Annotated in this window: 99 protein-coding genes and 1 tRNA gene (2 of these 100 running past the window's edge); 56 read left to right on the top strand and 44 right to left on the bottom strand. The window is 61.0% G+C overall.

All coding sequences use genetic code 11. The features are described 5' to 3' along the window. The 13 genes from dnaG to pqqE all read left to right on the top strand — a co-directional run. On the top strand, window positions 1-289 hold the 3' portion of the coding sequence (gene dnaG, locus DK870_RS12070) for a DNA primase (protein ID WP_104994848.1). Its footprint begins 1,685 nt before the window's first position; 289 of the gene's 1,974 nt are visible here — the last part of the coding sequence; its start codon lies off the left edge, out of view; it ends in the stop codon at window positions 287-289. Between the two features lie 67 nt (window positions 290-356). Then, on the top strand, window positions 357-2,204 hold the full coding sequence (gene rpoD / locus DK870_RS12065) for an RNA polymerase sigma factor RpoD (RefSeq protein ID WP_161548721.1): 1,848 nt from the start codon (window positions 357-359) through the stop codon (window positions 2,202-2,204). 121 nt (window positions 2,205-2,325) lie between these two features. Continuing rightward, the gene (locus DK870_RS12060; RefSeq protein WP_161548720.1) at window positions 2,326-6,066 is read left to right on the top strand and encodes a bifunctional diguanylate cyclase/phosphodiesterase; all 3,741 of its coding nucleotides are present in this window, start codon (window positions 2,326-2,328) and stop codon (window positions 6,064-6,066) included. A gap of 15 nt (window positions 6,067-6,081) precedes the next feature. Then, window positions 6,082-6,158 (top strand) — tRNA-Ile (locus tag DK870_RS12055). Between the two features lie 86 nt (window positions 6,159-6,244). Then, the gene (locus DK870_RS12050; protein ID WP_161548719.1) at window positions 6,245-6,691 is read left to right on the top strand and encodes an Lrp/AsnC family transcriptional regulator; all 447 of its coding nucleotides are present in this window, start codon (window positions 6,245-6,247) and stop codon (window positions 6,689-6,691) included. A gap of 146 nt (window positions 6,692-6,837) precedes the next feature. Continuing rightward, window positions 6,838-8,544: an NAD(P)/FAD-dependent oxidoreductase gene (locus DK870_RS12045; RefSeq protein WP_161548718.1), complete on the top strand. Its 1,707-nt coding sequence runs from the start codon at window positions 6,838-6,840 to the stop codon at window positions 8,542-8,544. Between the two features lie 10 nt (window positions 8,545-8,554). After that, entirely contained in the window at window positions 8,555-9,349 is a 795-nt protein-coding gene (locus DK870_RS12040) for a carbon-nitrogen hydrolase family protein (protein ID WP_060757263.1), read from the top strand. A 59-nt stretch (window positions 9,350-9,408) separates the two neighbouring features. Then, a complete protein-coding gene (gene pqqF, locus DK870_RS12035; RefSeq protein ID WP_161548735.1) occupies window positions 9,409-11,778 on the top strand; it encodes a pyrroloquinoline quinone biosynthesis protein PqqF in 2,370 nt (789 codons plus the stop codon). Window positions 11,779-11,936: 158 nt separating this feature from the next. After that, on the top strand, window positions 11,937-12,011 hold the full coding sequence (gene pqqA, locus DK870_RS12030) for a pyrroloquinoline quinone precursor peptide PqqA (protein WP_003194766.1): 75 nt from the start codon (window positions 11,937-11,939) through the stop codon (window positions 12,009-12,011). Window positions 12,012-12,082: 71 nt separating this feature from the next. After that, window positions 12,083-12,994 (top strand): pyrroloquinoline quinone biosynthesis protein PqqB, encoded by a 912-nt coding sequence (gene pqqB / locus DK870_RS12025; RefSeq protein WP_060757261.1) that lies wholly within the window; start codon window positions 12,083-12,085, stop codon window positions 12,992-12,994. Window positions 12,995-13,098: 104 nt separating this feature from the next. Continuing rightward, window positions 13,099-13,851: a pyrroloquinoline-quinone synthase PqqC gene (pqqC, locus tag DK870_RS12020; protein ID WP_060757260.1), complete on the top strand. Its 753-nt coding sequence runs from the start codon at window positions 13,099-13,101 to the stop codon at window positions 13,849-13,851. Further along, window positions 13,848-14,123 carry a pyrroloquinoline quinone biosynthesis peptide chaperone PqqD gene (pqqD, locus tag DK870_RS12015; RefSeq protein ID WP_161548717.1) on the top strand — a complete coding sequence of 92 codons (276 nt, stop codon included), beginning with the start codon at window positions 13,848-13,850 and terminating at the stop codon, window positions 14,121-14,123. The genes pqqC and pqqD overlap by 4 nt, the downstream gene beginning before the upstream one ends. Beyond that, entirely contained in the window at window positions 14,116-15,246 is a 1,131-nt protein-coding gene (gene pqqE, locus DK870_RS12010; protein WP_060757258.1) for a pyrroloquinoline quinone biosynthesis protein PqqE, read from the top strand. The genes pqqD and pqqE overlap by 8 nt, the downstream gene beginning before the upstream one ends. A gap of 5 nt (window positions 15,247-15,251) precedes the next feature. On the opposite strand, the gene DK870_RS12005 is transcribed toward pqqE, so the two are convergent. The 3 genes from DK870_RS12005 to DK870_RS11995 all read right to left on the bottom strand — a co-directional run bounded on the left by DK870_RS12005 (window position 15,252) and on the right by DK870_RS11995 (window position 17,378). Continuing rightward, a complete protein-coding gene (locus DK870_RS12005; RefSeq protein WP_003228885.1) occupies window positions 15,252-15,410 on the bottom strand; it encodes a YqaE/Pmp3 family membrane protein in 159 nt (52 codons plus the stop codon). A 95-nt stretch (window positions 15,411-15,505) separates the two neighbouring features. After that, entirely contained in the window at window positions 15,506-15,826 is a 321-nt protein-coding gene (locus DK870_RS12000) for a DNA-binding transcriptional regulator (protein ID WP_060757257.1), read from the bottom strand. A 289-nt stretch (window positions 15,827-16,115) separates the two neighbouring features. Further along, the gene (locus tag DK870_RS11995) at window positions 16,116-17,378 is read right to left on the bottom strand and encodes an aminotransferase class III-fold pyridoxal phosphate-dependent enzyme (RefSeq protein WP_161548715.1); all 1,263 of its coding nucleotides are present in this window, start codon (window positions 17,376-17,378) and stop codon (window positions 16,116-16,118) included. 209 nt (window positions 17,379-17,587) lie between these two features. Between DK870_RS11995 and DK870_RS11990 the strand changes: the two genes are divergently transcribed. After that, entirely contained in the window at window positions 17,588-18,487 is a 900-nt protein-coding gene (locus DK870_RS11990) for a LysR family transcriptional regulator (RefSeq protein WP_090368407.1), read from the top strand. Window positions 18,488-18,713: 226 nt separating this feature from the next. On the opposite strand, the gene DK870_RS11985 is transcribed toward DK870_RS11990, so the two are convergent. The 10 genes from DK870_RS11985 to bioB form a co-directional block, all read right to left on the bottom strand. Continuing rightward, a complete protein-coding gene (locus DK870_RS11985; protein ID WP_161548714.1) occupies window positions 18,714-20,492 on the bottom strand; it encodes an acyl-CoA dehydrogenase C-terminal domain-containing protein in 1,779 nt (592 codons plus the stop codon). A 120-nt stretch (window positions 20,493-20,612) separates the two neighbouring features. After that, window positions 20,613-22,385, bottom strand: coding sequence for an acyl-CoA dehydrogenase C-terminal domain-containing protein (locus DK870_RS11980; protein ID WP_161548713.1), 1,773 nt, complete (start codon window positions 22,383-22,385; stop codon window positions 20,613-20,615). 90 nt (window positions 22,386-22,475) lie between these two features. Next, entirely contained in the window at window positions 22,476-23,765 is a 1,290-nt protein-coding gene (locus DK870_RS11975; RefSeq protein WP_090368401.1) for a diguanylate cyclase, read from the bottom strand. 206 nt (window positions 23,766-23,971) lie between these two features. Beyond that, complete coding sequence (locus DK870_RS11970) at window positions 23,972-25,777, bottom strand: phenylacyl-CoA dehydrogenase (RefSeq protein WP_104994856.1); 1,806 nt, start codon at window positions 25,775-25,777, stop codon at window positions 23,972-23,974. Between the two features lie 330 nt (window positions 25,778-26,107). Continuing rightward, window positions 26,108-26,389 (bottom strand): pyrroloquinoline quinone biosynthesis protein PqqE, encoded by a 282-nt coding sequence (locus tag DK870_RS11965; RefSeq protein WP_161548712.1) that lies wholly within the window; start codon window positions 26,387-26,389, stop codon window positions 26,108-26,110. A 105-nt stretch (window positions 26,390-26,494) separates the two neighbouring features. Further along, on the bottom strand, window positions 26,495-27,175 hold the full coding sequence (gene bioD / locus DK870_RS11960; RefSeq protein WP_161548711.1) for a dethiobiotin synthase: 681 nt from the start codon (window positions 27,173-27,175) through the stop codon (window positions 26,495-26,497). Next, window positions 27,172-27,984 carry a malonyl-ACP O-methyltransferase BioC gene (gene bioC, locus DK870_RS11955; RefSeq protein WP_090368398.1) on the bottom strand — a complete coding sequence of 271 codons (813 nt, stop codon included), beginning with the start codon at window positions 27,982-27,984 and terminating at the stop codon, window positions 27,172-27,174. Before bioC ends, bioD begins: the two co-directional genes overlap by 4 nt. Beyond that, the gene (locus tag DK870_RS11950) at window positions 27,977-28,708 is read right to left on the bottom strand and encodes an alpha/beta fold hydrolase (RefSeq protein ID WP_090368396.1); all 732 of its coding nucleotides are present in this window, start codon (window positions 28,706-28,708) and stop codon (window positions 27,977-27,979) included. Before DK870_RS11950 ends, bioC begins: the two co-directional genes overlap by 8 nt. Continuing rightward, on the bottom strand, window positions 28,701-29,882 hold the full coding sequence (bioF, locus tag DK870_RS11945) for an 8-amino-7-oxononanoate synthase (protein WP_161548710.1): 1,182 nt from the start codon (window positions 29,880-29,882) through the stop codon (window positions 28,701-28,703). The genes DK870_RS11950 and bioF overlap by 8 nt, the downstream gene beginning before the upstream one ends. Before the next feature lie 90 nt (window positions 29,883-29,972). Further along, entirely contained in the window at window positions 29,973-31,028 is a 1,056-nt protein-coding gene (gene bioB / locus DK870_RS11940) for a biotin synthase BioB (RefSeq protein WP_060753333.1), read from the bottom strand. Window positions 31,029-31,120: 92 nt separating this feature from the next. Here bioB and DK870_RS11935 point away from each other — a divergent pair, with 92 nt between their 5' ends. The 5 genes from DK870_RS11935 to rarD all read left to right on the top strand — a co-directional run bounded on the left by DK870_RS11935 (window position 31,121) and on the right by rarD (window position 36,798). Then, complete coding sequence (locus DK870_RS11935) at window positions 31,121-31,858, top strand: ComF family protein (protein WP_161548709.1); 738 nt, start codon at window positions 31,121-31,123, stop codon at window positions 31,856-31,858. A 57-nt stretch (window positions 31,859-31,915) separates the two neighbouring features. Continuing rightward, complete coding sequence (locus DK870_RS11930; protein WP_161548708.1) at window positions 31,916-32,680, top strand: TOBE domain-containing protein; 765 nt, start codon at window positions 31,916-31,918, stop codon at window positions 32,678-32,680. 81 nt (window positions 32,681-32,761) lie between these two features. Then, entirely contained in the window at window positions 32,762-34,660 is a 1,899-nt protein-coding gene (locus tag DK870_RS11925) for a PhoX family phosphatase (protein ID WP_161548707.1), read from the top strand. Between the two features lie 165 nt (window positions 34,661-34,825). Continuing rightward, window positions 34,826-35,800, top strand: a complete 975-nt coding sequence (locus DK870_RS11920; RefSeq protein WP_161548706.1) for a serine/threonine protein kinase — start codon at window positions 34,826-34,828, stop codon at window positions 35,798-35,800. A 113-nt stretch (window positions 35,801-35,913) separates the two neighbouring features. Continuing rightward, window positions 35,914-36,798, top strand: a complete 885-nt coding sequence (gene rarD / locus DK870_RS11915; RefSeq protein ID WP_060753338.1) for an EamA family transporter RarD — start codon at window positions 35,914-35,916, stop codon at window positions 36,796-36,798. Between the two features lie 223 nt (window positions 36,799-37,021). On the opposite strand, the gene DK870_RS11910 is transcribed toward rarD, so the two are convergent. After that, complete coding sequence (locus tag DK870_RS11910; protein WP_060753339.1) at window positions 37,022-37,534, bottom strand: glycine cleavage system protein R; 513 nt, start codon at window positions 37,532-37,534, stop codon at window positions 37,022-37,024. Between the two features lie 267 nt (window positions 37,535-37,801). Between DK870_RS11910 and DK870_RS11905 the strand changes: the two genes are divergently transcribed. Continuing rightward, window positions 37,802-39,979, top strand: a complete 2,178-nt coding sequence (locus DK870_RS11905; protein ID WP_161548705.1) for a malate synthase G — start codon at window positions 37,802-37,804, stop codon at window positions 39,977-39,979. A 55-nt stretch (window positions 39,980-40,034) separates the two neighbouring features. On the opposite strand, the gene DK870_RS11900 is transcribed toward DK870_RS11905, so the two are convergent. Beyond that, window positions 40,035-40,472 (bottom strand): hypothetical protein, encoded by a 438-nt coding sequence (locus DK870_RS11900; protein WP_060753341.1) that lies wholly within the window; start codon window positions 40,470-40,472, stop codon window positions 40,035-40,037. Between the two features lie 126 nt (window positions 40,473-40,598). Next, entirely contained in the window at window positions 40,599-41,045 is a 447-nt protein-coding gene (locus DK870_RS11895) for a response regulator (RefSeq protein WP_060753342.1), read from the bottom strand. 246 nt (window positions 41,046-41,291) lie between these two features. Between DK870_RS11895 and DK870_RS11890 the strand changes: the two genes are divergently transcribed. From DK870_RS11890 to DK870_RS11855, 8 genes are all read left to right on the top strand, one after another. Then, window positions 41,292-43,214, top strand: a complete 1,923-nt coding sequence (locus DK870_RS11890) for a putative nucleotidyltransferase substrate binding domain-containing protein (RefSeq protein ID WP_161548704.1) — start codon at window positions 41,292-41,294, stop codon at window positions 43,212-43,214. Next, complete coding sequence (locus DK870_RS11885; RefSeq protein WP_161548703.1) at window positions 43,211-43,918, top strand: 3'-5' exonuclease; 708 nt, start codon at window positions 43,211-43,213, stop codon at window positions 43,916-43,918. Before DK870_RS11890 ends, DK870_RS11885 begins: the two co-directional genes overlap by 4 nt. A 268-nt stretch (window positions 43,919-44,186) precedes the next feature. Next, window positions 44,187-44,705, top strand: coding sequence for an RNA polymerase sigma factor (locus DK870_RS11880; protein ID WP_060753345.1), 519 nt, complete (start codon window positions 44,187-44,189; stop codon window positions 44,703-44,705). After that, window positions 44,672-45,664, top strand: a complete 993-nt coding sequence (locus DK870_RS11875) for a FecR domain-containing protein (protein WP_161548702.1) — start codon at window positions 44,672-44,674, stop codon at window positions 45,662-45,664. The genes DK870_RS11880 and DK870_RS11875 overlap by 34 nt, the downstream gene beginning before the upstream one ends. Before the next feature lie 233 nt (window positions 45,665-45,897). Next, window positions 45,898-48,327 carry a TonB-dependent siderophore receptor gene (locus DK870_RS11870; protein WP_161548701.1) on the top strand — a complete coding sequence of 810 codons (2,430 nt, stop codon included), beginning with the start codon at window positions 45,898-45,900 and terminating at the stop codon, window positions 48,325-48,327. Between the two features lie 62 nt (window positions 48,328-48,389). After that, window positions 48,390-49,493 carry a PepSY domain-containing protein gene (locus DK870_RS11865; protein ID WP_161548700.1) on the top strand — a complete coding sequence of 368 codons (1,104 nt, stop codon included), beginning with the start codon at window positions 48,390-48,392 and terminating at the stop codon, window positions 49,491-49,493. Further along, entirely contained in the window at window positions 49,490-49,666 is a 177-nt protein-coding gene (locus DK870_RS11860) for a hypothetical protein (RefSeq protein ID WP_090368369.1), read from the top strand. Before DK870_RS11865 ends, DK870_RS11860 begins: the two co-directional genes overlap by 4 nt. 36 nt (window positions 49,667-49,702) lie before the next feature. Next, complete coding sequence (locus DK870_RS11855; RefSeq protein ID WP_161548699.1) at window positions 49,703-50,335, top strand: glutathione S-transferase family protein; 633 nt, start codon at window positions 49,703-49,705, stop codon at window positions 50,333-50,335. A 206-nt stretch (window positions 50,336-50,541) separates the two neighbouring features. On the opposite strand, the gene creD is transcribed toward DK870_RS11855, so the two are convergent. From creD to DK870_RS11835, 4 genes are read right to left on the bottom strand one after another with little or no spacing between them, the layout of a single operon-like run. Then, complete coding sequence (gene creD, locus DK870_RS11850) at window positions 50,542-51,903, bottom strand: cell envelope integrity protein CreD (RefSeq protein ID WP_161548698.1); 1,362 nt, start codon at window positions 51,901-51,903, stop codon at window positions 50,542-50,544. Window positions 51,904-51,955: 52 nt separating this feature from the next. Beyond that, the gene (gene creC / locus DK870_RS11845) at window positions 51,956-53,395 is read right to left on the bottom strand and encodes a two-component system sensor histidine kinase CreC (RefSeq protein WP_161548697.1); all 1,440 of its coding nucleotides are present in this window, start codon (window positions 53,393-53,395) and stop codon (window positions 51,956-51,958) included. After that, window positions 53,395-54,063: a two-component system response regulator CreB gene (gene creB, locus DK870_RS11840; RefSeq protein ID WP_161548696.1), complete on the bottom strand. Its 669-nt coding sequence runs from the start codon at window positions 54,061-54,063 to the stop codon at window positions 53,395-53,397. Before creB ends, creC begins: the two co-directional genes overlap by 1 nt. 8 nt (window positions 54,064-54,071) lie before the next feature. Then, window positions 54,072-54,572 carry an ATP-dependent zinc protease gene (locus DK870_RS11835; protein ID WP_104994872.1) on the bottom strand — a complete coding sequence of 167 codons (501 nt, stop codon included), beginning with the start codon at window positions 54,570-54,572 and terminating at the stop codon, window positions 54,072-54,074. A 171-nt stretch (window positions 54,573-54,743) separates the two neighbouring features. On the opposite strand from DK870_RS11835, the gene DK870_RS11830 reads away from it, so the two are divergent. Next, window positions 54,744-55,637 (top strand): acyltransferase, encoded by an 894-nt coding sequence (locus DK870_RS11830; protein WP_161548695.1) that lies wholly within the window; start codon window positions 54,744-54,746, stop codon window positions 55,635-55,637. Here the strand turns inward: DK870_RS11830 and DK870_RS11825 are convergent. Together DK870_RS11825 and DK870_RS11820 are read right to left on the bottom strand one after the other, a co-directional pair. Next, window positions 55,634-55,993 carry a hypothetical protein gene (locus tag DK870_RS11825; RefSeq protein WP_161548694.1) on the bottom strand — a complete coding sequence of 120 codons (360 nt, stop codon included), beginning with the start codon at window positions 55,991-55,993 and terminating at the stop codon, window positions 55,634-55,636. The two genes, DK870_RS11830 and DK870_RS11825, sit on opposite strands and share 4 nt — an antisense overlap. A 145-nt stretch (window positions 55,994-56,138) precedes the next feature. After that, window positions 56,139-56,702, bottom strand: a complete 564-nt coding sequence (locus tag DK870_RS11820) for a DUF2780 domain-containing protein (RefSeq protein ID WP_060753356.1) — start codon at window positions 56,700-56,702, stop codon at window positions 56,139-56,141. Between the two features lie 211 nt (window positions 56,703-56,913). On the opposite strand from DK870_RS11820, the gene DK870_RS11815 reads away from it, so the two are divergent. Beyond that, a complete protein-coding gene (locus tag DK870_RS11815; protein ID WP_104994875.1) occupies window positions 56,914-57,372 on the top strand; it encodes an anti-sigma factor domain-containing protein in 459 nt (152 codons plus the stop codon). Window positions 57,373-57,543: 171 nt separating this feature from the next. After that, on the top strand, window positions 57,544-57,894 hold the full coding sequence (locus tag DK870_RS11810) for a hypothetical protein (protein WP_256679844.1): 351 nt from the start codon (window positions 57,544-57,546) through the stop codon (window positions 57,892-57,894). A gap of 47 nt (window positions 57,895-57,941) precedes the next feature. Here DK870_RS11810 and fdhA read toward each other — a convergent pair whose 3' ends face one another. From fdhA to DK870_RS11770, 8 genes are all read right to left on the bottom strand, one after another. Then, complete coding sequence (gene fdhA, locus DK870_RS11805; RefSeq protein ID WP_060753358.1) at window positions 57,942-59,141, bottom strand: formaldehyde dehydrogenase, glutathione-independent; 1,200 nt, start codon at window positions 59,139-59,141, stop codon at window positions 57,942-57,944. 182 nt (window positions 59,142-59,323) lie between these two features. Continuing rightward, window positions 59,324-60,181 (bottom strand): formyltetrahydrofolate deformylase, encoded by an 858-nt coding sequence (gene purU, locus DK870_RS11800; RefSeq protein WP_005792124.1) that lies wholly within the window; start codon window positions 60,179-60,181, stop codon window positions 59,324-59,326. 123 nt (window positions 60,182-60,304) lie between these two features. Further along, window positions 60,305-60,937 (bottom strand): sarcosine oxidase subunit gamma, encoded by a 633-nt coding sequence (locus tag DK870_RS11795; protein ID WP_090368355.1) that lies wholly within the window; start codon window positions 60,935-60,937, stop codon window positions 60,305-60,307. 131 nt (window positions 60,938-61,068) lie between these two features. Continuing rightward, window positions 61,069-64,086 (bottom strand): sarcosine oxidase subunit alpha, encoded by a 3,018-nt coding sequence (locus tag DK870_RS11790; RefSeq protein WP_161548693.1) that lies wholly within the window; start codon window positions 64,084-64,086, stop codon window positions 61,069-61,071. Further along, complete coding sequence (locus tag DK870_RS11785) at window positions 64,083-64,385, bottom strand: sarcosine oxidase subunit delta (RefSeq protein WP_027605979.1); 303 nt, start codon at window positions 64,383-64,385, stop codon at window positions 64,083-64,085. Before DK870_RS11785 ends, DK870_RS11790 begins: the two co-directional genes overlap by 4 nt. Window positions 64,386-64,400: 15 nt before the next feature. After that, on the bottom strand, window positions 64,401-65,651 hold the full coding sequence (locus DK870_RS11780; RefSeq protein WP_010207084.1) for a sarcosine oxidase subunit beta: 1,251 nt from the start codon (window positions 65,649-65,651) through the stop codon (window positions 64,401-64,403). A gap of 22 nt (window positions 65,652-65,673) precedes the next feature. Further along, a complete protein-coding gene (gene glyA / locus DK870_RS11775; protein ID WP_060753361.1) occupies window positions 65,674-66,927 on the bottom strand; it encodes a serine hydroxymethyltransferase in 1,254 nt (417 codons plus the stop codon). A gap of 236 nt (window positions 66,928-67,163) precedes the next feature. Continuing rightward, window positions 67,164-67,892 (bottom strand): TraX family protein, encoded by a 729-nt coding sequence (locus tag DK870_RS11770; RefSeq protein WP_161548692.1) that lies wholly within the window; start codon window positions 67,890-67,892, stop codon window positions 67,164-67,166. A 90-nt stretch (window positions 67,893-67,982) separates the two neighbouring features. Between DK870_RS11770 and DK870_RS11765 the strand changes: the two genes are divergently transcribed. From DK870_RS11765 to DK870_RS11755, 3 genes are all read left to right on the top strand, one after another. Next, window positions 67,983-69,023: a low specificity L-threonine aldolase gene (locus DK870_RS11765; RefSeq protein WP_060753363.1), complete on the top strand. Its 1,041-nt coding sequence runs from the start codon at window positions 67,983-67,985 to the stop codon at window positions 69,021-69,023. A gap of 172 nt (window positions 69,024-69,195) precedes the next feature. Then, complete coding sequence (locus DK870_RS11760; protein WP_161548691.1) at window positions 69,196-69,396, top strand: hypothetical protein; 201 nt, start codon at window positions 69,196-69,198, stop codon at window positions 69,394-69,396. Window positions 69,397-69,487: 91 nt separating this feature from the next. Then, window positions 69,488-70,021, top strand: a complete 534-nt coding sequence (locus DK870_RS11755; protein WP_161548690.1) for a transposase — start codon at window positions 69,488-69,490, stop codon at window positions 70,019-70,021. A 172-nt stretch (window positions 70,022-70,193) separates the two neighbouring features. On the opposite strand, the gene gbcB is transcribed toward DK870_RS11755, so the two are convergent. Next, window positions 70,194-71,294, bottom strand: coding sequence for a glycine-betaine demethylase subunit GbcB (gene gbcB / locus DK870_RS11750; RefSeq protein WP_060753366.1), 1,101 nt, complete (start codon window positions 71,292-71,294; stop codon window positions 70,194-70,196). A 282-nt stretch (window positions 71,295-71,576) separates the two neighbouring features. On the opposite strand from gbcB, the gene gbcA reads away from it, so the two are divergent. After that, window positions 71,577-72,872 (top strand): glycine-betaine demethylase subunit GbcA, encoded by a 1,296-nt coding sequence (gene gbcA / locus DK870_RS11745; RefSeq protein WP_060753367.1) that lies wholly within the window; start codon window positions 71,577-71,579, stop codon window positions 72,870-72,872. A 745-nt stretch (window positions 72,873-73,617) separates the two neighbouring features. Here gbcA and DK870_RS11740 read toward each other — a convergent pair. From DK870_RS11740 to DK870_RS11715, 6 genes are all read right to left on the bottom strand, one after another. After that, window positions 73,618-74,388, bottom strand: coding sequence for an electron transfer flavoprotein subunit beta (locus tag DK870_RS11740; protein WP_090368341.1), 771 nt, complete (start codon window positions 74,386-74,388; stop codon window positions 73,618-73,620). 10 nt (window positions 74,389-74,398) lie between these two features. Further along, a complete protein-coding gene (locus DK870_RS11735; RefSeq protein ID WP_161548689.1) occupies window positions 74,399-75,619 on the bottom strand; it encodes an electron transfer flavoprotein subunit alpha/FixB family protein in 1,221 nt (406 codons plus the stop codon). Beyond that, the gene (gene dgcB / locus DK870_RS11730) at window positions 75,619-77,562 is read right to left on the bottom strand and encodes a dimethylglycine demethylation protein DgcB (protein ID WP_161548688.1); all 1,944 of its coding nucleotides are present in this window, start codon (window positions 77,560-77,562) and stop codon (window positions 75,619-75,621) included. Before dgcB ends, DK870_RS11735 begins: the two co-directional genes overlap by 1 nt. A gap of 153 nt (window positions 77,563-77,715) precedes the next feature. After that, complete coding sequence (dgcA, locus tag DK870_RS11725; RefSeq protein ID WP_060753371.1) at window positions 77,716-79,776, bottom strand: dimethylglycine demethylation protein DgcA; 2,061 nt, start codon at window positions 79,774-79,776, stop codon at window positions 77,716-77,718. A gap of 15 nt (window positions 79,777-79,791) precedes the next feature. Continuing rightward, complete coding sequence (locus tag DK870_RS11720) at window positions 79,792-80,322, bottom strand: DUF5943 domain-containing protein (protein WP_027606002.1); 531 nt, start codon at window positions 80,320-80,322, stop codon at window positions 79,792-79,794. Window positions 80,323-80,399: 77 nt separating this feature from the next. Next, window positions 80,400-81,377 (bottom strand): dipeptidase, encoded by a 978-nt coding sequence (locus DK870_RS11715; protein WP_060753372.1) that lies wholly within the window; start codon window positions 81,375-81,377, stop codon window positions 80,400-80,402. 218 nt (window positions 81,378-81,595) lie between these two features. On the opposite strand from DK870_RS11715, the gene DK870_RS11710 reads away from it, so the two are divergent. Beyond that, a complete protein-coding gene (locus tag DK870_RS11710; protein WP_060753373.1) occupies window positions 81,596-81,997 on the top strand; it encodes a lysozyme inhibitor LprI family protein in 402 nt (133 codons plus the stop codon). Window positions 81,998-82,037: 40 nt separating this feature from the next. On the opposite strand, the gene DK870_RS11705 is transcribed toward DK870_RS11710, so the two are convergent. Then, window positions 82,038-83,000 carry a tyrosinase family protein gene (locus DK870_RS11705; protein WP_161548687.1) on the bottom strand — a complete coding sequence of 321 codons (963 nt, stop codon included), beginning with the start codon at window positions 82,998-83,000 and terminating at the stop codon, window positions 82,038-82,040. Window positions 83,001-83,187: 187 nt separating this feature from the next. On the opposite strand from DK870_RS11705, the gene DK870_RS11700 reads away from it, so the two are divergent. Further along, window positions 83,188-83,604, top strand: a complete 417-nt coding sequence (locus DK870_RS11700; protein ID WP_161548686.1) for a DUF3010 family protein — start codon at window positions 83,188-83,190, stop codon at window positions 83,602-83,604. 112 nt (window positions 83,605-83,716) lie between these two features. Here the strand turns inward: DK870_RS11700 and DK870_RS11695 are convergent, their stop codons facing one another. Further along, entirely contained in the window at window positions 83,717-84,895 is a 1,179-nt protein-coding gene (locus DK870_RS11695; protein ID WP_060753375.1) for a hypothetical protein, read from the bottom strand. A 68-nt stretch (window positions 84,896-84,963) separates the two neighbouring features. Then, window positions 84,964-85,908, bottom strand: a complete 945-nt coding sequence (locus DK870_RS11690; RefSeq protein WP_060753676.1) for a GlxA family transcriptional regulator — start codon at window positions 85,906-85,908, stop codon at window positions 84,964-84,966. A gap of 194 nt (window positions 85,909-86,102) precedes the next feature. Here DK870_RS11690 and DK870_RS11685 point away from each other — a divergent pair, with 194 nt between their 5' ends. From DK870_RS11685 to DK870_RS11660, 6 genes are all read left to right on the top strand, one after another. Then, complete coding sequence (locus DK870_RS11685; protein ID WP_161548685.1) at window positions 86,103-87,047, top strand: choline ABC transporter substrate-binding protein; 945 nt, start codon at window positions 86,103-86,105, stop codon at window positions 87,045-87,047. Between the two features lie 87 nt (window positions 87,048-87,134). After that, window positions 87,135-88,022 (top strand): 3-keto-5-aminohexanoate cleavage protein, encoded by an 888-nt coding sequence (locus DK870_RS11680; RefSeq protein ID WP_060753377.1) that lies wholly within the window; start codon window positions 87,135-87,137, stop codon window positions 88,020-88,022. Between the two features lie 125 nt (window positions 88,023-88,147). After that, window positions 88,148-89,113: an L-carnitine dehydrogenase gene (locus tag DK870_RS11675; protein ID WP_161548684.1), complete on the top strand. Its 966-nt coding sequence runs from the start codon at window positions 88,148-88,150 to the stop codon at window positions 89,111-89,113. Window positions 89,114-89,127: 14 nt separating this feature from the next. Continuing rightward, complete coding sequence (locus tag DK870_RS11670) at window positions 89,128-89,607, top strand: thioesterase family protein (protein ID WP_104994884.1); 480 nt, start codon at window positions 89,128-89,130, stop codon at window positions 89,605-89,607. A 9-nt stretch (window positions 89,608-89,616) separates the two neighbouring features. Then, window positions 89,617-90,777, top strand: coding sequence for a gamma-butyrobetaine dioxygenase (locus DK870_RS11665; protein WP_161548683.1), 1,161 nt, complete (start codon window positions 89,617-89,619; stop codon window positions 90,775-90,777). A gap of 377 nt (window positions 90,778-91,154) precedes the next feature. Beyond that, complete coding sequence (locus DK870_RS11660; RefSeq protein WP_060753381.1) at window positions 91,155-91,418, top strand: hypothetical protein; 264 nt, start codon at window positions 91,155-91,157, stop codon at window positions 91,416-91,418. Between the two features lie 128 nt (window positions 91,419-91,546). Here DK870_RS11660 and DK870_RS11655 read toward each other — a convergent pair whose 3' ends face one another. Next, complete coding sequence (locus DK870_RS11655; protein WP_060753382.1) at window positions 91,547-92,650, bottom strand: GlxA family transcriptional regulator; 1,104 nt, start codon at window positions 92,648-92,650, stop codon at window positions 91,547-91,549. 457 nt (window positions 92,651-93,107) lie between these two features. Continuing rightward, entirely contained in the window at window positions 93,108-94,484 is a 1,377-nt protein-coding gene (locus tag DK870_RS11650; RefSeq protein WP_060753383.1) for an L-serine ammonia-lyase, read from the bottom strand. Window positions 94,485-94,899: 415 nt separating this feature from the next. On the opposite strand from DK870_RS11650, the gene DK870_RS11645 reads away from it, so the two are divergent. The 3 genes from DK870_RS11645 to choV all read left to right on the top strand — a co-directional run bounded on the left by DK870_RS11645 (window position 94,900) and on the right by choV (window position 97,937). Continuing rightward, window positions 94,900-95,847: a choline ABC transporter substrate-binding protein gene (locus DK870_RS11645; protein ID WP_060753384.1), complete on the top strand. Its 948-nt coding sequence runs from the start codon at window positions 94,900-94,902 to the stop codon at window positions 95,845-95,847. Between the two features lie 69 nt (window positions 95,848-95,916). Continuing rightward, window positions 95,917-96,762, top strand: a complete 846-nt coding sequence (gene choW / locus DK870_RS11640; protein WP_017139374.1) for a choline ABC transporter permease subunit — start codon at window positions 95,917-95,919, stop codon at window positions 96,760-96,762. Next, window positions 96,759-97,937 carry a choline ABC transporter ATP-binding protein gene (choV, locus tag DK870_RS11635; protein ID WP_104994887.1) on the top strand — a complete coding sequence of 393 codons (1,179 nt, stop codon included), beginning with the start codon at window positions 96,759-96,761 and terminating at the stop codon, window positions 97,935-97,937. Before choW ends, choV begins: the two co-directional genes overlap by 4 nt. Window positions 97,938-98,065: 128 nt before the next feature. On the opposite strand, the gene DK870_RS29335 is transcribed toward choV, so the two are convergent. Beyond that, window positions 98,066-98,266: a hypothetical protein gene (locus DK870_RS29335; protein ID WP_104994889.1), complete on the bottom strand. Its 201-nt coding sequence runs from the start codon at window positions 98,264-98,266 to the stop codon at window positions 98,066-98,068. A 111-nt stretch (window positions 98,267-98,377) separates the two neighbouring features. Continuing rightward, window positions 98,378-100,312 carry a BCCT family transporter gene (locus DK870_RS11630; RefSeq protein WP_235594017.1) on the bottom strand — a complete coding sequence of 645 codons (1,935 nt, stop codon included), beginning with the start codon at window positions 100,310-100,312 and terminating at the stop codon, window positions 98,378-98,380. 390 nt (window positions 100,313-100,702) lie between these two features. Between DK870_RS11630 and betI the strand changes: the two genes are divergently transcribed. From betI to yccS, 10 genes are all read left to right on the top strand, one after another. After that, window positions 100,703-101,296, top strand: coding sequence for a transcriptional regulator BetI (gene betI / locus DK870_RS11625; protein ID WP_060753387.1), 594 nt, complete (start codon window positions 100,703-100,705; stop codon window positions 101,294-101,296). A 110-nt stretch (window positions 101,297-101,406) separates the two neighbouring features. Continuing rightward, window positions 101,407-102,879, top strand: a complete 1,473-nt coding sequence (gene betB, locus DK870_RS11620; RefSeq protein ID WP_090368320.1) for a betaine-aldehyde dehydrogenase — start codon at window positions 101,407-101,409, stop codon at window positions 102,877-102,879. A gap of 143 nt (window positions 102,880-103,022) precedes the next feature. Further along, the gene (gene betA / locus DK870_RS11615) at window positions 103,023-104,726 is read left to right on the top strand and encodes a choline dehydrogenase (RefSeq protein ID WP_161548682.1); all 1,704 of its coding nucleotides are present in this window, start codon (window positions 103,023-103,025) and stop codon (window positions 104,724-104,726) included. 217 nt (window positions 104,727-104,943) lie between these two features. Beyond that, window positions 104,944-106,386: a TldD/PmbA family protein gene (locus tag DK870_RS11610; protein WP_161548681.1), complete on the top strand. Its 1,443-nt coding sequence runs from the start codon at window positions 104,944-104,946 to the stop codon at window positions 106,384-106,386. After that, window positions 106,386-107,702: a TldD/PmbA family protein gene (locus tag DK870_RS11605; protein WP_161548680.1), complete on the top strand. Its 1,317-nt coding sequence runs from the start codon at window positions 106,386-106,388 to the stop codon at window positions 107,700-107,702. Before DK870_RS11610 ends, DK870_RS11605 begins: the two co-directional genes overlap by 1 nt. A 221-nt stretch (window positions 107,703-107,923) precedes the next feature. Next, the gene (locus tag DK870_RS11600) at window positions 107,924-108,772 is read left to right on the top strand and encodes an alpha/beta fold hydrolase (protein ID WP_104994893.1); all 849 of its coding nucleotides are present in this window, start codon (window positions 107,924-107,926) and stop codon (window positions 108,770-108,772) included. Between the two features lie 35 nt (window positions 108,773-108,807). Beyond that, window positions 108,808-110,235, top strand: a complete 1,428-nt coding sequence (mdtD, locus tag DK870_RS11595; RefSeq protein WP_090368309.1) for a multidrug transporter subunit MdtD — start codon at window positions 108,808-108,810, stop codon at window positions 110,233-110,235. 130 nt (window positions 110,236-110,365) lie between these two features. Beyond that, entirely contained in the window at window positions 110,366-111,703 is a 1,338-nt protein-coding gene (gene dbpA, locus DK870_RS11590; protein WP_234016680.1) for an ATP-dependent RNA helicase DbpA, read from the top strand. A gap of 131 nt (window positions 111,704-111,834) precedes the next feature. Continuing rightward, entirely contained in the window at window positions 111,835-113,013 is a 1,179-nt protein-coding gene (locus tag DK870_RS11585; RefSeq protein ID WP_161548679.1) for an NAD(P)/FAD-dependent oxidoreductase, read from the top strand. A 233-nt stretch (window positions 113,014-113,246) separates the two neighbouring features. After that, window positions 113,247-115,343: the 5' portion of a YccS family putative transporter gene (gene yccS / locus DK870_RS11580; protein ID WP_104994896.1), read on the top strand. The gene runs 87 nt beyond the window's last position; the window shows 2,097 of its 2,184 coding nt (coding positions 1-2,097); its start codon is at window positions 113,247-113,249; its stop codon lies off the right edge, out of view.

Raw genomic sequence — 115,343 nt, 5'->3', positions numbered from 1 at the left:
AAACTCAATTCAATTGATGGCTCGTTGGCATGGCACCGAACAGGGGCGCCTCTTGAGAGCACTCGCGGAAAAGGAGTGGCTAATTGACGGCGATAACCTTGAACAACAATTTTTAGACACCATTACTAGGTTATCTGCGGGTCAGCACACGCAGACCCTCGATGACCTCATCAAAAGAGCAAGGCAGCCGGGATTGTCGGCTGAAGAGCAAATTCAGATAGCAAAACAGATGCGCGACCTCTTAAAACAGAACGTTTGCGCATCAAACCCGACCTCAGCTGGCGTGTGAGGTCATAGCTCGGGTATAATCCTCGGCTTGTTTTTTGCCCGCCAAGACCTTCAGTGGATAGGGTGTTATGTCCGGAAAAGCGCAACAGCAGTCTCGTATTATTGAGTTGATCAAACTGGGTCGTGAGCAGAAGTATCTGACTTACGCCGAGGTCAACGACCACCTGCCCGAGGATATTTCAGATCCTGAGCAGGTGGAAGACATCATCCGCATGATTAACGACATGGGGATCCCCGTACACGAGAGTGCTCCGGATGCGGACGCCCTTATGTTGGCCGACGCCGATACCGACGAGGCTGCCGCTGAAGAAGCGGCTGCCGCGCTGGCTGCTGTGGAGACCGATATCGGTCGTACCACCGACCCTGTGCGCATGTATATGCGTGAAATGGGTACCGTCGAGCTGCTGACACGCGAAGGCGAAATCGAAATCGCCAAGCGTATCGAAGAGGGTATCCGTGAAGTGATGGGCGCAATCGCGCACTTCCCTGGCACGGTTGACCACATTCTCTCCGAGTACAACCGCGTTACCAGCGAAGGTGGCCGCCTGTCGGACGTCCTGAGCGGTTATATCGACCCGGACGACGGCATTGCGCCGCCGGCTGCCGAAGTACCGCCGCCTGTCGATGCCAAGGTTGCAAAAGCGGACGACGACTCCGACGACGACGAAGCTGAATCCAGCGACGACGAAGAAGAAGCCGAAAGCGGTCCAGACCCGATCATCGCTGCCCAGCGTTTCGGTGCGGTTTCCGATCAAATGGAAATCACCCGCAAGGCCCTGAAGAAGCACGGTCGCACCAACAAGCAGGCAATTGCCGAGCTGCTGGCGTTGGCTGAGCTGTTCATGCCGATCAAGCTGGTACCGAAGCAATTCGAAGGCCTGGTTGAACGTGTTCGCAGTGCACTTGAGCGTCTGCGTGCTCAAGAACGCGCAATCATGCAACTGTGTGTACGTGATGCACGCATGCCGCGCGCCGACTTCCTGCGCCAGTTCCCAGGCAACGAAGTTGACGAAAGCTGGTCCGACTCGCTGGCCAAGGGCAAGGCGAAATACGCTGAAGCCATTGGTCGCGTGCAACCGGACATCATTCGCTGCCAGCAGAAGCTGACCGCGCTTGAGACCGAAACCGGCCTGACCATTGCTGAAATCAAGGACATCAACCGTCGCATGTCGATCGGTGAGGCCAAGGCCCGCCGCGCGAAGAAAGAGATGGTTGAAGCGAACTTGCGTCTGGTGATCTCGATCGCCAAGAAGTACACCAACCGCGGCCTGCAATTCCTCGACCTGATCCAGGAAGGCAACATCGGCCTGATGAAGGCTGTGGACAAGTTCGAATACCGTCGCGGCTACAAGTTCTCGACTTATGCCACCTGGTGGATCCGTCAGGCGATCACTCGCTCGATCGCCGACCAGGCCCGCACCATCCGTATTCCGGTGCACATGATCGAGACCATCAACAAGCTCAACCGCATTTCCCGGCAGATGTTGCAGGAAATGGGTCGCGAACCGACCCCGGAAGAGCTGGGCGAACGCATGGAAATGCCTGAGGATAAAATCCGCAAGGTATTGAAGATCGCTAAAGAGCCGATCTCCATGGAAACGCCAATTGGTGATGACGAAGACTCCCATCTGGGTGACTTCATCGAAGACTCGACCATGCAGTCGCCAATCGATGTCGCCACCGTTGAGAGCCTCAAAGAAGCGACTCGCGACGTACTGTCCGGCCTTACTGCCCGTGAAGCCAAGGTACTGCGCATGCGTTTCGGCATCGACATGAATACCGACCACACCCTTGAGGAAGTCGGTAAGCAATTTGACGTGACCCGTGAGCGGATTCGTCAGATCGAAGCCAAGGCGCTGCGCAAGCTGCGCCACCCGACGCGAAGCGAGCATCTGCGCTCCTTCCTCGACGAGTGATACCAGAACCCCCGGCCCAGGCCGGGGGTTTTGCTTTCTACAGATAAAACGCTCTGTCTCCTCCCTCCCCCGCAATGCCCGTCTACACTCGAAACATTCCCCGTGCCATAACGAGACCGTTATGCCCAGACTGCCGACTGTGTTACTGCTGTCGCTGCTGACCTGGACCGCAACGGCTGGCGCGTTGACTCTTTCTGATGATGAGCGTAGCTGGCTGGCGGACCATCAGGAGCTGCGCCTTGGGGTGGATGCCTCTTGGCCCCCCTTCGAATATCGCGACGAAAACGGTCGCTACCAGGGACTGGCTGCCGACTATGTGCGCCTGATCCAGGACCGCCTGGGCGTGCGGATCAATCTGATTGAGCCGGCGAACTGGACCGCCGTGCTTGAACAGGCCAAACACAACCAGCTCGACCTGCTGCCCGGCATCATGTCCACCCCGGAGCGGCAAAGCTACATGGCCTTTACGCGCCCCTATCTGGATTTCCCCATCGTCATCCTCGCCCATGTAGGGGGTGCCAAACCACGCGACCTCAAGGGTCTGTACGGGCTGAAGATTGCCGTGGTGGAAAACTATGCGCCCCACGAACTGCTGCGTACCCACCACCCCGACCTCAACCTGGTGGCGATGCCCAACGTCAGCTCGACACTGCAGGCCCTGGCCACCGACGAAGTGGATGCCGTGGTCGGCGATCTGGCTTCCAGCGTCTGGAGCCTGCGCCAGCTCAAGCTTGATGGCTTGTACGTCAGCGGCGAAACGCCCTACCGCTATCAACTGGCGATGGGCGTACCACGGGATGAAAAAATACTGGTGGGCATACTCGACAAGGTGCTCGCCGACTTGAGCCCCGATGAAACCGACGCGATCCAGCAACATTGGGTAGGCAGCGTCGCCGATCACCGGACTTTCTGGGTCGACTTGCTGACGTACGGCCTACCCGCCGTGCTGCTGCTGAGCACAGTCCTGGCCATCGTGATTCGGATCAATCGTCGGCTCAGTTCGGAAATTTCCCGGCGAGTCGCCCTTGAACAGGAACTACGCAGCAGCGAATACCACTATCGTGGCCTGGTGGAGAGCCTGTCCGCCATTGCCTGGGAAGCCAGCATCACCGACTTCACCTACAGCTACGTATCGCCCCATGCCGAAGACCTGCTGGGTTACCCCCGCGCCCACTGGCTGATCCCCGGCTTCTGGCGCAACATCATCCACCCCGCCGACCTGACACGCGCCGAAGCCTATTGCTACCGCGAAACCCGTGCCAACCGCGACCATAGCGTGGATTATCGCGTGATCACCGCCGACGGCCGCTGCCTGTGGGTGCGTGACATTGTCAGCCTGATCGAACACGGCCATGAGCCGGTACTGCGCGGCCTGATGATCGACATCAGCGAAGCCAAGCGCACCGAAGAAGCGCTGCAGCTGTCTGAGCAGAAGTTTGCCTCTGTGTTCCAGCAATGCCCGGACATCCTGGTGATCGCACGGATGTCCGATGGCTGCCTGCTGGAGGTCAACAAGGCGTTCGAGGACCAAATTGGCCTGACGGCCGAAGAGGTCGTGGGCAAAACCGCCACCGAACTGAATATCTGGGGCGTCCAAGGCGTCGGTCCCGACCTGTTGCAAAGGGCGCAGAACACCAGCATCCGCAACTTGGAGATGACCTTCCTGCGCAGCAATGGCCAGGCGTTTACCGGGCTGATCTCGGCTGAACCCTTCCAACTCGACACCACCGCAGCCCTGGTGGTGGTGGTGCGTGACATCAGCCAACTCAAAGAAACTCAACAACAGCTGCAAACCTCTGAAGAGAAATTCGCCAAGGCATTCCATGCCTCTCCAGATGGCTTGCTGTTGAGCCGCCAGCGCGATGGTGTGTTGATTGAAGTGAACGAGGGCTTCAGCCGGTTGACCGGCTTCACCAGCGCGACGCTTGACCAGTCCTCCCTGGACCTGGGCATCTGGGTCGACCTCAACGAACGCAAGCACATGCTGGAGCTCATGCAGCGTGACGGGTTTGTGCGCGACTTTATCTGCCACATCCGCCGCGCCGACGGTTTGATTCGCCTATGTGAATTATCCAGCCGGCCCCTGCCCATCGGCGGTGAAGACTGCATGCTGACTATCGCCCGCGACATCACTGAGCGCCAGTTGATGCAGGAAAAACTGCAACAGGCTGCCACCGTGTTCGAAAGCACCGCCGAAGGGGTATTGATCACCGACACCCGACAGAACATCAGCGCCGTGAACCGTGCTTTCAGCGAAATTACCGGCTACAGCGAAGCCGAAGCCCTGGGCCAGACTCCGCGCCTGCTCGCCTCCGGCCTGCACGACAGCGCGTTCTACGCGGCGATGTGGCATCAGTTGACCGCGTATGGGCATTGGCAGGGCGAGATTTCCAACCGCCGTAAGAATGGCGAGCTGTACCCCAGTTGGCTGACCATCAGTGCCGTGCGCAACCGCGAGCAACTGATCACGCATTTCGTCGCGGTGTTTGCTGACATTTCCAGCCTCAAGCACGCCCAGGCCCGCCTCGACTACCAGGCGCACCACGACCCGCTGACCGGCCTGCCCAACCGCACATTGTTTGAAAACCGCCTGCAGGCGGCGCTCAATACCCAACAGGAAATCGGCAACCAGGGCGCGGTACTTTTCCTCGACCTGGACCGTTTCAAGCACATCAATGACAGCCTCGGTCACCCCATCGGCGACCTGCTGCTCAAGGACATCGCCGTACGCCTCAAGGAACAACTGCGCGATATCGACACCGTCGCCCGACTAGGCGGTGACGAATTCATCATCCTGCTGCCCGGCCTGCAACAAGCCAGCGATGCCGAGCATCTGGCCAATAAGCTGCTGGCCTGCTTTACCCCACCGTTCCAGGCCGGTGAGCACGAGTTCTTTATTACCGCCAGTATCGGCACCAGCCTGTACCCCCAGGACGGCACCGATGTCGCCACCTTGGTCAAGAACGCCGACGCTGCGATGTACCGCTCCAAAGCCAAGGGGCGCAACCGGGTCGAAAGCTATACCCGCGACCTGACTGCCCAAGCCAACGAGCGTGTGGCGCTGGAACACGAATTGCGCCGCGCCATGGAGCGCGACGAACTGAGCCTGTACTACCAACCAAAACTCAGCCTTTCGACACAAGAAGTGATCGGCGCCGAAGCCCTGATTCGCTGGCACCACCCGATCTTTGGCGATGTCCCGCCTGAACACTTCATCGCCCTGGCCGAAGAGAACGGCATGATCCTGCAGATCGGCGATTGGGTCCTGGAACAAGCCTGCCGCCAGATGCATCTGTGGAAAGAAGCCTTCGAAGACTTCGGCCCACTCTCGGTCAACCTTGCCGGCGCACAGTTGCGCCATCCCAACCTGCTGGGGCGCATTGAACAGCTGCTACGCGACTACCGCCTGGAGCCGGGGCGCCTGCAATTGGAGATCACCGAGAACTTCATCATGAGCCAGGCCGAAGAAGCGCTGGAGGTGCTGCATCAACTCAAGCGCCTGGGCGTACAGTTGGCCATTGATGACTTCGGCACCGGCTACTCGTCCCTCAGCTACCTCAAGCGCCTGCCGCTGGACTTCCTGAAGATCGACCAGTCCTTCGTGCGCGGCCTGCCCGATGACCCTCACGATGCCGCCATCGTGCGCGCGATCATTGCCCTGGGCCACAGCATGCAATTCACCATCATCGCCGAAGGCGTGGAGAACCCCGCGCAGCAAGCCTTCCTGGCCGCCGAGGGCTGTGAGCAAATGCAAGGCTACATCGTCAGCCTGCCCCTGCCGCCCGAGCTTTTTGCCGCAAGCCACCTTCACCTGCGTGTTTCAGAGTTTTCGGATGGCACAGCGGAGAATCCGTCGTTATAATCCGCGACCTGTTAAGGGCCTATAGCTCAGTTGGTCAGAGCAGAGGACTCATAATCCTTTGGTCCACGGTTCAAGTCCGTGTGGGCCCACCAACTCCAAAGCCGCGCATTGCGCGGCTTTTGTGTGTCTGGAAGTCTGTAACATGTAGCCCACTGCCCTCAGCACTGGAGTGCCCACTTTGCCCGTCCTCGATGAAATCGACCGTCAACTGATCGCCGCCCTGCAGATCAACGCTCGTGAAAGCGTGGCGATGCTTGCGCGGCAGCTGGGTATCGCGCGCACCACTGTGACGTCGCGCCTGGCACGCCTGGAGAAGACCCAAGTGATTACCGGTTATGGCGTGCGCCTGGGCCAGCGGGTAGTGGACGGCGGTTTGCAGGCTTATGTGGGGATTACCGTGCAAGCGCGCTCGGGCAAGGATGTGTTACGCAAGCTAAGTGCCATGGCGCAGGTCCAGCAGTTGTGTGCAGTCAGCGGTGAGTTCGATTACGTGGCGTGGCTGCGCACCGATTCGCCGGAACAACTGGATCAATTGCTGGACCAGATCGGCAGCGTCGACGGTGTCGAGAAAACCACCACCTCCATCATCCTCAGCAGTAAATTGGACCGCGGCCAGCCAATCTGACCACTTGCTTCGTCACTTTGACTAAAAACAATTCAATCCGACGACACTTTGCGTCTTATTAACGAACACTGCGCTCCCTAAACTGGCTGCCATCTTTTCCTATACTCCACGGGACGTGCCCCGCCGAGTCGCCAGCCAGGTGTGCCATGAACGAAGCCAACCAAAAGACTTTCCAAAAGCCCAATCGCCACCCTGCAGACGGCAAAAAGCCCATCACCATCTTCGGCCCGGACTTCCCGTTTGCCTTTGACGACTGGATCGAACACCCCGCCGGGCTGGGCAGTATTCCCGCCGCCCAGCATGGGGCTGAAGTCGCCATTGTCGGCGCCGGGATCGCCGGGCTGGTGGCCGCTTACGAGCTGATGAAGCTGGGCCTGAAACCCGTGGTATACGAAGCCTCGAAGATGGGCGGCCGCCTGCGCTCGCAAGCATTTGAAGGCGCCGAGGGCATCATCGCCGAACTGGGCGGCATGCGTTTCCCGGTGTCCTCCACCGCGTTCTACCACTATGTGGACAAACTGGGCCTGGAAACCAAACCCTTCCCCAACCCGCTGACTCCGGCCTCCGGCAGCACCGTGATCGACCTCGAAGGCCAGACCCACTACGCGCAAAAACTCTCCGACCTGCCGGTGCTGTTCCAGGAAGTTGCCGACGCCTGGGCCGATGCCCTGGAAGCCGGCTCGCAGTTCGGTGATATCCAACAAGCTATCCGTGATCGCGACGTACCGCGTCTCAAGGAGCTGTGGAATAAGCTGGTGCCGCTGTGGGACGACCGCACTTTCTACGACTTCGTCGCCACCTCCAAGGCCTTCGCCAAGCTGTCGTTCCTGCATCGCGAAGTCTTCGGCCAGGTGGGCTTCGGCACCGGCGGCTGGGACTCGGACTTTCCCAACTCCATGCTGGAAATCTTCCGTGTGGTCATGACCAACTGCGACGATCACCAACACTTGGTGGTCGGGGGTGTGGCGCAGGTGCCCATGGGCATCTGGCGTCATGTACCGGAGCGCTGCGCCCACTGGCCGGCGGGTACCAGCCTCAGCTCGCTGCATCGGGGCGCGCCACGGGCCGGGGTGAAGCGTATTGCCCACGCCGCCGATGGCCGTTTCGCCGTCACGGATAACTACGGCGACACCCGCGAATACGCGGCGGTGCTGACCACCTGCCAGAGCTGGCTGTTGACCACCCAGATCGAGTGTGATGAAAGCCTGTTCTCGCAAAAAATGTGGATGGCCCTGGACCGCACCCGCTACATGCAATCGTCGAAAACCTTTGTCATGGTCGACCGCCCGTTCTGGAAAGACAAAGACCCGGAAACCGGCCGCGACCTGATGAGCATGACCCTGACCGACCGCCTGACCCGCGGCACTTACCTGTTCGATAATGGCGACGATAAACCGGGGGTCATCTGCCTGTCGTACTCCTGGATGAGCGACGCGCTGAAAATGCTCCCGCAGCCCATCGATAAGCGCGTAAAACTGGCCCTCGACGCCCTGAAGAAGATTTACCCGAAAGTCGACATCAAGGCGCGCATCATCGGCGACCCGATTACCGTGTCCTGGGAAGCCGACCCGCATTTCCTCGGGGCCTTCAAAGGCGCGTTGCCCGGCCACTATCGCTACAACCAGCGGATGTATGCGCACTTCATGCAGAAGGACATGCCCGCCGAACAACGTGGGATTTTTATCGCCGGCGACGATGTATCCTGGACCCCGGCCTGGGTGGAAGGCGCGGTTCAGACCTCACTGAACGCGGTGTGGGGCATCATGACTCACTTCGGCGGCCGCACTCATCCGGAAAACCCAGGCCCGGGCGATGTGTTCGATGAAATCGGGCCGATTGCTTTAGCTGATTAAGGAGTCAAGCATGCGTGTCGCCCTGTACCAATGCCCACCACGACCGCTGGATGTGGCCGCCAATCTCAAGCGGCTGCATCAAGTGGCGCACGAGGCCTCGGGCGCCGATGTGCTGGTGTTGCCGGAGATGTTTCTCAGCGGCTACAACATCGGCGCCGAAGCCGTTGGCGCACTGGCTGAAGCCCAGGACGGCGCGTCGGCACAGGCAATCGCCGCACTGGCCAAAAGCGCCGGGCTGGCGATTCTGTATGGCTACCCGGAACGGGCCGATGACGGGCAGATCTACAATGCCGTGCAGTTGATCGACGCCCACGGCCAGCGCCTGTGCAACTACCGCAAGACTCACCTGTTCGGTGATCTGGACCACTCGATGTTCAGTGCCGGGGAGGATGATTTCCCGGTAGTTGAGTTGAATGGCTGGAAGCTGGGGTTCCTGATCTGCTACGACCTGGAGTTTCCGGAAAACACTCGGCGCCTGGCCCTCGCCGGCGCCGAGCTGATCCTGGTGCCCACCGCCAATATGGTGCCATTCGACTTTGTCGCCGACGTCACCGTGCGGGCGCGGGCCTTCGAAAATCAATGCTATGTGGCTTACGCCAACTATTGCGGGCATGAAGACGAGATTCAATATTGCGGGCAAAGCAGCATTGCGGCGCCGAACGGTCAGCGAATCGCCCAGGCCGGGCTGGATGAAGCCTTGATTGTGGGCGAGCTGGATCGCCGCTCAATCCTGGAGGCCCGCGCCGCCAATCACTACTTGCAAGACCGTCGCCCGGAGCTCTACGGCGTGCTGAACAAACCCTGAGCCAGCCGGTTTGCCGGCGGTTTGTTAACATGGCCACACCCTACGTTTCGGAAGTGTCCATGCCTGCCCCGGCCCACCCTCATCATCGTCATCTGACCCTGGCCAATGGCCTGCAGGTTTCTCTACGCCATGCACCGCGCTTGAAGCGTTGCGCCGCAGCCTTGCGGGTGGCCGTCGGCAGCCATGATGTGCCTTTGGCGTGGCCGGGATTGGCGCATTTTCTGGAGCATTTGTTGTTTCTGGGCACCGAGCGTTTCCCCGCGAACGACGCCTTGATGGCGTACGTGCAGCGTCACGGCGGCCAGGTCAACGCCAGTACCCGGGAGCGCACCACCGACTTCTTTTTCGAGTTGCCGGTGTCGACCTTCGCCGAGGGGCTTGAGCGACTGGCCGAGATGCTCGCTCATCCACGCCTGGCAATTGAAGATCAACTGCGTGAACGCGAAGTGCTGCACGCGGAGTTCGTCGCCTGGTCGCAGGATGCCCAAGCGCAACGGCAGGTCGCACTACTCGAAGGTCTGGCCGATGATCATCCGCTGCGGGGTTTTCATGCCGGTAATCGCGACAGCCTGCCCGTGGAAAGTGAGCTGTTTCAGCAAGCGCTGAGGGCATTCCACACCGACTTCTATCAGAGTGGGCAGATGACCCTGAGCCTTGCCGGCCCCCAGCCGTGGGACGAACTCGAAGCGCTGGCGCGGCGGTTCAGCGAACAGCTGGCCGCCGGGGCTGGCCACCCACAGGCCGCTCCGCCGGCGCTGATGCGCGACCAGGCCACGAGTTATCAGCACACTGCCAATGGTCACCTGCACCACGTCATTGCCTGCGATGTACCACGCGAAGCCCTGGAGTTTCTCTGTACCTGGCTCAACAGCGCAGCGCCCGGCGGGTTGCTGGCTGAACTGAAAAATCGAAAGCTGGCCAGCACATTGCAGGCCTCGGTGCTTTATCAGTTCGCTGGGCAAGCACTGCTGGATATCAACTTTGCTCTCGACACCCACGCTGATTCGGCGGCGCTGATCGAGATGTTGTTGCACGACTGGCTGAGCTTTTTCGCCCACAGTGACTGGACGTCACTGCGCGAAGAATTCGCCCTGCTGGCGGCGCGTCAACTTCAGGTCCAAGGCGCCCTGGCGTTGGCGCGGCACGAAAGCCAAGCGCTGTCGGAGCACAGCGTCAGTGCCTTGAAGGCCCTGCTTGATTCACTTCAGCTGAAGCCCGCCCAGCACACTTGGCAGTTGCCACCCGGCAACCCCTTCCTGCGCCCGCCCGTCAAAGAAGAACGCGCCGGCCTGATTCGCGGCCAAACCAGCGCCCATCGCGGCCTGCGCACCTTTGCCCAGGATCGTTCCCGAGGCCGACGCGAAGCCTCCGCGCTGACGTTCAGCAAAGCCTTGGCTGATGACACCGAGGAAGGTGCGCTCTATCTGCATTGGCAGTTTGATTCAAGCGTACCTGCCGGGCTGGAAAGCGCATTGCAGCCGTTGCGGGACAACGCCCATCAGGCGGGCGTCGAGTTATCGTTCGAAACCCTCGCCAATGACTGGTGGGTGAAAATGACCGGCCTCCACGAGCCGATGCCGGCCGTGCTCGAAGCCTTGGCGCATAACCTTAACCTGCCCGTGGCCCATGAGACGCCCTCCAACGCAGCGCCGCTGATTGCTATCCGAGCACTGCTCAAGGCGCTCCCGGCTTGCTGTGCCGGTGCTCGCAGCGAACCTCGCGTGACGCCGGCAGCGTGGAACACCGCCCGCTGGCAAGGGTTGGGCCTGGGGTTGCCTGCCGCATGCGAAGCCGCGATCAAAACCGCTGCCGCTCGTTTGCCTGGGCAGCCCGCGAGCATCGAGTACCAACACCCGCCCATCGGTGGTCAACGTCTCTGGCACGCGATGGCAACGGCGTCCGACGAAGCGGCATTACTGCTGTTTTGCCCGGCACCCACACAATCCCTGGAGGACGAGGCCGCGTGGCGCCTGCTCGGGCATCTGTTGCAGGGGCCCTTCTACCAACGCTTGCGCGTCGAGCTGCAAGTCGGTTACGCCGTATTCAGCGGCGTGCGACAGATCAACGGGCAAACCGGGCTGCTGTTTGGCGTGCAGTCCCCAAGCATTTCCCTCGCCGGCATCGTCGAACACCTGCAAACCTTTCTGACACAACTGCCGTCGTTGATCGAGGGCAGCGCCGACCTGGGGGGCCAGAACCTGGCCCGGCAGCTCACGGCACTTTCTGTCGCCCAAGCCGCCGAGCAGCTTTGGCACGCGCAGTTGGCCGGCCATTCGTCGGGATATCTGGAGCAGCTTGAACAACTCATCCGAACTCGCACGCGTGAAGATTTACTGCAGGCCGCCCGGCAACTCAACAATGCCTCGGGCGGCTGGCGCTGTGTCGCCAACGGCCCACGTATCAGCGATCACTGGCAAGCCGCAGGCTGATCATTGCCAGGCCTGCAAAAGGCTTTTTCTTTCGAGACAGCGCTAACTTGAGAAGAATTGCGTAATATTCATACGCAGTATCTGAACATCTCCGACAGGAGGTGGACTATATGTAGTAGTTGGTAGTGAACGTCCCATCCTTTGGTAGGAGTATGAATATGACCTGGTCCAAACCTGCTTACACTGATCTGCGCATCGGTTTCGAAGTCACCATGTACTTCGCCAGCCGTTAATCCGCTGGGTAATACAACGCCTCGGTTCGCCCGGGGCGTTTTTGTTTTGAGCTTTGCTTGATGGAGCGACCATGTTTGTCCAGATTCTAGGTTCCGCCGCCGGCGGTGGTTTCCCACAGTGGAACTGCAACTGCGTGAACTGCGCAGGTTTTCGTGATGGCAGTCTAAAGGCCCAGGCCCGCACCCAGTCGTCCATCGCGATCTCCGACGATGGCGTGAACTGGGTACTGTGCAATGCCTCGCCGGACATCCGGGCGCAACTGCAAGGCTTTGCCCCGATGCAACCCGGCCGTGCCCTGCGCGACACCGGCATCAGCGCGATCATCCTGATGGACAGCCAGATCGACCACACCACCGGCCTGCTGAGCCTGCGTGAAGGGTGCCCGCACCAGGTGTGGTGCACCGACATGGTCTTTGAGGACCTGAGCACCGGTTTCCCGTTGTTCACCATGCTCACCCATTGGAACGGCGGCCTGGTCAGGAACCGCATCGAGCTGGACACCGGCTTCACCATCCCGGCCTGCCCAAACCTGCGTTTTACCCCGTTGCCACTGCGCAGCGCTGCGCCGCCCTACTCGCCACACCGCTTCGATCCGCACCCAGGCGACAACATCGGCCTGATCGTCGAAGACCTGCGCACCGGCGGCAAACTGTTCTACGCCCCGGGGCTGGGCAAGGTCGACGCGCCGTTGCTGGAGATCATGGCCGGTAGCGATTGCCTGTTGGTGGATGGCACGATGTGGGATGACGATGAAATGCAACGCCGTGGCGTCGGCACTCGCACCGGCCGCGAGATGGGCCACCTGGCGCAGAACGGCCCCGGCGGCATGCTCGAAGTGCTTGCGCAGTTGCCTGAACAGCGCAAGGTACTTATCCACATCAACAACACCAACCCGATTCTCGATGAAGACTCCCCCGAGCGGGCCGAGTTGGTGCGGCGCAATGTCGAAGTGGCTTACGACGGCATGAGCATCGAACTGTAGGAGCTGGCTGCCCGCGAAAAATCCAAGGGCACCGCGCTCATTCAGAATGCCCCGTCATCGTTAACCACCTTCGCGAGCAAGCTCGCTCCTGCAGGAGACTTCTTATGACTGAAAGACCGATGAACACCGCAGAATTTGAAAAGGCCCTGCGGGCCAAGGGCGCCTTCTACCATATCCATCACCCGTACCATGTGGCGATGTATGAAGGCCGCGCCACCCGCGAGCAGATCCAGGGTTGGGTCGCCAACCGCTTTTACTATCAGGTAAATATCCCGCTGAAAGACGCGGCGATCCTGGCCAACTGCCCGGACCGTGAAATCCGCCGCGAGTGGATTCAACGCCTGCTTGACCACGACGGCGCACCCGGCGAAGACGGTGGGATCGAAGCCTGGTTGCGCCTGGGCCAGGCGGTCGGTCTCGACCCCGATCAACTACGCTCCCAGGAATTGGTGCTGCCCGGTGTGCGTTTTGCGGTGGATGCCTACGTCAACTTCGCCCGTCGCGCCAGCTGGCAAGAAGCCGCCAGCAGTTCGCTGACCGAGCTGTTCGCCCCGCAGATCCACCAGTCGCGCCTCGACAGTTGGCCGCAGCATTACCCGTGGATTGATCCAGCCGGCTACGAATATTTTCGCACGCGCCTGGGCCAGGCCCGTCGCGACGTGGAGCACGGGCTGGCGATCACCCTGCAGCACTACACGACTCGCGAAGGCCAGGAGCGCATGCTGGAAATACTCCAGTTCAAACTGGATATTTTGTGGAGCATGCTGGACGCCATGAGCATGGCCTATGAACTCAACCGCCCGCCCTATCACAGCGTGACCGAGCAACGGGTGTGGCATAAAGGGATCACCCTATGAGCTTTGATCGCAGCAAAAAACCGACCTGGCGCCAAGGCTATCGCTACCAGTACGAGCCTGCGCAAAAAGGCCATGTGTTGCTCTATCCTGAAGGCATGATCAAGCTCAACGACAGCGCCGCCTTGATCGGGGGGTTGATCGACGGTGAGCGCGACGTCGCGGCCATCATCGCCGAGCTGGAAAAACAATTTCCCTGTGTGCCTGAACTCGGTGAAGACATCGAGCAATTCATGGAGGTCGCCCGTGCTGAGCACTGGATCAACCTTGCCTGAAAAACCCGCTGTCGGCCTGCCGCTATGGTTGCTCGCCGAGCTGACTTACCGCTGCCCGTTGCAATGCCCGTATTGCTCCAACCCGCTGGATTTTGCCGAGCAGGGCAAGGAGCTGAGCACCGAGCAGTGGATCAAGGTGTTTCGCGAAGCGCGGGAAATGGGTGCGGCACAACTGGGGTTTTCCGGCGGTGAACCGCTGGTGCGCCAGGATCTCGCAGAGCTGATCGCCGAGGCACGCCAGTTGGGGTTCTACACCAACCTGATCACCTCCGGCATCGGCCTCACCGAACAGAAAATCAGCGACTTCAAAAAAGCCGGCCTGGACCATATCCAGATCAGCTTCCAAGCCAGCGATGAACAGGTGAACAACCTGCTGGCCGGCTCCAAAAAGGCCTTCGCGCAAAAACTGGAAATGGCCCGTGCGGTCAAGGCCCATGGCTATCCGATGGTGCTGAACTTTGTCACCCATCGGCACAATATCGACAAGATCGACCGTATCATCGAGCTGTGCATCGCGCTGGAAGCCGACTTCGTCGAACTCGCCACCTGCCAGTTCTATGGCTGGGCACAACTCAATCGCGTGGGGTTGCTGCCAACTAAAGAGCAGTTGGTGCGCGCCGAACGCATCACCAACGAGTACCGTGCCAAGCTTGAAGCCCAAGGGCACCCCTGCAAGCTGATCTTCGTGACCCCGGATTACTACGAGGAGCGCCCAAAAGCCTGCATGAACGGCTGGGGCAGTCTCTTTCTGACGGTGACACCGGACGGTACCGCCCTACCCTGCCACGGCGCCCGACAGATGCCGGTGCAATTTCCGAATGTGCGCGATCACAGCATGCAGCACATCTGGTACGACTCGTTCGGCTTCAACCGCTTTCGCGGCTACGACTGGATGCCCGAACCGTGCCGTTCGTGTGACGAAAAGGAAAAGGACTTCGGCGGCTGCCGCTGCCAGGCCTTTATGCTGACCGGGGATGCGAGCAATGCCGACCCGGTGTGCAGCAAGTCCGAGCAGCACGGCATCATCCTGCAGGCGCGGGAGGAGGCCGAACACGCTACTCAGACGATTGAGCAACTGGCCTTTCGCAACGAGCGCAACTCACGACTCATCGCCAAAGGCTGAAGGCCTCAGCGCTTGGCGATGATGTACACCGCATGCACGATGCCCGGGATGTAGCCGCACAGGGTCAGCAGGATATTCAGCCAGAACGCGCCACCGAACCCCACTTGCAGGAACACGCCCAGTGGCGGCAACAGGATGGCAATGATGATACGAATGAAATCCATAGGGTCAGCTCCAAGAAATCGGCTCGTGTGAGCCGTGTAGCTAATCGACCGTGGGGGTTTGCGAGGGTTCAGTGGGTTCTGGCATTGGGCCATCTTCAAGCCAGAATTTCCAACCCGTGCTTCTTTACGATGCTCAGCAACTTGAGCGCCATGCCGCTGGGCTGTTTCTCACCAGATTCCCATTTTTTGACCGTGGAGGCACTGGTGTTCAAGTAACGCGCGAAAACAGGTTGGCTCACATGGCTGCTTTCACGCAGCTGCTTGATCTGTTCGGCTGGAATTTGCGCCGGGACCGTTGCAAGGCACATCTCGTCGAACTCACGTAGAGTGGTTTTGCTGATTGCCCCTATCGAGTGCAGCGCCTGGGCCGATTTATGAACAGATTCCAGCGCTTCACTTTCATACTTTTTGATCATGATGTATCTCCACAAACTCCTTGAGGTCCAGTAGTTGCTGGACTTGTGCCGCGCTTAAAGCTTCCCACAAACATACCACTCAGTGGTATAGACTAGAAACGCGGGCACGCAAAAGCTCTCTGCCCCCTCGTCGGCAGTCCTTGCCGACGCTTGCCAAAAAGCCATTGTTTTCACTGATGCTCAATCAACAATTTCAGTCCAAAAATTTCGCAGACAAAAAAACGCCCCCAGCCAAAAGAATCAGGCTGGAGGCGCCGCGTAGGCCGCGAGACGGTTCAGGAATAAGGGATTAAACGGCGATGCCCTTGCGGCATTGCAGTTGTGCGGTACGCACGCGAGAAAAGGCGCGGGCCAGGCGCAGGAGCATTTCGTCGATGTTGCTTTTGCTCACGGTCAGCGCCGGAGTGAAGCGCAGGCAGTTGGGTTGCGGGGCATTGAGGATCAGACCTTCGTGCAGGGCGGCCTTTACGACGGCATCCGCAGAATCATCCGACAACGTCAGGCCCCACATCAGACCCTGGCCGCGTAATTGGCCGTGGTCGTAACGGTAGGCCAGGCGGGCGAGACCTTCGCCGAGGTAACAGCCAGACTCACGCACCTGCTCCAGGAAACCGTGCTCCAGCACCGTATCGAGAACCGCCAGACCGGCCGATGCCATCAGCGCATTACCATGATGCGTGCCCTCCAGCTCGCCGACCTCGAAGCAGCAGGCTTTGCCGCGCGCCAACAAGGCCGCCAGCGGCACGCCACCGCCCAAGCCCTTGCCGAGCATGATGATGTCGGCGCGTATACCGTACTGCTGTTCAGCAAGTAAGGCGCCACAGCGACCGATGCCCGTTTGCACTTCATCAAGAATCAGCAGGATGCCCAGCTCACGGCATAGGCGCTCAACCCCCTTGAGGTAGTGCTCGGTGGCGGGAATCACGCCGGCTTCGGCCTGGATAGGTTCCAGCATGATGGCGACAGTACCGGCATCCACGGCGGCGTGCAGGGCGGGTAGATCGTTGAACGACACATGGCTGAACCCAGGCAACTGCGGTTCGAAACGGTTGTCACAGCCGCCCGACGACGCCGACATGGCCGCGAAGCTGCGGCCATGGCAGCCGTTGCCGGCGGTGATGATGCGATAAGCACTACCCCGATGCAGTTGGCCCCATTTGCGCGCCAGCTTGATCGCCGCTTCGCAGGCTTGCGCGCCGCTGTTGAGCAGGTAGCCCTGGTCGCTGCCGGTGTGTTCGCACAGGCGCTCGACGAGGTTGAGTTGCAGGCGGTTGTACAGGCCATTACCCGGGTTGATCAGTGCTTGAGCCTGATCCGAGAGCGCCTTGATCAATACCTGCGGGCTGTGGCCGAGGCTGTTGGCGGCACCGCCCTGGCTGAAATCGAGGTAGGCGCGGTCATCACTGTCCCAGAGCCAGGAGCCCTGGCCGCGCACGAACACCTGTGGCGGGCGCGCAACGGTGGGCATCAGGCGCGCGCTGGAAAGGTCATTGCCGGCAGTGTCCAGAATCAGATCGTCCAGGCTCGGCGCGGGGCGACGGAACAGATTCACAGCTCACCTCCAATAGCAACCCGACCTTGATCGGTGCAGGGTGCCGACACTGCCTTGCGGTTTTTTGTCTTGCCTATGTAAACGCTATCAACATAAACGCTGTTCATTGCCCGATCCGGCCCTGTACGCCCTGTGAATAGGCGCTAGACTAGGCGTCTGCAGGGCCGACGGCCATTTCGATTTTCCAGCTTTTTCGATAAGTAAGTCTTATGGATTTCAAGCAACTGCGTTATTTCGTCGCGGTGTATGAGGAAGGCCACGTAGGCCGTGCCGCTGAACGCCTTTCGATCTCTCAACCGGCGTTGTCGCAACAGATCCGCCAGTTGGAACAGAACCTGGATGTGGGCCTGTTCGAGCGCAGCAGCAAGCGCCTGTTACCTACCCTGGCCGCTCATACGTTGTACAACCATGCCTTGCCGCTGATCGATGGCATGCAGCAAGCCGTTGAAGCCTTGGGCAACTTCAAGGGCCAGGCGATGCGTACCTTGGCCATCGGCGTGCTGCAGACGGTGCACACCAGCCTTGTTCCGCAAATGCTGGAGCGTGTGCGCAAGGCGCAGCCTCATTTGGTCGTGCAAATCTACGAACTGACGGGGCTTGAAATTGAACGGCGCCTGCTCAACGGTTCGTTGGACATTGGCATCAGCTATCTGCCGCCACGCCAGCCGGGGCTGCACGGCACGCTGCTGTATGAGGATGAATTGAAGGTGGTGATCCCCGAAGACCACCCCCTGCGCGAGTTCAAGAAAGTCTCGCTGAAACAGGCGGCCGAATTACCGATGTTGCTGTTGGGCGAAGAGTTTCAAGTGCGCCAGATCTGGCAAGGCCAACTGTCCAACCTCGGGCGGCGCCCGCAAGTGCAGGCAGAGCTCAACACCATGGTGGGCATTCTCGACAGCCTGCCCCACAGTAAATTGGCCACGGTGCTGCCAGGGCGCTCCCAGGACGAGCACAACAGCAAGGCCTTATTGTGGAAACCCTTGAGTGAACCCAGGGTGCCACTGAAAGTGGGCTTGGTGTGCCGTGATCTACAACGACAGCAGGCGACCGTGGCCTTGCTGCGCACGCTGCTGGAAGGCGTGATGAATGCCCCGCAGGCAAGCGCCTGACTTTTTCGCGGGCAAAAGAAAACCCCGCCGAAGCGGGGCTTTGCAGACTGTTTCCCTGACATCCATTTCACTCCGCCGTCCTGGCAGAATCCTACGTGTCCGTGTTGTTGCTTTGCGCTTCCTGCGCGACGTCCATGTGAAGTAGATTATCGGTGGATCCAATTTGGCGATAGAGGACGAATAGCAGCACGTCATGTAAGAGATTGCTTACACGCCCTCCAAGCCGTTAGAACTGTGCCTCATCCAGCAAATACAGCGATTCGCTGCCCGCTTTTACCGACGCGCTCAATGAGTGGATACGCGGCAACAGGCGTGCAAAGTAAAAGCGCGCCGTGCCCAGTTTGCTGGCGTAGAAATCTTCCTCAGCCTCTTTGCCCAGCGCTGCCTTGGCCATGCGTGCCCACATGTAGGCGTAGGCCATGTACCCAAACGCGTGCAGATATTCCACCGACGCCGCGCCGATCTCATTCGGGTTGGTCTTGGCGCGGTCCAGCACCCAGGCGGTCAATTCATCCAGGTTATCCACCGCTGCGCTGAGTGGGCGGGTGAACTCGGCCAGTTCGGCATTCGCCGTGGCGATGAACTGACGGACTTCGTCGGCGAACAGGCTGTAGAACTTGCCACCGCTGCCCACGATCTTGCGCCCCATCAGGTCCAGAGCCTGAATGCCATTGGTCCCTTCGTAGATCTGGGTGATGCGTACGTCGCGCACCAATTGTTCCTGGCCCCACTCGCGGATGTAGCCATGGCCGCCGAACACTTGCTGGCCGAGTACGGTAGTTTCCAGGCCCAAGTCGGTGAGAAACGCCTTGGCGACCGGGGTCAACAACGCCACCAGGTTATCGGCGCGTTCGCGAGCGGCGGCATCTTCGCTGAATTTGGCGATATCCAACTGCGTCGCCACATAGGTGGAGAACGCACGGCCACCTTCGTTCGCGGCCTTCATGGTCAGCAGCATGCGCCGCACGTCCGGGTGCACGATGATCGGGTCGGCGGCCTTGTCTTTGGCTTGGGCGCCAGTCGGTGCACGGCTTTGCAGGCGATCGCGGGCGTATTCGATCGCGTTCTGGTAGGAGCGCTCGCCGGACGCCAGGCCCTGGATACCCACGCCCAGACGCTCGTAGTTCATCATGGTGAACATCGCCGCCAAGCCACGGTTTGGCTCGCCGACCAGGTAGCCCACGGCTTCGTCGAAGTTCATCACGCAGGTCGCAGACGCCTGGATGCCCATCTTGTGTTCGATCGAGCCGCAAGTCACCGGGTTACGCGCGCCCAGGCTGCCGTCGGCATTGACCATGAACTTCGGCACCAGAAACAGCGAAATCCCCTTGGGCCCCGCCGGTGCATCCGGCAGCTTGGCCAGCACCAGGTGGATGATGTTTTCGGTGAGATCGTGCTCGCCACCGGTGATGAAGATCTTGGTGCCGCTGACCTTGTAGGAACCGTCCACCTGAGGCTCGGCCTTGGTGCGGATCATCCCCAGGTCCGTACCGGCATGGGCTTCGGTCAGGCACATGGAGCCGGCCCACTCGCCGGAATACATCTTCGGCAGGTAAGCGGCTTTCAGCTCTTCACTGGCATGGGTATTGATCGATACGCAGGCGCCGGAAGTCAGCATCGGATACAGGCCGAACGCCAGGCTCGACGAGTTGATCATTTCTTCGACTTGCGCCGACACGGCTTTGGGCATGCCCATGCCGCCGAAGACAGGGTCACCCCCGACACCCACCCAGCCGCCTTCGGCGTAGGTTTTATAGGCCTGTGGGAAACCCTCCGGCGTGCTGACCGCACTGTCCGCCCAGCGGCAGCCTTGCTCATCGCCACCCCGGCTGAGCGGCGCGATGGACTTGGCGGTCACCTTGCCGGCCTCTTCGAGAATGGCCTCAACGGTTTCGGCATCCACGGTGTCCGCCAATGCCGGCAATTGGGCCCAAGTATTGGCGACCTCAAACACTTCGTTGAGGACGAAGCGCATATCACGCAGCGGCGCTTTGTAATCAGCCATGGCAAACCTCGTGAGAACGTGAAAAGTGATTCGATAGGGATCGGTTTTATGAGCCCCGAGTGTACCCGAACAACTTTTAAGACACATAGGGTCCACTTGTGACTGATTGGTATTTTTAAGTCACTCCAATGCAAATGCTTGCGCAGACAGACTCATCAGGCACTCACTGCCGGCTTCCACGGCGGCGCGGTGGCCCGTTGTACGGGGCAGCAGGCGCTTGAAGTAGAAGTCGCAGGTGCCCAGCTTGGCCTTGGCGAACTCGATGTCGTCTTGCGCTTGCGCGGCAATGGCCATACGCAGCCACAGGTACGCCAGGATGATGTAGCCGCTGTACATCAGGTAATCCACGGCCGCAGCGCCCACTTCATCCGGGTTTTTCAGCGCCGCCATACCGACTTTCATCGTCAACTCGCCCCACTGCTGGTTCAACTGGTCGAGTTGCTCCACATGGGCCTTGAGCTGCGGATGTTCGGCATGCGCCGCGCAGAACTGATGCACGATCCGGGTAAAGCCACGCAATAACTTGCCCTGGCTGCCGAGCACCTTGCGCCCCAGCAAATCCAGCGCCTGGATGCCGTTGGTGCCTTCATAGATCGGTGCAATCCGCGCATCCCGCGCCAATTGCTCCATGCCCCACTCGCGGATGTAGCCATGGCCGCCGAACACCTGCATACCGTGGTTGGTCACCTCCAGCCCGGTCTCGGTCATGAAGGCTTTGCAGATCGGGGTAAGGAAGGCCAACAGGTCTTCAGCGGCCTGGCGCTGCTCGGCGTCGTGGCTCAGATGCGCGGTGTCGAGCAATTGCGCGGTGAAGTAGGTCAATGCGCGGTTGCCCTCGTTGAAGGCTTTCATGGTCAGCAGCATGCGCCGCACGTCGGGGTGCACGATGATCGGGTCGGCGGCTTTGTCCGGGGCCTTGGCGCCGGTCAGCGAGCGCATTTGCAGGCGGTCGTTGGCGTATTTGATCGCGCCCTGGAAACTCGCTTCACCGTTGCACAAGCCCTGCATGCCGGTGCCCAGCCGTGCGTGGTTCATCATGGTGAACATGCAGTTGAGGCCTTTGTTGGCCTCGCCAATCAGAAAGCCCCTGGCACCGTCGAAGTTCAACACACACGTGGCCGAGCCCTTGATCCCCATCTTGTGTTCGATGGAGCCGCAGTGCACCGCGTTACGCTCACCCGATTCCGCATGGAACTTGGGCACGATAAACAAGGAAATACCCTTAGTGCCCGCTGGCGCATCCGGCAGCTTGGCCAGTACCAGATGGATGATATTGGCGCTCATGTCGTGCTCGCCGGCCGAGATGAAGATCTTGCTGCCGGTGACCGCATAGCTGCCGTCCGCCTGCGGCACGGCGCGGGTCTTGATCAGGCCCAGGTCGGTGCCGCAGTGGGCTTCGGTGAGGCACATCGTGCCGGTCCACTCGCCGGCGGTGAGTTTGTTCAGGTAAGTGGCTTTCTGCTCGTCGGTGCCATGGGCGTGGATCGCCGTCATGGCACCATGGGTCAGGCCGGGGTACATGCCCCAGGACGTGTTGCTGGAGCCGATCATTTCGCTCAGCACCAGGCCCAAGGATGGCGGCAGGCCCTGGCCGCCGTAGGCCGGATCGGCCGCCACGCCGTGCCAGCCGCCGTCCACGTACTGGGCGAAGGCTTCCTTGAAGCCCTTGGGGGTGGTGACCACGCCATTGTCGAAATGGCAGCCTTCTTCATCACCGCTGCGGTTGAGCGGTGCGAGCACGTTTTCGCAGAATTTGGCGCCTTCTTCGAGGATCGCACTGACCATGTCCGGCGTGGCATCCGTAGCCCCCAGCGCCGCATAGTGGCCATGGAAATCAAACACGTTGTCGATCAGAAAGCGCATGTCGCGCAGGGGAGCTTTGTAGTCAGGCATGGCGATGTCTCCGGCAGCAGATACTTTCAACCTACTGCTGGCCAAGACTGCAAACAATCACTGTAGAACCGCTGAATACAGCGCCATCACTCAACCGGCAGCGCGCTCCATACGCACCGCGCCACGCCGGGTCTGCCCGGCCGCGACCACGCAATTACGCCCGGCCCCCTTGGCGGAGTACAGGGCTTCGTCGGCGGATTTGAGCACCTCTTCCGGCGTGCGCTGCTCGGCCTGGCGCTCGGCCACGCCGATGCTGACGGTCACCGACACACTGGACGCCCCGCTGCCTGTGCGACGCTGACGGCCCTGATGATCGTCATGGGGACGGTCCGGGTTGCGCAACTTGATGTCGTAGTTGGCAATGATCTCGCGGATCTCTTCCAGGTGCGGCATGCACTCATCCAGGGTCTTGCCGGCAAACACCACGGCAAATTCTTCACCGCCATAACGGTAGGCACGCCCGCCGCCATTGACCTTGGACAGCTTGCTGGCGACCAGCCGCAGGACCTGGTCGCCCACGTCGTGGCCATGGGTGTCGTTGAAGCGTTTGAAGTGGTCGACGTCGCTCATCGCCAACACATAGTTGCGCCCCAGTCGCTGCATGCGTTCGTTGAGCGCGCGCCGCCCGGGCAAGCCGGTCAGCTCATCGCGAAACGCCATTTGATAGGCCTCATGGGCCACACCGGCGGCAATCATCAACATCACCTGGCTGCACATGATGTTCAGGGTGAATGGCAGGATGAAGGTTTGCGGCAACATCCAGAACATTCCCAACAACCCGACCAACTGCGCGGCGTGCAACGGACGGGGCTGGTACCAGTACTGGGCGGCCAGGGTCAGGAAGCCGACCAGGAACATCGGGTAAGAGAGTTGGATCAGGCTCATCCAGCTGCCATGCAGCGCCGGCCAACGAATTTCCGCCAGCCAGTTCAGCAAGGCCTGCGGGAAACTCTGCTCCAGGGCCAGCGCAACGCTGCCCACGGCGATCAGCACCGCACACCGGGCAATGAAGTCGCGAAACAGGTGGGTCTTCTCCTGCCACAGCGCGTAGATACTGAACAACAGCGGCAACAGCAGGCAACACAGATGAAACACCACGGCGGCGTCTTCACGCACGCGGCCATTGTCGCGGTAAAAGTCCGTCTGGGTGTCCAGCAAGAAGTAGGTGATATACACCGTGATCATCAGGAACAGTTCACGCTGGCGCCGATACACCGCGCAATACGAACCACCGAGCAACAGCACCAAGGTCGGCAGCACGTTGAACAGCGAAGTGAAGAAGACATTGAGGTCTTTGACATACGCAGCCGAGAGCCCGGCCAGCAATAGCAGCAACGAGGGGAGAAAATGGCTGAAACGTACAGCGGACACGCGTGACAAGGGTAAAGCTCCGACCCGCCGATAAAGATGGCACAGTGCCTTCACTGCGCACAGTTAAGCACATTCAATGTGACCTGTATCACATTGCCATCACTGTAACGGCAGCCAACCCCAATCCCTGAGTGCTGCGCTGTGTTTTTTATCGCACCCAATAAAAAACCGCCACTCCCGAAGGAGCGGCGGTTTTCAGGAGAACCCGGTAAGGCTTAGTAAGCCAGGCCGAAGTCTTCTTCTTTCATGTCCATCAGGTTGTTGGCGCCCGACAGCATGGTTGCAACGTGAGTGCGGGTACGCGGCAGGATGCGCTGGAAGTAGAAGCGCGCAGTCTGCAGCTTGGCGGTGTAGAACGCCTCTTCGGTGGTGCCGGCAGCCAGTTTTTCGGCGGCCAGGCGCGCCATGTCGGCCCAGAAGTAAGCCAGGCACGCGTAACCGGAGTACATCAGGTAGTCCACCGAGGCGGCACCGACTTCTTCACGGTCTTTCATCGCGGCCATGCCGACCTTCATGGTCAACTCGCCCCACTCTTTGTTCAGTGCAGCCAGCGGTGCGACGAACTCTTTGACGGCTTCGTTGCCTTCGTTGGCCTGGCAGAACTTGTGCACGATCTTGGTGAAACCCTTGAGCGCTTCGCCTTGGGTCATCAGCACTTTACGGCCGAGCAGGTCCAGGGCCTGGATGCCGGTGGTGCCTTCGTACAGCATCGAGATGCGGCTGTCGCGAACGTTCTGCTCCATGCCCCACTCGGCGATAAAGCCGTGGCCACCGTAGATCTGCACGCCGTGGTTGGCCGCTTCAAAACCGACTTCGGTCATGAACGCCTTGGCGATTGGGGTCATGAAGGCCAGCAGGCCATCGGCCTGTTTCTTGGCTTCGTCGTCGGTGCCGTACTTGACGATATCCACTTGCTTGGCGGTGAAGTACACCATCGCACGGTTGCCCTCGGCGAAGGCTTTCATGGTCAGCAGCATGCGGCGCACGTCAGGGTGCACGATGATCGGGTCGGCCGCTTTGTCCGGCGCTTTCGGGCCGGTCAGGGAGCGCATTTGCAGGCGATCACGCGCATATTTCAGGCCGCCCTGGAAGCCGATTTCAGCATGGGCCAGGCCCTGCAGTGCGGTACCCAGGCGAGCGGTGTTCATGAAGGTGAACATGCAGTTCAGGCCTTTGTTCGCCGGGCCGATCAGGAAACCGGTGGCCGCGTCGAAGTTCATCACGCAGGTAGCGTTGCCATGGATGCCCATCTTGTGTTCCAGGGAACCACAGGTCACGGCGTTGCGCTCACCGATCGAGCCGTCTGCATTCGGCAGGAACTTAGGCACGATAAACAGCGAGATACCTTTGGTCCCGGCCGGTGCGTCCGGCAGGCGCGCCAGGACGATGTGGACGATGTTATCGGCCATATCGTGCTCACCGGCCGAGATGAAGATCTTGGTGCCGGAAACTTTGTAGGAACCATCAGCCTGAGGTTCGGCCTTGGTGCGCAGCATGCCCAGGTCGGTGCCGCAGTGCGGTTCGGTCAGGCACATGGTGCCGGTCCACTCGCCCGAAACCAGCTTGGTCAGGTAAGCCTCTTGCTGCTCAGGCGTGCCGTGTTCGGAGATGGTGTTCATTGCACCGTGGGACAGGCCAGGGTACATGCCCCACGACCAGTTGGCCTCACCGACCATTTCGCTCACAGCCAGGCCCAGGGACTCCGGCAGGCCTTGGCCACCGTGCTCCACATCGTGGGCCAGGCTTGGCCAGCCGCCCTCGACGAACTGTTTGTAGGCTTCCTTGAAACCAGTAGGGGTCTTAACGCCTGACTCGCTCCAGGTACACCCTTCGATGTCACCCACGCGGTTCAACGGTGCCAGCACTTGCTCACAGAACTTGGCGCCTTCTTCAAGAATGGCGTCAACCATGTCCGGGGTAGCGTCCTGGCAAGCCGGCAGGCTCTGATAGTGCGCTTCATAACCGAGCAGTTCGTCACGAACGAAGCGAATATCACGCAAGGGGGCCTTGTAGTCAGGCATAGCGATAAACCTCTGCTGATGTATCTGGGATGAACAACCGCGTGGATTTGTTGTGGCGGTCAAACAGGTGTTTGAAACATACGTTTACGACCTGGGGTTGTCAAGCATCGTCCAGGCGCCATTTGTCATGACACGCATCAACGACACGCACGTCAGGGCCTGCGGCGGGTTGCCACTGTCAAAGGAGTTTAGAAGTTCGTCAGGATGACGTAGAACAAATGTGGGAGCGGGCTTGCTCGCGAATGCAGTGTGTCAGTCAATCCATCAAAGACTGACACACCGCTTTCGCGAGCAAGCCCGCTCCCACAGGAGAGCAGATAGGCGCAAGGGTTAAGCGTAGGTGTCGATCAAGGTGCCAAGCATTTCGTCCGAAGCCTTGGCGACTTTCACGCCCAGTTCCACTTGAAACTTGCCTTGGGCCATCTCGACCATATCGCTCGCCGAGTTGGTGGGCTGGGCACGACCGTTGGCTTGCACACGGTCGCGTTGGGCGTCAGAGGGCTGGGTCGTCGCGGCGCTGGCAATGTTGCCGGCGGCCTGGTCGACACGGTTCTGCCCGGTCTGGATGGTGCTCAGTCCCGAATAAAACGCGCTGCTTCCAGAGATTTCCATGGCGTAAGCCTGCCTTTAGAGAATCATGAAGATGAATTGAAGCAGACATTCCGGCAAAAGGCCCGTCAAAAACACTAATGGCCTATTGCCCTGTTATAGCCAAAATCAGTCAAGCAGATCCAGTTCCAGGTGCGCGGCAACCGCTTCGGCCCCGGCCTGCTTGAGTCTCGGCACTCGCCCCAGGCACGGCGCCGGCAAGCGTTCAGCCAGGGTGGCAAGGTTCTCTTCCAGACGAGAGGTCTTGGGATCGATGATATTCGCCACCCACCCCGCCAGCGGCAACCCATCGCGGGCAATGGCCTCGGCGGTGAGCAAGGCATGGCTGATGCAGCCCAGACGCACACCCACCACCAGGATCACCGGCAACTTCAGCGCCATGGCCAAATCCGATAGGTTGGCTTGATCGGCCAAGGGCACCCGCCAGCCACCCGCGCCTTCGATCAAGGTGAAATCCGCCTGCAGCGCCAGTATGTGCTGCATCGGTTGCAACAGCGACTGCACCGTCAGCGCAACACCGGCCTCCCGCGCCGCCAGATGGGGCGCGATGGCCGGCTCGAATGCCACCGGGTTGACCTCGGCATAGGTCAACGGCAACGAGCATTCAGCCAACAGCGCCAGGGCGTCGCTATTGCGCAGCCCTTTGGGCGTGATCTGGCAACCCGAGGCGACCGGCTTTGCCGCAGCGGTGCTTTTACCCGCGAGGCGGGCGGCATGCAAAAGGCCCGCGGCAATGGTGGTCTTGCCCACATCCGTGTCGGTACCGGCGATGAAGTAAGCGGCGTTCATAGAGGTTTCTCCAGCACGGCGTACACCACTTGATACGTGGCAGGCAGGCCCTGGGCCTGACGGAACTGCTCGTAAGCGTTCACCAGTGCAGCAATCCGCGCGCGGCCCGTCAACCCTCCCGGGCGGCCCGGGTTGAGGTTGTGCGCGCCCAACGCTTTGAGTTCGTGGGTCAGGCTGCGTACGTCCGGGTAGTGCAGCACATGGGGTTGGCGCTCCAGGCTGACGACGCGCAGGCCGCTGGCGGCGCAGAGCTGTTGATACGTCTCGAAGGCACGGAAACGGTTGACGTGCACCAGGCCATCCGCCGCTCGCCAGCTTTCGCGCAACTCATGCAATGTGCCCACACACAAGCTCGCGAATGCCAGCACGCCGCCGGGTTGCAGCACGCGACGGGCCTCGCTGAGCACCGCGTCGAAATTTGCACACCACTGCACCGCCAGGCTGGAATAGATCAGCCCCAGGCTCTGAGCTTTAAGCGGCAAGCGCTCGGCATCCCCGGCAATGAAATACCCCGCGCCGCCCAAGGGCCTGGCGTGATTGAGCATACCTTCGGCGATATCCAGCGCCACGCCCTGGCTGTCGGGCAACCGCTCAGCCAACACACGGCTGAAAAAACCGGTGCCACAACCCATGTCCAGCCAGCGCTGTGGCGTTAGGGCCAGCGGAAGGCGAGCCAACAACGCGGTGCCCACCGCACGCTGCAACTCGGCCACGCTGTCGTAACTGGCGGCTGCGCGGGAAAACGACGCGGCCACTTGGCGCTTGTCCGGCAAGCCACCCGGCAGAGGGGGCAGGGATAAATCAGTCATCAACGCACTCATGCAAAAAAGCCTGGATGGCCCCCGCAACACCGTGAGGGTCTTCCAGAAGAAAAGCGTGGCCGGCCTGTTCAATCAGGCCGATTTCAACATCGGGCAGCAAGGCCAATAGATCACCGGCCGCTTCGGCCGGTACCAGCCCGTCCAGGCCGGCAAACAGGTGTAACTGCGGACCGCGAAAGGCCTGCAAAGCGGCGCGGGTATCAAGCCGGGCGAGCAGTTCAAGACCGGGCATCAACACGCTGGAAGGTGTATGCGGCGCGCCGCTGACCAACAAACGCGACAACCCGCGCGGGTCTTCGGCGCCCTTGGCGCACAACAGGCCGAAGCGTTTGAGGGTGACTTGGGAGTCGGCATGGCAACCGGCGAGGAACGCATCGAAGGTTTCGCCGGGCATCGCGCTCGGCCAGCCGGCATGGGCGACAAAACACGGGTTGCTCGCCAACGTCAGCAAACCACAGCAGCGCTCACCGCGCCGCGCCGCCAATTCGGACGCCAGCATGCCGCCCAGGGACCAACCGCCCAGCCAGGCGTTGTCCGCCAGCGTGGCGTCGAGTTCGTCGAGCCAGTCATCCAGCTCGCTGGAGTCCAGTACCGGCAACGGTTCGATCTGCACCTGCAGGTGTTCGTCGAGGCCCTGCAAAGCGGCGGCCAGAGGCTCCAGCGGTGACACGCCGAGGCCCCAACCGGGCAGCAATATCAGTCGATCACGCATGGTCGGGCTCCGTGGCGCCTAACAAGCGGAAACACTCTTCCAATGCCGTTAACAATAGCTGCACCTGGGCCTCGCTGTGGGCCGCCGTCAATGTGACGCGTAAACGCGCACTGCCGACCGGCACGGTGGGTGGGCGGATCGCGGTGACCATCAAGCCGCGCTCGCGCAACATCTGCGACAGGCGCATGGCCTTGGCGCTGTCGCCGATCAGGATTGGTTGGATCGGCGTGAAGCTGTCCATCAACGCCAGGCCGATCTGCTCGGCGCCCTGACGGAACTGGCGGATCAAGCCGTTGAGGTGCTCACGCAGCCAATGTTCGGTGCGCAGCAGCTCGAGGCTTTTCAAGGTGGCGCAAGCCAGGGCCGGCGGTTGGCTGGTGGTGTAGATGTACGGGCGGGCGAATTGGATCAGGCTTTCGATCAGGTCGTCACTACCGGCCACAAAAGCCCCGGCAGTGCCGAACGCCTTGCCCAGGGTGCCCACCAACACCGGCACGTCTGCCTGGCTCAAGCCAAAATGCTCGACGATCCCACCGCCGTGGGCACCCAACGGGCCGAAGCCATGGGCGTCATCCACCATCAGCCAGGCGCCTTTGGCCTGGGTTGCACGGGCCAATGCGGGCAGGTCCGCCAGATCGCCGTCCATGCTGAACACGCCGTCGGTGACCACCAGGGTATTGCCGGTCGCCTTCTCCAAGCGCTTGGCAAGGCTATCGGCATCGTTGTGCAGGTAACGATTGAAACGCGCACCCGAGAGCAAGCCGGCATCCAGCAGCGAAGCGTGGTTGAGGCGGTCTTCCAGCACCGTATCGCCTTGCCCCACCAGCGCCGTGACCGCGCCGAGGTTGGCCATGTAGCCGGTGGTAAACAGCAAGGCCCGTGGGCGACCGGTGAGGTCGGCCAAGGCTTCTTCCAATGCATGGTGAGGTGTGGCGTGGCCAACCACCAAGTGCGAAGCGCCGCCGCCCACGCCCCAACGGGACGCTCCGGCGCGCCAGGCTTCGATCACTTGAGGGTGGTTGGCCAGGCCCAGGTAATCGTTATTGCAGAACGCCAGGAGCGGCTGGCCGTCGACCACCACTTGCGGGCCTTGGGGACTGTCCAGCAGCGGGCGTTGGCGATAGAGGTGTTCGGCACGGCGGGCAGCGAGGCGCGCGGCGAGATCGAAAGACATGCAGGCCTCGGTAGACTCAAAGACTGGAGACTGAGCGCGATCAAATGTGGGAGGGGGCTTGCTCCCTCCCACATTTGGATTGCATTTCAATCAGACGGCAGCGTTATAGAACTGTTCGCTGCTCTTTTGCTCGACCAGCGCCTGCTCGATCGCCGCCTGATGCACTTCATCGGCGTGCTCTTCGCGGGCTTCCGGCAGGATGCCCAGGCGCGAGAACAGTTGCATGTCCTTGTCGGCCTGCGGGTTGGCGGTAGTCAGCAGTTTGTCGCCGTAGAAGATCGAGTTGGCGCCGGCGAAAAACGCCAGGGCCTGCATCTGCTCGTTCATCGCCTCACGCCCGGCCGACAGCCGCACATGGGACTGCGGCATGAGGATGCGTGCCACGGCGAGCATGCGGATGAAGTCGAACGGGTCAACGTCGTCAGCGTTTTCCAACGGCGTACCGGCCACCTTCACCAGCATGTTGATCGGCACCGACTCCGGGTGCTCCGGCAGGTTGGCCAGTTGGATCAACAGGTTGGCACGGTCATCGAGGGACTCGCCCATGCCGAGGATGCCGCCCGAGCAGATCTTCATCCCCGAATCACGTACATAGGCCAGGGTTTGCAGGCGCTCGCTGTAGGTGCGGGTGGTGATGATCGAGCCGTAGAACTCCGGCGAGGTATCGAGGTTGTGGTTGTAGTAGTCAAGGCCGGCCTGGGCCAGGGCTTGGGTCTGGTCCTGGTCGAGACGACCGAGGGTCATGCAGGTTTCCAGGCCCATGGCCTTCACGCCTTTGACCATCTGCAGCACGTAGGGCATGTCTTTGGCCGACGGGTGCTTCCACGCGGCGCCCATGCAGAAGCGCGTGGAGCCGATGGCCTTGGCGCGGGCGGCCTCTTCAAGGACCTTCTGCACCTCCATCAGTTTTTCTTTTTCCAGGCCGGTGTTGTAGTGGCCCGACTGCGGACAATATTTGCAATCTTCCGGGCAGGCGCCGGTCTTGATCGACAGCAGGGTCGACACCTGCACGCGGTTGGCATCGAAATGCGCGCGGTGCACGGTCTGCGCCTGGAACAACAGGTCATTGAATGGTTGCACGAACAGTGCTTTAACTTCGGCTAAAGACCAGTCGTGACGCAGGGTGGCAGAGGTGCTGGCGCTCATGGGCGATTCCTTGATTATGCTTTGGCAAGCGCTGCGGGAAGGGCAATACCCACAGGCGCGACACGGATGCTCGGCATATTTAAGGAAGAATCATGCACTGTCAACCAGACCACAAACACCAAGTTTACATCTGGTCAAAAAACATACACACCTGTTTAATCTGCGATGAGGCGACCGAATCAGCCGATTGTGTGTGCAACGCCTGCGAAACCGAGCTGCCGTGGCTGATGGAACAGTGCAACGTGTGCGCCCTGCCGCTGTCGATGGAGGGGCTGACCTGCGGCCAATGCCAGACACATCCGCCCGCCTTTAAACAGGTGATTGCGCCCTGGACCTACGGCTTCCCGGTAGACACCTTGATCAGCCGCTTCAAGCACCAGTCGCGATGGCCACTGGGCCATATGCTTGCGCGCTTGCTGGGGCACCACGTGCAACATCGTCTCGACAACGCTGAAATCATCCGGCCCGACTGCCTGCTGCCCGTGCCGATGGCACGTCATCGCTTGCGCGAGCGCGGTTTCAATCAGGCGTTGATGCTGGCCCGCTGGCTCGGTAACGCCCTCAACCTCAGCTGCGACGAACACCTGTTGTTGCGCCCCCATGAAACCGTGGCGCAACAGGCGCTCGACGCCAAGGCGCGCAAGCGCAACCTGTTTCGCGCCTTCGCCTTGGCCGCCGACGCCCAGGTGCAAGGCCGGCATTTCGCCCTGGTGGACGACGTACTGACGACCGGCGCTACCGCGCACAGCCTCGCACAATTGTTGAGGGACGCCGGTGCGCGCCAGGTCGACGTGTACTGCCTGGCCCGCACACCCAAACCGGGCGCGTAACTTGACTCCCTGGCACCGGGGCGGCAACGTCCACTCATTCCATCGAAGTGTGTTCCCATGTCGCTACCCACCCTGCTCAGCCAACACATTGTCCGCCGTCCACAGCGCATTGCCTTGCTGGCGCATATCGCCGAGCAAGGCTCAATCACCCGCGCCGCCAAGAGCGCCGGCCTGAGTTACAAGGGCGCCTGGGACGCCATCGATGAGCTGAACAACCTGGCGCAAAAGCCGCTGGTGGAACGCAGCGTCGGTGGTAAAGGCGGCGGCGGAGCCAAGTTGACCGCCGAAGGTGAGCGCGTATTACGCCTCTACCAGCGCTTGCAGGCGCTGCAGGCCCAAGTGCTCGGCTCCGACGAGGATGCCAGTGACTTCAATCTGCTGGGACGCTTGATGCTGCGCACCAGCGCACGTAACCAATTGCATGGCCAGGTGATCGCCATTGAACAGCATGGCCGCAACGACACCATTCGCCTGCAACTGGCCGCTGGCTTGAATATTGACGCGCAAATCACTCACGACAGTACCCGGCGGCTGGAACTGGCAGTGGGTGTGGAAGTGGTCGCGTTGATCAAGGCCGGTTGGCTGGAACTGCTCGCTATCGGACAAGCTGCAACACCTGGACACAATTGCATGAGCGGCATTATCGACACGATTCTCGCCGCCGATGACGGCCCCAGCGAAGTGCGCATCACCTTGCCCAACGGCCTGGTGTTATGCGCTTTGGCGCAGCCTGCCGCGCTCGAAGCGTTGGGCGCTTCCGAGAACCAGCCCATCCAGGTGCAGTTCGCCCCGAACAATGTATTGCTGGGCACGCCGGTATAACGCGGCCGCGCCTTCAAACTGCAACAAATTCGTCACGAGGGCTCCTTAAGGTGTCTGCAAAAACCGCAGAGGGAGCCTGAAATGAGCCTGTTAGAAGAAAACCAAGCCACCGACCTGGAGCAGATGGTCGGCCTCACCCGCCGCCGCTTCATCGGTGCCGGTGCCCTCTGCGGTGCCGCGATGTTCCTGGGCGGCAACCTGCTCAGCCGCAGTGCCCTGGCCATTAACGCGACCACCGCCAGCCCGTTGCTGGGGTTTACCGGCATCGCCGCCGCCAGCAGCGACACCATCACCTTGCCGCCGGGCTACAGCGCGTCGGTGCTGATCAGTTGGGGCCAGCCGTTGCACAAGGGCGCGCCGGCTTTCGACCCTTCCGGCAACGGGACCGCCAAAGCCCAGGAGCAACAGTTCGGTGACAACAACGATGGCATGAGCCTGTTCGCCTTCCCCGGCGACAACAACCGTGCGCTCATGGCGATCAACAACGAATACACCAACTATCGCTACCTCTACGCCCACGGCGGCGCGCCGCAATCGGCTGAAGAGGTGCGCAAGGCCCAGGCCAGCGAAGGCGTTTCGGTCATCGAAGTGCGGCGCAAAGGTGACACCTGGCAGTTCGTCCAGGACTCGCGCTACAACCGCCGCATCCACGGCAATTCGCCAATCCGCCTGAGCGGCCCGGCCGCGGGTCATGCCTGGTTGCAAACCAGTGCCGACAAGTCGGGTAAAAAAGTCCTCGGTACCTTTCAGAACTGCGCCAACGGCAAGACACCGTGGGGCACTTATCTGACGTGCGAAGAGAACTTCACCGACTGCTTCGGCAGCAGCAACCCACAACAAAGCTTCGACGCCGGGCAAAAACGCTATGGCGTGGCAGCGGCCAGCAAAGACATCAACTGGCATCAGCATGACCCGCGCTTCGACATGGCCAAGAACCCCAACGAACTCAATCGTCACGGCTGGGTGGTGGAAATCGACCCGTTCGACCCGCAATCCACCCCAGTCAAGCGCACCGCCCTGGGCCGTTTCAAACACGAGAACGCGGCGCTGGCTGAAACCCGCGACGGCCGCGCCGTGGTGTACATGGGCGACGATGAGCGCGGTGAGTTCATCTACAAGTTCGTCAGCCGTGACCCGATCAACCACAACAACCCCAAGGCCAACAAAAACCTGCTCGACCACGGCACCTTATATGTGGCGATCTTCGACGCGGGCGATGGCAACGCCGACCACCCCAAGGGCAAGGGCCAATGGGTGGAGCTGACCCATGGCAAAAACGGTATTGATGCCGGCAGCGGTTTCGCCAGCCAGGCCGAGGTGCTGATCCATGCGCGCCTGGCCGCCAGCGTGGTGAAAGCCACCCGCATGGACCGCCCGGAGTGGATTGTGGTCAGCCCCACTGATGGCCAGGTCTATTGCACACTCACCAACAATGCCAAACGCGGGGAAGACGGCCAACCAGTGGGCGGGCCCAACCCACGGGAGAAAAACGTCTACGGTCAGATCCTGCGCTGGAAAGCTGATCAGGATAACCACGGCGCCCACGAATTCACCTGGGACCTGTTTGTGGTCGCCGGTAACCCAGGCGTACACGCCGGTACGCCCAAGGGCGGTTCCTCCAACATCAACCCGCAAAACATGTTCAACAGCCCCGACGGCCTGGGGTTCGACCAGGCCGGGCGCTTGTGGATCCTGACCGACGGCGACTACAGCAATGCCGGTGACTTCGCGGGCATGGGCAATAACCAGATGCTGTGTGCCGACCCGGCCACCGGAGAAATCCGCCGGTTCATGGTCGGGCCGGTGGCGTGTGAAGTCACCGGGATCAGCTTTTCGCCGGACCAGAAGACGCTGTTTGTGGGGATCCAGCATCCCGGCGAAACCGGCGGTTCGACCTGGCCGGAGCATCTGCCCAATGGCAAGCCGAGGTCTTCGGTGATGGCGATTCGGCGGGATGATGGCGGCATTATCGGCGCCTGATAGGGCCTCATCGGGGGCAAGCCCCCTCCCACAGTTGACCGCGTGTACGCCGGCAATTGTGGGCGGGGCTTGCTCCCAATAGCGATGGCACAGGCGCGCTATCTCAAGCCTGGTGCGTTACCATACCCGGCCGGACGCGGCGCCCTGCTGCGCGCAGGAGTTCGCATGGCCCACCCGTTTGAAACACTCACCCCTGACCTGGTCCTCGACGCGGTCGAGAGCATCGGTTTCCTCAGCGACGCCCGTGTGCTGGCGCTCAACAGCTACGAAAACCGCGTGTATCAGGTGGGCATCGAAGGCTCTGAGCCGCTGATCGCCAAGTTTTATCGCCCCCAGCGCTGGAGCAACGAGGCCATCCTCGAAGAGCATCGCTTCACCTTCGAACTGGCCGAGTGCGAGGTGCCGGTGGTCGCCCCATTGATCCACAACGGTGAAAGCCTGTTCGAACATGCAGGCTTCCGTTTCACCCTGTTTCCCCGGCGGGGTGGCCGCGCGCCGGAGCCGGGCAATCTCGACCAACTCTATCGTCTCGGGCAACTGCTCGGCCGTTTGCATGCCGTAGGCTCCACCCGCCCGTTCGAACACCGCGAAGCCCTGGGCGTGAAGAACTTCGGCCACGACTCCCTCACCACGCTGCTCGAAGGCAATTTCATTCCCAAAAGCCTGCTGCCGGCCTATGAGTCCGTCGCCCGCGACCTGCTCAAGCGCGTGGAAGAGGTATACAAAGCCACCCCACACACGAACATCCGCATGCACGGGGATTGCCACCCCGGCAACATGATGTGCCGCGATGAGATGTTCCATATCGTCGACCTCGACGACTGCCGCATGGGCCCGGCGGTGCAGGACCTGTGGATGATGCTCGCCGGTGACCGGCAAGAATGCCTTGGCCAACTGTCGGAACTGATGGACGGCTACCAGGAGTTCCACGACTTCGACCCACGGGAACTGGCCCTGATCGAACCCCTGCGTGCCCTGCGCCTGATGCATTACAGCGCCTGGCTCGCACGGCGCTGGGACGACCCGGCGTTCCCCCACAGCTTCCCCTGGTTTGGCAGTGAACGGTATTGGGGCGATCAGGTGCTGGCGTTGCGCGAGCAACTGGCCGCCCTCAACGAAGACCCCCTGAAACTGTTCTGACCGCCTTATGTGGGAGGGGGCTTGCCCCTCCCACATAAGCAAAGCCAATCCCATTGGCAGACAAATGTCCTTACAATCACGCCTTTGTTAGCTGCCTAAGCAAGGATTCTGCAATGCAAGCCGCCAACCCCCGCAAGGGGTACATCCTGGGCCTGAGCGCCTATGTCATCTGGGGTCTGTTCCCGCTCTACTTCAAAGCCATCGCCAGCGTCCCCGCCGCCGAAATCATCGTGCACCGTGTGTTGTGGTCGGCGCTGTTCGGTGGCTTGCTGTTGATGGTGTGGAAACACCCGGGGTGGCTGCGCGAACTGCGCGACAACCCCAAGCGCCTGGCTATCCTGGCACTCAGCGGCTCATTGATTGCGGCCAACTGGCTGACTTACGTATGGTCGGTGAACAGCGGGCGCATGCTGGAAGCGAGCCTGGGCTACTACATCAACCCGCTGGTCAATGTACTGCTGGGCATGTTGATCCTGGGCGAGCGCTTGCGCCGCCTGCAGTGGGTCGCCGTCGGGCTGGCGGCGGTGGGTGTGGCGCAACAGGTGTGGCAGGTGGGCAGTTTGCCGTGGGTGTCCTTGGCGCTGGCGCTGACCTTCGGCTTCTACGGGCTGATCCGCAAACAGGCGCCCGTCAAAGCGCTGCCTGGGCTGGTCGTAGAGACTTGGATGCTGGTCCCGATCGCCATCGCATGGCTGCTGTTCAACCCCTCGGCCCACAGCGCACAACTGGAGTTCTGGGGCACCTCCGAAGCCTGGTGGCTGGTGGCGGCCGGCCCGGTGACGCTGATCCCGCTGGTATGTTTCAACGCTGCCGCTCGGCATTTGCCCTACACCGCACTGGGCTTTTTACAGTACGTGGCACCGACTCTCGTGCTGCTGGAAGCCGTGCTGCTGTTTGGCGAACACCTGGCGTCGAGCACCCTGCTTGCCTTCGCCTTTATCTGGGCGGGGCTGGTGGTGTACAGCCTGGATGCCTGGATGAGCGTGCGCAAGCGCTGATCAAATAACGTACAAACCTCTGCAAGCCACGCAGCACGTGGCTTGCAGCCATCAACCCCAAGGTTATCCACAACCTGATCCCCGCCATTTGTGCACAAGCCCTTGAAACTGCTCGTTTTTTGCGCAGAAGGCGGAGAGCCAACGCCGGCGCGGCCTGGCGTCGAGTCTCTACAGGTTATCCACAAGCCCATGCAAGTTTTCCATGCATAACCCTGTGGGTTGATCATTCCTCGTTGTGCAATTCCACCATCAAGTCATCCGCCAAGGTTTCCAGCGACGCCTGCAAGGTATCCAGGGATAACGTCGACGGCACCTGCAACAGCGCCTCGGCCGTGAACAACGGGTCACCGCTCATGGGGGCCGGGCGTACGTCCGTGCTCAGGCTCTCCAGGTTCACGCCCTGCCGGCTCAACAACGCTGTGATCTCGCGCACGATGCCCGAGCGGTCATTGCCCACCAGGGTCATCACGATCGACTTGGACGTCGCTGCCTGCCCGCTACTGCCCTCACCCACCAGCACGCGAATGCCGTGTGTGGATAAGTCCTCCAGCGCATTGATCAGGTGCTGACGGTTTTCAGCAGGCACACTGACCCGCAGGATACCGGCGAATTGCCCGGCCATATGCGCCATTCGGCTTTCCTGCCAGCTACCGCCGTGGGTGGCGATGGTATGCGCGATGCGTTCCACGACGCCGGGTTTGTCGGCGGCGATAATTGTGAGTACAAGATGGTCCATGGCGAAGCCCTCAGGAATTCAATCTACAAGGTGGACGCAGGCGCCCTCGAAAACAAATCGTGTACCATTTTTATATTTATCTGGAACAATCCAATCGTTTTTTGAGAACATCACGTTCTCCGCTGTGACCGTACGACCAAAGTGGGTCGCTAAACGACGTATTTAGTCTAATTTTCACAACCGCAAGTCATCATGTAGTATGCAAACCCGTGCACTACATAATGAAAATCTGAAAAAGCGCATAAGCTCCGCAGAGTGAGGCAAGCAATGACTGAACACGTTCAAGTCGGTGGCCTGCAGGTCGCCAAAGTCCTGTTCGACTTCGTGAACAACGAAGCCATTCCCGGTACCGGCATCACTGCCGACCAGTTCTGGGCCGGTGCCGACAAGGTTATCCACGACCTGGCACCGAAGAACAAAGCCCTACTCGCCAAACGCGATGATTTCCAAGCGCGGATCGACACCTGGCACCAGACCCACGCCGGCCAGGCCCACGACCCGGTGGCTTACAAAGCCTTCCTGCAAGACATCGGATACCTGCTGCCAGAAGCCGCAGACTTCCAGGCCACGACCCAAAACGTCGATGACGAAATCGCCCGCATGGCCGGCCCGCAGTTGGTCGTGCCGGTGATGAACGCCCGCTTCGCCCTCAACGCCTCCAATGCGCGTTGGGGCTCGCTGTATGACGCGCTGTACGGCACCGACGCCATCAGCGAAGCCAATGGCGCCGAGAAGGGCCAGGGCTACAACAAAGTGCGGGGCGACAAGGTGATTGCCTTTGCCCGCGCGTTCCTCGACGAAGCCGCGCCGCTCTCGGCGGGCAGCCATGTCGACTCCACCGGCTACAAGATCGTCGATGGCAAGCTGATCGTCAGCCTCAAGGGCGGTAGCAACAGCGGCCTGCGCGACGACTCGCAACTCATCGGCTTCCAGGGCGACAGCGCCCAGCCGATTGCCGTACTGCTCAAACATCACGGCCTGCACTTCGAGATCCAGATCGACGCCCGCACGCCGGTCGGCCAGACCGACGCCGCCGGCGTCAAAGACGTGCTGATGGAAGCGGCGCTGACCACCATCATGGACTGCGAAGACTCCGTCGCCGCCGTCGATGCCGATGACAAAGTGGTGATCTACCGCAACTGGCTCGGCCTGATGAAGGGCGACCTGGCCGAAGAAGTGGCCAAGGGCGGCAAGACCTTCACCCGTACGATGAACCCTGACCGCGTCTATACCGGCGTGAATGGCCAGGACGTGACCCTTCATGGCCGTTCGCTGCTGTTCGTGCGCAACGTCGGCCACCTGATGACCATCGACGCGATTCTCGACAACGCCGGCAATGAAGTACCCGAAGGCATCCTCGACGGGCTGATCACCAGCCTGGCGGCGATCCACAGCCTCAACGGCAACAGCAGCCGCAAGAACAGCCGCACCGGTTCGGTCTATATCGTGAAGCCGAAGATGCACGGCCCGGAAGAAGCCGCGTTCACCAACGAGCTGTTCGGCCGCATCGAAGACGTGCTGAACCTGCCGCGCAACACCCTCAAAGTCGGGATCATGGACGAGGAGCGCCGCACCACGGTCAACCTCAAGGCCTGCATCAAGGCGGCCAGCGAGCGCGTGGTATTCATCAACACCGGCTTCCTCGACCGCACCGGCGACGAGATCCACACCTCCATGGAAGCCGGCGCGATGGTGCGCAAGGCGGCCATGAAGGCGGAAAAATGGATCGGCGCCTATGAGAACTGGAACGTCGATATCGGCCTGAGCACCGGCCTTCAAGGGCGTGCGCAGATCGGTAAAGGCATGTGGGCGATGCCCGACCTGATGGCGGCGATGATCGAACAGAAAATCGCCCACCCACTGGCCGGCGCCAACACCGCCTGGGTGCCGTCGCCGACGGCGGCGGCGCTGCACGCGCTGCACTATCACAAGGTTGATGTGTTCGCACGCCAGGCCGAACTGGCCAAGCGCGAGCGCGCTTCGGTGGACGATATCCTGACCATTCCTCTGGCGACCAACACCGATTGGTCCGACGAAGAAATCCGCAACGAGCTGGACAACAACGCCCAGGGCATCCTGGGTTATGTAGTCCGCTGGATCGACCAGGGCGTCGGTTGTTCGAAAGTGCCGGACATCAACGATGTGGGCCTGATGGAAGACCGCGCCACCCTGCGTATCTCCAGCCAGCACATCGCCAACTGGTTGCGCCATGGCATCGTCAATGAAGCCCAGGTGCTGGAAAGCCTCAAGCGCATGGCGCCGGTGGTCGACCGCCAGAACGCCGGGGATGCGCTGTACCGCCCACTGGCGCCGGACTTCGACAGCAACATCGCGTTCCAGGCGGCGGTGGAGTTGGTGATTGAAGGGACCAAACAACCGAATGGCTATACCGAGCCGGTGTTGCACCGCAGGCGTCGGGAGTTCAAGGCTAAAAACGCTCTTTAAACGCAGAAAAAAACCCTGGTCGAAATACCAGGGTTTTTTATCACCTGTGGAAAGTTCAGAAGTCATGGAGCAAGTAAGTACAGTTAACGACCGCATTGCCGTTACTTCCGCTACACGCCGCATTCATCAGCATTCCTTGGTGAAGGAAGCTGCCATCTGCCTGGTTTTCAACATTGACGACCAAGGTACCCGAACCAGAGGAAAAATAACTAAATCCGTCTGAGTCTACATACTCAAATTGTGGTAAAGCAGCCACATCAAATTGATGCAGCCCATCAAGTAACTCTTGGCCATAGGACCAATGAAGACGCTCCCGACTGGGCAAAAATCCCCTGTAGATTGAAGTATTACTCTTCGAGCCACTGACAATTTTTGCTCTAAAGAAATCCGCCTTATGGTCTTTAAGAACCAACACATGGGCATCACTTTCAACGAGCTTAGTTTTAGTGGTTTGCCATTCTGCTTTGTCGAAACCAACTTTCGGAAAAGTCATGGGTAGCTCCTGTTTACCAGGTAACGGGGCATTGTGATCAACCCCTACCAAACCAGTACACACGTCTTGAGCACACCCATCTACTGTCAAAATTGACAGTGGCAAAGCTATTCAGACCAACGGCCTCTACTGCACCATCCCCAACTCCCGCTTCACCATCTTCGCCAACTTCACGCTATCGATCGGCTTGAGCAAAAAGTCCACCACGCTCAAATGCATGGCGTCGATCACGTCGGGAGCTTCCGCGTCCCCTGACATGATGATGATGGGCAATGCCGCCCGGGATGATTCGCGCACCTGGCGGATCAGTTCCAGGCCACTGCTGGGCGTCATGCGCAAATCGGTAATCAGCAAGCCGATGGAGGTGTTGGAGTTCAGCAGATTCCACGCCGCCTCACCGCTCTCGGCGGTCATGCAGCGAATACCGTCCAGACCCAGGATTTGCGCCAGCAGCTCACGCGCGTCCTTGTCGTCGTCAACAATCAGCACACGTTGCGGCGGTAAATCAGGTTCCAGCATCACGGCGCTCAGCGCCTCGCGCTCCGCATCGCTCAAAATATCGTTGTCGGTCATACATTTCTCAGCAGTTCTCATCACTCTTTCAGCACACTCGTCAGACATCTGCCGAAAGGTGAACAATGTGCACTTCGTCGGAAAGTTTGCCTAGTGGGTGTTCTACGGGTTTTGCACCATAGCCTTGTAAGGTTTTTCCCTAGTCATGCATCGTTCAACCGCTACCTAGACTTACGTCCAATGGGCACCCACGGCACGGGAGTTGACCATGAAGGACGATAACGACAAAAAACTGCGGTCACTGTTATGAGTAAAGCTGATGCTTTCACGCAGGCGGGAAAAACCGCCGTGTTGCAGAACATCCACGGCACCCTGCAATTCCTGCAACGCTTCCCCCCGTTCAACCAGATGGAAAATGCCCATTTGGCGTTTCTGGTTGAACAATGCCAAATGCGCTTCTATGCCCCCGGCGACAGCATCCTCAAACCGTCGGGCGGCCCGGTCGAGCACTTCTATATCGTCAAGCAAGGCCGCGTCGTCGGCGAGCGACCGGACAGCACCGAAACCACCTTCGAAATCACCACGGGCGAATGCTTCCCCCTCGCCGCCTTGCTCGGCGAACGGGCCACCCGCACCGAACACAAGGCCGCCGAAGACACCTTCTGCCTGCAATTGAACAAGCCGGCCTTTATCAAGCTGTTCGCGCTTTCCAGCCCGTTTCGCGACTTTTCCCTGCGTGGGGTCAGTAGCCTGCTGGACCAGGTCAATCAACAAGTCCAGCAAAAAGCCGTGGAAACCCTCGGCACTCAATATTCGCTGAACACCCGTCTTGGCGAGTTGGCCATGCGCCACCCGGTCACCTGTCAACCCGGCACGCCGCTACGCGAGGCGGTGACGCTGATGCACGAGCAGCAGGTGGGCAGCATTGTGATCGTGGATGAGCATAAAGCGCCCCTGGGGATTTTTACCCTGCGCGACCTGCGCCAGGTGGTGGCCGACGGCACCAGCGACTTCAACCAGGCCATCGAAGGGCATATGACCCAGGCGCCGTTCTTCTTGACCCCGGACCACAGCGCCTTTGACGCCGCCATCGCCATGACCGAGCGGCATATCGCCCATGTGTGCCTGGTCAAAGACCAGCGCCTGTGTGGCGTGGTGTCCGAGCGCGACCTGTTTTCCTTGCAACGGGTCGACCTGGTGCACCTGGCCCGCACCATCCGCAATGCGCCCCGCGTGGAAAACCTGGTGGCGATTCGCGGCGAAATCGGCCAACTGGTCGAACGCATGCTGGCCCACGGCGCCTCGTCTACGCAGATCACCCACATCATTACCCTGCTTAACGATCACACCGTGTGCCGGGTGATCGAGCTGACGCTTGCCGAAAAAGGCGACCCCGGCGTGCCATTCAGCTGGTTGTGTTTCGGCAGCGAAGGCCGCCGTGAACAAACCCTGTTCACCGACCAGGACAACGGTATTTTGTTCGACGCCAAGGACGCCGCCGAAGCCGCGTCGATCCGGGCGCGGTTACTGCCCCTGGCGCAGCAGATCAACCAGAGCCTGGCGTTGTGCGGCTTCAGCCTGTGCAAGGGCAATATCATGGCGGGCAACCCCGAGCTGTGCCTGTCACGGGCCGAATGGGCGCGACGCTTTGCAGCGTTCATACGCGAGGCGACGCCGGAGAATCTGCTGGGGTCGAGCATCTATTTCGATCTGCGGGTAGTCTGGGGCGATGAGCGCGGTTGCGAACAATTGCGCCAGGGCATCCTGGATCAGGTTGCGGATAACCGGCTGTTCCAACGCATGCTGGCCGAGAACGCCCTGCGCCAGCGCCCGCCAGTCGGGCGTTTCCGAGAGTTTGTGCTGACGCGCAAAGGCGGCGAAAAGGCCACGCTCGATCTCAAGGTGCAAGGCCTGACCCCCTTTGTCGATGGTGCGCGCCTGCTGGCCCTGACCAATGGCATCCACGCCAACAACACTCTGGAGCGCCTGCGCCAGTTGGTGCTCAAGGAAGTCATCGACGCGCTGGACGGTGCCGCCTATGAAGAGGCCTATCACTTTATCCAGCAAACCCGCATGCAGCAGCACCAACTGCAAACCCGCGAGAACCAGCCCTATTCCAACCGCGTCGACCCCGACAGCCTCAACCACCTGGACCGGCGCATCCTGCGTGAGTCCCTGCGTCAGGCGCAACGCCTGCAAAGCAGCCTGACCTTGCGGTATCAGCTGTGAGCTGGCTCGGTTGGCTACGCCCGAAAAAGCCCGGGCTCGACGCGGCACAACAACAGCGCCTGGACCAACTGCCCAAAGCCGTGGAGCTGGGCGACGGCCCCTTGCGCAGCCAGCGTTGGGTGGTGGTGGACCTGGAAACCAGCGGCCTGAACCTCAACCGTGACCAAGTCCTGTCCATCGGCGCCGTGGTGATCGAGGACGGCGCGATAGACTTCTCACAACTGTTCGAGCGTACCCTGCAACGCAGCGCAACCAAACTCAGCCCCAGCGTGCTGATCCATGGCCTGGGGCCCAGTGCGATCGCCGCCGGCAGCGACCCGGTCGACGCCCTGCTGGATTTTATGGATTTCGTCGGCGACAGCCCCCTGCTGGCGTTCCACGCCCCCTTCGATCAACACATGCTGTGCCGGGCACTCAAGGACAGCCTGGGGTATCGCCTGGCTCACCCGTTTCTCGACGTCGCCGACATCGCCCCGCTGCTGTGCCCCGAGGCGAATATTCGCGAAGCCGGGCTCGACGACTGGATCAACCACTTTCACCTTCAGGTCGGCGAGCGCCATCACGCCAGCGCCGATGCCTTGGCCACGGCGGAACTGATGCTCATCCTGTTCAGCCGCGCACGCCAGCAACACCTCGACTCCCCCCAGCAATTGCAAGAACGCTTGAGCCAATGGAAACGGCGTAAACAATCTCCCTCCCTCTAAACGCAACCAACCTCGTAGTGAGCGGGCTTGCCTCGCGCTGGGGGGCAAAGCCGCCCCAAAAACCAGGCACCTGAGGTATTTCTGGAAGAACGCGTTGGCCGGATTAGGGCGGCTTCGCCCCCCAGCGCGGGGCAAGCCCGCTCACTACAACCGCCAGCGCTGGCATTCGGTCTCGACCCGACAGACGCCAATTGCGCCCATCCGACGCCTCTGACACAATCGCGAATAATTCTCGTTAGTTTAAACCTCTTGTTTATTCGGTGATGCCTTGTCGTCGGTCCCAAACCCACACAGTGAGCTGGTTGGCGCGTTGTATCGCGACCATCGCGGCTGGCTGTTGGCATGGCTGCGCCGCAACGTGGCCTGCCCGAGCCGCGCCGAGGACCTCAGCCAGGACACCTTCATGCGCCTGCTGGGCCGTGACGAGCTGCGCGAACCTCGCGAGCCGCGGGCGTTTCTGGTGGCCATCGCCAAAGGTTTGCTGTTCGACTACTTCCGGCGCGCCGCGTTGGAACAGGCCTACCTCACCGAACTGATGCTGCTTCCGGAAAGCGAACACCCGTCGCCGCAAGCCCAGCAAATGATCCTCGAAGACCTCAAGGCCATCGACCGCCTGCTCGGCAAGCTGTCGAGCAAGGCCCGCGCCGCCTTCCTCTATAACCGCCTCGATGGCCTGGGCCACGCCGAAATCGCCCGGCGCCTCGGTGTGTCGGTGCCCCGTGTGCGCCAATACCTGGCCCAGGGCATTCGCCAATGCTACATCGCCCTGTATGGCGAACCGCTGTGACCGCTTCCAGACCGGTTTCCGCCCGCGTGCTGGATGCGGCGATCGCCTGGCAACTGTCCCTCGACTCCGGCGACGGCAGTGCGGTGGAGCAGGAAGAGTTCGCCAAGTGGCTGGCCAGCGATGAAGAACATGCGCGGGCCTGGCGCCAGTTGGGCATGCTCGACCAGCGTTTCAGCGTGGCGTCTGGCCCGGCACGGGCGGCGCTGTTGCAGTCACGCGAAGGGATTCGCCAGCGCGTGCGCAAGTTGGGCAGTGGCCTCGCCGGCATCGCACTGGTGTGCGGCCTGGCGCTGTTGGCCGGTGAGCGTTACGTGCCCATCCACTATTGGCTGGCCGACCAACGCACCGCCACCGGCGAGCAGCGCACGCTGAAATTGGCCGACGGCACGCTGATCAACCTCAACACCCACAGCGCCATCGACGTGCGTTTCGATGAAAAACGCCGGCTGATCGTGCTGCAGGCAGGTGAGATTCTCATCGAGACCGGGCACAACGATGGCCGCCCGTTCTACGTGAAAACCCGCGACGGCAGCCTGCGCGCACTGGGCACGCGGTTTATCGTCAAGCGCGAAGACGGCGCTACGCGCCTGAGCGTGCTGCAGTCTGCCGTGGCGGCCCAGCCCGAAGCGCTGCACCAGGAACAGATCTTCAAGGAGGGCCAGCAGGTGCTCATGCGCAGTGATGGCCTCGGCCCGCTCCTGGCCGTCGCCCCCGCCACCGACGCCTGGACCCGCGGCATGCTGGTGGTGGACAACGCCCGCCTGGGCGATGTGGTCGAGGAACTGAGCCGTTACCGCACCGGGCACCTGGGTGTGGATAAAGACGTGGCCGACCTGCGCATCACCGGCAGTTTCCCGCTGCACGACACCACCCTGGCGCTCAATGCGCTGTTGCCGACGCTGCCGGTGCAGATCGAGCAGCACACGCCGTGGTGGGTGACGGTGAAAAGCAAGCCGTAGGTTCTGCTGTGGCCGGGCGACTGCTATCGGGAGCAAGCCCCCTCCCACACTGACTGCATTCACACACCTTGATTTGCAAACGCAGCCAGTGTGGGAGGGGGCTTGCTCCCGATAGGGCCCCGAAGAACACCTCGAAAACCTCAGCGCAAAAATATTTTCATCCCGCCCTATCACTTTTCGATTCTCGTCCGGCACCTAGGCAATTGAGAAATATTTCCATTCAGGAGCCACCTATGTCCCGCACGCTAGACACCTTGTTGCGCCCCAGCCTGTTAGCCATCGCCATTGCGCTCAGCGCCCCGCTGGCAAGCACCCCGCTGATCGCTGCCGAGCAAGCGTCCAGCGTTCGCGCCTACAACCTGCCGGCCGCGCCGTTGGCCACGACCCTGAACCAGATCGCCAGCCAGGCGGGGCTGGCATTGACCCTCGATCCGACGCTGGCGTCGGGCAAGACCTCGGCGCCGGTCAAAGGCCAGTTCGATGCCCAAGGCGCGTTGCGGGAAGCGTTACGTGGCACCGGCTTGCAGCTGGAGCAGAGCAGCGCAGGCACCTTTACCCTGGTGGCCATTGCCGAAGGCGTCGTGGCGTTGCCGCAGACCAGCATCATCGCCCAAGGCAACACTGAAAGCGCTTGGGGCCCCGTGAGCGGCTACCTGGCAACACGTACCGCCGCCGGCACCAAGACCGACACCGCACTGGTCGAAGCCCCGCGCTCGATCTCCGTGGCCACCCGCGAGCAGATGCAGGATCGTAACGTCCAGAACCTGGATGACGCCGTCAAGTACATGCCCGGCATCGTGTCCGCCAGCTACGGCAGCGATACCCGTTATGACTGGATGCGTGTACGCGGTTTCGAACCCACCCAATTCCTCGACGGCCTGCCATTGCCGCGTGGCGTCTACGCCAACCCCAAGGCCGAAACCTGGAACCTCGACCGCCTCGCGCTGCTGCGTGGCCCGGCGTCCTCGGTGTATGGCCAGACCCCGCCGGGCGGCCTGCTGGACATGGTCAGCCGTCGCCCGAGTGCGGAGTCGAGCAACGCCATCCAAGTGCAATACGGCAGCGACAACTACCGCCAACTCAACTTCGCCAGCACCGGCAAGCTCGATGATGAGGGCCGGCTCCTCTACGGCCTCAGCGGCGTGGTGCGCGATGCCGGCACCCAGGTCGACCACATCGACAACCAGCGCTACAACATTGCACCGAGCCTGACCTGGAACATCGACACCGACACCAAGCTGACTTTCCTGTCGCAGTTCACCCGCGACGATACCGGCGCCACCAGCCAGTTCCTGCCGATCGTAGGCACCAAGATCAAATCGCCGCTAGGGGACGTGTCACATCACAAGAACCTGGGCGACCCGGACTACGAATTCTACGACCGCACTTATTACGCGCTGGGCTATGCGTTCGAGCATCGTTTCAACGATACCTGGCAGTTCAAACAGAACCTGCGTTACACCAAGTCGGAATTGGCGTTCCAACAGTTGACCGTAGGCGCCTACAGCTACTTCCCGGTTGATGCCGACGGCAATATCGGCCGTACCTCAACCAACGTTGACGAGAACATCGGCCAATTCGCGGTCGACAACAACTTCCAGGCCGACTTCGCCACAGGCGACGTCACCCACACCTTGCTGCTCGGCCTGGACCATCAGCGTACCGATACCTCCTATCTGTCGATTTATGGTTCCGCCGGGACCGTCAACATCTTCAACCCGGTCAATACCCAACCCGTGGTACGCCCGGCGCGCTCCACGGCGTACTACGACTACAACCAGAAAACCGTGCAGACCGGCCTCTACGTGCAAGACCAGATGGCGTTGGACAAATGGCGCCTGACCCTCGGCGGACGTGAAGACTGGGTGCACCAAGGCACCACCTACTTCAACAAGAACGATGCGACCAACACCGACCGCAGCAAGAACTTCAGCGGTAACGCAGCGCTGAGCTATGTGTTCGACTCAGGCTTTGTGCCTTACCTGTCATACGCCGAATCCTTCCAGCCGGCGAGCAACGCCAGCGTCGACCCACTGCAGTCGTACAAACCCACAGAGGGCAAGCAATGGGAGCTGGGGATCAAGTATCAGCCGCCGGGCTCCAACACCTTATTGAGCGCCGCGGTCTACGATCTGACCCAGAAAAACGTGCTGGTCGCCAGCACCGGGGCCGGTGGCCAGTCGGTCACGGACCAGACCGGCGAGGTGAAAGTCAAAGGCCTGGAGCTGGAAGCCGTGTCTGACGTCACTGAAAACCTCAAAGTGATTGCCGCGTACACCCTGGCCAAATCCGAAGTACAGAAGGGCAATTTCAAAGGCAACCGCCTGCAACTGATGCCAAACCAGCAAGCCTCCCTGTGGACCGACTACACCTGGCACACCGGCGTACTCGACGGTTTCGGCATCGGCTTCGGTGCCCGCTATACCGGCAACACCTACGGCGACCAGGCCAACACCTGGCTGGGCAAGGCCAACGCCTACACCGTGTTCGACGGCGCCGTGCATTATGACCTGGGCCGCCTGGACAACAGCCTCAAAGGCGCATCGCTGAAGTTGAACGCCACCAACCTGTTCAACAAGGACTACATCTCCACCTGTGACGCTTCCTACTGCTACTTCGGCGACCAACGCAGCGTCGTCGCCAGTGCCACCTACCAGTGGTGATCGGCTGAGTTAACCACCAGGCCGTCCTTCGGGGCGGCTTTGGCGTGTCTGAAGGCTAGAACATGAAAAGCACAACCATCCGCCGCTGGTCCTTCATCCACACCTGGACCAGCCTGATCTGCACGGTATTCCTGCTGATGCTCGCCCTCACCGGCCTGCCGCTGGTGTTTCACCATGAGATCGATCATCTGCTGGGCAACGAGCCGCAGTTGGCGCAAATGCCTGCCGACACGCCGCAGCTCAACCTGGAGCAACTGGTCAGCGCAGCGCAAGCCCATCGCCCCGGCGACGCCATGCAATACCTGGCCTGGGACGAAGACGACAAAAATGGCGTGATTGCGATCATGGCCGCCACGGCCGGCACCGAGCCCAATGCGTCCCACACCTTCATGCTCGACGCCCGCACCGGCGCAGCCGTGGAAACCCCGGCGGCCAATGGGGGGTTCACCCTGTTCCTGCTGCGCCTGCACGTAGACATGTTCGCCGGCCTGCCAGGCAAGCTGCTGTTGGCGTTCATGGGCGTGCTGTTTGTGTTGGCGATTATCTCGGGCACGGTGTTGTACCTGCCGTTCATGCGCCGCTTGAAATTCGCCACCGTGCGCAACGACAAATCCACACGCCTGCGCTGGCTGGACCTGCACAACCTGATCGGCGTGGTCACCCTGACCTGGGCGCTGGTGGTGGGCGTGACCGGGGTGATCAGCGCCTGCGCCGACCTGATCATCGCCGCCTGGCGCCAGGACAGCCTCAGCGCCATGATCGAGCCCTACCAAAACGCGCCGCCGCTGAGCCAACGAGCACCCGCCAGCGACCTGCTGAGCATTGCCGCCAAGGCCGCGCCCGGCATGACGCCGGACTTCATTGCCTTCCCCGGCACGCGTTTTTCCAGCGAGCACCATTACGCGGTGTTCATGAAAGGCAGCACCCATCTGACCTCGCACCTGCTCACGCCGGTACTGATCGATGCCAGCACCCTGGCCGTCACCGCCATCGCCGAACGGCCGTGGTACATGGACGCCATGGGCATGTCCCAACCGTTGCACTTCGGCGACTACGGCGGTATGCCGATGAAAGTCCTCTGGGCCGTGTTGGATGTGCTGACCATCATCGTGCTGGGCAGTGGGGTTTACCTGTGGATCGTGCGGCGCAAGGCGGCTCGGCCATGAAGCCGCGTCAATCGAATTTCTGGAAGGTATTTGCCATGCCGCTGGGGATTGGCCTGCTCAGTGCCGCCGGGTTGTTTGCCGCATTGCTGGGGGACGGATGGTGGGATTCGTTGAGCTGGGCAGGGCTGGGGGTTCCTGCTGCAATCGGTGCTTGGGCTTTGATCAAACGCTGAGCTAGATTAGCGCTGCCCTTTTTCGAGGAATGCCGAATGTCCGCGCCCAGCCTGACCTTGTTCCACAACCCTGCCTCACCGTTTGTTCGCAAAGTCCGCGTGTTACTGAGCGAGACCGGTCAACAAGACCGCGTCACCCTGCAAGGCTGCCTGCCGACACCGGTCAACCCCGATGCGCAACTGGTGCAAGACAACCCCGTGGGCAAGATCCCGGCCCTGCGCCTGGCCGACGGCTCGGTGCTGCACGACAGCCGAGTGATCCTCGATTATTTCGACCACCAGCACAGTGGCACCCCGCTGATCCCCCGCGAGGGCGCCGCTCGCTGGCGTCGCCTGACCCTGGCCTCGATGGCCGACGCAGTCATGGACGCCGCCGTGCTGGTGCGCTACGAAACCGCCATGCGGCCGGTCGAGAAGCATTGGGATCAATGGCTCGATGAGCAACGCAACAAAATCCGCCGCACCCTCGCCGAATGGGAGGCGAATGCGCTTGGCGAACTCGCCGCCGACTTCGACATCGCCGCCATCAGCGTGGCCTGCGCCTTGGGTTATCTGGACTTCCGCCACCCAGACCTGCAATGGCGCCTGGACAACCCGAAACTTGCCCAATGGTACGCCGAGGTCAGCCAGCGCCCTTCGATGCAGCAAACCCAGCCCCCCGCCGGCTGACCTTGTAGTGAGCGGGCTTGCCCCGCGCTGGGGGGCGCAGCCGCCCCAATCCGGCCAACGCGTTCTTCCAGATAGATCTCAGGCGCCTGGTTTTGGGGCGGCTGCGCCACCCAGCGCGGGGCAAGCCCGCTCACTACAAACCGAGAACAACAGGTTGATCCTGGCAACCAATTTGGCCCTGATTTGCTGATCCTCGCGCAGGCCCATCATTGCAGCGCCTCCAAAGGCTCCACCGCCTTGCGCTTGCCCACGCCATACCAATCCAGTTTGCGTGTCAGCACCATCACCGTCCCCAACAACCCGAACAGCAGCAGCGAGCCCATCAGCAACGCGTAATCCTCGGCGCTCAACAGCCCGTACAACAAGCCGTACAAGGCTGCGAGCCCCGCCGAAAAACCCAGGCCGTGACTGACGCTGCGCAGCACATGACACACGTAGAAGCCGATCAGCAACACGCAGGCGCCAGCAGAGCACAGATAGGCCATGGCGAAGCCTATGTGCTCGGACAATGACAACAGCAGCAGGTAAAAGAACGCCAGCGCAAAGCCCACCAAGGCGTATTGAACCGGGTGCACCGCCAGGCTCTTGAGCACTTCGAACAGGAAGAACCCGGCAAACGTCAGCGCAATAAACAGCAGCGCGTATTTGATCGCACGATCGCTCTTGAGGTACTGGTCCACCGGGTCGATGAAGTTGACGCCAAAGCTGCGATTGTTGAAGTCGTTACAACCCCGCTCGTCCAGGCAGGTTTGCAGGGCTTGTTCCAGGTTGGTGGAGAAAAACGAGGTCTGCCAGTTGGCGGTGAACCCCGTGTCGGTGACCTCGCGCTGGGCCGGCAGGAAATTGCCGATAAAGCTCGGATGCGGCCAGTTGGAAGCCAGGGATACTTGGCTGGTCTTGCCCACCGGAACCACTTGCAGTCGCTCAGTGCCTTGCAGGCGCAGGTCAAAAGCGAAATCCACCACGCTGGTTTTTTTGCTGTCCAGCTCAGGCAGTGTCACGTGCACGCCCTCCCCCAGCCAGTCCACTTGGGAGCCAGGCTCGAAGTCCAGGCGCTGGCCACCCAGCTCAAGCTTCAGCGCGTTTTCGATGCCGCGAATATCGCTGATACCGACCGCCAGAAACGCCGCTTCAAAGCGGTAATCGGCAAAATCCTCGGTGATGCCCAGTTGTGCAGGCAGCTCGAAACGCCCATTGATACGACTGTCGGCATGGAACAGCCGCGCCTGATAGATGCCCCGTGCGCGCAGTTCGGTCTGTACCTTGCCGTCGAGTTCAAAACGGTCCGGCAGGAAATACAGACGACCGCGCTCTTCACGGACTTCCTCGTAGCGCTTGTTGAGCTTTTCATTGAGCTTCCACTCGCGCACGGTCTTGCGATAGGGCACCACCATCACCGGGCCCGTGAGGCGCTGGCTGTAGCTGGAGCTACGGGCAATGTCCATCAAGACGCCGTCGCGCAGCTGCTGGCGGTCGCTGATGATGCCGTTGATCATCAGCAACGGAATCAGCAACAACACGATCAGCAGCGCAATCGCGCCCAGTTTGAAAAGCAGACTGCGGTTCATGGGTCTCTCCCTGTTTTTGATAGGCAGAGACTGCTCGGCGCGTGTGGGAGATTTATGTGGGCAGTGTGGAGACTGTGTGGAGATGCAGCACCACTTGCACCCCGCCCGGCACATTGCCGATCTGCAACGCACCGCCATGCAGCTTCATCACTTCTTCAACAAAGTTCAGACCCAGGCCGGTGCTTTTGCGCCCGCTGCCCGGGCGTGGCAGCGAGTAGAAGCGCTCACTCAAACGTGGCAGCGCATAGTCGGGAATCGGCGCCGCCTGGTTGAACAGGCTCACCTGCACGTCGTTGTGTCGCGTTTGAGCGCTGAACCGTAGAGCGCCGCCGGGTGGCGTGAAGTCCAAGGCGTTATCCAGCAGATTGCCCAGGGCCTGGCGCAACAGGAAGGGCTCACCGAACACCTTCACATCCGTGGCAATCCCTTGTTCGACATGCAAGCCCGCACCTTCGATGCGCGCGCATTGTGCCTTGAGCACTTCGTCGACCATCGCCGCCAGCGCGATGCTTGCCTGCTCTTCCAGGCCCTGGCGTTGCTCGACTTGCGCCAGGTTCAGCAGGCGTTCGATCAGTTGCTGCAGGCGCGCACTTTCACTGTCGATATTGCCAACGAAGCGCTGCTGCTGCTCGCGGGTCATATCGCCCTGCAGCAACTCCGCCGCACCACGAATCGCCGCCAAGGGGCTTTTCAATTCATGGGTCAGGGTGTGTACGTAATGTTCGACATAGGCCTTGCCTTCCAACTGCGTGCGCATGTGTTCCACCGCCGTGGACAACTGCTTGAGCTCGCCACCGCGGTAATGCGGCAGTTCGGCACGCCGCCCTTCGCTGACCGCCTCGGCGTAAGCGGTCAGTCGTCTTAACGCCGCGCTCACCCACCACGACAGCAATGCGCCCAGTAGTAGGCCGAGGATCACCAACCCGGCGCCGTACCACAGCAGGCGGCGTTCGGTGCGGTCGACATAGGGCTGCAACGAGCTGTTGGGCTTGGCCACCGTGACCACGCCGATGATCTGGCCGTTGTCGCGGATCGGCGCGCCGACGTGCATCACCGAAGAGGTCGGATCGCCCGCATCGCTGCGGGTGGAACGGGCGCCATACTCACCACGCAGGGTCAGGTACACGTCGTTCCATTGCGAATAATCCTGGCCCACCGCTTCGCCGCTGGAGTCGAGCAGCACGACGCCCTTGGCATCGGTCACGTAGATACGGTGGTTGACCTGATTCTTCGGCAGCCCCCAGATGGTCGCGCCCGGCTGGCGATTGCCGTAAGCCTTGAGCAGTTGCGGCCAATGGCTGTCGCCGAGCGTGCCGTTCTTCACGTCATCGCGCAGGATCTCGGCCAGCAGGTTGGCGGTGTCCACCAGGGTTTCTTCGGTGGACTGGCGCACGCCGGGGCGGATTTCCTTCATCACCGTGTTGAGCACGAAGTAGCCGGTCAGGCCGATGAACAACGCGTACACCAGGAAGATCCGCAGCCCCAGACGCATCAGCTATGGCTCGGGCTATAGCTGTAGCCCAGGCCGCGATGGGTCTGGATCGGTTCGGCATCCGCCGCAATATTACGCAACTTGCTGCGCAGGCTTTTGATATGGCTGTCGATATTGCGCTCGTAGCCGGCATCGGCGGGGACGCCCACCGCATCGAGCAACTGCTCGCGGCTGAAGACGCGTTCGGGTTGCTCCAGCAGGCTTTGCAAGAGGCGAAATTCGTGGCGCGTCAGGCTCAACGGCTGGCCGCGATACTGAATCTGCATACGCCCCAGGTCGATCTGGAATGACGTCGGCGCCACGCTGGGGCCGACCCGTTTGAGAATCGCCTTGACCCGCGCGGCCACCTCCCGAGGGCTGAACGGCTTGACCACATAATCGTCGGCGCCGATCTCCAGCCCCACTACCCGGTCGATTTCAGCATCCCGGGCACTGAGAAACATCACCGGCACTTCCGTGAAGCGGCGCAGTTGCTTGCAGGTTTCAAAGCCGCTGATGTCCGGCAGCCCGATGTCGAGGATGATCAAGTCCGCCGGGGTCTGGCGTTGATGAGCCAACGCCTCCTGGCCGAGGCTCAGCCAGGTAGTGCCGAACCCCTCGCCTTGCAAGGCGAATATCAGCGTATCGGCAATCGCCGCTTCATCTTCGACAATCAGGATGTGGGGCATGGGCTCGATCAGCAGTCGGGTTTGTCGGCAGTGTAACGGCGCGCCGGGTTTACCGCTGCGCCGAATTCACGCAGCGCCTTGGCGCCGATCAACAGCGGGTAGTTGAAGCTGCTGCGGTCGGTCAGGTTGACCTCGACCGTGCGCTTGACGTTGCCCAGGCACATTTCCAGGTCGATAACCGGGCGCTTGGCCACGGTGGCTTCGTCCTTGTCCTCGTCCTCATCGGCGCGGCTCTTGATCTTGCTGATGCGTGACACCTTGTGTTCATAGACCTTGTCGCCCGCATCCTTGCCACCGAGGCGGAAACGCACCCAATCGTCGCCGTCGCGCTGGAAGGTCTCGATGTTGCGCGCCGACAGCGACGCGGTCAGTGCACCGGTGTCCATCTTGGCCTTGAAGGTTTGGCCGATCTCCGGCAACTGGATGTATTCGTAGCGACCGTAGAGGGTCGGTTCGGCGGCCATGACAGGCAAGGCGACCAGGGCAAGCGAGGCAAGGAGCAATTTCACGGAGTGATTTCCTCGAAAGAAGTAGGCGGATTCTAGACCGCAAAAGCGCTGCTTAGTTAGCTCGCTCAACCATACCCGGCACATTGTGAAACATTCGTCCGGCAATTTGCGATTTGGCCTCTAGACTCAGCTTGCTTATCATGGCCCGCCAAACCCTCCCAAGAGTTGCTTATGCGCCGCCTGCTCACCGGCTGTTTTGTCACATTGCTGCTACTGCTCAACACCCTGGTGCTGTTCGGGCCATTGATGGTGTTTGCCCTGCTCAAACTGGTGGCCCCCGGTCGCTTTCGCGACTACGCCTCATGGGCGGTGATGTGGATTGCCGAAACCTGGGCCGAGATCGACAAACTGATCTTTTCGCTGTGCATCCCGACCCAATGGGATATTCGCGGCGGCGCCGACCTGCGCGGTGACACTTCCTACCTGGTCATCAGCAATCACCAATCCTGGGTCGATATTCCGGCGTTGATCCAGACGTTGAACCGGCGCACGCCGTTCTTCAAATTCTTCCTTAAAAAAGAACTGATCTGGGTGCCCTTCCTGGGCCTGGCGTGGTGGGCGCTGGACTACCCGTTCATGAAACGCTACACCAAGGCGTTCCTGGCCAAGCATCCGGAACTGGCGGGGCAGGACTTGAAGATTACCCGGCAGGCTTGCGAACTGTTCAAGCGCCAACCGGTGACGGTGGTCAACTATCTGGAAGGTACGCGCTTCAGCGAGGCCAAACGCAAGCAGCAGGACTCACCCTTCACCCGGTTGCTCAAGCCCAAGGCGGGCGGCGTGGCGTTTGTCTTGGCCGCCATGGGCGAACAGCTGGACGCGATCCTCGACGTGACAGTGGTTTATCCGCAGCAGAAGATTCCGGGCTTCTGGGACTTGATCAGCGGCTCGGTACCAAAGGTGATCATCGATATCCGCACGCGCGAACTGGACCCGGTGTTATGGCAGGGCGATTACGAGAACGATCCGGCTTTTCGCCAGACCGTCCAGAACTGGGTGAACCAGCTCTGGAGGGAGAAGGACCAGCGCATACAGCAACTGTTGTCAGATCAGGCAGCGCCTTAGCGCAGAAGCGACCTGATCTCCAGCATCGTCTGGCCAAGGGATGCAGGCTTTTCAGTCAGCTTGCTGGGATGAATAAACTCCGGGTTCAACGAAGCAATCACCTCTTCGTCCGACATAGGCTTGTAAATATCCACCTGTAACCCGCCGCCCCGCACGGCCTGTGCCAGCTCATCCGCTGAAGGAGTATCGCTCAAGCGCTGCCCCAGGGGCTGATGGTGCTTGCGAACCATGGTGTCTTGCTTGGCGACAGCATCCGCCTGAGCCTGTGTTCCCTGATAAGGCACGGATGCAAGTGCGGTGTCCCTGGCGATCAGTTGCAAGGCGTTATTGAGGCTCGATGCATGGGCAATGTTCATATGAGATGTTCTACCTGAATGAATTGAAGAATCCGCTCCGGGCCTTGCGGCGCCGCGGAACGGTCTCCCTGGGTGGTAAAACATCCCATACGGTTCAAAGAAAAATGTTGCACCACATTCTCAAAACACCTCGGATCTGATCGCGTCAGCCGCCCCAGACACTGCCCAGGCTTTGCAGCAAGGAACCGCCCACGCCTTGGTCGCCCAGGTATTTGAGGATCACCGGTGCAAACTGGCCGACCATCCCACTGTCCATGCCCAAGGCGCTGAACGCGGTGTTCAGGTCGTTGGTGTCTTTTACGTTACCCAGCAGGCCGTCCAGGCCGCTGGTCTTGCTGCCGCCGCTCTGGCCGAGCATGCCGCTCAACGCGCCCAGGCTACCCAGGGAGTTGGTGCCGGCCAGCTTATCCAGGCCGGGAACGCTCTTTCCCAGTTGCGAATAGTCAGTGCCGCTCAATTGGTTCTTGGCCAGGCCCAGCATGGCGCCGGTGCCACCAATCGCTTGTTCCGGGGTGACATTCAGTTGCGAGGTCAGCGCCTGCAGCAGGCCGGCGGTCTGGGAACTTGGCGCTGCGGCAGCCGCCTTGTTGTTGCCCTGGGCTCCGGAAACGGCATTGGCCACATCACCCAGGCTGAAGCCTGCGGCAAACACCGGGCTGGCGGCCACGGTCAACAGGCAGGACAGGGCAAAACCGCGTGAAATCTTCATCAAGACAACCTCAGAATGTAAGAGCTAAAAAGCAGGCGTTTGACTGACACTCCTGAAGGAATGTTCCCACCCTCAGATTAGTTCAGAAAATATTGCATCCGCAGTTGTGGAAAATTCCGACGAGGTGCGCCGCCCATATTGCTGGGTTCAGGAACCCATCGCCCTTGGCAAGGTCCATGAACTGACTACAAATTTTGTCAGGAACAGACTTATGACTGCGAACCAACCCCAAGTCATTGAGCACAAACCCTCATTCTGGAGCGGCCCTCGCCTGTTCATCGGCGCCTGCGCAGTGGTGGTTGCCGGTATCGGCGGCGCCCTTTATACCCAGGACAGCGTCAAATCCGCTGCCACCCTGGTCACCACCGAACAACAACCGGCCGCGCAGATCATGGCGCACAAGGATTACCTGGAAGTGCAGCCGATCGCTGCGACTGCCCCTGCGCCGGACCACAGCCTGGAGCTGTGGGCGATCCCAGAGGGCGGCACACCGGTATCACTGGGCCTGTTGCCGGAAGACGGCAAAGGCATTATCGGACTCAACCCTCGCCAACAGGAATCCATCCGCAAGCCGGTGGAATTGATGGTGAGCGCAGAAACCAAAGGTGGTTCGCTCAGCAAGCAGCCGACGGGGCCAACGGTGTATCAGGGGGCGCTGGCAGCTCGATAACGCCATACTTCAAGCAAACGCATAAGGGCGGTCTTCGGACCGCCCTTATGCGTTTCAGGTAACCTCCAGTAGCAGCTTGCGAAGGAACGAAAGCCCAGAGACTCCCACTCAGGTTGGCCTCCCGCGTACCGACAACCCGCGAGGTTTACCCGTTAACAAGGAGTTAGAACTATGGTAATCGGCCTACTGCTTTATGCTGCGCGCACCCATCTGCTACCGCCCCCGCCTCCCGGCATCGACCAATGCCCTGCCACAAAAACTATCCACTCAACGGCCTACACAGATCCTGGCCTGCCACCGCCTTACGGCGAGGGTTATCAATACAAGGCCACTGCCAACGGCAGGACATGGACAGGGCAAACGGCGGGAACCGACGATGATTACCTGGCCGCTGAATACGCGCTGCGGCCCGAAGCCATCCATCAACGCAACGGCACGCTGCTGTGTGATTACGGTGGCAATCGCGTGGTCAAAAACGGGGAAGTGGCCGACCCCTACCTGAGGCTGTCGACACTTAAATGATCAAAAAAAATGGCGACCTGTGAGGGTCGCCATTTTTTCACTGCGCTTTATGCCGCACTGAACAGTTTGTGCGGGTCAATCACAAATTTCTTCGGCACGCCCGCATCGAACTCGCCATACCCACGCGGCGCGTCATCCAGGCTGATCACCTGCACGCCGACGATTTCGGCAATGTTGATACGGTCCCACATGATCGCCTGCATCAGTTGGCGGTTGTACTTCATCACGGGCGTTTGCCCAGTGTGGAAGCTGTGGGATTTGGCCCAGCCCAGGCCAAAGCGAATGCTCAGGCTGCCCATTTTCGCAGCGGCATCCACCGCACCTGGGTCTTCGGTGACGTACAGCCCCGGAATCCCGATCTTGCCCGCTACCCGCACGACACCCATCAACGAGTTGAGCACGGTGGCCGGGGCTTCGGCTTTCACGCCTTCATGGCCGTGGCCACGGGCTTCGAAACCTACGGCATCGACGGCGCAGTCCACTTCAGGCTCGCCCAACAGTGCGGCGATTTGCTCGTGCAGTGGCGTGTCTTTGGACAGGTCGGCAATTTCGAACCCCTGGGCCTTGGCGTGAGCCAGGCGGATCGGGTTGACGTCGCCGATGATCACCACCGCCGCGCCCAGCAGGCGGGCGGAAGCGGCAGCGGCCAGACCGACTGGGCCGGCACCCGCGATGTATACGGTGCTGCCCGGTCCAACGCCCGCCGTGACGGCACCGTGGTAGCCGGTCGGCAGAATGTCGGAGAGGCAAGTCAGGTCGCGGATTTTCTCCATGGCCTTGTCACGGTCCGGCAGTTTCAGCAGGTTGAAATCGGCATACGGCACCAGCACGTATTCGGCCTGGCCGCCGGTCCAGTCGCCCATGTCGACATAACCGTAGGCGCCGCCGGCACGCGCCGGGTTGACGGTCAGGCACACGCCGGTGTGCTGCTCTTTGCAGGAACGGCAACGGCCGCAGGCAACGTTGAAGGGGACGGAAACCAGGTCGCCGATTTTCAGGTTTTCGACGTCGTTGCCCTTCTCGATCACTTCGCCGGTGATCTCGTGACCGAGCACCAGGCCGGTCTGGGCAGTGGTACGGCCACGCACCATGTGTTGGTCGGAGCCGCAGATATTGGTGGAAACCACGCGCAGGATGACGCCGTGCTCAATCTTCCTGCCACGGGGGTCCTGCATTTTGGGATAGTCGATTTTCTGTACTTCGACCTTGCCGTTGCCGAGATACACGACACCACGATTACCAGACATGCTTTCACCTCGCTGTTGTTTTTATGGAACCACGTTGCCCAGGCAGGCAGCGCGTTAAGTGCTCGGGTACAGATGCTGTTTTTGCGTTGTTAGTGAGGGCCTCATCGGGGGCAAGCCCCCTCCCACATTTGAAGGTATTCACAATTCCAGGGTGGGAGGGGGCTTGCTCCCGATAGCCTCAGTCAGAGCACCACCGTTCTATTGGCGTTCAAAAACACCCGCCGCTCAATGTGATACCCCACCGCACGAGCCAGGGTCAGCCCTTCGATATCCCGCCCTTTGGCAATCAAGTCCTCGGGATAATGGCTGTGATCCACCACCTCCACGCCCTGGGCGATGATCGGCCCTTCATCCAGATCGTTGTTGATGTAATGCGCCGTAGCCCCCACCAACTTCACCCCCTTGTTGTACGCCTGGTGATACGGCTTGGCGCCCTTGAACCCGGGTAGCAGCGAGTGGTGGATGTTGATGGCCTTGCCGTCCAGCTTGCGGCACAACTCCGGCGACAGTACTTGCATGTAGCGCGCAAGGATCACCAGTTCAGCACCGGTGTCTTCCACCACTTGCCACACCTGACGTTCCTGGGACGGCTTGTCGTTAGGGTCGAGCGGGAAATGGTAGTAGGGAATCTGGTGCCAGTCGGCCAGGGGTTTCAAATCGGGATGGTTGGACACCACCGCCACCACGTCCATCGACAACTGGCCGATACGCTGGCGATACAACAGGTCGTTGAGGCAGTGATCGGCCTTGGACACCATGATCACCACTTTGGGCCGATAGTTCGGCGCCGTCAGTTCGAAGATCATGCCGAAAGCTTCACCGCGTGTGGCCAGGCCATCGCGGAAAGCCTGTTCGTCAAAACCGTCGGGCTGGCGGAATTCCACGCGTATGAAGAACCGGCCCGAAAGCCGGTCATCGAACGAGTGGTGCTCGGTAACATAGCAGCCCTGTTCGAACAGGTAGCGGGTGACCGCGTCCACCGTGCCGAGCACGCTGGGGCAGTCGGCGGTCAAAATCCATGTATCGGGTGCGCGGCTCATAACAGGTAACTCCTTGATCGTTCCCAGGCTCTGCGTGGGAATGCCGTCATGGACGCTCGGCGTCCGCTGTTGGGACGCGGAGCGTCCCGGGGTGCATTCCCACGCGGAGCGTGGGAACGATCATCATGCAACCACGCTGAGGCCGAATTCGGCCGAGGCATCCTGCAACCACAACCACCAGTAATCCGAGAAGCTGCGACGAATCACCAGTTCCCAGGTGTCTTCAGCGGTGTGGCGGATCACCAATTGCGACTTGGCGAACACCGTGCCCACGGCCTTGCCCACCGGGAAGTTGTTGGGGTGCACGTCATAGCTGGTGGACTTCATCAACACATCACGCACATTCGGGCCGCTGAGCTCGAGGATCTGCTGGCCGCCACTGACGTTGACGACCTGGATATGCAGGTCACCCAGGGCGGCGCGCAGGTTCTGCTCGGCGGCGAACTCTTCACCGCTGGGCACCACCAGCAACCACTCATCCGGGCCGAGCCATTGCAGGCTGGTTTCGCCCTTGACGATGACTTGCAGGGCACCGGGCAACTCGATGCCAAGCGCCTTGTGCACGCCGGCGGCGAAGGCGGCGTCATGCCCATCGCCACGAAGGGTCAGGTGGCCCAGGAGTTTTTTCTCGCGGACGGTAACGCCTGCGTTTTTACGGCCCTTGCCGACCAGGCTGGCGAGGTCGGCATGGTGCAGCGACGACTCGGCCTTGGCGCCGTTAGTGGGGCGTTGTTGGTAAACATTGGCTGCTGTCATATAGCACCTGTTCTGAATTGATCGTTCCCACGCTCTGCGTGGGAATGCCGCGATGGACGCTCGGCGTCCGCTCTTGGGACGCCGCGCGTCCCGGGATGCATCCCCACGCAGCGCGTGGGAACGATCAGATGTCAAATGTTCTGGCGATCGCCTTTCGGGTCAAAGAACACCGAAGACACAATCTCCGCTTCGATCACGCTGCCATCGGCCTGCGGTGAGAACACCCGCTCGCCGATACGCTTCAAGCCGCCCTTGACCACCGCCATCGCGAACGAATAACCGAGGGAGTTGTGGGCATAGCTGGAGGTCACGTGACCGACCATCTTCATCGGGATCGACTGTTTCGGATCGAACACCAACTGCGCGCCTTCCGGCAGCCACACTTTTGGATCGACCGGCTTCAAGCCCACCAGTTGCTTGCGTTCTTCACGCACGCAGTCTTCACGGTTCATGCCGCGCCAGCCGATCCACGAGAACGGCTTGGTACGCCCGACACACCAGCCCATGTTCAGGTCGTCAGGGGTCATCGAGCCATCGGTGTCCTGGCCGACGATGATGAAGCCCTTCTCGGCCCGCAGTACGTGCATGGTCTCGGTGCCGTACGGGGTCAGGTTGTACTTCTTGCCGGCCTCGACGATTTTTTCCAGCACGCCCATCGCGTAGTCGGCCTGTACGTTGACTTCGTACGACAGCTCGCCGGTAAACGAGATGCGGAACACCCGCGCCGGCACCCCACCCACCAGACCTTCTTTCCAGGTCATGAACGGGAAGCCGTCCTTGTCCAGGTCGATGTCGGTGACTTCGGCCAGCAGCTTGCGGCTGTTGGGGCCGGACAGGGTCATGGTCGCCCAGTGGTCGGTGACCGAGGTGAAGTACACCTTGAGGTCCGGCCATTCGGTCTGTTGGTAGATTTCCAGCCACTGGAGAACGCGCGCGGCGCCGCCGGTGGTGGTGGTCATCAGGAAGTGGTTGTCGGCCAGACAGGCGGTGACGCCGTCGTCGAAGACCATACCGTCTTCCTTGCACATCAGGCCGTAGCGCGCCTTACCCACGTCGAGCTTGGTCCAGGCGTTGCTGTAGATGCGGTTGAGGAACTCGCGGGCATCCGGGCCTTGAATGTCGATCTTGCCGAGGGTGGAGGCATCCAGCAGGCCGACGCTGTCGCGCACGGCCAGGCATTCGCGTTTCACCGCAGCGTGCAGGTCTTCGCCATTGCGTGGGAAGTACCACGGGCGTTTCCATTGGCCGACGTCTTCAAACTCGGCGCCGTTCTTGACGTGCCAGGCGTGCAGCGCGGTGTAGCGAACCGGTTCGAAGATGTGCCCACAGTGACGGCCCGCCACTGCGCCGAATGTCACCGGCGTGTAGTTGGGACGGAACATGGTGGTGCCCATCTGCGGGATGGTCACGTTCAGGGAGCGCGCCGCAATCGCCAAGCCGTTGACGTTACCCAGCTTGCCCTGGTCGGTGCCGAAGCCCAGCGCGGTGTAGCGTTTGACGTGCTCGACCGACTCGAAACCTTCGCGGGTCGCCAGTTCGATGGCGGCGGCGGTCACGTCGTTCTGCAGGTCGACAAATTGCTTGGGCGCCCGTGCGGTGGCTTTTTCGTGAGGCACCTGGAACAGCGCCAGGGTCGGCTCTTCCAGACGGCTCAAAGCCTTGGGCAGCGTGCCTTCCACGGGTGCAAACCCGGCTTCGCTGGCGGCGCGCACGCCCCCTTCAAAACCATCGGCCAGGGAATCGCCAAGGCCGTAGACGCCGTTGATGCCGCCGACACACACACGTTTCTGCGGGGCTTCGCCCGGTACAAAACCGAGGATGTCTTCACGCCAGGTCGGCTTGCCGCCCAAGTGCGAGGCCAAGTGAACCACTGGGCTGTAGCCACCAGAGCTGGCGACCAGGTCGCAGTCCAGCCACTCGCCGGGGCTGGTGACTTTATGCGCCTTGACGTCGATGGCCGCCACTCGCGCGCCGGTCACATGCTTGCTGCCACGCGCTTCGATCACGGCGCTACCGGTGAGGATGCGGATGCCTTTGGCGCGGGCCTCTTCAACCAGGGCGCCGCGTGGGTTGTGGCGTGCATCGGCCACGGCCACCACTTGCAGGCCTGCGTCGAACCAGTCCAGCGCCACGCGGTAGGCGTGGTCGTTGTTGGTCGACAGCACCAGTTTTTTGCCCGGTGCCACGCCGTAGCGGCGCACATAGGTGGAGACCGCACCGGCGAGCATGTTGCCCGGCACGTCGTTGTTGCCGTACACCAGCGGGCGCTCGCAGGCACCGGTCGCGAGGACGACACGCTTGGCCCGTACGCGATGGATACGCTGACGCACTACACCCACCGGCGCACGGTCACCGAGGTGGTCGGTGAGGCGTTCGTGAATGGTCAGGAAGTTATGGTCGTGGTAGCCGTTGACGGTAGCGCGAGGCAGCAGCACCACGTCCGGCAAGGCTTTCAATTCGGCGATCACGCTGGCGACCCATTCCATGGCCGGCTTGCCGTCGAGGCTTTCACGGGAGTCGAGCAGCGAACCGCCGAACTCTTCCTGCTCATCGGCAATGATCACCCGCGCCCCGCTGCGTGCGGCAGCCAGTGCAGCGGCCAGGCCGGCAGGGCCTGCGCCCACTACCAGCACGTCGCAGTGACGGTTCATGTTGTCGTAGGTGTCCGGGTCGTTCTCGGTCGGCGAGCGACCCAGGCCGGCAGCCTTGCGGATGTACTTCTCGTAAGTCATCCAGAACGATTGCGGGTACATGAAGGTTTTGTAGTAGAAACCCGGCGGCATCAGCTTGCCGCCGACCTTGCCGAGGATGCCCATCATGTCGTTGTTCACGCTCGGCCAACCGTTGGTGCTGGTGGCGACGAGGCCCTGGTACAGCGCCTGTTGCGTGGCGCGCACGTTGGGAATCTGGGTGGCTTCGGTGGCACCGATCTGCAGCACCGCGTTCGGCTCTTCGGCGCCGGCGGCGAAGATGCCGCGTGGACGCGAATATTTGAAACTGCGGCCGATGATGTCGACGCCATTGGCCAGCAGTGCAGCGGCCAGAGTGTCACCTTCGAAGCCCTTGTAGCTCTGGCCATTGAAGGTAAACGTCAGGACTTTATTACGGTCGATGCGGCCACCGTTGGACAGGCGATTGGTCTGGCTCATACCTTCTCTCCAGAGGCCTTGGCGGTGAATTGTGGCTTCTCACCGATCTTGTAGGTTTCAAGAATTTCGTAAGTCACGGTATCGCGGGTGGCGTTGAAATACTGGCGGCAACCGGCGGCGTGAATCCACAGCTCATGGTGCAGGCCGCGCGGGTTGTCGCGGAAGAACATGTAGTCGCCCCACTCTTCATCGGTGCAGGCATTCGGGTCCAGCGGGCGCGGGATGTGCGCTTGGCCGGAGGCATGGAATTCCTCTTCGGAGCGCAGTTCGCCACAGTGAGGACAGAAGATATGCAACATAGGATTTTTCTCCTGTTAGTGGGCGACGGCCGCAGCGCCGTGTTCGTCGATCAACGCACCGTTGTGGAAACGGTCGATGGAGAATGGCGCGGCCAGCGGGTGCATTTCACCCTTGGCCAGGCTTGCGGCGAAGACGTTGCCTGAGCCTGGGGTGGCCTTGAAGCCGCCGGTGCCCCAGCCGCAGTTGAAGAACATGTTCGGTACCGGGGTTTTCGAAATGATCGGGCACGCGTCCGGCGTGGTGTCGACGATGCCGCCCCACTGACGGTTCATGCGCACGCGCGACAGCACCGGGAACATCTCGACGATGGCCTGGATGGTGTGTTCGATCACCGGGTACGAACCGCGCTGGCCGTAGCCGTTGTAGCCGTCGATGCCGGCGCCGATCACCAGGTCGCCCTTGTCGGACTGGCTGATGTAACCGTGTACGGCGTTGGACATGATCACGCTGTCGATAATCGGCTTGATCGGCTCCGACACCAGTGCCTGCAGCGGGTGGGATTCGATCGGCAGGCGGAAACCGGCGAGCGACGCCATGTGCCCGGAGTTACCGGCGGTGACCACACCGACGCGCTTGGCGCCGATGAAGCCCTTGTTGGTTTCCACGCCGATGCACACACCGTTTTCCTTGCGGAAACCGATGACTTCGGTCTGCTGGATCAAGTCCACGCCGAGTGCGTCAGCCGCACGGGCAAAGCCCCAGGCCACGGCATCGTGACGGGCCACGCCGCCACGCCGTTGCACGGTGGCGCCAAGTACCGGGTAACGGGTGTTTTTCGAGCAGTCGAGGTACGGGATCTCGTCGGCCACTTGCTTGGCGTTGAGCAGTTCGCCGTCCACGCCGTTAAGGCGGTTGGCGCTCACACGACGTTCGGAATCACGGATGTCCTGCAGGGTATGGCACAGGTTGTACACGCCGCGCTGGGAGAACATCACGTTGTAGTTCAGGTCCTGGGACAAACCTTCCCACAGTTTCATCGCGTGTTCGTAGAGGTGCGCCGACTCGTCCCACAGGTAGTTGGAACGCACGATGGTGGTATTGCGCGCGGTGTTGCCGCCGCCCAACCAACCTTTCTCGACCACCGCCACATTGGTGATGCCGTGTTCCTTGGCCAGGTAGTAGGCGGTCGCCAGACCATGCCCGCCACCGCCGACGATGACCACGTCGTAGACCTTTTTCGGGGTCGGCGTGCGCCACATCTTCTGCCAGTTTTCGTGGTGGCTGAGGGAGTGCTTGAAGAGGCCGAAGCCCGAGTAGCGTTGCATAGTCATTACTCCAAAACCGCGCTCAGCGATAAACCGGGAAATCAGCGCACAGGGCAGACACGTGCTTGGCCACGTTGGCCTCGACATCGGCATCGCCGAGGTTGTCGAGGATGTCGCAGATCCAGCCGGCCAGCTCGATGCACTGCGGCACTTTGAAACCACGCGTGGTCACCGCCGGGGTGCCGATGCGCAGGCCCGAGGTCACGAAGGGCGACTGCGGGTCGTTCGGCACGGCGTTCTTGTTGACGGTGATGTGGGCGCGGCCCAGGGCGGCGTCCGCCTCTTTGCCGGTAAGGCCCTGACGGATCAGGCTGACCAGGAACAGGTGGTTATCGGTACCGCCGGACACTACATCGTAGCCGCGTTTGATAAACACGCTGGCCATGGCCTGTGCGTTGTCGATCACTTGTTGCTGATAAGCCTTGAAACCAGGTTCCAGCGCTTCCTTGAAGCACACGGCCTTGCCGGCGATGACGTGCATCAGCGGGCCGCCCTGGGCGCCGGGGAATACGGCAGCGTTGAGTTTCTTTTCGATTTCTTCGTTGGACTTGGCCAGGATCAGACCGCCCCGTGGACCGCGCAGGGTCTTGTGGGTGGTGGTGGTCACCACGTCAGCGTACGGCAGCGGGTTGGGGTACAGGCCAGCGGCAACCAGGCCGGCAACGTGAGCCATGTCGACGAACAGCAGCGCGCCGACTTTGTCGGCGATCTGACGAAAACGTGGGAAATCCAGAGTCTTGGAGTAGGCGGAAAAGCCTGCAACGATCATCTTCGGTTTGTGCTCAACCGCCAGACGCTCGACTTCGTCGTAGTCGATCAGGCCGGTGTCGGTGTTGATGCCGTATTGCACCGCGTTGTACAGCTTGCCCGAGGACGACACCTTGGCACCGTGGGTCAGGTGGCCGCCGTGGGCCAGGCTCATGCCCAGAATGGTATCGCCCGCTTGCAGCAGGGCCAGGTACACCGCGCTGTTGGCGGACGAACCGGAGTGCGGCTGTACGTTGGCGTAATCGGCACCGAACAGTTGCTTGGCGCGCTCGATGGCCAGGGCTTCCACCTTGTCCACGTGCTCGCAGCCGCCGTAGTAGCGCTTGCCCGGGTAGCCTTCGGCGTATTTGTTGGTCAAGCCACTGCCCTGGGCTTGCATCACGCGTTTGCTGGTGTAGTTCTCTGACGCGATCAGCTCGATATGATCTTCCTGGCGCTGCTCCTCGGCATTCATGGCCGCCAGCAGTGCGTCGTCATATCCCTGGATCTGGTCTTGTTTGCTGAACATCGCGTCTCTCCCAGCCTTTCGTATTGGTGAGGCCCATACAGGCCCTTTGATGCGATGGTAGGGCTGGCGCAGACAGGTCAAATGCCTACGCACGCCACGCAAAGGTGCGTTTACGACATGGCCCGAACAACACAGAAAAAATGTGGGAGGGGGCTTGCTCCCGATAGCGGTGGGCCAGCTTGCAAATGCAGTGGCTGACACACCGCTATCGGGAGCAAGCCCCCTCCCACAAGGGGTTAGGCGATAGTTTGACGAACGAGTAGCAGCAGCAGGAAATGCACGGGATAGAGGGTATAGGCCCAGCGGCGCATGGCGGGCGGCGAGGCGTTTTTGGCGTGTCGCAATAAGACCAGGCCCGCCAGTGGCGCAATCAGGCAGGCAACCAATCCCATCAGCGCAACCGGCGTGCCGTTATCGAGCAATATCTGCCATTGGTTGGCGGCCACGCAGACCAAGCCCGGCAATACACTGAAATACCATCGGCGACGGAACACCAGCAGCATCACCAATGGCAGCAATACACCAAAGAAACCGAACATTAAGTGGCTTGAAAACAGGGCGGCTATCGTGACGGCGATCAGCGCCATGCCTCGATCAACCCGGCCCTTTTGCTGCCATCCTCGAGCAACCAGCAAACCCAGCGCCAAGGTTGGCAGCACATTCAACGTATCGGCATCCTCGATAAACAACCGATACGGCACTTCGCTGATCACGCTGAACAGCAACAACCAGCCCAGGTAGCGCCAGCGGCCTCTTGCCGGCAGGTCGCGGCCCCGATGCAGATTCGCCGCAATCGCCAGGCAAAACCACGGGAACGCCAGGCGCCCCGGCACATACAAGCCATCCAGGCTTAAGCCGACATAGCGCAGGTGATCCAGCACCATGCTCAGCAGCGCCAGCCACTTGAGCAGGTCCAGAGCGCTATCGCGGACACGTCCGACAGCCATCGTTTCAGTACCGTGCATAATTCCCCAGTGACTCTGCATTTACAGCGCGTGCGTATGCCCGACAATCTTGGTTACAGTGCGCACCAACATCGACCACAGGAATGGGCCATGACCGACAAGAGCCAACAATTCGCCAGCGACAACTACTCCGGCATCTGCCCGGAAGCCTGGGCCGCCATGGAACAAGCCAACCAGGGGCATCAACGCGCCTACGGCGATGATGAATGGACCCACCGCGCCGCCGACGGTTTCCGCAATCTGTTCGAAACCGACTGCGAAGTGTTCTTCGCCTTCAACGGCACCGCAGCCAACTCACTGGCACTGTCTTCACTGTGCCAGAGCTACCATAGCGTGATTTGCTCGGAAACCGCCCACGTCGAAACCGACGAGTGCGGTGCGCCGGAGTTTTTCTCCAACGGCTCGAAGCTGCTCATCGCCCGCACCGAAAATGGCAAGCTGACCCCGGAATCCATCCGCGAGATCGCCCTCAAGCGCCAGGACATCCACTACCCCAAACCCCGCGTGGTAACCCTGACCCAGGCCACCGAAGTCGGCAGCGTGTACACCCCGGATGAAATCCGCGCCATCAGCGCCACCTGCAAGGAACTGGGCCTGAACCTGCACATGGACGGCGCGCGCTTCTCCAACGCCTGCGCCTTCCTCGGTTGCTCCCCCGCCGACCTGACCTGGAAAGCCGGTGTGGACGTATTGTGCTTTGGCGGTACCAAGAACGGCATGGCCGTAGGCGAGGCGATCCTGTTCTTCAATCACAAACTGGCTGAAGACTTCGACTACCGCTGCAAACAGGCCGGCCAACTGGCGTCGAAAATGCGCTTTCTCTCCGCCCCCTGGGTGGGCCTGCTGGAAAATGACGCCTGGCTCAAGCATGCCCGGCACGCCAACCACTGCGCACAATTGCTGAGCAGCCTGGTGGCGGATATTCCAGGGGTTGAACTGATGTTCCCGGTGCAGGCCAACGGCGTCTTCCTGCAGCTCTCGGAACCAGCCATTGCCGCACTGACGGCCAAGGGCTGGCGCTTCTACACCTTCATCGGCAAAGGCGGCGCACGCTTCATGTGTGCGTGGGATACCGAGGAGGAGCGTGTAAGAGAATTAGCCGCGGATATTCGGACAGTGATGGGTGCCTGATACTGGCGTAACGCCGAGTCTGTTATTTGATATTTCTGACAGCCACACACTGGAATTTCATTGACTAGCCTCTTGGAACCCGAAAGGAAAAGGCCGCTGCACAGCCCCCCTTTCGGGCCAACCGCCTGCCGCATACCCGGCTGGAAACGGAAATCCAGAAGAGAGACAAACCATGGAATACCAAAGCAACGGCGACACTCTGAAAAGCGACGGCACTATCAGCACCACCGTCATCGATTGGGATGAATTCAGGAAGTACGCAAAAGTCGGTGACACCATCCGAGAGCCATCGCGCACACTGCGGATTTACGACAAAGTCTATGAATTGACAGCATCAGGCCAGCACTTCGTCGTCCACATCTACGCCCAATAACCCTCCTTGATTGATCGTTCCCACGCTCCGCGTGGGAATGCATGCCCCGGGCGCTCTGCGCCCAAGCCGCCCCCGATGCAAGGACGACCCCATGGGCAGAAGCCGCTACGTCATCACCGAACCCGAAAAGCCACACTTCCTGACCTGTACCGTCATGGAATGGCTACCGTTGTTTACCCGTGATTACATCGTCGGCCATCTTCTGGATTGCTGGCGATACCAACAAAGCCATGAAGCCTTGAACCTTTACGGCTATGTCGTTCTCGAGAACCATCTGCATTTCGTCGCCCAGGCGCCTGACCTTGGCAAATGCGTCAGCCGATTCAAGTCCTTCACTGCCCGAACCATCATTGATGACCTGCAGAGCAAAGGCGCAGAACGTGTTTTGCAACGCCTGCGCTTCAGCAAACGCGCACACAAGGCGGATCGGGCTTATCAGCTTTGGCAGGAGGGCTCACACGCGGAGTTGGTGTACAGCGAGGCTGTGATGCACCAGAAGCTCGATTACATCCACCATAACCCGGTCAAACGGGGTTACGTGGATCTGGCTGAACACTGGAGGTATTCGAGTGCCCGCAACTATGCCGGAATGCCAGGGCTGATCGACATCCAACGCTGGTACTGACAGCTCGCGAGCCGATGATCGTCCCTGGCGGCGTTACCACGCGGAGCGTGGGAACGAGCTGCGCCGGTGATCGTGCCCATGCTCCGCGTGGGCATGCAGCCCGTGACGCTCTGCGTCACACCGTGAGCCTTGCGTGAGTTGGGCCGGTGAGCGTGGGAACGAGCTGAGTGGATCAGAACTCGATTCGCACATCACCTTTAGGCACGCTGCAGCACGACAGGATGTAACCCTCGGCTTCGTCTTCCTCAGTAATCCCGCCGTTGTGGTCCATCTCGACCTCTCCACCCAGCTTCATCACCTTGCACGTTCCGCAGATGCCCATGCCACACGCCTTTGGAATCAGCAGCCCAAGCTTGGCCGCTGCGGCATGCACCGTTTCACCCGGAGCCACGCGAATGCTCTTGCCTGAAGCAATGAACTCCACTTGATGCAAATCCGCCAAATCGATTTCCGGCGCCTCGGCGGCTTGTTCAGCCTGCTCCACCGCATCGGCGCGGGCTTCCGGCGGCGTAGCCCCGAAGGATTCTTCGTGATAGCGCGCCATGTCGAAGCCTGCGGCCTCCAACAGGCGTTTCACGGCGTTCATATAGGGCGTTGGGCCACAGCAGAACACTTCGCGCTCCAGGAAGTCCGGCACCATCAGTTCGAGCATCTTGTGATTCAGGTAACCGCGATACCCCGCCCAGGGCTCACCCAAGCCGTGCTTCTCACAAATCAGGTGCAGGCTGAAGTTATCAATGCGCGACGCCATGTGTTCCAGCTCGCGGTGATAGATGATGTCCTTGGGCGAGCGGGCGCTGTGGATAAAGGTCATGTCAACGTTGGCGTTGGTGTCGTAGAACCAACGGGCCATGGACATCACCGGCGTGATTCCGACACCGCCGCTGAGGTACAGCACTTTAGGGCTCGGGAAGTCGATGGCATTGAACAGCCCGACCGGCCCGTGCACCGCCAACTCCTGGCCTTCATGCAGGGTGTCATGCAACCAGTTGGAAACCCGGCCGCCAGGGACACGCTTGATCGTCACCGAGAAGCTGTACGGCACCGATGGCGAACTGGAAATGGTGTACGAGCGCATGATTGGCTGGCCGTCGATTTCCAGTTCCAGGGTGACGAATTGCCCCGGCTTGAAAAAGAACAGGATCGGCTGGTCGGCCATGAAGCAAAAGGTGCGCACGTCCCAGGTTTCCTGGATGACTTTGACGCAACGGACGATATGCCGACCATTGGCCCAGGTCTGGGTAGTTACCGGGTTCAGGAAGTTATTGGACATGCTGTTCTCCGTAGCCGTAGGTCGGCCTGATGATGGCGATTTTGCGTAACGCCGAATGCGCCCATTTACCTATCTGCGACATTCACATACTTATCGCGACCAGCCCCCATACCACGGGGGTTGCGCGTCGGGATCAGAGTGGGCCATGTCGCTAATGGACAAGGTTCTGGCAGTCGGCGGCCCCACACTCACCCCCAACAACGACGCTTTCTTTACGCCTTGCGTAGTACAACCGTAGCCACTATTCGCCGGCCACACTGAATGGCCATGAGGACACATACGATGGACGTCACCGCAACCTTAAGCTTGGGCGATCCGCTGGAACCCGCACGCAAGGCCACCGCGCAAATGTTGCAAGAACGCGAGCGCACCTTTTCGCTGCCACAACCGTTCTATTCGGATGACCGGCTGTTCGATATCGACATGCAGGAGATCTTCCAGAAAGAGTGGCTGATCGCCGGCATGACCTGCGAGATCCCCACCAAGGGCAACTACCTGACCCTGCAAGTGGGCAAGAACCCGATCATCGTGATCCGTGGCGCCGAAGGCGTGGTGCATGCGTTCCACAACGTATGCCGCCACCGTGGCTCACGCCTGTGCACCAGCGACAAGGGCAAGGTCGCCAAGCTGGTCTGCCACTACCACCAGTGGACCTACGAACTGGACGGTCGCCTGCTGTTCGCCGGCACCGAGATGGGCGCCGACTTCGACATGAAGCAGTACGGCCTGAAACCGGTGAATGTGAAGACCGCCGGCGGCTACATCTTCATCAGCCTGGCCGAAAACCCGCCGGCCATCGACGACTTCCTGTCGACCCTGAATCACTACATGGAACCCTACGACATGGAGAACACCAAGGTGGCGGTGCAAACCACCTTGATGGAAAAAGCCAACTGGAAGCTGGTGCTGGAGAACAACCGCGAGTGCTACCACTGCAACGCCTCGCACCCCGAACTGCTGAAAACCCTGCTGGAATGGGACGACGTCACCGACCCCCGCGCCGACCAGGCGTTCAAGGACCATGTAGCCGCCTCCGCCGCTGCCTGGGATGCCGAGAAAATCCCTTACGCCCATGCCAGCTTTGGCTTGCGTAACCGTATCGTGCGCATGCCGCTGCTCAAGGGCACCGTGTCGATGACCATGGACGGCAAGCAGGGCTGCGCCAAACTCATGGGGCGCATCAAGAACCCGGACCTGGGCTCGATGCGTATCCTGCACCTGCCCCACTCATGGAACCACTGCATGGGCGACCACATCATCGTGTTCACTGTGTGGCCGATCAGCGCCCAGGAAACCATGGTCACCACCAAGTGGATCGTGCACAAGGACGCCGTAGAGGGTGTGGACTACGACGTGGAGCGTATGCGCCAGGTGTGGGACGCCACCAACGACCAGGACCGTCGCCTGGCCGAAGAAAACCAGCGCGGTATCAACTCCACCGCTTACCAGCCAGGCCCGTACTCCAAGACCTATGAGTTCGGCGTGGTCAACTTCGTGGATTGGTACAGCGAGCGCATGTTGAGCAACCTGGGGGCCGCTCCGGCGCCGTACCTCAAGGGTGTTGCGGTTCACGAATAACGCGTTGATCCTCCAGGGGCTGGATTGTACAAAAAACATCCAGCCCCCGGATGCCTCTTGATTCCCCTGCCCTCCAGCCTTTGCCCAACAACTTATCCACAGAGCCACCCACAGCAATTGTGGGCAACTGCGCTCCCCCTCAGAAATTAATTGAAGAAAATCCATGACTTATTCAAGTGGACAATATCAAGCAGGCGCTGATCATTTTTTAACCATAACTCTACAGGCTACGTAAAACGTGGCCTGTAGTAGTACGCGAACACCTTATCCACAGAACCACCAACAGACTTTGGGGGCAACTTCAGCTGCGCTGTGGAAAACCACTCCAAACCTTCACAAAACACGGCACTCAGGATTTTCAGAGCACAAAAAGCCGAAATAGATCAAATTTCGACCAACTCCTTGAAAGCCTTTATTCATAAGGGTTCCAGCCAATAGCGAACATCTTATCCACAGAAGCGCCAACAGACTTTGGGGGAAAGTCTGCACAATGAAATGCATGAAGTCAGGAAAAAACCTATAAAAAACCGCCAGTTAGACTGGTTGTTTTTCGTACAGAGGGCTACAGGGCTTGATCTGTATGGGTTGTGGACAAGCGCGAACAGGTTATCCACAGACGGTTCAACAGGGATTGTGGGTAATGTAGCAGCGAGCTTACTCGCGAAGAACCTGAGAGCGCCGCGTCAAACCGGGCACGCTGCATTATCGTTAACGTTCTTCGCGAGCAAGCTCGCTCCTACAAGGATCAGCGAACCACGCCTTCCTCAACCAGCAGCTTGAGAATGGCTTCGGCGCCCGCTTGCGGGCTGAGGCCCTTGAGCACCTGGCCACCGCCGCCACTGGCTTTGGCGGTAGCCGCCTTCATCCGGTCGGCGCCGCTCTTGGCCTTGATCACTTTGAGGCGTTTGGGCCGAGGCTTGGCCGGCTGCAGCACGGCGCCTGTGAATAACTCATCCTCCAGCACTTCGACCTCATGCGCTTCCAGCTCGCCGCGCTGCGCGGGGCCATAGGCACTCTGCCGAGGCTTGGGCGCCGCGTTATCCACCGTGGCGAGAAACGGCAGGCGGACCTTCAGGCGCCGCCTTTGGCCACGCGGCAAGGCTTGCAGTACATGGGCTACGCCGCCGTCGATAGACTCCACCTGGGCGAGCCCCACGATCAGCGGCCAGCCCAATTGTTCGGCCAGCAGGAACGGCAACATGCCCGAGCCTTCACCGGTTTCCGCCTGGCTGCCGGCGAGCACCACCTGGGCCCCCGCATCGCGTAGATACTCACCGAGCACCGGCAAGGCATCGCTGCCGGCCGGTTGTTCCAGTACATGCAGTTGCGGCAAGCCCATGCCGAGATAACTGCGCAACGTCGGTTCGGCAACGTTGCCGGCGTGCAACACCTGCAACTTATCCCCAGCCATTTGCAGGCCCAGCTCGACCGCGCGCGCATCCTGCTCCGCACGACGCGGGCGCCCGGAAGTGGGATGGGCGCCAATGGAAACCAGGCTGATTACATTCGTCGTCATGGTCATAGTCCTAAGCTGCATCGCGCTTGGCGCCGTTGCGGTAGGCCGCCACCGCCTCGATCAAGGCTTGCAATATCGCGGCGCTCTCGCCGATCACCGACAGGTCGGCACGCTTGATCATGTCGCAACCGGGGTCGAGGTTGATCGCCACCACTTTGTCGCAGGCACCGATGCCTTGCAGGTGCTGGATCGCCCCGGAAATCCCCACCGCCACATACACACGGGCAGTGACCCAGGTGCCGCTGGCGCCGACCTGGCGATCACGCGCCATGAAGCCGTCGTCCACCGCCACCCGCGACGCGCCTTCGGTGGCGCCCAGGGCGGCAGCGGTCTGGTGGAACAGCGCCCAATCCTTCACGCCGTTGCCGCCAGAGAAGATGAATTCGGCTTCGGCCATGGGAATCGCCGCCGGGTCCACCGCCACCGCACCGAGGTCTTCGATTCGCGGCAGGCTGCGAGCCAAGGTTGTGGATAACTCCACGGGCAACACTTCGTGACGGGTCTCGCTGACCGGGTCGGCACATTCGGCGGCCGCCAGAATCAAGCGTGGCAGCGGCCGGGCCAAGTCTTCCTGGCCGGCGCCGGCACGGCCGATGCATTCCGCGCCCTTGATCTGCCAGACCCGCGTGGCCGGGCGCTCCTTGAGGCTGGCGGCAAACCGCCGGCCCAACTCACCGCCGCCACTGCGGCTATCGGGCAGCAGCCAGTGACGCGGGTTGAACTGGTTATCCACAGCGCGCAAACCTTGCACGCGTTGCTCCGGTGAATAACCGTCGAACTCATGCCCTTCCAGCACCAACAGACGATCGACACCGGCCGTGGCAAAGGCACTTTCCTTGTGCTCGCCAAATACCACGGCCAGCACGGCGCCGTCGCTGCCGGCGAGTTGTCGGGCCAGGCCGAGCAAGTCGCGGTCGTGGCTGCTCAATCGGCCGCCGACCATGTCCGGCACCACGTTGATATAGAACGCAGGCGCTGCTACCTGATGCAGTGGCAACTGCACTTCGGCGGCAGCCGTACGTTTGCTCGCGCCGCCCTGCTGGGCGCCGCTGCGGTCGATGCGCTTGATGCCATTGGGGCCGATGAAACCGACGCCATGCACGTTCTTGCGCAGGATGCCGTTGGGCCCCATCCAGCTGTGTTGCACCGGCTGCATCGCCGCATGCAGCGGGTGCAGGCGGTTACGTGCAATCCATTCGGCCCGTGGGTCGCGGCGGATAATGTCGCTCATCAGTGCACCTCCGCAGGTTCACGTTTCAAGGGGGCTTTGGCCGGTGCGGCGTCTTCGAGCAACGCGTCGGCGACCAGTTCAGCGATGTCCTTGATCAAGGGCCGAGGCTCGACCACCCCTTCAAGCATCGCCGTGCACTGTGGGCACCCTACTGCCACCAGCTCGGCGCCGGTTTCACGGATATCTTCCATGCGCATATCCGGGATACGTTGCTTGCCGGGAATGTCGGTGATCGGCGCGCCGCCACCGCCGCCGCAGCAGCGCGAACGGAAACCGGAGCGTTGCATCTCCTTGACCTCGATCCCCAGCGCCCGCAGCACCTGGCGCGGGGCTTCGTATTCGCCGTTGTAGCGGCCCAGGTAACAAGGGTCGTGGTAGGTCACGCTGTTGCCCTTGTGCTGGCCCAGGTTCAGCGCGCCCTCGCCGATCAGCTCGGCCATGAAGGTGCTGTGGTGCTGCACGAGGTAGTTGCCGTTGAAGGCGCCATATTCGTTTTTCAGCACATGGAAACTGTGCGGGTCGCAGGTGACGATGCGCTTGAAGGTGTATTTGGCCAGGGTCTGGATGTTGCGCGTGGCCAGCAGCTGGAAGGTCGCTTCATCGCCCAGGCGTCGTGCCACGTCACCGCTGTCACGTTCTTCCAGGCCGAGTACGGCGAAGTCGGCCTTGGCAGCCTTGAGGACTTTGACGAAAGCACGCAGGGTGCGTTGGTTGCGCATGTCGAAAGCGCCATCACCGACCCAGAACAGCACTTCGCAGCTGCCCTTGTCACTGAGCAACGGCAGGTTCAGGTCCGCCGCCCAGTTCAACCGGCCACCCGGTGCGAAACCGCCGGGGTTGTCGGTGGCGATCAGGTTTTCCAGGACTTCGGCACCTTTGTTCGGCGTGGCGCCTTTTTCCAGCGTCAGGTGGCGGCGCATGTCGACGATGGCATCCACGTGCTCGATCATCATCGGGCACTCTTCCACGCACGCGCGACAAGTGGTGCACGACCACAAGGTCTCGGCGTCCACCAGGCCGTTGACGATCGGTTGATGCGGGTTGCCGCCATGCTCGCCGATGGCTTTGCCGGGATACGGGCTGCCGGCAAACTTGGCATCGGTGCCGCCGGCCAGGCCGACCACCATGTCTTGAATGAGTTTTTTCGGGTTCAGCGGCTGGCCGGCGGCAAAGGCCGGGCAGGCGGCCTCGCACTTGCCGCACTGCACGCAGGCGTCGAAGCCGAGCAGTTGGTTCCAGGTGAAATCCTTGGGTTTTTCCACACCCAGGGGCGCGGTTTTATCGCGCAGGTCCAGCGGTTTCAAACCGGTCGAACGCCCGCCGCCGAAGCGCTCGGCGCGACGGTGCCAGGCCAGGTGCAGGGCACCGGCAAAGGCGTGCTTCATCGGGCCGCCCCAGGTCATGCCGAAGAACATCTCCGAGACGCCCCACAGCACCCCCACGCTCAAGATCGCCGCGAGCAGCCAGCCGCCGAAGTCGGCGGGCAGAATCCCGGCCACCGGCAAGGTCACCAGGAAGAAGCTCACCGAGAACGCCATCAGGCTTTTCGGCAGGCGCATCCATGGGCCTTTCGACAGGCGCGACGGCGGGTTGCGCCGACGCAGGTAGACGAAGGTGGCACCAACAAACATCAGCACCGAGGCCAGCAGTAAGGCGTAGCCCAGGATGCGACTCTGCAGGCCGAAGCCATGCACCAGGATGGCGAGCAACGCCGACAGCACGAAGCCCAGCGCCGTGGCGACGTGGGTGTTGGCAATGTATTTGTCGCGGGCGACCACATGGTGCAGGTCGACCATGTAGCGCTTGGGCATGGCCAGCAGGCCGCCCAGCAGGTCGACTTTCGAGGCACGGCCACGGCGCCACATGTTCACCCGGCGCAGGGCGCCGAGGACCGCGAGGCCCAGAGCGGCAAATAACAGGATAGGCAGCAAGGTGTTCAACATGGTGAAGCTCCCACAGACCACACAGGTCTAATGTGGGAGGGGGCTTGCTCCCGAAGGCGGACTGTCAGTCGATACATCTGTAGCTGACCCACCGCTATCGGGAGCAAGCCCCCTCCCACATTCAGACCGAGTCCACATTGGTTCGGTGTCGGGTCAGAAATCCTTGCACAAGCGCAGGGCGTCATAGATCGCAGCGTGGGTATTACGCTGGGCCACACAGTCACCAATGCGGAACAGCAAGTACCCCTCGCCCGACTCGCTCAGGCATGGCTGCGGCTTGATCGCGAATAAGGCTTCGACGTCGATCTGGCCCTTGTTGCGCGAGCCTTCCTTGAGCGCGTAGTAGATGGCTTCGTCCGGACGCACGCCGTTCTCCACCACCACCTGGTCGACCACCCGCTCCTCTTTGGCGCCGGTGTATTCGTTCTCCAGCACCGCCACCAGCTTGTCGCCCTCGCGGTAGACCTTTTCCAGCATCATGTCGCCGGTCATGATCACTTCCTTGGGGTACATGCTGCGGTAGTAGGTCGGGAACGACGTACCGCCAATGGCCACGCCCGGCTTGATGTCGTCGGTGACGATCTCGACCTGGCTGCCTTTGTCCGCAAGGAAATCCGCCACCGACATACCGGTGAACTCGCAGATGGTGTCGTAGACCAACACGTTCTTGCCCGGTGCGACTTTGCCGTCGAGCACATCCCAGCTGCTCACGACCAAACCTTCGGCGGCGCCCCAGTGTTCGTTCTGCTCCACATTCGGCTGCCCGCCCACCGCCAGCACCACCACATCGGGGCGCAGGTCGAGAATGGTATCGGCATCGGCCGCCACACCCAGGCGCAGGTCGACTTTCAAGCGCGCCAGTTCCAGTTGGTACCAGCGGGTGATACCGGCAATCTGGTCACGCTGCGGTGCCTTGGAGGCCGTGGTGATTTGCCCGCCGATGAATTCTTTTTTCTCGAACAGGGTCACGTCGTGGCCACGTTCGGCGGCCACCCGCGCCGCTTCCATCCCGGCAGGGCCGGCACCGACCACCACGACTTTGCGCTTGGGCCCGGTGGACTTCTCGATGATGTGCGGCACGCCCATGTACTCACGGGAAGTCGCGGCGTTCTGGATGCACAGCACGTCCAGGCCCTGGTACTGACGGTCGATGCAGTAGTTGGCGCCCACGCACTGCTTGATCTGGTCGATCTGGCCCATCTTGATCTTGGCGATCAGGTGCGGGTCGGCGATGTGCGCACGGGTCATGCCGACCATGTCCACATAGCCGCCTTCCAGAATGCGCGTGGCCTGGTTCGGGTCCTTGATGTTCTGCGCGTGCAGCACCGGAACCTTGACCACTTCCTTGATACCGGCGGCCAGGTGCAAAAACGGCTCCGGCGGGTAGCTCATGTTGGGGATCACGTTGGCCAGGGTGTTATGGGTGTCGCAGCCTGAACCCACCACGCCGATGAAATCGAGCATGCCGGTGTCGTCGTAATACTTGGCGATCTGTTTCATGTCTTCGTGGGACAAGCCATCCGGGTGGAACTCGTCGCCGCACAGGCGCATGCCCACGCAGAAGTCGTCACCCACTTCGGCACGCACGGCTTTCAACACTTCCAGGCCGAACTTCATGCGGCCTTCGAAGGTGCCGCCCCATTCGTCGGTACGCTTGTTGACCCGTGGGCTCCAGAACTGGTCGATCATGTGCTGGTGCACGGCGGACAGTTCTACCCCGTCCAGGCCACCGGCCTTGGCCCGACGCGCAGCCTGGGCGTAGTTGCCGATCACGCGCCAGATTTCTTCCGGCTCGATGGTCTTGCAGGTGGCGCGGTGCACCGGCTCACGCACGCCGGACGGCGACATCAGGGTCGGCCAGTTGAAGCCGTCCCAGCGCGAGCGACGACCCATGTGGGTAATCTGGATCATGATCTTGGCGCCATGCTTGTGCATGGCGTCGGCCAGGTTCTGGAAGTGCGGGATGATGCGGTCGGTGGACAGGTTCACCGAGCTCCACCATTCCTGCGGGCTGTCGATGGCCACCACCGAGGAGCCGCCGCAGATCGCCAGGCCGATACCGCCCTTGGCTTTCTCTTCGTAGTACTTCACATAGCGGTCAGTGGTCATCCCGCCATCGGTGGCATACACCTCGGCGTGGGCGGTACTGAGCACGCGGTTGCGGATAGTCAGTTTGCCGATCTGGATCGGCTGGAACATTGCTTCGAAAGCCATGGCACGGTCCTCGGCTTACAACGGCTTGACGGTGAACAAGCCGTCATCGTGGCCCTCTTCGGAGCCTCCGTAGACTTGCTCGGCCACAGTGCGAATCTGGCTGCCACGCGCCTGCAGGATCTGGTCCATGGCGCCGGCAAACCAGCCGGTGAACATGTAGTCGACCTTGCGTCCGACCTTGCCATACACGTAGACGAAAGCGGAGTGTTCGAGCTTGACGCTGGCGGTGCCTTTGTCGAGGTCGATGTCCTGGATCTTGAACAGGCCCCAGCCACGTTGCGACAGGCGCTTCATGTAATGCTCGAACACCGCGACGCCCTCCAGGCCGTGGCATTCGGCTTCTTTTTCACACCAGTGCCAAGCGGATTTGTAGCCGGCCTTGTAGAGGATCTCGGCATAGGCTTCGGCGCCCAGTACTTCTTCGATACCCATGTGGTTGTTGACGAAGAAATGGCGCGGCACATACAGCATCGGCAGGGCGTCGGAGGTCCAGACACCGGTCTCGCTGTCGACTTCGATTGGCAATTGCGGGGCGATCTTGGCCATGGAAACTTAACTCCAGAAAATTCGTTTGGATGCTCCCCCGGCACGGATGGCCGGGGGAAAAATGCGTGGGCGGTGGCTTATTCGCCCCAGACGTCCTTGAGAACGTTGACCCAGTTTTCGCCCATGATCTTGCGCACCACACGCTCAGGGTGACCGCGCTTGAGCAGGGTCTCGGTGAGGTTGGGGAACTCGCCCACGGTACGGATGCCCAGCGGGTTGATGATCTTGCCGAAGTTGGTCAGGCGGCGGGCGTAGCCCTTGTCATGGGTCAGCATTTCGAAGAAATCCTGGCCATGGCCCTGGGTGAAGTCGGTGCCGATGCCGATGGCGTCTTCACCAACGATATTCATGGTGTACTCGATGGCTTCGGCGTAGTCGTCGATGGTCGAATCGATGCCCTTGGCCAGGAACGGCGCGAACATGGTTACACCGACAAAACCGCCGTGGTCGGCGATGAACTTCAGCTCTTCATCGGACTTATTGCGCGGGTGCTCTTTGAGACCCGATGGCAGGCAGTGGGAGTAGCACACCGGCTTTTTCGATTCGAGAATGACTTCTTCGGAGGTCTTGGAGCCCACGTGGGACAGGTCGCACATGATGCCGACGCGGTTCATCTCGCCGACAATCTCACGGCCAAAGCCCGACAGGCCGCCGTCACGCTCGTAGCAGCCGGTGCCGACCAGGTTCTGGGTGTTGTAGCACATCTGCACGACGCCCACGCCGAGCTGCTTGAAGATCTCGACATAGCCAAGCTGGTCTTCGAACGCATGGGCGTTCTGGAAGCCGAAGATGATGCCGGTCTTGCCCAGCTCTTTGGCGCGACGGATATCGGCAGTGGTTTTCACCGGGATCACCAGGTCACTGTTCTCACGGATCAGGGTCTGGCTGGCCACGATGTTATTGATAGTGGCCTGGAAGCCTTCCCACACCGACACGGTGCAGTTGGCGGCGGTGAGGCCGCCTTTGCGCATGTCCTCGAACAGGTCGCGATTCCACTTGGCAATAATCAGCCCGTCGATAACGATGCTGTCGGCGTGCAATTCGGCTGGGCTCATCAGGCGTCCCCTTATTGGCGATTCATGCGCCGAATCGTCTGCCGGCGCTTTGGGCCAGCATATGCCCAGGGGCCGACGGAACCGGGTGCAAAAACGACAGGGGAATTGCCGAAAGCGTCAATCCGCGACAAAGGCTGTTAAGACAGGCCTGACTGGTGGCTGTTCTTTGTCTTACGCTTGAGCCAGAATTCGGCCATTACTTGATATGAGACGGCGCAATGAAATCGATTTTCCTGGCTTTGGCACTCATCGCAACCACCGCCCACGCGGCTGAAGACACCGACAACACGCCGTGCGATGGCATCGAAAACGACAAACAAACCCTGGAATGCGCCACTTTCAACAAAACCACCGCCGAGCAATTGCTCAAGGATAACTACCAGGGCCTGCTCGAACGCATGGGTTCGACCTATGGCAGCAACAAGACGCAGCTCGCCGACATTACCGCTCGTCTGAAGGACGCCCAGCAGAAATGGGAAAAGCTGCGTGACGCCGATTGCGCGGTGGACACTTTCCCGGCAGTGGCGGGCACCAAGGACTACGCCATCCAACACAATGATTGCCTGGCGCGCATGAGTGATGAGCGGTCGGAGTTTTTGGAGTCGATCGGGCAGGAATAAAAGCCACTCCTGCGACCAGGGCGCAGGAGTGTTGCCACTTTCAAGCTTCGAAGGGTGACTTGAACGGACTTTTGCTTACGTTACTCTGAGGCGCGTACTCATAGCCCAGCACCTTGATATCCATGACATCTTGGATGCGTCGGGTCCAGGGTTTGATCACATCATCGTAATTGTGCCCCGGTGGGCCGTCCTGCATCGGTGCGTAATGCGGCGCCAAGCTCGGTTTATCCAACAGCATCTGGGCCTGCCAATCCGCCCAGACCTTGTCGATAAAACAATGGTGCAGAAAGAACACCGGGTCTTCAGGTGAGGTCATCGCCAACATGTTACCGCCGATCCACAGGTGAACCCGGTTATGCAATTGAGAGCCAGGCGTTGTCACTTGCGGATCGCCCTTCTGGGTAATCCAACCTTCAAGCCGGTTGCGGAAACCTCGGTTGAAGGGACTCGCATTGTAGTTTGGCTCGTCATAAAGACCTTCTCGCATGGCCATCTGTAAATCCGCTGGCGTCGGCAGGGAATCGACTAGCTGTGAAAACTGACGCTTCAAGCCCGGCCCCGGCAAGCCATCTTCCGGATAGGGCGGCACCGGCCAACTCTGATATTTGTGTGCAAAGGGCCCGTCTTGCACCCTGAACTCATCTGCCGGGTCACCGTCACCGCCCATCAGGCTCTGGCTCCATACCGGCGAGTTCTTGGGGTCTGCCGCATCCTGAGTCCAGTCCCAGTAAGGCAGTGTTATTCCGGACGTGATCGCTCGCAGGTCGCCTTCCAACTGCATCAGCATTTCACGATGCCAGGGCAAGAACGCTGGCCCCAAGTGAGCGCCATTACGGTAGTCCGGGTCTTGGGGCTCATAGGGATGCACCGTTGGCATCATGACAGCGTGGTGCCAATGAACGTACTTGTCATAACCGCCGTTACGCTTGAGTGCCAACAGCGTGTTGATGAACTCCAGCCGTTGCGGACCGGTCAGTGATCGGATTTCCTTGCGGATATTCATGGCGCAACTCCTTGTCGGAAGACGCTGTTTCAGCCCTCAAACCGAAGAAGGACCGTTGCCACGAATCTAAGCGAGACTCTCCCTGGCATCTACTGTCAGAACTAACAGGTTCACTCCATTCCCTGACGAATGGTCGGGGAAGGTTGATACCATCCATACTTCCCGTTCCCTCCTGAAAGGCCAGCCCATGACTATCTGCGGCATCGAAATCAAAGGCAGCGAAGCCATCATCGCCGTCGCCTCCCTGGACAACCAGGCGCTGAGCCACATCCCCTTGGCGACCAAGAAAATCGCGCTTGAAGACGATGAGGAGGCAGCCAACGTCAAGGCGTTCGCCGCCCAGGTGCAGGCCTTTGTGCGGGAAAACGCCATCACGCGCATCGCCATCAAGAAACGCAGCAAGAAAGGTGAATTTGCCGGCGGCCCGACCACGTTCAAGATCGAAGGGGTGTTTCAGTTGCTGGACGGGGCCGAGGTGACGCTGCTGTCGCCACAGACCCTCAATGCGCAGAACAAGAAGCACACTTTCGACCTGCCGGCGACGCTGAACAAATACCAGCATGAAGCCTACAAGGCGGCGTGCGCGGCACTGCTCAAGAAATAAACCCCATGTGGGAGGGGGCTTGCTCCCGATAGCGAACTGTCAGTCACTACATCTGTAGCTGCCCCACCGCTATCGGGAGCAGGCCCCCTCCCACATCTACCCTGCGTTGTCTCTAGTTGGCTGTACGACTCCTGTGCTGCAGCCAATCGCCAAACGTTTTGTCTTCCAGCGCATAGCCGCCCCGGCTCGACTTCCACACCAGTTCCTTGTCGCGCAGGGCATCGATGCAGGCCTGAATCGTCTGGGTGCCCGGCACCACATCGCTGCCCATCGCCTCCAACGTCTTGCTGACCGCGGTAATCGTGGTGTCGGTAAAGGGTGCAAAGGGTTCATTGCTTTGCAAACGCTCCACCATCACCTGCAGCACCGCGCGCTGCGGGAGGGTCAGGGCGTTCCAGGCGCTTTCAAATTCGCTCCACACACCGGCGCGCAGCAATTCGGCGCGACTGTGCAGCAGTTGGCCCAGATTGCTCGCCGCGCCCAACTCCAGTGCCACTTCACCGATAATCGTGCGCAGCATCTCGGGGCGCCGGCCTACCAGCTCGAAGGCTTCATCAATATCAGCAGCATTGAATTGGTTGGTCTGGGCCAGGTGCGCATTGAGGTGTGCGGTGTACGCCTGGGTGAACTCTTTACCCAGCAGCGGAAACGGCGTGATGCTCGACCCGAAAAACGGTTGGCTCTTGCCCAACACTAAATGGGCCAGCTTGTCGCGGTTGGAACCGGTGAACACCAGGAGCAAACCGCTGCCCTCCTCGTCACGGCCCTGGTTGAGCTGATCCCGGGCGGCCTTCAACGCGAACATCGCGTTGAGGCCCGACTCACTGGTCAGCGCGTGCTGCGCCTCGTCGATCACCAGCACGACGGGTTTTTCTGCGGCGCTGTGGAGCAATTCCAGGGCCTGGGTCAGCGTCGCACCGGCAGGCAGTTGTGGCTGGGTAAAGTCCCAGGACAGGGTACGCAGAAAGCTCAGTTTCTCGATGCCAATGTTCTTGGCCAGTTTACGGATGCCTTTTTCGTAGGGCGCCAGGGCCGCCGCAATAGCGCTGGCGATCAACTGCGCAGGGTCTTTCTCCTTGTCGGCCCACAGATCGACGTAGACGGCCAGCCAACCCCGCAACTGACACTCCGGGATCAGGTCTTCGCGCAAGAACGTACTTTTTCCGGTGCGTCGAGGGGCCGCGAGAAACAGCCCCGACGTGAAGTCCTGAATCCCCACCCCCACCAGTCCGTCGGCGATGCTGCTTGCCAGGGCGGGACGGCGAAACACAAAGCCGCTGTTCTTGGACATGCTTTTATACCCAATTATGGATTCAACTATAAATTATAGCCTTGAGTATAATTAACTATAATTGCCCGTCAAACCGCCTCCCGTCGCCGATCCTCCCGTGGACATTTCGCAAACCGCGCACGGTAGCTGCGGGTGAAATACGACGGCGACTCAAACCCGCAGGCAATGCTTACCTCCAACACACTCATACCGCTCTGACGCAACAGCTGCCGGGCCTTTTCCAGGCGCAGGCCGAGGTAGAAATTGCTCGGCGTATCATTCAAGTGCAGGCGAAACAGCCGCTCCAACTGCCGCCGGGTCACCTTGATCGCGTCGGCCAAGGCCAGGGTGCTCAGCGGCGGCTCAGTATGCTGCTCCATCTCGCCGATCACGTGCACCAACTTCTTGTTGTTGATGCCATAACGCGTGGCGATCTGCATGCGCTGGTGGTCTTTGCGTGGGCGGATACGGCCGAGCACGAACTGTTCGGACACCTGGATCGCCAGGTCAGGGCCGTGGGCCTGGGCGATCAGGTCGAGCATCAGGTCGATGGAGGCCGTGCCTCCGGCGCAGGTAATGCGGCGCCGGTCGATCTCGAACAGTTCCTGGGTCACGCTCAAGTGTGGATACGATTCCTTGAAGGCGTCGATGGCCTCCCAGTGCAGGGTCAGGCGGTAGCCGTCGAGCAGGCCTGCTTCAGCGAGCACGCAGGCACCGGTATCGATGGCCCCGAGAGTCACGCCGTCGTGGTCGAGACGGCGCAGCCAGTGCTCCAGTGCCGGCGTGGCGAACTGCAACGGTTCAAAGCCGGCGACCACCAGCAACGTCGCGCCTTTTTTCAGGGGTTCCAGCGCGGCGTCGGCATTCACCGACATGCCATTGCTGGCCAGCACCGCGCCGCCATCGGCACTCAATACGTGCCAGCGGTACAGCTCGCCCCGAAAACGGTTGGCCACCCGCAGCGGTTCCAGCGCGGAGATAAAGCCAATGGCCGAGAAACCCGGCATCAGCAAAAAGTAGAAATCCTGGGACATGGTGGCGCACTCGTCATACGGGCAGCGTGGCACTGTGATACTCCCGTTCATGCACGGATTCAAGGGGGCAGGTCGCTGCAGTGCAAGAGCTGGTCGCCGCCGTGCGCTTTGCCGCCCCCTGGCTTGCGTAACTTGGCCTCACGGCGCACGAAGACGCCGGAACCCCACAATAACGACCTGCCGAGGGATCCACCATGAACCGACTGATCAGCCGCTGTGTGCTTGCACTCAGCGCCAGCGCCATCTTGAGCACGAACGTACTGGCTGCCGACGCGGCGTCTTGCCAGAACGTGCGCATGGGCGTGGTGAACTGGACCGACGTAATCGCCACCAGCGCCATGACCCAAGTGCTGCTCGACGGCCTCGGCTACAAGACCAAACAAACCAGCGCCTCCCAGCAAATCATCTTCGCCGGTATCCGCGACCAGCGCCTGGACCTGTTCCTGGGGTACTGGAACCCGCTGATGACCCAGACCATCACCCCATTCGTCGACGCCAAGCAAGTCAAGGTGCTCGAAAAGCCCAGCCTGGAAGATGCCCGCGCCACCCTCGCCGTACCGACTTACCTGGCGGACAAGGGCCTGAAAACCTTCGCCGACATCGCCAAGTTCGAGAAAGAGCTGGGCGGCAAGATCTACGGCATCGAGCCAGGCTCGGGGGCCAATACCCAGATCAAAGCCATGATTGCCAAGAACCAGTTCGGCCTGGGTAAATTCCAGCTGGTGGAATCCAGCGAGGCCGGCATGCTCGCCGCCGTCGACCGGGCGGTACGCCGCAAGGAGGCTGTGGTGTTCTTCGGCTGGGCGCCGCACCCGATGAACGTCAACGTCGCCATGACCTACCTCACCGGCAGCGACGACGCCCTCGGCCCGAACGAAGGCATGGCCACGGTGTGGAGCGTGACTTCACCCAACTACGCCGAACAGTGCCCCAACGTTCACAAACTGCTGACCAACCTGACCTTCACCGCCGCCGACGAGAGCCGAATGATGCAGCCGTTGCTGGATCACAAGGACCCCATCGAGTCCGCCAAGCAGTGGCTCAAGGACCACCCGCAAGACCAGGCGCGCTGGCTGGAAGGTGTCACCACCTTCGACGGCAAGCCGGCGGCGGCGAACCTGCAATTGACCAGTAAGTAAACCTGTTTCGAACACCGTTTCGCGGTCACTTCCGACCGCGAGCGGCATCGCCACGCCCTTGAAATCACGCCTGTAAGGAACCGCCTCATGAACCACGACGTCATCATCACCTGCGCACTCACCGGTGCTGGCGACACGACCGCCAAAAGCCCGCACGTGCCGGTCACCCCCAAACAAATCGCCGCCGCGGCCGTTGAAGCCGCCAAGGCCGGCGCGACCGTGGTGCACTGCCACGTGCGTGACCCGCAAACCGGCAAGTTCAGCCGCGACGTCGCCCTGTACCGCGAAGTGATGGAGCGGATCCGTGAGGCCGACATCGACATCATCGTCAACCTCACCGCCGGCATGGGCGGCGACCTGGAAATCGGCGGCGGCGAAAGCCCGATGGACTTCGGCCCCAACACTGACCTGGTCGGCCCGCTGACCCGCCTGGCCCACGTGGAAGAGCTGCTGCCGGAAATCTGCACCCTGGACTGCGGCACCCTGAACTTTGGCGATGGCGACACTATTTACGTGTCCACTCCGGCGCAACTGCGTGCAGGCGCCAAACGCATCCAGGAGCTGGGCGTCAAGGCCGAACTGGAAATCTTCGACACCGGCCACCTGTGGTTCGCCAAGCAGATGATCAAAGAGGGCCTGCTCGACAACCCGCTGTTTCAACTGTGCCTGGGCATCCCATGGGGCGCACCGGCCGATACCACCACCATGAAAGCCATGGTCGACAACCTGCCGGCCGATGCGGTGTGGGCCGGCTTCGGCATCGGCCGCATGCAAATGCCAATGGCGGCGCAAGCGGTGCTGCTGGGCGGCAACGTACGGGTTGGCCTGGAAGACAACTTGTGGCTGGACAAAGGTGTGCTCGCCACCAATGGCCAACTGGTGGAACGCGCCGGTGAAATCCTCAGCCGCCTGGGCGCACGGGTTCTGACCCCGGCCGAAGGTCGGGCAAAAATGGGCCTTGCCAAACGCCACTAATCAACTGTGGGAGGGGGCTTGCTCCCGATGGCGGTAAGTCAGTCAACGAACCTGGCAACAGACCCACCGCAATCGGGAGCAAGCCCCCTCCCACATGGATCACCCAATTCTTTAGGACGTCGCCAATGAGCTTTATCACTGAAATCAAAACCTTCGCCGCCCTCGGCAGTGGCGTCATCGGCAGCGGCTGGGTGTCCCGCGCCCTTGCCCACGGCCTGGATGTGGTCGCCTGGGACCCGGCGCCCGGGGCCGAAGCCGCCCTGCGCAAGCGCGTCGCCAATGCCTGGGGCGCCCTGGAGAAACAGGGCCTGGCACCGGGTGCGTCGCAGGACCGCCTGCGCTTTGTTGCCACCATTGAAGAGTGCGTTAAAGACGCCGACTTCATCCAGGAAAGCGCGCCGGAACGGCTGGAATTGAAGCTGGAGTTGCACAGCAAGATCAGCGCGGCGGCCAAGCCGAATGCGTTGATTGGTTCGAGCACGTCCGGCCTGTTGCCAAGTGAGTTCTACGAGGGCTCGACCCACCCTGAGCGGTGCGTGGTCGGTCACCCGTTCAACCCGGTTTACCTGTTGCCGCTGGTAGAAGTCGTTGGCGGCAAGAACACCGCGCCGCAAGCGATTCAAGCGGCCATCAAGGTGTATGAGTCCCTCGGCATGCGCCCCTTGCACGTGCGCAAGGAAGTCCCCGGGTTTATCGCCGACCGCCTGCTCGAAGCGCTGTGGCGTGAGGCGCTGCACCTGGTCAATGACGGCGTGGCCACCACCGGCGAGATCGACGACGCCATCCGCTTTGGCGCGGGCCTGCGCTGGTCGTTCATGGGCACCTTCCTCACCTACACCCTGGCGGGCGGCGATGCCGGGATGCGGCATTTCATGGCGCAGTTCGGCCCGGCGCTGCAATTGCCGTGGACCTACCTGCCGGCGCCGGTACTGACCGACAAGCTGATCGACGACGTGGTCGATGGCACCAGCGATCAACTGGGCAAACACAGCATTTCGGCGCTGGAGCGCTATCGTGATGACTGCCTGCTGGCGGTGCTGGAAGCGGTGAAAACCACCAAAACCAAGCACGGCATGACTTTCGCCGAATAACGGGAAACCCTGACATGCCCGCACTGACCACCTACACCACCCAGGTCCACCCCGACTGGGTGGACTACAACGGCCACCTGCGCGACGCGTTCTACCTGCTGATCTTCAGCTACGCCACCGACGCGCTGATGGACACCCTGGGCTTGACCTGCGAAAACCGCGAAGCCAGCGGCCATTCGCTGTTCACCCTGGAGCTGCACCTGAACTACCTGCACGAAGTGAAACTCGGTGCCCAGGTGCAAGTGCACACCCAACTGATCGCGCATGACGCCAAGCGCCTGCATCTCTATCACAGCCTGCATGGGGTGGGCGATGCGAAGGAGCTGGCGGGCAACGAACAGATGCTGTTGCACGTCGATCTGGCGGGGCCGAGTGCGACGCCGTTCACCGAGGCCACGCTGGAAAAACTCGCCGCCATCCTGGCCGAACAGGCCGACCTGCCGCGCCCTGCCCTGCTCGGCCGAGTGATTGGATTGCCACCCAAGAAACCATAAGGAGCCGCCATGCAAACCGCCGCCGCTGTTGCCGATTTCCGTACCTACCCGAAGATCTGCGACCTCGCGCAGGTGCAGGTGCAGGCCGATCAGCTCCTTGTGCATTGGGCCGATGGGCGGGTCAGCCCGTTTCATCATCAGTGGCTGCGGGACAACTGCCCGTGCCCGGAATGCGTGTACAGCGTGACCCGCGAGCAGGTGCTTGAGATCGTCGATGTGGATGCCGACCTCAGTGCGACCTTTACGCGCATCGATCAAGGCAACCTGAGCGTGGAATGGAGCGGCGGCCACCACAGCCGGTACGATCCCGGCTGGCTGCGGGCTCACGCCTATGACGATGAATCCCGTGCTGAACGGCGTGCGGCAAAACCCAAGCCCCGGCTATGGGACAGTCAGTTGCAGTTACCGGTTTTCGACTATTCGGCAGTCATGGAAGACGCCAACGCGCTGCTGCAATGGCTGCTGGCCCTGCGCGATGGCGGCCTCACCCAAATCCGCGGCGTCCCCACCGAGCCCGGCTCCCTCGCGCTGGTCGCCAGGCGTATTGCGTTTATCCGCGAGAGTAACTTTGGCGTGCTGTTCAACGTGCAATCCAAAGCCGATGCCGACAGCAATGCCTACACGGCTTTCAACCTGCCGCTGCACAGCGATTTACCTACGCGGGAGCTGCAACCGGGGCTGCAATTGCTGCATTGCCTGGTGAACGATGCCAACGGCGGCGAGAGCATCTTTGTCGATGGGTTCGCCATCGCCAGCGCCTTGCGTCAGGAGGATCCCGAAGCGTTCCAGGCACTGTGTGAAATCCCGGTGGAGTTTCGCAACAAGGACCGTCACAGCGACTATCGCCGCCTGGCGCCGATCATTGCACTGGATGCCATGGGTGATGTGGCGGAGATCCGCATGGCCAACTTTTTGCGTGGCCCGTTCGAGACCAGCGTCGCCCGGATGCCGTTGCTGTATCGCGCGTATCGACGCTTTATCGGCATGACGCGCGAGGCGCGTTTTCGCCTGGTAAAGCGCCTGAATCCGGGGGAGCTGTGGTGCTTCGACAACCGCCGCACCCTGCATGCGCGCAATGCTTTTGACCCTGGGTCCGGAGCGCGGCATTTCCAGGGGTGCTACATCGACCGGGATGAGTTGCTCTCCAGGATTCTGGTGTTGCAGCGGTAGACCGCAGCGCGGCCTTCGCGAGCAAGCCCGCTCCCACATTTGACCGAGTTCCGCCTTTGGAATGCAATCAAGTGTGGGAGCTGGCTTGCTCGCGAAGAAGCCGGCGCAGTCACTCCAGATTCCAGACAAAAAAAGCCCCGGTCCAGCCGTGACTGGATCGGGGCAGAGCGCTTGGTGTGAGCGTGACATCCCGAGGGTGACCAAACCTTCAAGGTGTGTGCCTGGTGCCCAGTGTGCCTATTCCTTCAATCAGCAAATGGCCCGAAAACGACCTGTCCATAGCCATCTGAGTCATTCGTGGATTCTGCCCTTGCCGACCGGTCGTTGGCCTACCAGAATCCCAATCGACCCCCGCTCTCTACACCAGGATGAATGTCATGATGCACGCGGATTTGATTGACCAGGATGACCTGCTGGGCCACCTGCGCTCGCTGGGTTTTGAAGTATCCAGCGGTGCCACCGCCGAGCAAGCCTGCGAGTGCGCAGTACGCGGCTTGAGCCCGGCGCGGGCCAAGGCACTCAAGGGCATGGTGGAGCAGATGTACACCGGCAGCGCGACGATTCTGCCGGCCGTTCGCCAGGCGATCGACAAGCAGCTGTTACCGGCTCTGATGCAGTTCAAGCAGAACTCCGGCGCCTGAGGCGCCGCTGATCGGGAGCAAGTCGAATCGTCGCACCGCCCCTCCCACACTGACTGTGCTTACACATTCAGATGTGTGAATGCGGTCAAATGTGGGAGGGGGCTTGCTCCCGATAGCAGCACCTCGGACTAGAGCCTTACACTGGCAAAAGTCGACTCATTCCGAGCCTGGCTCAACGCCGACATCGGCCCCGACAACGGTGACAATACCAGCGCCTGCGGAATCGGCATCATCGCCACCTGCTGGGTGGTGTTGGAGCCCACACGCTCATCCCGTGGCGGAATGCCGAAGTATTCGCGATAGCACTTGGAGAAGTGCGGCGTGGAGACGAACCCGCACACCGACGCCACTTCGATGATCGACATCGGCGTTTGCTTGAGCAGCTGTCGCGCACGGATCAGGCGCAGCTTGAGGTAGTAGCGCGACGGCGAGCAGTGCAGGTATTTCTGGAACAGGCGCTCCAGCTGGCGACGCGATACGGCCACGTACACCGCCAGTTCATCCAGGTCGATCGGCTCTTCGAGGTTGGCCTCCATCAGCGCGACGATTTCCTGCAGCTTCGGCTGGTTGGTGCCGAGCATGTGCTTGAGCGGCACACGCTGGTGGTCCTGTTCGTTGCGGATGCGTTCATACACAAACATTTCGGAGATCGCGGCCGACAACTCACGGCCGTGATCGCGGCTGATCAGGTGCAGCATCATGTCCAGCGGTGCGGTACCGCCGGAGCTGGTGAAGCGGTTACGGTCGAGGGTGAACAAACGGGTGCTCATCGACACGCGAGGGAAGGCTTCCTGCATCGACGCCAGGCATTCCCAGTGCACGCTGCAATCGAAACCGTCGAGCAGACCGGCGCAGGCCAGTGCCCAACTGCCGGTGCACACCGCGCCGAGGCGACGGGACTGGCGCGCCTGGCTCTGCAGCCAAGACACGTGCTCACGGGTCACGGTACGCTGGATACCCACGCCACCGCACACGATCACCGTGTCCAGGGCCGGGGCTTTGTGCATGGCGGCGTCAGGGGTGATTTGCAGACCGTCGCTGGCCCACACCTGGTTTCCGTCGACACTCAGGGTCGTCCAGCGATACAGCTCGCGGCCGGACAGCTGGTTGGCCATACGCAGTGGTTCCACTGCTGAAGCCAGGGAAATCAGCGTGAAATTGTCCAGCAGCAAAAAGCCGATGGATTGAGGCGCGCGGTTCTGGGGTTGAGCCCCGGAGTTGAACGACGTCATCGCAGTATCTCCTCACACAAAGCGGGTGATGGCCTCAGGCGAGGCTCTTGTTATTGCGCTCTTCATCCGGCAAGGCGAGAGGCTTTGAATGGGTAGAGCAAATGCCGTGCCTAAAATTGAATGGCCATTCAATAACTCCTGAAAACGACCTGATGACGCGTCTATATAAGCCCGCGCGGTATGCGCGGGATATGACCTGAAATAGACGTAGGAACGGCCCTACTCAAGGGCTGTGAGCAGAACGGTAGCACTTGTGGGAAGGCGCTTTGGGGGCGTAGGGAAAGTCTGTCACCGCAAGCACGGATGACCAGTGGTCAAGCGGCAAATCGTTCGCAAGCTACTTATCTATTTGCGACGCTCTAAAAGGTGGCGCTTTTGGTCCGGGTGTTCACTTTATGAGCAGTGGCGCCTGGGTGATTGCTATCGGGGGCAAGCCCCCGATACAGGCGACACGGTCTCAGCACTCAACCGCGCTGACCGCCAACCCACCCCGCGATGTTTCTTTGTACTTGTCATGCATATCGGCGCCGGTGTCGCGCATGGTGCGGATCACCCGATCCAGCGAGATAAAGTGCTGGCCATCCCCGCGCAGCGCCATTTGTGCCGCGTTGATCGCTTTCACTGCCGCAATCGCATTGCGCTCGATGCACGGCACCTGGACCAGCCCGCCCACCGGGTCGCAGGTCAGGCCGAGGTTATGTTCCAGGCCAATTTCGGCCGCGTTGCATAACTGTTCCGGCGTGGCGCCCAGGATTTCGGCCAACCCGGCGGCGGCCATCGCACAGGCCGAGCCGACTTCGCCCTGGCAGCCGACTTCGGCACCGGAGATCGATGCGTTCTTTTTACACAGAATCCCTACCGCCGCCGCGCCGAGCAAATAGTCGACCACGTTGGCTTCGGTGACGTCTTCGCTGAACTTCATAAAATAGTGCAGCACCGCCGGGATGATCCCTGCCGCGCCGTTGGTGGGTGCGGTGACCATGCGCCCACCGGCGGCGTTTTCTTCGTTGACCGCCAGGGCGAACAGGTTGACCCACTCCATGGCGCTCAAGGTCGAACCGATCACATTGGGCTTGTTCAGCTCTTGCAAACTGCGGTGCAACTTGGCAGCGCGGCGGCGCACGTTGAGGCCGCCGGGCAAGATACCTTCGTGCTTGAGGCCCTGCTCCACGCAGTCTTGCATGGCACGCCAAAGCTTCATCAGGCCACTGCGGATTTCCTCTTCGGAGCGCCAGACCCTTTCATTGGCCATCATCAACTCGGCCACACGCAAGTTATGGCTCTTGCACAACTGCAAGAGCTCCACCGCGCTGGAAAAATCATACGGCAGCTCGGTGCGGTCCATGTCGGCGACACCGCTTTGCGCCTGGGCTTCGTCCACCACAAAACCGCCACCGACCGAATAGTAGGTGTCGCGGTACAGCTCACCGTCATCGCCGAACACCACCAACGTCATGGCGTTGGGATGGAACGGCAGGTTTTCGTCGAGCAGGCGCATATCGCGAGCCCAGATGAAAGGCACCGGCAGGCGTCCGTCGAGCAACAGGGTGTCGGTTTCGCGCAGGGTATGGATGCGCACACCGATTTGCGACGGGTCGATTGCGTCAGGCCATTCGCCCATCAACCCCATGATGGTGGCGGTGTCGCTGCCGTGGCCGATACCGGTGGCCGACAATGAACCGTATAGTTGAACCTCGACGCGCCGCACCTGCTCCAGCAGGTCGCGCTCACGCAGTGCTTGAACAAACAACGCCGCGGCGCGCATGGGGCCGACGGTGTGCGAACTCGAAGGCCCGATACCGATCTTGAACAAGTCGAAAACGCTGATAGCCATTGCCGTGGAACCTCTTGATGAGCACAGGCCGGGCGACCAGGAGCTGCTACGCTCAAGTCGCCTGAATGGCGGCATCATCAAGCTTTTTTTGCCGCCCACGGCGTCTCACACCGACGTACCCATGCTCACCAGCGTCGCCCCCGGGCAACGGGCCATTTTGGCCGTTTTTTGCGGTGCAGATCGCCGGAAACCCTGGATTTGAGGCTTAAAAAATCTGTAAGCGACGTCACCGACACTGGATACGACCCTCCCTGTACTGGATACGACGCGCCCTGTAGGCGTCAGATTTTCACTGGTACATGATCAGTCTCGACTCGTTTGCAAGGCCCCGTGGCGCCGCCTCAAAGCACGCTCCAACCGCAACCCTTATAAAGCGCGGCGAATGCCGTCAGAAAAAACACAGGAGTCTAGCCCCATGAAAGCTTCACCCTCGTTGTTGTTGGCCGCCATGCTGAGTCTGCCAGTCCTGGCGCACGCTGCAGAACCGGCCCAATGTCAGACCGTCAACTTCTCCGATGTCGGCTGGACCGACATCACCGTCACGACCGCGACCACCAGCGAAATCCTCAAGGGCCTGGGCTACAAGCCGCGCACCACGATGATTTCGGTACCAGTGACCTACAAGTCCCTGGCTGACGGCAAGAACATGGACGTCTTCCTCGGCAACTGGATGCCGACCATGGAAAACGACATCAAGCAGTACCGTGATGCCGGCACCGTGGAAACCGTACGTGCCAACCTGGAAAACGCCAAGTACACCCTGGCGGTGCCCGAAGAGCTGTACAACAAGGGCCTGAAAGACTTCGCCGACATCGCCAAATTCAAGGATGAGCTGGGTGGCAAGATCTACGGCATCGAACCGGGCAACGACGGCAACCGCACCATTCAGACCCTGATCGACAAGAACCAGTTTGGTTTGAAAGACGCGGGCTTCAAGGTCGTGGAGTCCAGCGAAGCCGGGATGCTTTCCCAGGTTGAACGCGCCACCAAGCGCGGCCAGCCCATCGTGTTCCTCGGCTGGGAACCCCACCCGATGAACACCCGCTTCAAGATCAAGTACCTGACCGGGGGTGATGACTCATTCGGCCCCAACTACGGCCAGGCCACTATCTATACCAACACCCGCAAGGGCTACACCCAGGAATGCAGCAACGTGGGTCAGTTGCTGAAGAACCTGTCGTTCACGCTGAACATGGAAAGCTCGCTGATGGGCAACGTCCTGGACGACAAAATGAAGCCCGACGCCGCGGCGAAAGCCTGGCTGCAGAAGAACCCGCAAGTGCTTGAAACCTGGCTTGCCGGCGTAACCACCGTGGACGGCAAACCAGGCCTGGAGGCCGTAAAAGCTTATCTCGCCAAGTAGTCACCGCTGACCCCGGGCCGGTGCGCTGGCCCGGGATGTTTTCCCCTTCGCATGTGGACATTCACTACCATGCTGACTGAACAGAAAATCCCACTAGGCCAGTACATCGCTGCCTTCGTCGAATGGTTGACCAAACATGGCGCCAACTATTTCGACGCAATCGCATCGACACTGGAAACGATGATCCACGGCGTGACGTTTGCGCTGACCTGGTTCAATCCGCTGGCATTGATCGGTCTGATTGCGCTACTCGCTCACTTTATTCAACGCAAATGGGGCCTGACCGTTTTTGTCATCGCCTCCTTCCTGCTGATCCTGAACCTGGGGTACTGGCAGGAAACCATGGAAACCCTCGCGCAGGTGTTGTTCGCCACCCTGGTCTGCGTGGTCATCGGCGTGCCGCTGGGCATTGTTGCCGCGCACAAGCCGCTGTTCTACACCATGATGCGGCCGGTACTCGATCTGATGCAGACCGTGCCGACCTTCGTCTACCTCATCCCGACCCTGACCCTCTTCGGGCTGGGTGTGGTGCCCGGTTTGATCTCCACGGTGGTGTTCGCGATTGCCGCGCCTATCCGCCTGACCTACCTGGGTATCCGCGATGTACCGCAAGAGTTGATGGACGCAGGCAAGGCCTTTGGCTGCTCGCGCCGTCAGTTGCTCTCACGCATTGAACTGCCCCACGCCATGCCGAGCATTGCCGCCGGCATTACCCAATGCATCATGCTGTCGCTGTCGATGGTGGTGATCGCGGCCCTGGTAGGCGCCGACGGCCTCGGCAAGCCGGTGGTCAACGCGCTGAATACCGCCGACATCGCCCTGGGCTTTGAAGCGGGCCTGGCGATCGTATTGCTAGCCATCATGCTCGACCGCATCTGCAAACAACCCGACGCTAAAGTAGGGGGTGATGCATGAGCATTATCCGATTCGACAATGTCGACGTGATCTTCTCCAAAGACCCACGCGAAGCGCTCAAGCTGCTGGACCAGGGCATGAGCCGTAACGAGATCCTGAAAAAGACCGGGCAGATTGTCGGCGTTGAAAAAGCCAGCCTGGACATCGAGAAAGGCGAGATCTGCGTACTGATGGGCCTGTCGGGCTCAGGTAAGTCGAGCTTGCTGCGCTGCATCAATGGCCTCAACACCGTCAGCCGTGGCCAACTGTTCGTGGAACATGAAGGGCGCCAGATCGATATCGCGTCCTGCACGCCTGCCGAGCTGAAAATGATGCGCACCAAGCGCATCGCCATGGTGTTCCAGAAGTTCGCGCTGATGCCCTGGCTGACGGTGCGCGAGAACATCAGCTTCGGCCTTGAGATGCAGGGTCGCCCGGAAAAAGACCGCCGCAAGCTGGTCGACGACAAGCTCGAACTGGTGGGCCTGAGCCAATGGCGCAACAAGAAGCCTGACGAGCTGTCCGGTGGCATGCAGCAACGCGTCGGCCTGGCCCGCGCGCTGGCCATGGACGCCGACATCCTGCTGATGGACGAACCGTTCTCCGCCCTCGACCCGTTGATTCGCCAGGGGCTGCAGGATGAACTGCTGGAACTGCAACGCAAGCTGAGCAAGACCATCGTGTTCGTCAGCCACGACCTGGACGAGGCGCTCAAGCTGGGCAGCCGTATCGCAATCATGAAAGACGGCAAAATCATCCAGTACAGCGTGCCGGAAGAGATCGTGCTGAACCCGGCGGATGACTATGTGCGCACATTCGTCGCCCATACCAACCCGCTGAACGTACTGTGCGGCCGCAGCCTGATGCGCACCCTGGACAACTGCAAGCGTATCAACGGTTCAGTGTGCCTGGACCCGGGCGGTGATTCCTGGCTGGACCTGGCCGAAGGCAACACCATCAAGGGCGCACGTCAGAATGGCGTGGCCATGAACCTGCAGAACTGGGCGCCGGGACAAGCAGTGGAAGGTCTGGCGCGGGTGCCGACACTGGTGGATTCGAACATCGGCATGCGTGATGCGCTGCAGATTCGTTATCAGACCGGCAACAAACTGGTGTTGCATGACAACAACCAGGTGGTGGGGATTCTGGGCGACAGTGAGCTCTACCACGCCCTCCTGGGCAAAAACCTGGGCTAGCAACATGATCGTTCCCACGCTCTGCGTGGGAATGCATCCTGTGACGCTCCGCGTCACGCCTTCAAGAGCAGACGCGGAGCGTCCATGGCTACATTCCCACGCGGAGCGTGGGAACGAGCATTCAGCGGCTAGCTGTAGACACGGCCAAGGAGTTGCCGATGGCTTTCAAACTGGTCGAGCACATCCCGAGTGATCTGCTCCTGGGTGAACCCCATCAGGTCGTATTCCTGAGGCCCGTTGTGCAGGTACACCTCAGCCCGGTAGTAACGCGTGCGCTCTTCCTCGGGCAGGTCGCTCGGTGCTGCCCTCCACCATCTGATCGTTCCCACGCTCTGCGTGGGAATGTAGCCATCGACGCTCTGCGTCTGCTCTTAAAAGCCGTGACGCGGAGCATCACAGGATGCATTCCCACGCGAAGCGTGGGAACGAGCATTCAGCGGCTAGCTGTAGACACGGCCAAGGAGTTGCCGATGGCTTTCAAACTGGTCGAGCACATCCCGGGTGATCTGCTCCTGAGTGAAGCCCATCAGGTCGTATTCCTGAGGCCCGTTGTGCAGGTAGACCTCAGCCCGGTAGTAACGCGTGCGCTCTTCCTCGGGCAGGTCGCTCGGTGCCGACGAGTAAGCATCCAGGCTCACTTCATAGACAAACGGATTGCCCTCCGCCATCTCGATACGCACACCGATGCAGCGCTTGGACTTGCCCAACAAGGTCTGCACTTCCAGCCCCTGATCGCGCAGCGCCGTCGCCGCTTCTTCCAGCGCAGGCGTCACATGCTTGTCCATGAAGCGTTGCACGGTGCCCTGGCTCGGTTGCAGGTCCAGTGCCGTCAAACGCTCGCTGAAACCACGACGGCCACGTTCGGCCAATTGCGCCTGCTCCTGTTCGATGGCCACATCCTGGCGCATGGCCTTGTGCAAACCGAACATGAAGAACACCAGCACCACCGAGAACGGCAGCCCCGCCAGCACCACCATGGTTTGCATGGCTTCGAAGTTACCGGCAAACAGCAAGCCGATGGTCACCAGGGTAATCACCGCCGACCAGAAGATACGCAGCCAGTGCGGCGCATCTTCGTCCACGTTGCCGCCTTTGCAGGAAAGGTTGGCCATCATCACCGCGCCGGAATCCGCCGGGGTCAGGAACAGCACAAAGCCCACAAAGATCGACACACCGATGACGACTTTCGACGCCGGGTAATGTTCAAGCAGTTGGTAGATGGCCATGGACGGCTGTTCCAGCGCCGTCTTGCCCAACTCCACCGCGCCGTGGTTGAGCACCAGGTCCAGGGCCGAGTTACCGAAGATCGACAACCACGCCAGGGTAAAGCCCAGCGGAATCAACAACACGCCGGCCACCAGCTCACGCACGGTGCGACCACGGGAAATACGCGCGATGAACATACCCACGAATGGCGCCCAGGAAATCCACCAGGCCCAGTAGAACAGGGTCCACAGGCCCATCCAGCGCTCGGTCTTGTCGGCGTCGCCCTCATACACGTACAGGTCGAAGGTTTTCAGCACCAGGCCGTTCATGTAGTCGCCGATGTTCTGCACGAAACCGTTGAGCAGGTGCAGGGTCGGGCCGAACAACAACACAAAGATCAGCAGGCCGCTGAACAGCATGATGTTGAGGTTCGACAAGCGGCGAATACCGTTCTCCACACCCGACACCGCCGCAATGGTCGCCACCGTGCTCATCACGATGATCACGATCAACAGGTTGGTGTTGTTGTGTTCCATGCCGAACAGGTTTTCCAGGCCGGACGACACCTGCATCGCACCAATCCCCAGGTTCGTCACCAGGCCCAGCAGGGTCACGAACATGCCGAAACCGTCCACCGCGTGGCCGGCCGCACCTTTCACCCAACGCTCGCCCACCAGCGGATACAAGGCCGAACGCAAGGCCAGCGGCTGGTTATGCCGGTACGCAAAGTACGCCACGGCCAAGCCGACCAGCGCGTAGATCGCCCAGCCATGCAGGCCCCAGTGCAGGAACGTCAGTTGCAGTGCCTGGCGCGCCGCACTGTTGCTGGCAGCGGCGCCTTCGGGCGGGTTGAAGTAGTGGTCCAACGGCTCCGAGGCGCCGAAGTACAACAGCGAGATACCGATGCCCGACGAGAACAACATGCCGGCCCAGGCGCCGTAGCTGAAGTCCGGGGTGTCGTCCTTGCTGCCCAGTTTCAACTTGCCGTAGGACGAAAACGCCAGCCCCACCACAAACACCAGGTAGGCGGCGATGACGACCATGTAGTACCAGCCGAAGCTTTTGGAAAGCCACGCCTGGGCTACGCCGAGCATGCGCCCGGCCTCCTGCGGGGCGATGATCAGAATGGCAGTCAGCAAAAGAATCAGCACGGTAGAGGTGTAGAACACCCAACCGTTGACCCGCACCTTTTCCGGTGGGGTCTTTATAAGAGAGGCAGAACTCATGGCGCAGATGCTCCGGGCAGTGCGAAAGAGAAACACAAGGCAACGGTTATCCCGGGACATCGATTTTTCGGCAGTCGACGGACGGGTGTTATAAAGACACCCCGAAAATTCTTGTACCCCGCCGAAGCAGTGGCCAAGCCCTGTCACGGCCTGTTTCAAGGGTTTTTGCAGGTGTCAGATGTCGCGGCTCGCAGGTAGGAAATATCTGTAGGCAGCGACCATTTGTCGCAGATCTTATTCTTTGTTGATTGAACGTTCAATCAAAACAAAATAGACTGGCCTTCAAGCCGACGGACGTCTGACGTCCGCCGCAGGCCTAACGAGAGGTGCTACATGCCCAAGGTCGGTATGCAACCCATACGCCGCCAGCAGTTGATCGAAGCCACGTTGACGGCCATCGATCAGGTCGGAATGGGGGATGCCAGCATTGCGTTGATCGCCCGTTTGGCCGGCGTTTCGAACGGCATCATCAGTCACTACTTTCAGGACAAGAACGGCCTGATCGCCGCAACGATGCGGTACTTGATGAATGCGCTGATCGAGAACGTCCACGAACGCAGACGTGCCCTGAAGGATGACAGCCCACGGGCGCACCTTCAGGTGATCATCGAAGGCAACTTCGACGCCAGCCAGGTCAACGGCCCGGCAATGAAAACCTGGTTGGCCTTCTGGGCCGCCAGCATGCACCACCCGTCATTGCACAGGTTGCAGCGGATCAACGATCAACGTCTGTATTCCAACCTGTGCTGCCAGTTTCGCCGAGTGCTGCCGCTGCCGCGTGCACGCAAAGCAGCCCGAGGCCTGGCGGCCCTGATCGACGGTTTGTGGTTGCGCGGCGCCCTGTCGGGAGACGCTTTCGACACGGAGCAGGCGCAACGGATCGCGTACGAATACATGGATTTCCAATTGGCCAAGCAGGTGAGTTAGAGCACACATAACCGCTCAACCCCTGAACCGCTTCCGATCAGTGCCGCCAGCACCTTGTGGCTCACTGCTTGGAGGTTAACGCCAACCACTTATGCACTTGCGAGGACTTTATGGCCCGTTTCGAATTGCAAAAACTCTACATTGACGGCGGCTACACCGACGCTGGCAGCGATGCCACCTTCGAAGCCATCAACCCGGCTAACGGTGAAGTTCTCGCCAAAGTGCAACGTGCAACGAAAGAAGACGTTGAACGCGCCGTGGTCAGCGCCGAAAAAGGCCAGAAGATCTGGGCTGCCATGACCGCCATGGAACGCTCGCGCATCCTGCGTCGTGCCGTCGACATCCTGCGCGAGCGCAACGACGAGTTGGCCGAGCTGGAAACCCTGGACACCGGTAAAGCCTTGTCCGAAACCAAATACGTCGACATCGTCACCGGTGCCGATGTGCTGGAATACTACGCGGGCCTGGTACCGGCCATCGAAGGCGAGCAAATCCCGCTGCGCGACACGGCGTTCGTCTACACCCGCCGCGAGCCGCTGGGCGTAGTGGCCGGTATCGGCGCGTGGAACTACCCGATCCAGATCGCCCTGTGGAAATCCGCACCTGCCCTGGCTGCGGGTAACGCGATGATCTTCAAGCCAAGCGAAGTCACTTCGCTGACCACCCTGAAACTGGCCGAGATCTACACCGAAGCCGGCGTTCCGGCGGGCGTGTTCAACGTGCTGACCGGCAGCGGCCGTGAAGTCGGCACCTGGCTGACCGAGCACCCGCGCATCGAGAAAGTCTCGTTCACCGGCGGCACCGACACCGGCAAGAAAGTCATGGCCAGCGCTTCGAGCTCTTCGCTCAAAGACGTGACCATGGAATTGGGCGGCAAGTCGCCGCTGATCATCTTCGACGACGCCGACCTCGACCGCGCCGCCGACACTGCGATGATGGCCAACTTCTACAGCTCCGGCCAGGTCTGCACCAACGGCACTCGCGTGTTCGTGCCCAAGCACCTGCAAGCGGCGTTCGAAGCCAAGATCGTCGAGCGTGTCGCGCGCATTCGCGTGGGCAACCCGCAAGACGACAACACCAACTTCGGCCCGCTGGTCAGCTTTGCGCACATGGAAAGCGTGCTGGGCTACATCGCCAAAGGCAAGGAAGAAGGCGCCCGCCTGCTGTGCGGCGGCGACCGCCTGACTGACGGCGAATTCGCCAAAGGCGCCTTCGTGGCCCCGACCGTGTTCACCGACTGCACCGACGACATGACTATCGTGCGCGAAGAAATCTTCGGCCCGGTGATGAGCATCCTCACCTACGAAACCGAAGAAGAAGTGATCCGCCGCGCCAACGACACCGACTTCGGCCTGGCTGCCGGCCTGGTCACCAAAGACCTGAACCGCGCCCACCGTGTGATTCATCAGTTGGAAGCGGGCATCTGCTGGATCAACGCCTGGGGCGAATCCGACGCGAAGATGCCGGTCGGTGGCTACAAGCAATCCGGTGTGGGTCGTGAGAACGGCATCAGCTCGCTGAACAACTTCACCCGCATCAAATCGGTACAGGTTGAGCTGGGCGACTACGTCTCGGTGTTCTGACAACCCGAGACTTGTGTTGCCTTTGAGGCCGCCATCGGGAGCAAGCCCCCTCCCACACTGACTGTGTTCACACGTTCAGATGTGTGAGGGGGCTCGCCCCCGATGAGGCCCCCGCTGACCCAACTCCAAAAGAGGGTGCATTCATGTCCCAAGAATACGATTACATCATTGTGGGTGCCGGTTCCGCCGGCAACACCCTGGCGACCCGTCTGACCGAAGACGAAGGCGTCACCGTTCTGCTGCTGGAAGCCGGCGGCCCTGACTACCGCTTCGACTTCCGCACGCAAATGCCTGCGGCGCTGGCGTTCCCGCTGCAAGGCCGCCGCTACAACTGGGCCTACGAAACCGACCCGGAACCACACATGGACGGCCGGCGCATGGAATGTGGTCGCGGCAAGGGCCTGGGTGGCTCTTCCCTGATCAACGGCATGTGCTACATCCGTGGTAACGCGATGGACTACGACGGCTGGGCGAAACTGCCGGGCCTGGAAGACTGGACCTACCTCGACTGCCTGCCGTATTTCCGCAAAGCGGAAACCCGCGACATCGGCCCCAACGACTGGCATGGCGGCGATGGCCCGGTCAGCGTGACCACGCCCAAGCCCGGCAACAACCCGCTGTTCCACGCCATGGTTGAAGCCGGCGTGCAGGCCGGTTACCCGCGCACCGAAGACTTGAACGGCTACCAGCAAGAAGGTTTCGGCCCGATGGACCGTACCGTCACGCCCAAGGGCCGTCGCGCCAGCACCGCACGCGGTTACCTGGACACCGCCAAGAAGCGCTCGACGCTGACCATCGTCACCCACGCCCTCACCGACAAAGTGCTGTTCGAAGGCAAGCGTGCCGTCGGCGTGCGTTACTTGATCGGCGCGGCTGAAGAGCGCGTCGAAGCCCGTGCGCGCAAAGAAGTCATCGTGTGCAGCGGCGCAATCGCTTCGCCGCAACTGCTGCAACGCTCCGGTGTTGGCCCGGCCAAGCTGCTGGAAAGCCTCGATATCCCGGTGGTCCACGACCTACCGGGCGTCGGCGAAAACCTGCAGGACCACCTGGAGCTGTACCTGCAATATGCGTGCACCCAGCCCGTGTCGCTGTACCCGTCGCTACTCTGGTACAACCAGCCGGCCATCGGTGCCGAGTGGCTGTTCAACGGCACCGGCATCGGCGCCAGCAACCAGTTCGAAGCGGGCGGTTTCATCCGTACCCGTGAAGAATTCGAATGGCCGAACATCCAGTACCACTTCCTGCCGGTGGCGATTAACTACAACGGCAGTAACGGTGTGAAAGAGCACGGTTTCCAGGCACACATGGGCTCCATGCGTTCGCCAAGCCGGGGTCGCATCCAGTTGAAGTCGAAGAACCCACGGGACTACCCGAGCATTCTCTTCAACTACATGGCCACCGAACAGGACTGGCAGGAGTTCCGCGACGGCATCCGCCTGACCCGTGAAATCATGGCGCAACCGGCCCTGGACCCCTACCGTGGCCGCGAAATCAGCCCGGGCATCGAAGTGCAAACCGATGAGCAGCTGGACAAGTTCATCCGTGAGCATGCCGAAACCGCGTTCCACCCGTCCTGCTCGTGCAAGATGGGCACCGACGACATGGCGGTAGTGGATGGCCAGGGCCGCGTGCATGGCATGCAAGGCCTGCGTGTGGTCGATGCGTCGATCATGCCGATCATCACCACCGGCAACCTGAACGCGCCGACGATCATGATCGCCGAGAAAATCGCCGACAAGATCCGTGGCCGCCAGCCACTGCCGCGCAGCACCGCCGACTACTACGTCGCCGGCGATGCGCCGGTGCGTGGCAAGCCGCTGCGTGAAGTGGGCCAGACGGCGCAGTAACTGATAAACCGCAGCGCTCCCATCGGGAGCAAGCCCCCTCCGTACGGTGTTCACACGTTCAGATGTGTGAATGCAGTCAAATGTGGGAGGGGGCTTGCTCCCGATGAGGCCCGCCCAGACAAGACACGCCACCCGCCCTACACTTTCCTTGATCAGCTCCCAGCCCAGGCCTACTCTGTTCGCCTGCCCGCGCCGAGCCGCCCACAAGGAAGGCCCCATGTTCGACCACCACGCCACACTCAAAAAACATTTCAGTGCCCTGCGCACCACCGCCGAATTCTTTTCGCTGCGCTACGTGCGCGAATCCGGCCAATACTTGTCAGTGCGCAAAAACGTCGCCGAACCGCCCCACCTGAGCCACGACGAAGGCGCCATGCTGACCGTGCGTCTCAATGGCGTGGAAGCCTATGCCGCGACCAACGATATTTCCCTGGCCGGCCTGCAAGCGGCCCTCCAACGTGCCGAACAGCAAGCCCGCCTGATCAAGCCCCACGCCCTGCTCGACCTGCGCGACCAAGCCGTCTCCAGCGCCGTCGCCGACTACCTGTCCCCCGACCTTGACCAGCCCTTCCCGTCCTTGAGCGACTGCTACCAACTGCTGGGCAACGAGTCGGCCGCCGTGCCCAAGGACGAGCGCCTGGTCAGTTGGGACGTGAGCCTGGGCCTGACCCGCGTCGAGCAGATCTACCTCAACAGCGCGGGCGCCGAATTGCGCCAGGCGCAGCGCTTTGTATTCCCCGGTGTCAATGTCACCGCCTACGACGGCAACGATAGCCAGACCCGCACCTTCGGCGGCAGCAACTTCGGCCAGCAAGGCGGGTTCGAGGTGATCAGCCGCTTCGGCCTGGTCGGCGCCGCGCCGCGCATCGCCGATGAAGCCCTGCAACTGCTGGCCGCGCCAAACACGCCCAGCGGCGCGCGTGACCTGCTGTTGATGCCCGACCAGATGATCCTGCAAATCCACGAATCCATCGGCCACCCGCTGGAGCTGGACCGCATCCTGGGCGATGAACGCAATTACGCCGGCACCAGTTTCGTCAAAGCCAGCGACTTCGGCCAGCTGCAGTACGGCTCACCGCTGCTCAACGTGACCTTCGACCCCGACATTCCCGAACAACTCGCCAGCTACGGCCATGACGACGAGGGCACGCCGGCCCGCAAACAATTCCTGATCCGCGAAGGGCTGTTGCTCAAGCCGCTGGGCGGAGCGTTGTCGCAATTCCGCTCGGGCCTGGGCGGCGTGGCCAACAGTCGTGCCAGTAGTTGGAACCGTCCGCCGATCGATCGCATGGCCAACTTGAATATCGAAGCGGGCGACAAGAGCCTCGCGCAACTGGTCGGCGGCATCGAAAACGGCATTCTCATGTCGACCAACCGCTCCTGGTCCATCGACGATGCGCGCAATAAATTCCAGTTCGGCTGCGAATGGGGCCAGTTGATCGAAAACGGCGAGCTCAAGGGCGTGGTGAAAAACCCCAACTACCGGGCGATTTCCGCACAGTTCTGGCGCAACCTCAGCGCCGTCGGCGACGCCAGCACCTTCAAGGTCCTGGGGACGCCAAACTGCGGCAAAGGCGAACCCAATCAGGTGATCCGCGTGGGCCATGCCTCGCCCGCCTGTGTGTTCAGTCATATCGATGTATTTGGGGGAGATGCCTGATGAACAACTTCAAGGCACTGGTGCAATGGCTCAAGCAGGCCATCACCGACAAGGAACAATTTCACCTGGGCTATGCGGATGAAGCGTCCGAGTTCGTACGCTTCAACCACGCGCAGGTGCGCCAGGCCGGGCAGGTGCAACAAGCCAGCCTCAACCTGAAGCTGATCAACGATGGCCGCCACGCCGACCTGGGCATCACCCTGTCCGGTGAGCCTGCGCTGGACCGCCAACGCCTGGCCGACGGCCTGCAGCAACTGCGTGAAACCTTGCCGTTGCTGCCGCGGGACCCGTACCTGTTGCTGAACCACAATGCCTGGCAGAGCCACAATGAACAGGCGCGACCACTGCCGGAACTGGCCCAGGTATTGGAAGCGATCGGCCAGGCCGCTGACGGTGTCGACCTGGTCGGCTTCTACGCCGCCGGCCCCATCAGCCGGGGTTTCGCCAGTTCGGACGGGGCCTTTGGCTGGCACCGCGCCAACAGCTTCAACTTCGATTTCAGCCTGTTCCATGCCAATGGTGAAGCGGTGAAAGCCAGCTACGCCGGGCACACATGGAACAGCGAAGAGTTCGCCGCACGGTTGCAGCAGGCACGCCAGCAATTGGAATTTCTCGGCCGCCCGCTGCACACACTGGCCCCTGGGCAATACCGTGCCTACCTCGCGCCGGCGGCGCTGGAAGAGATCATCAGCATCATCACTTGGGGAGGGTTCTCCGCCCAGGCCATCGCCAGCAAAGGCAGTTCGCTGCAAAAGCTGTATGCCGGTGAACAGTCGCTGAGCCCGTTGATCAAGCTCGATGAACAGGTCAGCGGCTCCCTCAGCCAGGCGTTCTCCACCGAAGGCTACCCCCGTAGCGATGTCACGCTGATCAACCAAGGCAAGGCAGAAGGCCAACTGATCAACTCACGCAGTGCCGCCGAATATGGCCTGAGCACCAACGGCGCGAGCAGTGACGAATCCCCGAGCGCCTTGCAAATGGCGGCGGGCGACCTGGCCCAGGCCGATATTCTCAAGCAGCTGGGCACAGGGCTGTATATCAGCAACCTGTGGTACCTGAACTACTCCGACCTGCCGGCCGCACGCCTGACCGGCATGACCCGCTTCGCCACGTTCTGGGTCGAAGACGGCGAAATCAAGGCGCCGGTCAGCACCATGCGCTTTGATGACAGTGTGTACAACCTGCTCGGTTCACAGCTGGAAGCGCTGACCGCCGAGCGGGAATTGCTGCTGTCGCCGAGCACTTACGACCGACGCAACACGGCCTCCAACTTGTTGCCGGGGGCCTTGGTCAAACGCCTGACCCTGACCCTCTGAACACAGCAGTGGGAGGGAGGGTGCTCCCTCCCACACTGCTTTGTGCAGATTTCAAATACTCCAGCTCGCCCCCTTCCTACCGTAAATTCTCATCTTCCGCTTGTTCCTGCGTGCTCTGTTGTCGCCTGCAAAAAACCTCGTTATAAGGGTTAGTGGCATCCCGCCACTCTCCCCCACGAGAGCACGACCTTGCCCGGGATAGGGCAAGCTGGAGCGTTGACATGGACCATGGAAGTTTTGTCATACAAAAGCTGTTCAAGCACTACAACGTTCACGTTGAACGGCTTGGAAATCATCCGCAAAAAAACACCGTGCTCATGGTCAATGGAGCACTGTCCACCACGCGGTCCTTTGCGCGAACCAGTAAATGCCTGGCCGAGCATTTCAACGTACTGCTGTTTGACTTGCCCTTTTCAGGTTACTCCCGCGAGCACAATACCGACCTCGACCTGGTGACCAAGGACGATGAAGTGCAAATACTGCGCGCCCTGGTGGAGCGCTTTGAGGTCAACCATCTGGTCTCGGCCTCCTGGGGCGGCATCTCCACGCTGTTGACCCTGGCGCACAATCCGCCGTCGATCAAAAGCTCGGTGGTGATGGCCCTGGCGCCCCACCTCAATCAGGCCATGCTCGATTATGTGGAACGCGTACGCGTGCTGATCGAGGCCGATGACAAATCCGCCGTCGGCCATCTGCTCAACGAGACTGTCGGCCAATACCTGTCGCCGCGCCTCAAGCGCAATAACCATCGACACCTGTCGAGCATGGCCACCACCGAGTATCGCCAGGCGCGCTTTCACATTCACCAGGTGCTGGCCCTGGGCGACGGCAACTACCTGCCGGCGCTCAGGCAGATTGAAACACCAGTGCACTTCCTCAACGGCGCCCTGGACGAATACACCCCCGCCGCCGAGGCACAGCTGTTCAAGCACTATGTGGGGCGCAGCAGCTTTGCCGTGGCCGAACACACGGGCCACTTGCTGGATCTGGAGTCCAACGAAGCGGCTGCGGCGGTGCACCGTGAACTGCTGGATTTCCTGGTGGGAAAAGGCGCGACGAATGGCGCATAATTGCCGAAACGTAGCCAGCTAACAAAAGGGTTCACATGCCGAATCGCGCCCCTCTCGATGCCAAGACCGCCCGCTGGCTACCCTGGGTGGTAGCGATTGCCTTCTTCATGCAGTCGCTGGATGGGACGATTCTCAACACGGCACTGCCGGCCATGGCCCGCGACCTCGCGGAAAACCCGCTGCGTATGCAAGGCGTGGTGATTGCCTACATGCTCACCGTCGCCTTGCTGATCCCGGCATCGGGCTGGATCGCCGATCGTTTCGGCACCAAGAAAATCTTCTTCGGCGCGATCATGTTGTTCAGTATCGGCTCGCTGCTGTGCGCCCTGTCGAGCAGCTTGACCATGCTCGTCGGCGCGCGCGTGATCCAGGGCCTGGGCGGCGCCTTGATGCTGCCGGTCGGACGCTTGGTGGTGCTACGTGCCTACCCTCGTTCGGAGCTGGTGCGCATCATGGGCTTCATTACCATCCCCGGCCTGCTCGGCCCGCTGCTTGGTCCGACCATGGGCGGCTGGATGGTGCAATACCTGACCTGGCACTGGATCTTCCTGATCAACCTGCCGGTGGGCATGATCGGCTGCTACGCCGTCTGGAAACTCATCCCCGACCTGCGCGGCAGCGAGCGCACACGCTTCGACGGCATCGGCTTTCTTCTGTTTGGCGCGGCAATGGTGCTGATCACCATCGCCATGGAGGGCCTGGGCGAACTGCACTTGCCGCATCTGCGGGTGATGTTGCTGCTGTTTGGCGGGCTGGCGTGCCTGGCGGCGTATTGGCTGCGCGCCGGGCATCTGGATAACCCGCTGTTTTCGCCGATGCTGTTCAAGACTCGCACCTTCGCCGTGGGCATCCTCGGCAACCTGTTTGCACGCCTGGGCAGCGGCGCCCTGCCGTTCCTGGTGCCGTTGCTGCTGCAGGTGGCGCTGGGGTATTCGCCGTCGGAAGCCGGCATGAGCATGCTGCCGCTGGCGGCGGCGGCGATGTTCGCAAAATCCATCGCCCGCGTACTGATCGAACGCCTCGGCTACCGCGTGGTGCTGACCGGCAACACCTTGTTCCTCGGCATCATGCTGGCGAGCATGGGCCTGGTCAGCGAGCACACGCCATACCCATTGCTGCTGTGCATGCTGGCGGTACTGGGGGCGATCAATTCCCTGCAATTCACCGCGATGAACACCGTCACCCTGATCGACCTCGACGACGCCCAGGCCAGCAGCGGCAACAGCTTGCTGTCGGTGGTTGCGCAATTGTCCCTCAGCCTCGGCGTGGCCTGTGCCGGTGCGTTGCTCGGCGGCTTTACCGCCCAAACCGGCAATGACGGCGTGGAAAGCGTGCTCGGCGCGTTCCAACTGACCTTTCTCACCGTGGGCATCATGGCGATGCTGGCGGCGGCGATCTTCCTGCAATTGTCGCCAACGGACGGTAAACGCGTGGTCAGCCGCGAACACGACATCGAGCATTAACCGGCTTCTCGTCTAGAACTTGCGGGGAAATTCCTTTGAGACTGGTACACTGCGCGACATTTTGTTTTGCAGAGCCAGTCCCGTGACTACCATCGCCACCGCTTTTAATACTTTGCCCCTGTCCGCCGCCATGCTGGCTAACCTCGACTCGCTGGGTTATGTCGAGATGACGCAGATCCAGGCGCAGAGCTTGCCGGTGATCCTCAAAGGGCTGGACCTGATTGCCCAGGCCAAGACCGGCAGCGGCAAGACCGCCGCCTTCGGCATCGGCCTGTTGAACCCGATCAACCCGCGCTACTTCGGCTGCCAGGCCCTGGTGATGTGCCCGACCCGTGAGCTGGCTGACCAGGTCGCCAAGGAAATCCGCCGCCTGGCCCGCGCTGAAGACAATATCAAGGTGCTGACCTTGTGCGGCGGCGTGTCCCTGGGCCCGCAGATCGCCTCCCTGGAACATGGCGCCCACGTCATCGTCGGCACCCCGGGCCGCATCCAGCAGCACCTGCGCAAAGGTTCGTTGGTACTGGACGGCTTGAACACGCTGATCCTCGACGAAGCCGACCGTATGCTCGACATGGGCTTCTACGACGCCATCGAAGACATCATCAGCAAAACCCCACCGCGTCGCCAGACCTTGCTGTTCTCGGCCACCTACCCGGTAAGCATCAAGCAGCTGGCGTCCAAGTTCATGCGGGCGCCGCAACAGGTGAAAGCCGAGGCGTTCCACTCCGACGACCAGATCGAACAGCGTTTCTATGAGATCTCGCCAGAAGAGCGCATGGACGCGGTGACCAAGGTGCTGGCGCATTTCCGCCCGACCTCGTGCGTGGCGTTCTGCTTTACCAAGCAGCAAGTGCAGGAAACCGTGGACCACCTGACCGCCAAGGGCATTTCCGCCGTCGGCCTGCATGGCGACCTGGAACAGCGCGATCGTGACCAGGTGCTGGCGATGTTCGCCAACCGCAGCACGTCGGTACTGGTTGCCACCGACGTCGCCGCCCGTGGCCTGGACATTGACTCGCTGGACATGGTGATCAACGTCGAACTGGCCCGCGACTCGGAAATCCACATCCACCGTGTAGGCCGTACCGGCCGCGCCGGTGAGACCGGCATCGCGATCAGCCTGGTGGCGCCCTCCGAAGCACACCGCGCCCAAGCCATCGAACAGTTGCAGAAAACCCCGCTGAACTGGGACCAACTGGACAACCTCAAGCCACAAAGCGGTGGCCCGCTGCTGCCGCAGATGAGCACCCTGTGCATCGCCGCCGGCCGCAAAGACAAAGTGCGTCCAGGCGACATCCTCGGTGCATTGACCGGTGAAGCCGGCATCCCGGGTGCCCAGGTCGGCAAGATCGCGATCTTCGACTTCCAGGCATTCGTGGCGGTGGAGCGCGGGATCGCCAAGCAGGCGCTGCAGCGTTTGAATAACGGCAAGATCAAAGGCCGTTCGTTGCGCGTGCGCATCCTCTGACAGGATCGTTCCCATGCTCTGCGTGGGAATGCATCCCGTGACGCTCTGCGTCACCCTGCGGACGCAGAGCGTCCATTGCGGCATTCCCACGCAGAGCGTGGGAACGATCTGATAAACACGAGGACACCGTTTTGCGCTCGACCGAAGTTGTGATCATTGGCGCCGGCGCCGCAGGCTTGATGTGCGCGCTGACTGCCGCCGGGCGTGGGCGCAAGGTGATGTTGATCGACCATGCGAACAAGGCCGGCAAGAAGATCCTGATGTCGGGCGGTGGCCGCTGCAATTTCACCAACATGTACACCGAGCCGGCCAACTTCCTCTCGCACAACGCGCACTTCTGCAAGTCCGCCCTGGCCCGCTATACCCAGTGGGACTTTATCGGGCTGGTGGCCAAGCACGGCGTGCCGTACCACGAAAAGAAACTCGGCCAGCTGTTCTGCGACAACAAGTCCAGCGACATCCTCGGCATGCTGCTCGATGAGTGCCTCCAGAACGGTGTGAACCTGCACCTGGACACCTCCATCCAGGAGATCGCCAAGGTCGACGGTGGCTATCAATTGCAGACCACCCTGGGCGAACTGCGCTGCGAATCCCTGGTGATCGCCACCGGGGGCCTGTCGATCCCGACCCTGGGCGCTACCGGTTTTGGTTATCAGGTCGCCAGGCAATTTGGCCACGAACTGCTGCCGACCCGCGCAGGTCTTGTGCCCTTCACCATCACCGACCAGCTCAAGGAACTGTGCGGCGAGTTGTCCGGCACCTCCGTGGACTGCCTGGTCAGCTGCAACGGCCAGAGCTTTCGCGAAAACATCCTGTTCACTCACCGCGGCCTGAGCGGCCCGGCGATTTTGCAGATTTCTTCGTACTGGGAGTCCGGCGACACCGTCGAGATCAACCTGCTGCCCGATCATGACGCCCACAGCTGGCTGCAACAGCAACAGGTCGAGCATCCCAACAGCGAGTTGAAAACCCTGCTCGGCGACATCTTCACCAAGAAGATGGCCAACCTGCTGGCGCAAAGCTGGTTCGTGTCCAAGCCGATGAAGCAGTACACCCACGCCGAAATCGCCGAAATCGCGCAAAAGCTGTCGAGCTGGCAGGTGGTGCCGGCCGGCACCGAGGGCTATCGCACCGCTGAGGTGACGCTGGGCGGAGTGGATACGCGGGAAGTGTCGTCCAAGACCATGGAATCGCTGAAAAGCCCAGGGCTGTACTTCATCGGGGAAGTGCTGGATGTGACCGGTCACCTGGGCGGGTTCAACTTCCAGTGGGCCTGGGCGTCAGGCTACGCCGCTGCACAGTACGCCTGACGAAACCGGATCAAAAATGTGGGAGGGGGCTTGCTCCCGATAGCGGTGGATCAGCCAGCTTATCTGCCGCTGCCCCACCGCTATCGGGAGCAAGCCCCCTCCCACTTGGATTGCATTGCATATTGAAAATGGCGGGCGGGAATATATTTTGCTGTCGGATGTGATCGCCACGCTTGCCGTGGCGTCATTACTGGCTCAATTTAGCGGCATCGTCCCGGAAGACTCCAGACTTCATGTCATCGACCTCGTTCAAGCAGTCCATGCGGCGCCTGTGGGCGCTGGATAAATTCAGTTACAGCGTACGGGTATTCATCGCCCTCACCGGCAGCATGGCGCTGTGCTGGTATCAGGATGAAATGACGCTGCTGATCCCGTTGTTCCTGGGGATTATCGCCAGCGCCCTGGCCGAGACCGATGACAGTTGGCAAGGCCGCCTCAATGCCCTGGCGGTGACGCTGGTGTGTTTCAGCATCGCGGCACTGTCGGTGGAGCTGCTGTTTCCTTACCCCTGGATCTTCGCGATAGCCCTGGCCCTGGCCAGTTTCGGCCTGACCATGCTCGGGGCGCTGGGCGAACGTTATGGGGCGATTGCCTCGGCGACGCTGATTCTGTCGGTGTACACCATGATCGGCGTGGACCAGCGCGGTGGCGCGGTCACGGATTTCTGGCATGAGCCCCTGCTGCTGGTAGCGGGTGCAGCCTGGTATGGCGTGCTGTCGGTAGTGTGGCAGGCACTGTTTTCCAACCAGCCGGTACAGCAGAGCCTGGCGCGGTTGTTCCGCGAGCTGGGACGCTACCTTAAACTGAAGTCGTCGCTGTTCGAGCCCATCCGCCAGTTGGACGTGGAAGCGCGCCGCCTGGAACTGGCCCAGCAAAATGGCCGGGTGGTCGCGGCGCTGAATGCGGCGAAGGAAATCATCCTGCACCGCGTGGGCAATGGTCGGCCAGGCTCGAAAGTCAGCCGCTACTTGAAGCTGTACTTCCTCGCCCAGGACATTCACGAACGCGCCAGTTCATCCCATTATCCCTACAACGCCCTGGCCGAAGCCTTCTTCCACAGCGACGTGCTGTTCCGTTGCCAGCGCCTGCTGCGTCAGCAAGGCAAAGCCTGCCAGACCCTGGCCGAGTCGATTCAGCTACGCCAGCCGTTCATCTATGACGACAGCTTCGCCGAAGCCCTGGGCGACTTGAACGCATCCCTGGAGCATCTGCGCATCCAGAGCAACCCTGCCTGGCGCGGCCTGCTGCGCTCGCTGCGGGCCTTGGCGGCCAACCTGTCCACGCTCGACCGCCTGCTGAGCGACGCCAGCAACCCCGACGCCCTGGCCGACGCCACCGACAGCAGCCTGCTTGACCGCTCGCCGCGCAACCTCAAGGAAATGTGGACGCGCCTGCGCACCCAACTGACGCCGACGTCGTTGCTGTTTCGCCACGCGTTGCGCCTGCCGCTGGCACTGAGCATCGGCTACGGCATGGTGCATTTGATTCACCCGTCCCAGGGTTACTGGATCATCCTCACCACCTTGTTCGTCTGCCAGCCCAACTACGGCGCGACACGGCGTAAGCTCGGCCAGCGGATCATCGGCACCGCCATCGGCCTCACCGTGGCCTGGGCCTTGTTCGACCTGTTCCCAAGCCCGCTGGTGCAGTCGATGTTCGCCATCGCCGCCGGCCTGGTGTTCTTTATCAACCGCACCACCCGCTACACCCTGGCCACGGCGGCGATCACCCTGATGGTGCTGTTCTGCTTCAACCAGGTCGGCGATGGCTACGGGCTGTTCCTGCCGCGTCTGTTCGACACCTTGCTCGGCAGCGTGATCGCGGGCCTGGCAGTGTTCCTGTTCCTGCCGGACTGGCAAGGCCGGCGCCTGAACAAAGTGCTGGCCAACACCCTGACCTGCAACAGCATCTACCTGCGCCAGATCATGCAGCAATACGCCGCCGGCAAGAGCGACGACCTGGCCTACCGCCTGGCCCGGCGCAATGCACACAACGCCGACGCGGCACTGTCCACAACCCTGGCGAACATGCTGATGGAGCCGGGGCACTTCCGTAAGGAGGCAGACGTGGGCTTTCGCTTCCTGGTGTTGTCCCACACCCTGCTCAGCTATTTATCGGGGCTGGGCGCGCACCGCGAAACCCAACTGCCGACCGAAGCGCGTGAACATTTGATCGAGGGCGCCGGCAATACCCTGGCGGCAAGCATCGATGAAATCGCCACGGGGCTGGCCAACAAGCAGCCCATTGCGATTCAAAGCGATGCCGAGGAAGCGATGGCCGCGGAGCTGGAGCAGATGCCGGATGAGATCGATGAAGGGCAGCGCCTGGTG

Source organism: Pseudomonas sp. Q1, from assembly GCF_009935975.1.
GTDB lineage: Bacteria > Pseudomonadota > Gammaproteobacteria > Pseudomonadales > Pseudomonadaceae > Aquipseudomonas > Aquipseudomonas palleroniana.
Note: the sequence above shows the minus strand (reverse complement) of the source record. Positions and strands in the feature narration are given on the sequence as shown.

Excerpts from the sequence above, each read along its gene's own strand:
- rpoD (WP_161548721.1), top strand. The coding sequence starts at position 357 with ATGTCCGGAAAAGCGCAACAGCAGTCTCGTATTATTGAGTTGATCAAA.
- DK870_RS12060 (WP_161548720.1), top strand. The coding sequence starts at position 2,326 with ATGCCCAGACTGCCGACTGTGTTACTGCTGTCGCTGCTGACCTGGACC.
- DK870_RS12045 (WP_161548718.1), top strand. The coding sequence starts at position 6,838 with ATGAACGAAGCCAACCAAAAGACTTTCCAAAAGCCCAATCGCCACCCT.
- DK870_RS12040 (WP_060757263.1), top strand. The coding sequence starts at position 8,555 with ATGCGTGTCGCCCTGTACCAATGCCCACCACGACCGCTGGATGTGGCC.
- pqqF (WP_161548735.1), top strand. The coding sequence starts at position 9,409 with ATGCCTGCCCCGGCCCACCCTCATCATCGTCATCTGACCCTGGCCAAT.
- pqqB (WP_060757261.1), top strand. The coding sequence starts at position 12,083 with ATGTTTGTCCAGATTCTAGGTTCCGCCGCCGGCGGTGGTTTCCCACAG.
- pqqC (WP_060757260.1), top strand. The coding sequence starts at position 13,099 with ATGACTGAAAGACCGATGAACACCGCAGAATTTGAAAAGGCCCTGCGG.
- pqqD (WP_161548717.1), top strand. The coding sequence starts at position 13,848 with ATGAGCTTTGATCGCAGCAAAAAACCGACCTGGCGCCAAGGCTATCGC.
- DK870_RS12005 (WP_003228885.1), bottom strand. The coding sequence starts at position 15,410 with ATGGATTTCATTCGTATCATCATTGCCATCCTGTTGCCGCCACTGGGC.
- DK870_RS12000 (WP_060757257.1), bottom strand. The coding sequence starts at position 15,826 with ATGATCAAAAAGTATGAAAGTGAAGCGCTGGAATCTGTTCATAAATCG.
- DK870_RS11990 (WP_090368407.1), top strand. The coding sequence starts at position 17,588 with ATGGATTTCAAGCAACTGCGTTATTTCGTCGCGGTGTATGAGGAAGGC.
- DK870_RS11985 (WP_161548714.1), bottom strand. The coding sequence starts at position 20,492 with ATGGCTGATTACAAAGCGCCGCTGCGTGATATGCGCTTCGTCCTCAAC.
- DK870_RS11980 (WP_161548713.1), bottom strand. The coding sequence starts at position 22,385 with ATGCCTGACTACAAAGCTCCCCTGCGCGACATGCGCTTTCTGATCGAC.
- DK870_RS11970 (WP_104994856.1), bottom strand. The coding sequence starts at position 25,777 with ATGCCTGACTACAAGGCCCCCTTGCGTGATATTCGCTTCGTTCGTGAC.
- DK870_RS11965 (WP_161548712.1), bottom strand. The coding sequence starts at position 26,389 with ATGGAAATCTCTGGAAGCAGCGCGTTTTATTCGGGACTGAGCACCATC.
- bioD (WP_161548711.1), bottom strand. The coding sequence starts at position 27,175 with ATGAACGCCGCTTACTTCATCGCCGGTACCGACACGGATGTGGGCAAG.
- bioC (WP_090368398.1), bottom strand. The coding sequence starts at position 27,984 with ATGACTGATTTATCCCTGCCCCCTCTGCCGGGTGGCTTGCCGGACAAG.
- DK870_RS11950 (WP_090368396.1), bottom strand. The coding sequence starts at position 28,708 with ATGCGTGATCGACTGATATTGCTGCCCGGTTGGGGCCTCGGCGTGTCA.
- bioF (WP_161548710.1), bottom strand. The coding sequence starts at position 29,882 with ATGTCTTTCGATCTCGCCGCGCGCCTCGCTGCCCGCCGTGCCGAACAC.
- bioB (WP_060753333.1), bottom strand. The coding sequence starts at position 31,028 with ATGAGCGCCAGCACCTCTGCCACCCTGCGTCACGACTGGTCTTTAGCC.
- DK870_RS11935 (WP_161548709.1), top strand. The coding sequence starts at position 31,121 with ATGCACTGTCAACCAGACCACAAACACCAAGTTTACATCTGGTCAAAA.
- DK870_RS11930 (WP_161548708.1), top strand. The coding sequence starts at position 31,916 with ATGTCGCTACCCACCCTGCTCAGCCAACACATTGTCCGCCGTCCACAG.
- DK870_RS11925 (WP_161548707.1), top strand. The coding sequence starts at position 32,762 with ATGAGCCTGTTAGAAGAAAACCAAGCCACCGACCTGGAGCAGATGGTC.
- DK870_RS11920 (WP_161548706.1), top strand. The coding sequence starts at position 34,826 with ATGGCCCACCCGTTTGAAACACTCACCCCTGACCTGGTCCTCGACGCG.
- rarD (WP_060753338.1), top strand. The coding sequence starts at position 35,914 with ATGCAAGCCGCCAACCCCCGCAAGGGGTACATCCTGGGCCTGAGCGCC.
- DK870_RS11910 (WP_060753339.1), bottom strand. The coding sequence starts at position 37,534 with ATGGACCATCTTGTACTCACAATTATCGCCGCCGACAAACCCGGCGTC.
- DK870_RS11905 (WP_161548705.1), top strand. The coding sequence starts at position 37,802 with ATGACTGAACACGTTCAAGTCGGTGGCCTGCAGGTCGCCAAAGTCCTG.
- DK870_RS11900 (WP_060753341.1), bottom strand. The coding sequence starts at position 40,472 with ATGACTTTTCCGAAAGTTGGTTTCGACAAAGCAGAATGGCAAACCACT.
- DK870_RS11895 (WP_060753342.1), bottom strand. The coding sequence starts at position 41,045 with ATGACCGACAACGATATTTTGAGCGATGCGGAGCGCGAGGCGCTGAGC.
- DK870_RS11890 (WP_161548704.1), top strand. The coding sequence starts at position 41,292 with ATGAGTAAAGCTGATGCTTTCACGCAGGCGGGAAAAACCGCCGTGTTG.
- DK870_RS11875 (WP_161548702.1), top strand. The coding sequence starts at position 44,672 with ATGCTACATCGCCCTGTATGGCGAACCGCTGTGACCGCTTCCAGACCG.
- DK870_RS11870 (WP_161548701.1), top strand. The coding sequence starts at position 45,898 with ATGTCCCGCACGCTAGACACCTTGTTGCGCCCCAGCCTGTTAGCCATC.
- DK870_RS11865 (WP_161548700.1), top strand. The coding sequence starts at position 48,390 with ATGAAAAGCACAACCATCCGCCGCTGGTCCTTCATCCACACCTGGACC.
- DK870_RS11860 (WP_090368369.1), top strand. The coding sequence starts at position 49,490 with ATGAAGCCGCGTCAATCGAATTTCTGGAAGGTATTTGCCATGCCGCTG.
- DK870_RS11855 (WP_161548699.1), top strand. The coding sequence starts at position 49,703 with ATGTCCGCGCCCAGCCTGACCTTGTTCCACAACCCTGCCTCACCGTTT.
- creD (WP_161548698.1), bottom strand. The coding sequence starts at position 51,903 with ATGAACCGCAGTCTGCTTTTCAAACTGGGCGCGATTGCGCTGCTGATC.
- creC (WP_161548697.1), bottom strand. The coding sequence starts at position 53,395 with ATGCGTCTGGGGCTGCGGATCTTCCTGGTGTACGCGTTGTTCATCGGC.
- creB (WP_161548696.1), bottom strand. The coding sequence starts at position 54,063 with ATGCCCCACATCCTGATTGTCGAAGATGAAGCGGCGATTGCCGATACG.
- DK870_RS11830 (WP_161548695.1), top strand. The coding sequence starts at position 54,744 with ATGCGCCGCCTGCTCACCGGCTGTTTTGTCACATTGCTGCTACTGCTC.
- DK870_RS11825 (WP_161548694.1), bottom strand. The coding sequence starts at position 55,993 with ATGAACATTGCCCATGCATCGAGCCTCAATAACGCCTTGCAACTGATC.
- DK870_RS11820 (WP_060753356.1), bottom strand. The coding sequence starts at position 56,702 with ATGAAGATTTCACGCGGTTTTGCCCTGTCCTGCCTGTTGACCGTGGCC.
- DK870_RS11815 (WP_104994875.1), top strand. The coding sequence starts at position 56,914 with ATGACTGCGAACCAACCCCAAGTCATTGAGCACAAACCCTCATTCTGG.
- DK870_RS11810 (WP_256679844.1), top strand. The coding sequence starts at position 57,544 with ATGGTAATCGGCCTACTGCTTTATGCTGCGCGCACCCATCTGCTACCG.
- fdhA (WP_060753358.1), bottom strand. The coding sequence starts at position 59,141 with ATGTCTGGTAATCGTGGTGTCGTGTATCTCGGCAACGGCAAGGTCGAA.
- purU (WP_005792124.1), bottom strand. The coding sequence starts at position 60,181 with ATGAGCCGCGCACCCGATACATGGATTTTGACCGCCGACTGCCCCAGC.
- DK870_RS11795 (WP_090368355.1), bottom strand. The coding sequence starts at position 60,937 with ATGACAGCAGCCAATGTTTACCAACAACGCCCCACTAACGGCGCCAAG.
- DK870_RS11790 (WP_161548693.1), bottom strand. The coding sequence starts at position 64,086 with ATGAGCCAGACCAATCGCCTGTCCAACGGTGGCCGCATCGACCGTAAT.
- DK870_RS11785 (WP_027605979.1), bottom strand. The coding sequence starts at position 64,385 with ATGTTGCATATCTTCTGTCCTCACTGTGGCGAACTGCGCTCCGAAGAG.
- DK870_RS11780 (WP_010207084.1), bottom strand. The coding sequence starts at position 65,651 with ATGCAACGCTACTCGGGCTTCGGCCTCTTCAAGCACTCCCTCAGCCAC.
- glyA (WP_060753361.1), bottom strand. The coding sequence starts at position 66,927 with ATGTTCAGCAAACAAGACCAGATCCAGGGATATGACGACGCACTGCTG.
- DK870_RS11770 (WP_161548692.1), bottom strand. The coding sequence starts at position 67,892 with ATGCACGGTACTGAAACGATGGCTGTCGGACGTGTCCGCGATAGCGCT.
- DK870_RS11765 (WP_060753363.1), top strand. The coding sequence starts at position 67,983 with ATGACCGACAAGAGCCAACAATTCGCCAGCGACAACTACTCCGGCATC.
- DK870_RS11760 (WP_161548691.1), top strand. The coding sequence starts at position 69,196 with ATGGAATACCAAAGCAACGGCGACACTCTGAAAAGCGACGGCACTATC.
- DK870_RS11755 (WP_161548690.1), top strand. The coding sequence starts at position 69,488 with ATGGGCAGAAGCCGCTACGTCATCACCGAACCCGAAAAGCCACACTTC.
- gbcB (WP_060753366.1), bottom strand. The coding sequence starts at position 71,294 with ATGTCCAATAACTTCCTGAACCCGGTAACTACCCAGACCTGGGCCAAT.
- gbcA (WP_060753367.1), top strand. The coding sequence starts at position 71,577 with ATGGACGTCACCGCAACCTTAAGCTTGGGCGATCCGCTGGAACCCGCA.
- DK870_RS11740 (WP_090368341.1), bottom strand. The coding sequence starts at position 74,388 with ATGACGACGAATGTAATCAGCCTGGTTTCCATTGGCGCCCATCCCACT.
- DK870_RS11735 (WP_161548689.1), bottom strand. The coding sequence starts at position 75,619 with ATGAGCGACATTATCCGCCGCGACCCACGGGCCGAATGGATTGCACGT.
- dgcB (WP_161548688.1), bottom strand. The coding sequence starts at position 77,562 with ATGTTGAACACCTTGCTGCCTATCCTGTTATTTGCCGCTCTGGGCCTC.
- dgcA (WP_060753371.1), bottom strand. The coding sequence starts at position 79,776 with ATGGCTTTCGAAGCAATGTTCCAGCCGATCCAGATCGGCAAACTGACT.
- DK870_RS11720 (WP_027606002.1), bottom strand. The coding sequence starts at position 80,322 with ATGGCCAAGATCGCCCCGCAATTGCCAATCGAAGTCGACAGCGAGACC.
- DK870_RS11715 (WP_060753372.1), bottom strand. The coding sequence starts at position 81,377 with ATGAGCCCAGCCGAATTGCACGCCGACAGCATCGTTATCGACGGGCTG.
- DK870_RS11710 (WP_060753373.1), top strand. The coding sequence starts at position 81,596 with ATGAAATCGATTTTCCTGGCTTTGGCACTCATCGCAACCACCGCCCAC.
- DK870_RS11705 (WP_161548687.1), bottom strand. The coding sequence starts at position 83,000 with ATGAATATCCGCAAGGAAATCCGATCACTGACCGGTCCGCAACGGCTG.
- DK870_RS11700 (WP_161548686.1), top strand. The coding sequence starts at position 83,188 with ATGACTATCTGCGGCATCGAAATCAAAGGCAGCGAAGCCATCATCGCC.
- DK870_RS11695 (WP_060753375.1), bottom strand. The coding sequence starts at position 84,895 with ATGTCCAAGAACAGCGGCTTTGTGTTTCGCCGTCCCGCCCTGGCAAGC.
- DK870_RS11690 (WP_060753676.1), bottom strand. The coding sequence starts at position 85,908 with ATGTCCCAGGATTTCTACTTTTTGCTGATGCCGGGTTTCTCGGCCATT.
- DK870_RS11685 (WP_161548685.1), top strand. The coding sequence starts at position 86,103 with ATGAACCGACTGATCAGCCGCTGTGTGCTTGCACTCAGCGCCAGCGCC.
- DK870_RS11680 (WP_060753377.1), top strand. The coding sequence starts at position 87,135 with ATGAACCACGACGTCATCATCACCTGCGCACTCACCGGTGCTGGCGAC.
- DK870_RS11675 (WP_161548684.1), top strand. The coding sequence starts at position 88,148 with ATGAGCTTTATCACTGAAATCAAAACCTTCGCCGCCCTCGGCAGTGGC.
- DK870_RS11670 (WP_104994884.1), top strand. The coding sequence starts at position 89,128 with ATGCCCGCACTGACCACCTACACCACCCAGGTCCACCCCGACTGGGTG.
- DK870_RS11665 (WP_161548683.1), top strand. The coding sequence starts at position 89,617 with ATGCAAACCGCCGCCGCTGTTGCCGATTTCCGTACCTACCCGAAGATC.
- DK870_RS11660 (WP_060753381.1), top strand. The coding sequence starts at position 91,155 with ATGATGCACGCGGATTTGATTGACCAGGATGACCTGCTGGGCCACCTG.
- DK870_RS11655 (WP_060753382.1), bottom strand. The coding sequence starts at position 92,650 with ATGACGTCGTTCAACTCCGGGGCTCAACCCCAGAACCGCGCGCCTCAA.
- DK870_RS11650 (WP_060753383.1), bottom strand. The coding sequence starts at position 94,484 with ATGGCTATCAGCGTTTTCGACTTGTTCAAGATCGGTATCGGGCCTTCG.
- DK870_RS11645 (WP_060753384.1), top strand. The coding sequence starts at position 94,900 with ATGAAAGCTTCACCCTCGTTGTTGTTGGCCGCCATGCTGAGTCTGCCA.
- choW (WP_017139374.1), top strand. The coding sequence starts at position 95,917 with ATGCTGACTGAACAGAAAATCCCACTAGGCCAGTACATCGCTGCCTTC.
- choV (WP_104994887.1), top strand. The coding sequence starts at position 96,759 with ATGAGCATTATCCGATTCGACAATGTCGACGTGATCTTCTCCAAAGAC.
- betI (WP_060753387.1), top strand. The coding sequence starts at position 100,703 with ATGCCCAAGGTCGGTATGCAACCCATACGCCGCCAGCAGTTGATCGAA.
- betB (WP_090368320.1), top strand. The coding sequence starts at position 101,407 with ATGGCCCGTTTCGAATTGCAAAAACTCTACATTGACGGCGGCTACACC.
- betA (WP_161548682.1), top strand. The coding sequence starts at position 103,023 with ATGTCCCAAGAATACGATTACATCATTGTGGGTGCCGGTTCCGCCGGC.
- DK870_RS11610 (WP_161548681.1), top strand. The coding sequence starts at position 104,944 with ATGTTCGACCACCACGCCACACTCAAAAAACATTTCAGTGCCCTGCGC.
- DK870_RS11605 (WP_161548680.1), top strand. The coding sequence starts at position 106,386 with ATGAACAACTTCAAGGCACTGGTGCAATGGCTCAAGCAGGCCATCACC.
- DK870_RS11600 (WP_104994893.1), top strand. The coding sequence starts at position 107,924 with ATGGACCATGGAAGTTTTGTCATACAAAAGCTGTTCAAGCACTACAAC.
- mdtD (WP_090368309.1), top strand. The coding sequence starts at position 108,808 with ATGCCGAATCGCGCCCCTCTCGATGCCAAGACCGCCCGCTGGCTACCC.
- dbpA (WP_234016680.1), top strand. The coding sequence starts at position 110,366 with ATGCTGGCTAACCTCGACTCGCTGGGTTATGTCGAGATGACGCAGATC.